The following is a 115343-nucleotide window of genomic DNA, read 5'->3' on the forward strand; positions in this document are numbered from 1 at the left end:
TCGAAATCATGAGCTGTGCTGAATGCGCGTCGCGCAGATGGCGTCCGAGGCTGAAGGGCGTGCCGTTCTTGTAGCCCATGATGCCGCAGATCAGCATGGCATGGTTGACGATCTCCAGGATCGTCTCGGATGAGGCGATCTTGACGTTGTTCATCGCCACGGCAAAGCCCATCGAGGATAGCCTGTCATGATCGGCCTTGGCATCTTCATAAGCCTTCAGGCCGGCAACCACATTGGATTTCACCATCTGCAGCAGGTTCGAAACCTCGGCGAGGCGCAGCGCACCCGGCGGCTGGGTATCGGGTGCCTTGCGGGCGGCGGCGCGCACAAAAGCCTGGGCACGCGCCACTGCGTCGACCGCAATGCCGTACCAGACGCCGCTCCAGAGCAGATGCGAAGAGGCGAGCATGGATTGCGCCGCGATCTCCGCGAAAGGCTTCGGCAGGATCTGACGTGCCGGCGCTTCGCCTTTGAAGAGAAAACCGTCGGAGCAGGTGCCACGCATGCCGAGCGTGTTCCAGGCATGCGTCTTCTCAAGCGCATACTGGTCCTTGAGGAAGGCCGTCAGCACCTGATCGGAGGAAGCCGCCTGCGGGTGGGCCCGCGAGGTGATGAGAATGGCGTCGGCATGCGAACCGTAGGAAATGACGGTCGCATCCTTTTCGAGGCGGCAGATATCGCCGTCGACCTCGACCGCGCAAATGCTGTTGCGCAGGTTTCCGCCGATGCCGCCCTCGGTGGTGGCCGAAGCGATCAGCAGCTGGTCGGCGGCAATGCGGCGCATGAAATCGCAATGCCATTCGCTGTCGGCGCCGTGTTCGACGAGGCTCGACAGCTTGATATGGTGCATGGCAAAGACCATGGCGCTGGCCGCGCAGGCCTGGCCGAGCATCGAGCACAATTCGGCAATCTCGGTGATCGAGGCGGATTCGCCGCCGAGCGAGCGCGGCACCTGGATGCCGAGCAGCCTTTCGGCCTTCATCGCATCCACGGCTTCCCGGGGAAAGCGGCCCTCGGCATCGACGACATCGGCGTGTTTGGCCGCCACTTCCGCAACGCGGGCGACCCTTGCGACAAGACCGTCCTCTATGATCTTGACGGGGAAGTTCATCAGGCGACCTTCCGGCTGTCCTGGATGATATCGACCGTCTTGGCGATAGCCGAGATGCTCGCGAAGGATTTGCGGTTCAGGAGATTGTCCGGGAATTCGATATCGAACGCCTCTTCGATGCCCAGCATCAGCTGCACCGAGGCAAAGGACGTCAGACCCGCGGCATAAAGATCGGCGTCGTCGGCGACCTGATCGATTGCGACAGGAAGCTTGCCGAATTTGGCTACGAGGTCGCGGATTGTCTTATTCATCCCATCACTCCAAGATTCTCATGATCCCGAACCGGCGTTCATCGCCTTGTCATGAGCGTTCTTTTAGTGCGGAAAACAGAACATTCCGCTAATTTGTTGGGTTAAAGATGATTGTTCCTCATAGTTAGGATTTTAGCGATCCTTCTGCAAAAAATGGAAATTAACTTTATATATCAATTCTTTAACGCATATTTTCCGTCGGCACTCGACACGACTTCCAACGTCACGAGTACAGAAATGACACGGGATAACGCGCTTTGCCTCAATTGGCGGGCGGATAGCAGTGCTCGTCGCCGCGATAATCCGAGACGGAATAACATCCCTCACCCCTCGCCTGAACGGTGCTGGCGCTGACGACGGCCTTGCCGTAACCACCGGGGATATCGAGGATGTAGGTCGGCTGGCAGAGGCCGGAAATCCGCCCGCGCAGCGCGGCGACGATCCTCTGCCCCTCCTCGATCGTCAGCCTGAAATGGCCGGTACCGGGCGCCAGATCGGGATGATGGAGGTAATAGGGTTTGACGCGGATTTCGACGAAAGCCTTCATCAGTTCCGCAAGCACGTCGGGATCGTCGTTGATGCCCTTCAGCAGCACCGACTGGCTGACCATGGCGATGCCGGCATCGACGAGACGGGCGCAGGCCGCCCGCGCTTCGCTCGTCAGTTCGCTGACATGGTTGGCGTGCAGCGCGATATAAACCGTCTTGCCGCTCGCCTTCAGCGCCGCGATCAGCGCCGCGTCGATCTTCCCGGGATCGACGACGGGAACACGGGTGTGGAACCGCACGATCTTCACATGCGCGATGTCCCTGAGTGCTTCCATGATCTCGCGCAGCCGGCGCGGCGAAAGCACCAGCGGATCGCCACCGGTGAGGATGACCTCCCAGATTTCCTGATGGCTGCCGATATAGTCGAAGGCGGCCTGCATCGCCGCCGCATCGAGTGTGCCCAGTCCCTGCGGCCCGACCATTTCGCGGCGGAAACAGAAGCGGCAATAGACCGGGCAGATATGCACGGCCTTGAGCAGCACGCGGTCGGGATAACGGTGCACGATGCCTTCGACCGGGCTGTGGGCATGATCGCCGATCGGATCGGCGCGCTCTTCAGGCGCGACCGTGAGTTCGGCGGCATCGGGCACGAATTGCCGTGCGATCGGATCGTCGGGATCGGCTCGATCGATCAGCCTGGTGACCGTAGGCGTCAACGCGATCGCGTAACGCGCGGCAACCGCCTCGAGCGCCGCGCGGTCGGCCGGCGCGGCAAGCCCCGCCTTGACGAGATCGTCGACGCTATTGATCGGTTTGACGGCATTCATCGTCCGTACTCCGCAACCGGCGCCCACAGCACCTGGTCGATGCGCGATGCGCCCGTCGCCAGCATCACCAGCCGGTCGAAGCCGAGCGCAATGCCGCTCGCCTCAGGCATCAGCGACAGTGCAGCGAGGAAATCCTCGTCAAGCGGATAGGTCTCGCCGTAGACCCGCGCCTTCTCGGCCATCTCGATCTCGAAGCGCCGGCGCTGTTCGGCGGCGTTGGTGAGCTCGCCGAAGCCGTTGGCAAGCTCGACGCCGCAGGCATAGAGCTCGAAACGCTCGGCAACCCGGGGATCGCGTGCCGAAGGACGCGCAAGGGCCGCCTCCGAAACCGGATATTCGTCGAGGATGGTGATGCGGCCGAAGCCGAGATGCGGCTCGATCCTTTCCACCAGCACCCGGCTGAACAGATCGGCCCAGCCGTCGTCATCGGCAACCCGCATGCCAACGCGCCTGAGTTCGGCCGCCAGATGCTCGCGATCGGTGGAACCGTCGGCGGCGACCGAAGCCAGAAGATCAATGCCGGCATGCTGATCGAAGGCTTCGGCAACGCTGATCCGCTCCGGCCCGGCGAAAGGATCGCTTTCAGCGCCGCGATAGGCGAGCACCGGCGTCTTCACCGTTTCGGCCGCCAGCGCCAGAATGCGCACGCAATCCATCATCAGGCTCTTATAGCTTTCGCCGGCCCGATACCATTCGAGCATGGTGAATTCGGGATGATGCAGCGGCCCCCGCTCGCGATTGCGATAGACATGGGCGAAACACGAGATACGTTCCTCGCCGGCCGCAAGCAGCTTCTTGCAGGCGAATTCCGGCGAGGTATGCAGGTAGAACGGCGCCGTCTGCCCGTCCGTCGTCAGCGCTTCGGTGGCAAAGGCATGCAGATGCGCCTCATTGCCGGGGGAGACCTGCAGCGCCGCCGTGTCGACCTCGATGAAATCCTCGCGCGCGAAAAACCCGCGCAATGCGGCCTGGATCGCATTGCGCCCAACCAGGAACGGGCGCCGATCGGCATGCACGGATGGGGTCCACCAGGGGGACGCTTTGGCCGAAAAGTTCATTCCAAGCTTTCTTCGCCGGAGAAGCCGGTATGGGGGTGGCTATTTCCCGGATTTTAGGTTAGTTGCGCCCCCAAAGAAAAACATTTGCGTCTTCGGGACGTCTCGACAGTCATCTACGACGCCGAAAGCCGAGTTACAAGGAAGTCTTATGGTCAAGGTCATCGCCTCTTCGGTCCGCAAGGGCAACGTTCTCGATGTCGACGGCAAGCTCTACGTCGTTCTCACCGCCCAGAACTTTCATCCGGGCAAGGGCACGCCGGTCACCCAGGTCGACATGCGCCGCATCGTCGACGGCGTGAAGGTTTCCGAGCGCTGGCGCACCACCGAACAGGTCGAGCGCGCCTTCGTCGAAGACGTCAACTTCCAGTATCTCTATGAAGACGGCGAAGGCTTCCACTTCATGAACCCGGCCAATTACGACCAGGTGGTCGTCAGCCAGGAAACCATGGGCGACCAGAAGGCCTACCTCCAGGAAGGCATGACCTGCATCCTGTCGATCCATGAAGGCATTCCGCTGGCGCTCGAACTGCCGCGCCACGTCACGCTCGAGATCGTCGAGACCGAACCGGTCGTCAAGGGCCAGACGGCTTCCTCTTCCTACAAGCCGGCCATGCTCTCCAACGGCATCCGCACCTCGGTGCCGCCGCATATCGACGCCGGCACCCGCGTCGTCATCGCGACCGAAGACAATTCCTACGTCGAACGCGCCAAGGATTGATCCCTGGTTTTTATCGATTCAAGAGGCCGGCTCAGGCCGGCCTCTCAAAACTGTCGCTTAGTCCGGATTTCTTACGACAGTTTGCCTGCCCCAATTCCATGATCCGAAGTCAGATAACCTTGCGGACTTCGCTTTCGAAGCTCATGACGTGAGCCATCGCGATCTTTTCAGCCTCATCTCCATCGCCTTTGCATACCGCCTCAAGCATGAGCACCTGATCATGCAAGACGTCCTCTAGACGCGGCACCAAGGTCGGAAACCGTTTCATCGCGACGTACAGAATTCTCAGCGACAGATTGTGGTAGTGATCCAGCGTAGCGGACAGGAAAGGGTTTTTCGCCACCCTGTAAATGAAGCGGTGAACCCGGCGATCTAGGGCAAGGATATCCTCCAGCGCCATCGGACCGGTCGTTTGCTTGAGCTCATCGATCAGCTGCCGCGCTTCCTGCCGCTCGAACTCGCGCAGCCTTTCCGCAGCCAGTCGGGTTGCCCAGGATTCGATCCGTGCCCGTGCCTCGTAGACCGCGGTAAGGTCATTGATATCGATCTTGCTGACGAATGTGCCGCGCCGCGCGCTGACGACAACGAAACCATCATACTGCAGACGCTGAAGCGCCTCCCGGACCGGCGTGCGCCCGACGTCCATGCGTTTCATAAGCTCGGCTTCCCGCAAAAGCGTGCCCGGAGGAAGCAATGTCGTAATGATATCGTCGCGCAGCCGAATGTATGTCCGCTCCGCCAGCGTTGACTCCACCGCTTCGTAATCCACTTCGAACATATTCAGCGCGTTCCTCTCTCTGTCCATTTCCGCATAGCGAAACGCAATTCCGCCTAGAAAAAAGGCGGTTAACGAATCCGCTTGACTTCATATCATGTCTGCATATTTTCAATATATCAGCAATATATAACCACAAAGAGGGGTTCAAATGAAACATGCTGAATTGACGAAAAAAGCGCAGGCGAATGGGATGCTTGCCTTGGCGATCCTGAGTTTGGGGTTGTTAGCGACGGCCGTGCCGTCCGCGGCCAATGCCGACGATCTGGAGCTGATGAAGCCGGGCACGCTCGTCGTTACGGTCCAGCCTTACATGCCCTATACGGCGGTCAAGGATGGAAAACTCGTCGGCCTCGACAGCGATATCCTGACGGCCGTCGCCGACAAGCTCGGCCTCAAGATGGAAATCAACGTCACCGACTTTCCAGGCATGCTGGCTTCCGTCCAGACGCAGCGGGCTGATATAACCATTGGCGGAATTGCATGGTCCGATGCGCGCCAGAAGGTCGGCCTGTTCACGGACCCGCCATATTATTCGCCGCCGGCCATGGCCGTAAGCGGCACGACGAGCTTTCCGGATGTCGCGAGCCTGGAAGGCAAGAATCTCGGCACTGTGACGGGCTATGTCTGGGCGAAATCGATCGCACAGGTCCCTAACGCCTCACCCCATACCTTCCCGAGCGCCGAGGGTGTGTTCCAGGATATTTCTTCCGGGCGTCTGGACGTCGGCTTTCTCGATCCGCTGCTGATCACCTATCAACAACAGCAGCGCCCCGACATGAAGGTCCGCATCGAATATCTGAAGCCGCCGACAGACGAACAGGTGGCCACGCACCCCGACTACAAGTATTTTCAGGCCTACATGACCGGATTCTACCTTCCCAAGCAGTCGCCAAAGCTGGCCAAGGCTGTGTCCGATCAGATCGACGCCATGTACAAGGACGGATCCCTTGCGGCTTTGATCACGAAATGGGGCGGTGATCCCAAGCAGTTCCTGGTTCCATCGCCCGAAATGGCGGCACAGCGGCGCGGCGTTGATCGTCCGGCCGACTGGAACCCGCCCTCCGTCGAGAAGTGAGATCGAAGCATGACGGCGTTGTCATCCTTCACCGATATTTTCCAGGTTCCCTGGAATGACTACGTCGGAAACATTGCCGCGGGTCTGCTCAGGACCCTCGGCTACACCGTGGCGAGCTTCATCGGCGCGACGATCCTTGGTCTTGCCCTGGCGCTGATGAGGCTCAACCGGCTGCGACTGGTCCGCGTCCCTGCAGCCTTCTATACCGAGCTCTTTAAAAATGTACCGCTTCTGGCGATCATTTTCCTCACCTACTTCGGCCTGCCTTCCGTAGGCGTCAGGCTGGAGGTTTTCGAGGCCGGAGCGTTGAGCTTGGTGCTCTTCTACGCCGCTTACCTGTCCGAGATCTTTCGGGCAGCCATCGCCGGCGTACACCAAGGCCAGCAGGAGGCGTCTCAAGCTCTCGGGCTGGGGCGCGGCAAGACGTTCAGCCATGTCGTCCTGCCGCAGGCGGTTCGGCTGGCGCTTCCCGGCACGAACACGATGTTCGTCGACCTGATCAAATCGACCTCGCTGCTGGTGACGATCTCCGCTGCCGAACTGATGACGCAGGCACAGTTGATCGCCTCGGAAACATTCCGGGCGCTTGAAGTGTATCTCGTAATCTCCGCGGTGTATTTCGCTATCTGTTACCCGGTGTCGCAATGTCTGCTTCTTCTGGAGCGCAAGATCCAAGCCGGCGTGCCATTGTCGCTCGCCAGAAGGCGCCGGCTGAAATTAGCCAGGACCTATCTCGCCGAAGGGAGAGTCTGAGCCATGACGACCACCCCTGTCAAAACTGCCTTCGTGGCAAACCAGCCGGTCGGCCGTCCGGCCGTCAAAATCAGCGGGTTGCGCAAGTCTTTCGATGGGCGCCTGGTGCTCGACCGCGTCGATCTCGAGGTTCCCGCCGGCAAAATCATAAGTATCATTGGCCAGAGCGGTGGAGGAAAGACCACCCTCATGCGCTGTGTCAATCTGCTTGAACGTCCCGATGAGGGAACGATCACTGTCGGCGATGAGACGATCTTCGCCAACGGCCAAGTGACCTGCCGCAACCTCGCAAAGCTTCGGCAGCGTGTCGGCATGGTGTTTCAGCGTTTCAATCTGTTCCCGCATCTGACGGCTGTCGAGAATGTCGTTCTCGCTCAGATGCACGCAGCCGGGATCGGCGAGAGAGAAGCCGTGGAACGGGCCGTGAAACTTCTGACGAGAGTAGGCCTTGCCAAACGAGCGATGGCTTATCCGGAACAGATGTCGGGCGGCGAGCAGCAGCGTGTGGCGATCGCACGCGCTTTGGCGCTGGAACCAACGGTGTTGCTGTTCGACGAGCCGACGTCGGCGCTCGATCCTGAATCGACCGGCGAAGTTCTCCGTGTCATGCGGGAGCTCGCCGCCGATGGCATGACGATGATCCTGGTCACCCATGAGCTGCCCTTTGCGAAGGAAGTGTCGGACTGGGTCGTGTTCATCGACGGCGGTCTTATCATCGAGCAGGGAACCGCCGCAGATGTGCTTGACCGCCCAACGGAAGCACGCACGGCTGCTTATGTCGCGCGTTACGCTTCCCCAGGTTAGCTCTTGGTCTGATCAGGCATCCAAGCCTCGTTTCTCTAACGATAAATCCACATCTGATGAACAAGCTAACAACAGATATCGCCGTCATCGGCGGCGGCGTGATCGGCGTGGCAACCGCTCTGCGGCTGCGTGCCGACGGCCGCGATATCGTCCTAATCGAACCCAACAAACCCGGTTCGGGCGCATCTTACGGCAATGCCGGAACGATCGCCGATTATGCAATCATTCCCGTCGGCACGCCTGCTGTTCTGAAGAACCTGGCCTCGCTGCTGCTCAATGCCGACAGCCCGCTATCCATCCGCAAGGCGGCATTGCCCACGCTGTTTCCGTGGCTGATGCGTTTTGCCTACGAATCCCTCCCGCACAGATACAGAGACAATACGAGCCGCATCGCCGACCTTCTGTCCGACGCGTCATCGGAATGGCTCGAACTTGCAGCGGAAATCGGTGCGTCCGATCTTTTGAGCGCGAAAGGATGCCTCTACCTCTACCAGACGCCCGAGGCCTTCAAGGCAGCCGCTTCGGATGTCGAACTTCGCCGAAACTACGGGATCGCGCAGCAGCTTCTCACCCCCGACGAGGTGCACAGCCTGGAGCCTCGGCTGCCGCGGGTCCATGGCGGAGGGCTTTTCTTTCCGAAGGCGATAAACTTCACCGATCCCGGCCAGGTCATGAGCGTGATGGAGACCGCCGCCAGACAGGCGGGCGTCGAGTTCGTTCGAGACTCGGTGACGACTATTTCGCGTGAGCGCAATGGCGTGAGGATGACGGCTTCAGCCCACAGCATTGATGCCCGAGCGGCTGTCATCGCTGCCGGCGCCCATTCCCGAGCCCTGGCTCAGCAGCTCGGAGAACGGATCCCCCTGGATACGGAGCGGGGTTATCATCTCGAGTTCGATATGGAGACGCTGCCGGTGGAACGACCGGTATGCCCGACGCATCATGGATTTTACTTTTGCCCGATGCGCGGCCGCTTGCGCGTGGCGGGCACCGTGGAACTCGGAGGCATCACCGCCCCTTCGAACCCGAGACGCCTCGAAGTGCTGTTGGCAAACGCCCGCAAGGTTTTCCCGACGCTTGGCGAACCAAGCCGAAGCTGGATGGGCCTGCGCCCTTCCATGCCCGACTCCGTCCCCGTCATCCGGCCTTCAAGAGGAGGAAAAGATGTCGTTTTCGCTTTTGGACACGGGCATATCGGTTTGACGCTGGCACCGCGGACGGCGCGCATGGTCAGCTCCATTCTTGCCGCTTGATCGCGTCACGAACCGTGCCTGCGACAGCCGCAGGCTCTTTTATCCGCGATGATCAGAGATGCGGATTGCGCGGCCGGTATTTCTTAACGAGCTTCTGGTTGATCTCGGCCGCCCCTGGCATGTTGGCGCTGAGATAGACAGGCGCATCGCCCGATTTGGAAAGCGCCGAGGCGACTTCGGCAAAAATCGCATTGATGACCGTCACCCCGATCGCCGTCGAAACCGGCCCGACCCGAAGCCCCGTACCCTCGAGATCGATAACGGCGTCACCCGGCGGCAATCCGTTGTCGAGCACGACATCGGCCACCTCGGCGAGCCGCCGGCGGCCATTGGCGATCGCTGAGGAATAGGCGATCGAGGTGATGGCGATCACCTTTGCGCCGATCTCATGCGCATAGTCGGCGGCTTCGATCGGCGCGGCGTTCACGCCCGAATTGGAGGCGATGATGATGACGTCGCCCGGCTGCATGCCGTAACGCTCCAGCATTGGCCGCACCAGGCCCTGGGTACGCTCATAGACCGAACTGATGACCGCGCCCTCATGCAGCATGGCGGAGCCGACGAGCACCGGCACGGTGAAGGCGAGCCCGCCGGCGCGATAGTGCACCTCTTCCGCCAGCATGTGCGAATGGCCGGTGCCGAACACATAGACGCGCTTGTCGCCGCGGGCAGCAGCGAGGATGACATCGGCTGCCTCAGCCATTGGCCCGGCAAGCGCCTGCTTCAGCGTCTCCAGCCGGCCGATCAGATTGGCGAAGTAGGCATCCGTGATAGCAGTCATCCCACGTCTCCTTGATGTCAGGCCGCTTCGCCGCTGAGCCAGGTGGCGGAGACGGCAAGGGTATCAGTCAGATGCACGAGATCGGCACGCGCCCCCGGCGAGAGATGGCCGCGGTCGGCGAACCTGAGGAAGCGGGCGGGATAAAGCGTCGCCATGCGCAAGGCCTCGGCGAGCGTCAGATCGAGATAGGTGACGCCGTAGCGGATCGTCGAGATCATATCGACGTCGGAACCCGCCAGCGTCCCGTCGGATAGTACCAGCTTCGAGCAGAAGCCGCCCCTTTCGCGCCGAACGGTGCGCCCGTTCAGCGTGAACGAATCTTTCTCGGAGCCGACGAGCGACATGGCATCGGTGACGAAGAACAGCTTGCCTTCGCCGCGCTTGGCCCGCAGCGCCGTGCGCAGGGCTTTCGGATCGACGTGATGACCGTCGGCAATGATGCCGCACCAGACCGAGGGATGATCGATCGCCGCACCGACGAGGCCCGGCGCGCGGTGCCCCATCTGGCTCATGGCGTTGAAGAGATGCGTGACACCAGACGCCCCGGCATCGAAACGTTCCTCCGCCGCCTCGCTCGAACAATCAGAATGGCCGATGCTGACCGTGACGCCGGCTTCCGCCAGTTCGCGCACCTGGGCGACCGTCACCTGTTCGGCGGCAATGGTGACGAGCAGCGTGCCGATCGCCTCGCGCGCCCGGATGAAGGTCTTGACGTCACGATCCTCGACCGGCCGCATCAGTTCGGCCAGATGCGCGCCCTTGCGGGCAGGCGCCAGATGCGGGCCTTCGAGATGCAGGCCGGCGACGCCGCGATCCCCTTTCACCGCCGCCTTCGCCGCCTCGATGGCGGCAGCGGAGGCTTCCGATGTATCGGTAATCAGCGTCGGCAGCAGCGACGTCGTGCCATAGGGCCGATGGCCGCCGGCGATCATTTCCATCGACGCAACGGAAGGCTCGTCATTCAACATCCGCCCGCCGCCGCCATTGACCTGCGCATCGATGAAACCGGCCGACAGCACCCCGCCTTCAAGCGTCACCGTCTCGCCATCCGGCAGGCCGTTCCTCGCAACGATCGCTTCGACCCGGCCGTCGGCAAGGATGAGTGCTTTCTCATCATGGAAACGCTCGCCGTCGAAGATGCGGGCGCCGACGAAGATCTTGCGGGCCATCAGACCGTCTCCGTCACCTTGAGCAGGTTCGCCGGCCGATCGGGGTCGAAGCCCTTGCGGCGCGTCACCGATTCGATCAGCCGGTAATAGACAAGCAGCGAGACCAGCGGATCGACCAAACCATTGCCCGTCGTCGGCACGCGCAGATTGATGCCCGAGAGCGGCTGCGCCGAGAAGCCGACGGTGGTGGCGCCGAGCTTCTGCAGACGCTCCAGCGCCTGGCTATTATTGGCGAAGGCCGCGTCGTCGGGCGCAAAAGCGACAATCGGAAAGCCCGGCTGCACCAGACGCATCGGGCCGTGCATCAGTTCCGCCAGCGAAAAGGCCTCGGCATGCAGGCCGGAGGTTTCCTTGGCCTTCAGCGCCGCTTCCAGCGCAATCGCGAAGGCCGGGCCGCGGCCGGCCGTATAGAGCGACGTCGCATGGAAGAGAACGTCCTCGGCCGCCCCGGTGTCGATCCCGGCGGTTGCCGAAAGCGCCGCCGGCAGTTTTTCCAGCGCGGCCTGCAGGCCGGACGCGCCGCCGATCGCGGCCGTCACGCCGGCGAGGGCAGCGACCGAGGCAATGAAGGATTTTGTCGCCGCGACGCTCTTTTCCGCGCCGGCATTGAGACCGAGGACGATGTCCGCCTGTTTGGCCAGCGGACTGTCGGTGACGTTGACGACGGCGATCGTCGTCGCTCCGCCCTTCTTCGCTGCCTCCTGCAGCGCGACGATATCGGGACTCGCGCCCGACTGCGAAACGGTGAAATGGACGCCGCCCTTCAGATGAAGCGCCGCACCGTAGACCGACGCGATCGACGGGCCGACCGAAGCGACCGGAACGCCGCAGGTGATCTCGAAGAGATATTTGAAGAAGGTGGCGGCGTGATCGGAGGAACCACGCGCCGCCGTCGTCACCACGCTCGGGCGGGCAGACGAAAAAAGCCGGGCGACCTCGGCAAAGACCGGCTTTTCCTTTTCGAGAAGCGTGGCCACCACCTCCGATGACTGGCCGGCTTCCTGCAGCATCAGCGACTGGTTCTCACTCATAGGTCATCTCCAATTCTCAATTCGGCAACGAAATCATAGGCATCGCCGCGATAATGCGAGCGGGTATATTCGACGACGCGCTGGTCTTCCAGGCGCGAGACGCGTTCGATCAGCAGCGCCGGCGCGCCTGTTTTGACGTTCAGGATCGCCGCCGAAGACGGATCGAGCGTGACCGCGGTCAGCCGCTGCAGCGCGCGCACCGGCCTGTGGCCGCTGGCCGTCAGCGCATCATAGAGCGATCCTTCGCCGCCGGCGTCATCGCCCAGGAACTTGATCGGCACCACGGCGCGTTCGATTGCCAACGGCAGGCCGTCCGCAAGGCGCAAACGATCGAGCCGCAGCACCGGCTCGTCGCCGCCGAGACCGAGCAGGAAAGATTCCTCCGGTGAAGGCGTATTGACGGCCCGCGACAGGATCCGTGCAGCCGGCAGGCGCCCGCGCGAGCGCATGTCGGCGGAGAAGGAGGAAAGCCGCCAGAGCGACTGCTCCATGCGCTCCACCCTGCTCGATACGAAAGTACCGCTTCCATGGCGCGATTCCAGTGCACCCGACGCCATCAGATCGCGATAGGCGGTGCGCACGGTGACGCGACCGAGCTTCAGGGCCTCGGCAAGGTCGCGTTCTCCCGGCAGCGCCGTGCCGGGCTTCAGCAGGCCCTCTTGAATGAGCCCGGTCAGCGCCTGCGCCAGCCGCTTGTAGAGCGGGCCGGTCAACGCCTCGTCACGCAGGCCGCGGCTGCTCAGCTCCGCTATCAGACTGGTTCTATCCATCGGAATACAATAGAACCTATCTAGAACCAATCGGCAAGGCAGAATCGCACGCCGGCAAGAAAAACCTCCCCGAGGATCGGAGAGGTTGATAGCGATCTAAGGTGACGGGCGTGCGTCTGAAAAGAAGTTCAGCTCTTGGTGAAGATATAGTCCGTCTCCTGGCGCAGCACTTCGCCGGGGCGCAGCACCGCATTCGGGAAACCTTCGTGATTGATGGCATCCGGCCAGACCTGCGACTCCAGGCAGAAGCCGGCGAACGGGCCATATTTGCGTCCGCCGAGGCCGGGTACTGCGGTATTGAGCTTGAAGCCGGCATAGAACTGCACGCCCGGCTCGGTGCTGCGCACCTCCAGCGACACACCGGAATACAGGCTGCGGGCGAGCGCGACGCTGCGCTTGGCGGTGCGCTCGGGCGACAGGCAGAAATTATGGTCGTACAAAGCCTGTTCGCTGCCGACGAAACGCTTCATCGGCGCCATCTCGCGGAAATCGAACTCCGTGCCGGCGACGGAACGGATTTCGCCGGTCGGCACCTGCCTCTCGTCGGTCGGCAGATAATGGTCGGCCGCGATCATGATGTCGTGGCCCAGCGCATCATCGCGGCCGTCGAGATTGAAATAGGCGTGCTGGCAGACATTGGCGAGCGTCGGCTGGTCGCTGGTCGATTCGTAGGTAATCGACAATTCGCCATTGCCGTGCACCCGGAACGTTGCCTGAATGGTGCAATTGCCGGGATAACCGGCGCGGCCGTCGGGATCGACGATCTTCATCACCAGCCGGTCGACGTCATGCTCGACGATCGTCCAGTTGCGTTTAGCAATATTGTCGCTGCCGCCATGCAGATGCGTGACGCCGTTTTCGTTCGGCTCGAGCTGATAATCCTTGCCGTCGAGCGTGAATTTGCCGCCGCCGACACGGTTGGCGCAGCGGCCGGGTGTCGCGCCGAAATAGGCCGAATAGAGGGGGTAGCTGTCGAAATCCTCAAAGCCAAGCTGCAGCGGCGCCTCATGTCCCTCAAGGCGCAGATCCTGGATGACCGCACCCCAGGTGATGATCTTGGCCGTCAGCCCACCGCCCTTGATGACGACGCGATAGACGGTCTCACCTTCCTTCGTCTGCCCGAAAACTTCCCGCTCCAACTTATCCGACATGATCGACCGTCCGTTCTTTGCGCATCTGATTGGAGACGCGCGACGCTATAGGGTTCAGGACCGGAACCTGCCCGCATTTGCTCCAAACCGCAACCGGTCGGAGCAGAAAGAACGCGGGCTCAGAGATCCGTGCCGATCTCCTCCACGTCAAAGGGCGTCGTCTGGTAGATTTCGTTGATCCAGTTGCCGAACAGAAGATGCGCATGGCTGCGCCAGCGGTTCTGCGGCGCAAGCGCCGGATCGTTATGCGGGAAGTAGTTGTGCGGCATCTTGATCGGCACGCCGGCATCGACGTCCCGGAAATACTCATCGGAAAGGGAAGTGGAGTCATATTCCACATGATTGAACATGTAGAGCCGCCGACCCCGCTTCTCGTGCACCAGGCAGACGCCCATCTCGTTTGATTCCATCAGGATCTCCAGGCTTTCCGACTTCTCGATATCGGCGCGGCGCACCTCGGTCCAGCGCGATACCGGCACCTCGAAATTATCCGAAAAGCCGTTTAGATAGATGGAGGAAGGCTTCAGGTTCCGGTGGCGGTAGATGCCGAAGGCCTTTTCTTTCAGCTCGTATTTCGGAACGCCGTGGAAATGATAGATCGCCGCCATCGCGCCCCAGCAGACGTTCATGGTCGAATGGACGTTCGTTTCCGTCCAGTCGAGAATCTGCTGCATCTCCGCCCAATAGGTGACGTCCTCGTAGGGCAGGAGCTCGATCGGCGCCCCGGTGATGATGAAGCCGTCGAACTTGCGGTGCTGCACCTCCTCCCAGGTCTGGTAGAAGGAAAGCAGGTGATCTTCGGAGGTGTTCTTCGCCTTGTGGCCACCGATGCGGATCAGCGACAGCTCGACCTGCAGCGGCGAGGCGCCGACGAGACGGGCCATCTGCAATTCGGTCTTGATCTTGTTCGGCATGAGATTGAGCAGTCCGATCTGCAGCGGTCTGATATCCTGCCGGATCGCCAACGTCTCGGTCATCACCCGCACGCCCTCTTGAACGAGGGTTTCGAAGGCGGGCAGCGTATCGGGGATCTTGATGGGCATTGCGGTCACTCGATCAAAAACAAAAAAACCGGCGGCGACAAAAAATCGCTACCGGTCCGCACGCGGCCCTTTAGCGACTTTTTTAACGTGGCTGCAAGCCGGCCGGCCAAATCACCACGGAGCCCTTTAATTAGCCCCAGTCAGATCGCGAATCAATGGCGAATGCATGCGGGTGCGATCCAGGCAAGCATCATCACAGTTTAATGACTGATAGAATCTGTTGATAGACCGGTAACGCCACCATGTTAATAATGGGGTATGGGCGATTTGGAAAAGCGTAATGGCAGATAAAATCGAGGGGAGGCCAGGAATCCGGAGGCAGGATAGGGTAGGGTATGATCTCAGCCTGACATATCGCCTCGGGGTGATGTTCTCAGCGTTCTGGAATTCGCAAGTGCGTGGCAAGGTGCTGTTTCTGGCGACCGTGCTGATCCTTGTTATCCTGGCGACGTCCTATGGCCAGGTTATCCTCAATGAGTGGAATGCGCCCTTCTACGATTCGCTGGAGCGCCGCGACCTCGGCGAATTCTTCCACCAGCTCGAAATCTTTGCGATGATCGCCGGTTCGCTGCTGCTGCTCAATGTGCTGCAGGCCTGGCTGAACCAGATGACCGCGCTCTATATGCGCGAGGGCCTGTCGCGCGACCTTGTCGACCAGTGGCTGAAGCGCAAGCGGGCGCTGCGGCTTGCCTCCAGCGGCCTGATCGGCGTCAATCCGGACCAGCGCCTGCACGAGGATTCCCGCAATCTCGCCGAAAGCACGACCGGGCTGGTTCTCGGCCTGCTGCAGTCGACCATCCTTCTGGTGAGCTTTATCGGCGTGCTCTGGGAGCTTTCGAGCGGCTTCATCTTCCGCATCAGCGGCCACAGCTTCTCCATTCCCGGTTACATGGTCTGGGCGGCGATCTTCTATGCCGCGTCCGCCTCGGTGCTGAGTCAGGTCGTCGGCCGCAAGCTGGTCAAGCTCAATGCCGACCGTTTCTCGAAAGAGGCCGAGCTTCGCTTCACGCTGATGCATGCCAACGAAAACATGCCGGCAATCACCGTTGCCCGCGGCGAGGAGAATGAGCGCCGGCGGATCAACACCGACATCAGCTCGGTGCTGCGGGTCGTCAAACGGCTTGCCATGGCCAATACCAACCTCACCTGGGTTTCGGCCGGCTACGGCTGGCTGGTGATCGTCATCCCGATCATCGTCGCCGCACCCGCCTATTTCTCCGGCGGCCTCACCCTCGGCCAGCTGATGATGTCGGTCGGCGCCTTCAACCAGGTCAATACGGCGCTGCGCTGGTACGTCGCCAATTTCGGCCCGATCGCCGAATGGCGTGCCACGCTGATGCGCGTCACCGATTTCCGCCAGGCGCTGCTCGACATGGACGAGGACTACGACCTGAAGGGCAGCATCGCCTATGAAAACACCGCGCCCGACACACTGACGCTGAAGGATGTCGTGATCAATGCCAAGATCGGCGAAGAGATCGACGAATGCGGCGGCTTCCGCCTGCGCGAAACCGATGTGGTGATCAAGGCCGGCGAAAAAATCATGATCAACGGCGATCACAGCGTCAACCGCAAGCTGCTGTTCCAGGCGATGGCCGGCCTCTGGCCGTGCGGCAGCGGCACGATGGGCCTACCGCCGATCGACGACATGCTGTTCGTCCCGCAGGTTGCCTATGTTCCCGGCGGCACCCTGCGCGAGGCGCTGGCCTTCCCCGAAAGCCCTGATACTTACGAAAAAGCCGCCATCGAGACGGCCCTCGACAAGGCCGGCCTGCATTCACTGATCGCACGCCTCGATACCCGCGCCCGCTGGGACAAGCTGCTCGACAGCGACGAACAGAAGGCGATCGGCTTCGCCCGCCTGCTTCTGGTGCGCCCGCGCTGGATCGTCTTCGACGAAGTGCTGGAAGGCATGGAGCCGGAATGGCAGGAAACCATGGCCAAGCTGCTGACCTCCATGCCCGGAACCGGCATGATCTATATCGGCCGCTCCGAGGCCTATCTCGAGGCGCTGCAGCCGCGCGTCCTGCATCTGCAGGCGCTGCCGTCAAAATCCGAGGAACAACCGGCCGTCGTCCAAACCGGCGCCAGCGCCAGTGTCGGCGCTGCTGCCGTACCCGCGCCGGCGCTCTAAGCCTAGGTCACATCGGCGGCGTGATGCCGTTGAGACCGACTGCCACTTGGCTCGCCGAGATGCTGCCGTCTGCCGCCTTTTCCCCCGTGACGATGACGCCGGCTCCGGCCTTCAGATCGTCCTTGGTCGCGGGCGCCAAAGTCACGATCGGCGTGCCGTCGGCGATTGTGATGGTCTTTTCCTTGCCCTGATAGGTCAGCGTGATCGTGTGGCCGTCAACGGATTTAACGGCATTGCTGACGGTCGCATTGGTCATCTGGCTGTTCGGCTGCGCATCCCAGGGACGGTTGCCCTCGCCGGTCCCCTTCATCGACGCCGGGAAGATCAGCACCTCGATCGCGCCATCCGGACCGGTGCCTTTCGGCAGCGAGGCGACCCCGACGAAATCACCGGGCTTGATATCCTCGACCGAGGCTTTTTTGATGCCGCCGACTTTCCAGCCGGCTTTCAGGGTGATCGTCGCATCGCTGCCTTCGCGGGTCTTGACGACAAGTTGATCGCCGCTCAGGCTTTCGATGGCACCGCGAACACGAATGCGGTTGCTATCCTGCGCCTCTGCGGCCTGCGATAAGCCAAGCGCAACAAGGCCGCCGGCGGCAACTGCGGTGAGAATTCTGGAATGAGGCTTGCGAGACATCTGACTTTTCCTTGTCACCCTTGCGATCGGCAATATCCCCGGCTGCTGGCACCCTATGCCGCGCAGCGATACACTGGCCAATCAAGGAAAGGTGAGCCGACAAGTTCGGGAAGCTTCAGCCTTCCAGCTCTTCCCGCAACATTTCGAGTTCCAGCCACTCCTCTTCCATCTTCGTGAGGCTGGCGCGCAGCTTCTCCATCTCGCTCGCAAGCCGATTGAAGGCAGCGGCATCGCGCGTGAAAAGATTGGGATCGGCCATCACCTGTTCGCGCTTGGCGATCTCGGCTTCGGCTTTCGCCATTTCCTTCGGCAAATTGTCCAACGCGAATTTCTGCTTGAAGGAGAGCTTGCTCTTGCCGCTTCCCGCGGAGGGCGCCGCCTCCTGCGTTTTCGGTTTCTCAGCCGCCTTCTCGGCCCGCTTGCGCTCCTCGAGCGCGCCCTTGCGCTGCGCCAGCATGTCCGAGTAGCCGCCGGCATATTCGATCCAGCGTCCGTCCGGTGCATCCGGCACGGCGGGTGCGATCGTCGAGGTGACGGTGCGGTCGAGGAAATCGCGGTCGTGGCTGACGAGAATGACGGTGCCGGGAAAACCGGCGACGATTTCCTGCAGGAGGTCGAGCGTCTCGATATCGAGATCGTTTGTGGGTTCGTCGAGGATCAGCAGGTTCGCCGGGCGCGACAGGATGCGTGCCAGCATCAGCCGGGCGCGCTCGCCGCCGGAAAGGCTTTTGATCGGCGTGCGTGCCTGTTCCGGCTGGAACAGGAACTCCTTCATATAGCCGGTGACATGACGCTGCTCGCCGTTGACGAGCAGGTTTTCGCCGCGCCCGTCCGTCAGATAGTGGGCGAGCGTATCCTCGGGATCGAGATCCTCGCGTTTCTGGTCGAGGGTGGCAATCTCCAGATTGGTGCCGAGCTTTATCGTGCCGCTGTCGGGCGAAAGCTGCCCGGTCAGCATCTTCAGCAACGTCGTCTTCCCCGCACCGTTCGGCCCGACCAGACCGATGCAATCGCCGCGATGCACGCGGATCGAAAACGGCGTCACGATCGGCCGCTCACCGAAACTCTTGGTGATCTTCTCGGCCTCGATCACCAGCTTGCCGGATTCCTGCGCGTCCGAAGCCGTCGCCTGCACCGTGCCCTGCGGCCCCTTATGGCCGCGATATTGCGAGCGCATCGTCTGCAGCTCACCAAGGCGGCGCATGTTACGCTTGCGCCGCGCCGTCACACCGTAACGCAGCCAGTGCTCCTCGCGCTCGATCGCCTTGCCGAGCTTGTGCTGTTCCAGTTCCTCGGCCTCCAGCACCTGGTCGCGCCAGGCCTCGAAATGCGCAAAACCTCTGTCGAGCCGGCGCGAGGTGCCGCGGTCGAGCCAGACGGTTGCCGTCGAGACCTTTTCGAGGAAGCGCCTGTCGTGCGAAATCAGCACCAGGGCGCTGCGCGTCTTCTGCAGCTCGCCTTCCAGCCATTCGATGGTGGGCAGGTCGAGATGGTTGGTCGGCTCGTCGAGCAGCAGGATGTCCGGCTCCGGCGCCAGCACGCGGGCAAGGGCGGCGCGGCGCGATTCACCGCCGGAAAGATTTTGGGGATCCTCCTCGCCGGTCAGCCCGAGATGCGACAGTAGATAGGTGACGCGATAGGGGTCGTCGCCCGGGCCGAGCCCCGCCTCGGCATAGGCCTGGACGGTGTTGAAGCCGGCAAAATCCGGCGCCTGTTCGAGATAACGCACCGTCGAGGACGGATGGCGGAAGACCTCGCCGGACTGCGCCTCGACCAGCCCGGCGGCGATCTTCAAGAGCGTCGATTTTCCCGAGCCGTTGCGCCCGACGAGACAGATCTTGTCACCGGGTTCGATCTGCAGGCTGGCGCCCGCCAAAAGCGGTGCGCCGCCGAAGCTCAGAAAAATATCGTCGAGTTTCAGAATGGGGGGGGCCAAAAATCAGACTCCGGAAAGATCATAGGGCCTGGCGAGCACGATCGCCCGGCCGCTTTTGAGCGAAAAGCGAACCTTGCCTTCCGCGACATTGGAAATGGTGCGCGACGCGCCGAACGGCAGATGGAAATCCGCCAGCGGATAACGCGCATTCTCGATGGAAAGCCCGGTCAGCTCACTGAACCCGAGCACCGAAAACAGGCTGTCCTTGGGAAGATCCAGTTCGATCGTCCCGGCAAGCAGCGGCACGGCCTCTTCCTTGCCCGAACTCAGCCGCACGTCGAAGCCTTCTTCCGCCAGACTGACGGCCGAGAGCAGATGCTGAAGCGCGTGATCGGAGCGTTCGCCGCCGAGCGCGCCGGCCAGGATCAGCCGCCGCGCACCCCGCGCGATCGCTTCCGACACGGCGATTTCGCCGTCCGTCGCCGCCTTTGCTGTCGGATAGGGCTGTTTCGGCACATCGGGAAATGCACCCTCGAGATCATCAGGCGTCGAATCGAAATCGCCGACCCAGAGTTCCGGCACGACACCGAGTGCTGCCGCATGCCGCATGCCGCCATCGGCCGCGATGAAACGGCTGCCGCCGATGGCATGGCGCAGGCGCCCCGTCAGGCTGAGTTCGCCGCCGAGCAGAATGGTGAAGGTGGATTGGCTCATGGGCATTGCCCTTAGCGCAAACGGGGGGTCTAGGGGAAGGGCCGGCGAACGATGACCTCAGCCCGGCGTATCCTTATCGCGCGACAGGAAGACCGCCTCGTAACCGCCGATGAAACGCTCGAACAGCGCAGCGAAGCGGTCGATATCGTCCTCCGGCCAGTCGGAGACGATCTCGGAGATGATCGCAAGTTTCTGCGCGACAATCTCGGCAAGCAGACCCTGGCCGACCTCGGTCATAACGACGACAATCCGCCGCGCATCGGCCTGCGAAGCCTCGCGGCGCAGGACATTGCGCCCCACCATGTCGGCCACCACCCGGCTTGCCCGTGACGGATCGATGCGCAGCATCTCGGCGATCATGCCGACCGTGACCTCGCCGGCGGGCTGCGCCCGGCGGACGGCATCGAGCACATCGAGATGCGAAAGCTCGAGACCCGGTGCGGCACTCTGGATCGCCAGCCGGCCGATCAATCGTCGCCCGGTCATCAACCGCATGCGGCCCATGCTCCGGCCGATGCGGGGCACGCTGTCTTCATCCGGCTCCGCCGGCTGCACGGGAATGGTCTTGGTCAGCACGTCGCTCATCACGCAACCATAACAGAGCCGTTTCGAAATTTGAATATGCCGATGTCATGAATGTGTCATTGACAGATATATGCTGTTAGCACATAAAAGAGCGGCAAACCCGGAATGATGCTCCCATGGACATGCAACTCGCGCCTGCGCCGCTCGTGACGGATCCTCGTCGCCGGCTTATCCTCTTCCTCTTTCTGATGACGGCCATGTTCATGGCGACGCTGGACAATCAGATCGTTTCCACGGCGCTACCGACGATCGTCGGCGAATTCGGCCATCTCGAGCGCTTCGGCTGGATCGGCTCGGCCTATCTCCTGTCGCTGAGCGCTGTGATGCCGCTCTATGGCAAGCTCGGCGATCTATTCGGCCGCAAATATGTGATGATGACGGCGATCATGATCTTCACCGTCGGCTCGGCGGTCTGCGGCCTCGCGGTCTCGATGAACACGCTGATCGCCGCCCGCCTCCTGCAGGGTCTTGGCGGCGGCGGCATCATGGTGTCGATCTTCGCCGTCAACGCCGATCTGTTCGAGCCGCGCGAGCGGGCGCGCTACCAGAGCTATTCCAGCCTGGTGTTGATGGCATCAGGTGCCATCGGCCCGGTGCTCGGCGGCACGATGAGCGATCTTTTCGGCTGGCGCTCGATCTTCCTCGTCAACGTGCCGATCGGCTTCATCGTGCTCACCGGCCTCGCCTTCATGCTGCCCTATCGCAAGCCGCATCGCCGCCCCAGAATCGATTATGCCGGTGCGCTCCTGCTCGCGCTGACGACGACCAGTATCGTGCTTGCCACCGACAGCAGCGAATTGTTCGGCGCGCTGATTTCGCCGCAGAGTATCGGCATCGTCGCCTTCGGCGTCGTCTGCGCCGTCACCTGGGTATTTGTCGAGCGCCGAGCGCCGGAGCCGATCGTTCCTCTGGAGCTCTTTCGCAATTCCACCTTCAGCCTGCTGCTGGTGATGTCGATCATGGGCGGCGCCATTGCCATCGGCATGGTCAACTATCTCGCTCTCTTCCTGCAGACCACCACCGGCCTTTCGCCTTCCGCCGCCGGCCTTCTCTTCATCCTTCTCACGGGCGGCCTCGTCTGCGGGTCGCTTTCCGCTGGCCGCATCATCTCGAAGACGGGCCGTTACAAACCCTTCGCCATTGCGAGCCTGACATGCAGCGCCATCGCCTTCGCACTGATGTCGCAGATCCATGCGGGAACGCCGATCGCTTTCATCGGGGCGATCATGATGCTGCATGGCATCGGCATCGGTCTTGCCCAGCAGGTTCCCGTCATCGGCGTCCAGAACGCAGCACCCGCCCGCGACGTCGGCGCCGCCACCGGCTCGGTGACGCTGTCGCGCATGGGAGGCGCATCGATCGCCATATCAATCTACGGTGCCATCATCGCTTCTGAGCTCGGCAAGGTCGGCGTCTCCATTCCCGGTGTCGCCGATATCGAGCAGTTGACGCCGAAGATGATGGCTTCGCTTCCCGAAGCAAGCCGCCGGGCCGTCGCTGATATCTACGCCGCCGCCTTTTCGCCGCTGTTCATGACCGCCTGCGTCATTGCGCTGATCGGCCTTGCGGCCGCCATCATGCTGAAGCCGGTGCAACTGCCCCGCGCCGGCGAGGCGAAGCTGCCGCAGGCGACGGTGGCGGGAGCCGCGGAATAGTCGGATCGTACACGCGGAACACTCATCGTAAGGCGTTGCGACCGCGTTACAACAATCAATGGTTGCAATTTTCTCGCACAGCAGTCGCTGTCCGGCCGGTTCGTTCAATCGGCCCGTTCTTTTTCTGCGCCGCCAACGAATCTCCGTGTCGTGACAGAACTTTCGCCATAATTTCATCCGAGCGAAGGGAGGTCTCGCTGCCCGAGGCTTGCCAAAATGCAACGGCGCCACATTTAAACAGAGTTTCGCTATGCAACCGATGCGGAAATCAGCTACAGCAAAGACTTGTATCGGCCGATTGTGCAGCGCGAGATCAGGGGTGCGCACCTGTTGAATCCCCCTTGCCACGGCCGGTCCGAACCTGCGGTAAACCGGCAAAATAGCGACATGATGCGGAGAAACAGACTGGATAGCTTGACGACGTGGAAATCGCCCGCGCTTTCCAGTGATGCCATCTCCACGCCGCGGCGCTTCGCGCGCCGCCTGATGCTGCTGTCGGCCGTCGCCATGGCGCTGAATGGCTGCCAGACGCTGATCGAACAATCCTACCAGCCGAGCGTGTCGCCGTCTTCCAATCCGCAGATCGTCGACGAGGTGCAGAAAAACGACCCGCGCGCGGCGATGGGTGCCCGGGAGCATCCGCGCATCGTGGCAAGCTACGGCGGCGAATACAAGGACGCCAAGACCGAGCGCCTCGTCGCCCGCATCGCCGGCGCGCTGACGGCGGTGTCGGAAAATCCGAGCCAGTCCTACCGAATCACCATCCTGAATTCGCCTGCCATCAACGCCTTCGCGCTGCCGGGCGGTTATCTCTATGTCACTCGCGGCCTGCTGGCGCTCGCCAACGACGCCTCCGAGGTCGCAGCCGTGCTGTCGCACGAGATGGGCCATGTGACGGCCAATCACGGCATAGAACGGCAGAAGCGCGAAGAGGCCGAGGTTATCGCCAGCCGCGTCGTCGCCGAGGTGCTTTCCAGCGATATCGCCGGCAAGCAGGCGCTGGCCCGCGGCAAGCTGCGGCTCGCCGCCTTCTCCCGCCAGCAGGAACTGCAGGCCGACGTCATCGGCGTGCGCATGCTTGGCGAAGCCGGCTACGATCCGTATGCCGCCGCCCGTTTCCTCGATTCCATGGCGGCTTACAGCCGTTTCATGTCCGTCGATCCCGAAGCCGACCAGAGCCTCGACTTCCTGTCGAGCCACCCGAATTCGGCGCAGCGCATCGAACTTGCCCGCACCCATGCCCGCGCCTTCGGCCAGGAAGGTTCGGTCGGCGACAAGGGCCGCGATTATTATCTCGACGGCATAGACGGCCTGCTCTACGGCGACAGCCCGGAAGAAGGCTATGTGCGCGGTCAGACCTTCCTGCACGGCGGTCTCGGCATCCGCTTCGACGTGCCGCCGGATTTCCATATCGATAACAAGGTCGAAGCGGTAATGGCGACCGGCCCGAACGACATCGCCGTCCGCTTCGACGGCGTCGCCGACAATCAGAACCAGAGCCTTACCAACTATATTTCCAGCGGCTGGGTGACGGGTCTCGACCCGTCGACCATTCAGCCGATCACCATCAACGGCATGGAAGCCGCCACAGCGCGCGCCAGCGCCGACCGCTGGGATTTCGACGTCACCGTGATCCGCAACAATTCGCAGATCTTCCGTTTCCTGACCGCCGTACCGAAAGGCAGCGACGCGCTCGAGCCGACGGCCGAAGTCCTGCGCGCCAGTTTCCGGCGCATGACGCCGGCCGAAGCTGCCTCGCTGAAGCCTTTGCGCATCCGCGTCGTCACCGTCCGGCCGGGTGAAAATATCTCGACGCTCGCCGCCCGCATGATGGGCACCGACCGCAAGCTCGATCTCTTCAAACTCATCAACGCCCTGCCGACGGGTGCAGCCGTTTCACCTGGCGATCGCGTCAAAATCATCGCCGAATAAAAAAAGCCCGGCTCGCGCCGGGCAGTCTGTGCTGCTGGAGGGGAATGCTGGCGAATATGGTCAGGCGTAGGCCGCCATATGCGGATCGGCGCTGACGAGCGCGCTGCGGAGCTTCTCCATCGCCCGGCTTTCGATCTGCCGCACACGTTCCTTGGAAATGCCGAGATCGGCTCCGAGCTCTTCGAGCGTGGCGCCGTCTTCCGCCAGACGCCGGGCGCTGATGATCTTCATCTCGCGTTCGTTGAGATGTTTCAGCGCCGAGGCGAGCCAGATGCGGCGGCGCTCGCCGTCGATCATGTTGGAGACTTGCTCGTCCGGCAGCGGATCGTCGCTGACGAGGAAGTCCATCTTCTCCGCACTCTCGGCATCGCCGGAGACCGAAGGCGCCTGCAGCGAGGCATCGTTGCCGGAAAGCCTGGCATCCATGGTCTGTACATCGGCGAGGCTGACGCCGAGCGCCGCGGCGATTTCCTGGTGAATGGATTGCAGCGTCAGTTGCGTGTCGCCCTTGGCGAGCTTGGCGCGCAGACGGCGCAGATTGAAGAAGAGCGCCTTCTGCGCCGAGCTCGTGCCGCCGCGGACGATCGACCAGTTGCGCAGGATGTAATCCTGGATCGAAGCCCTGATCCACCAGCTGGCATAGGTGGAAAAGCGCACATCGCGGTCCGGCTCGAAGCGGGCGGCGGCCTCCAGCAGGCCGACATATCCCTCCTGCACGAGGTCGCTCATCGGCAGGCCGAAATTGCGGAACTTGCCGGCCATGGAGATGACGAGGCGCATATGCGCCATGGCGATCTGGTTGCGCGCGCCGCGGTCGTCGTGATCCTTCCAGCGGATGGCGAGATCGTGTTCTTCCTGGCGGGCGAGATACGGGGCGGCCATCGCGATTTTGATCATGCGCCGATCTGCAGACATGTTCTTCATTTCGATCTCCTGAAACAGGCCTCTCGCCCTAAATGAACAATAAAACTCACATGCCGGAACATCGCTGTCCGGATTGAAAGGGTTCCGAATGCATGAAAGGCCCCGCCCCTGGACTTTTCAGGAGGAGGCCCTATTTTTCATCATGTGCCGAAAAGACGGCTGGGCTGGACCTGTTTCTTCACCTTGCCGGATAGGCAATCTTGAAAAGGCATGATCCGCTCCTCATCGAACATTGACGGAATAGCAGTTCGCCCGGCGAGCCCATTACCCGGCGAGCAGTCCGCAATTACGTGTGTTAACGCGGCAGTCGGGAAAAAGTTCCAATAAAAAACCCGGCGCAAAGGCCGGGTTTTTTCGATGGGAAAAACAGGGTTGCCTTAAAGCAATTCCAGGAAAAGTGCGAAGCGGTTTTCCCAGGCAAAGCGCGAAGCGCTTTTGCCGGGAATTGCGTAAACAAAAGGATAGAGCGGTCCTACCCTTTCGTTTAAAGCTGAACCGCTCTACGCGGCTTCGTCCTGCGAATCGTCTTCTTCGATCGCCTTGCCGCGCTTCGGACCCTTGTTGAGATTGGTCTCGACGAGGCGGACGGCTTCGGTTTCCGACATCTTGTTGACGGCGGCGATTTCGCGCGCCATGCGGTCGAGTGCAGCTTCATAAAGCTGGCGCTCGGAATAGGACTGCTCGGGCTGGTTTTCGGCACGATAGAGATCGCGCACGACTTCAGCGATGGAAATCAGGTCGCCGGAATTGATCTTGGCATCATATTCCTGGGCGCGACGGGACCACATGGTGCGCTTGACGCGCGCCTTGCCCTGCACGACCTTCAGTGCACGCTCGACGAAATCCGTTTCCGAAAGCTTGCGCATACCGATGCTCATCGCCTTCGCGACCGGAACCTTCAGCCGCATCTTGTCCTTTTCGAAATCGATAACGAAAAGTTCGAGCTTCATGCCGGCAACTTCTTGCTCTTCGATAGCGGTGATGGTACCGACGCCGTGAGCGGGGTAGACGATCGATTCACCGGTCTTGAAGCCATGGCGTGCTGTGGAAGGCTTTTTCTGCTGAGTCGTCATTCTATTCAAAAACTCCCTGTTACGCTTCCGGCGGCGGCCGGAGCCGGGTCAGTCAGGCCCGGGTGAGACGGTAGTATCCGTCGGGTGACTTCACTCTGATCCCATCGGGCAAAAGCAAAGGACTTCTCGCGCACGATCTTGGGACCCGGCGCTCAAAGCGTTGATATGTCACGGAAACCGCGTGCGGATTTGTTTTGCTTTCGTGATGGTTTTGGGCATGCGTCATGCCACAAATGGAACAGTAGCCGAAAGCTATCATAAAAATATGAGGAAATCAATAATTTGCTTCGCTTGAGTCATGCGGGCAACACATGCCACCCATATGCCTCACGCAGCTTTTAAACCGTTTCGCCCTGCGGCCGCCCGAATTCGGCGACCGTCCGTGGCCGCCGACTCAATCGCCGGAACCGGGCTTTTCGGAGAAATATTTCTCGAACTTTCCGGTCTCGCCGTCCATTTCCTTGGCCTCGGGCAATGGGTCCTTCTTGACCGTGATGTTCGGCCAGATGGTAGCATATTCGGTATTGATCTTCAGCCATTTGTCGAGGCCCGGCTCGGTATCCGGCTTGATCGCCTCGGCGGGACATTCCGGCTCGCAGACGCCGCAATCGATGCATTCGTCAGGATGGATGACGAGAAAATTCTCACCCTCATAGAAGCAGTCGACAGGGCAGACTTCCACGCAATCGGTGTATTTGCACTTGATGCAATTGTCGGTCACGACATAGGTCATGAAGAACTCCAGGATTTCCATGCGGATGGGGCCGGGCAACCTGGAACGTCGCGCCTATCCCCGTGCCGGAGGAAAAGCGTGGGCAGGCTTGGGCGGCAAGCACGCTTCCGGCAGGTTGTCAGTGACGTATCGGCTTTGGCGCCGGATTTCAAGGATAAACGATCTGCAAAAGCCGCCCGTAAAGACAGAGTTTTCTAATCCTCGTCCGACATCAGCCTGTCGATTGCGCGCCGTTCCTTTTTAGTCGGACGGCCGGTGCCGCTCGCCCGGATCGCCTGCTCATAGGGCGTGAGACGTTTTGTCTCATCAGGCGGCGGCGACAGGTCCTCATAGAGCAGGCGGGCCTCCTCGTAGGGTCCCCGCCGCTCGCCGGCAAAACGCACGACCAGAACGACATCGCGCCGCTCCAGCGTCAGCTCGATACGGTCGCCCGGCTTGACCATCTGGCTCGGATGATTGCAGCGCTCGCCGTTGATGCGCACATGGCCCGACTGGACATGGCTCTGCGCCAACGAGCGCGACTTCAGCATGCGCGCGAAGAACAGCCATTTGTCGATGCGCTGGCGCGAACCGCTTGTCGGCTGTGTCTCCCCGTTCATGATTACTTCTTCATCTGCTCCTTGAGAGCTGCGAGCTTGGCGAAAGGTGAATCCGGATCGATCGGCTTTTCCTTGCGCGGCGGCTTGGCCTCGAAGCGCAGCGGCTGCGAAGCGCCGCGGTTGTTGTTGCGGTCGTTACGATCGTTGCGGTCACCGCGATCCTTGCGATCGCCGCGGTCCTGCCGGTCGCCGCGCGGCTGATCGCCCCGTGGCTGGTTGTTGCGCTCGCCTCTGGCCTGCTGCGGCCGGCCGCCGTCGCGATTACCGCCGTCCTTGCCGCGATTGTGACGATTATTGTCGCGGCCTTCGCCGCCGCGATTGCCCTCGCCGCCTTCACCGCCGCCAGACCGGCGATTGCGGTCACCGCGTTCCTGGTTCTGTCCGCGCTGCTCGCCCTGGCCGCCACGGCGTTCGCCATGCCCGCCGCGCGCCTGACGCTGATTGTCGTTGCGGCCGCCGAGACGCCACAGAAGAACCGGCTTCGGTTCCGCGGGCTCGCCGGCTTCGCCGGAAGCAGTGACGGCTTCGCCAGACGCCAACACCGTTTCCTCGGAAGCGGATGCAGCCTCCACGGGGGCTTCCACAGCGTCCGTCACAGCCGTGTCGACGACATCGGAAGCCGCCTCGGTCATGGCTGGCTCGCCAGCGGTCTCTTCGGTCGCCCCGTCGGCGTCGTCGTGATCGGCCTTTTCGGCTGTCTCGTCCGCAGGCGTTTCGGTGGCCGCAGCCGGCGTCGAAACCGCATCCTGCGTCGCAAGATGGGCCGATGCCTCTTCCGCCTTCACGGCATCGGCGCGATAGCCGAGACCCTTGAGGATTTCTTCCATGTCCTCGAGCGTCGCACCGAGGATCGACAGCATCGCCGTCGTCGTCGTGAAGCGGCGGCCGTCATAGGCGCCCTCCGGACGGTTGCTCTGACCGGGCTTCCACTGCAGCAGCGGACGGATGATATCGGCGAGCCGTTCGAGAATGTCGATGCGCACCGCACGCTTGCCGAGGAACCGGAAGCCGGCGAGCTTGTAGAACATCCGCTCATAGCTCGGATCGGTGACGACCGAGGTACGGCCGGCAGCCAGTACGGGAATGAGATCGCCGTAACCCGGCTTGTCCAGACCGTCGTTCTTCAGCGCCCAGAGCAGCGTGATGAGCTCGGCCGGCGCCGGCTTCAGCAGTGCCGGAACGAAAATATGGTAGGCGCCGAAACGCACGCCGTAGCGGCGCATCGAGGCTCGGGCCTCCTGGTCGAGCGACTTCACTTCTTCGGTGACGTCGCGGCGGAACAGCACGCCGAGATTCTCGACGAGCTGGAAGGCCAGCCCCTTGGCCAGACCCTGCAGATCTTCGGCGCGCGACAGATCGTCGAGCGGCTTCAGCACCGTGCTGATATGATGATTGACGAAACGCTCGATCCGGGCGGCGACATGATCGCGGGCATTGCCCGTCAACTGCTCGTCGGCGAGCAGAATCACGCGCGGACGCATGATGTGATCGCTGCCCGAAAGCCGCGCCACCGGGTCGCCGATCCAACGGATCAACCCGTCGGCGCCGATCGCCAGGTCGCTGTTGCCGGCGGCATGAATTCGCGCCGCACGGGCCTCGAATTCCAGCGCGAGCGCTTTCTGCGACGCAGCCTGAACCGCCTTGGCATCCGGTCCGTCCGTTCCCGCCACCGGCGTGAAACGGAATCCGCTCAATTGCCCTACATGATGTCCTTCAACGAAGACATCGCCATTCACACTGATTTCAGCTTCCAGCATCGCATTCTCTCTCAGGCGCTTCATGAGCACAGATGTCCTGCGATCAACAAAGCGTTTCGTCAACCTTTCATGTAACGCGTCGGACAATCGATCTTCGATTTCCCGCGTCTTTTCCTGCCAGTGTGTCGGATCGGCAAGCCAACCAGGCCGATTCGAAACATAGGTCCAGGTCCTTATCTGCGCGATTCGCGCCGAAAGCGTGTCAATTTCCCCATCTGTCCGATCGGAGCGATGAACCTGCTCCGCGAGAAACTGCTCGTTCACCGTGCCATAGCGGACGAGATCGGAAAAGAGGGTGGAGATAAGATCGGCATGTTGTGCCGGGGTGATACGCCGATAGTCGGGAAGCGCGCAAGCCTCCCAGAGTTTTTCGACGCGAGCAGGCCGGTCGGCGAGATCAACGACCTCGGGATAACGCGAAAGCTGTTCCAGCGCCTGCTGGTCGACCGCAGGCAGCGCTCGCGTCAGCCCCGGCACGCGCGGTCCCGCTTCGAGGCTGGCGCGCAGCGCCTGGATCGAGGAGAAGTCCATCTCGGTCGTGCGCCACTGCAAAACCTTGACGTTGTCGAATTCGTGCCCTTCGATGCGCTGCACCAGCTCCTCGTCGAAGGGCGAGACCTGCCCGGTGACGCCGAATGTACCGTCGCGCACGTGCCGTCCGGCGCGTCCGGCGATCTGGCCGAGTTCGCCCGGATTGAGATTGCGGAATTGGTAGCCGTCGAATTTCCGGTCCTGGGCGAAGGCGACGTGATCGACATCGAGGTTGAGGCCCATGCCGATCGCATCGGTCGCCACCAGATATTCGACGTCGCCGGCCTGGTAGAGTGCGACCTGCGCATTGCGGGTGCGCGGGCTGAGCGCACCGAGCACGACCGCAGCACCGCCGCGCTGCCGGCGGATGAGCTCGGCGATGGCATAGACCTCGTCGGCCGAGAAAGCGACGATCGCCGAGCGCTGCGGTAGCCGGGTGATCTTCTTCTGCCCGGCATAAAAAAGATGCGAAAGCCGCGGCCGCTCGACGATCGTGATGCCGGGCAGGAGCTGCTGCAGGATCGGCTGCATCGTCGCAGCACCCAGCAGCAGCGTTTCCTCGCGGCCGCGAAGATGCAGGATGCGATCGGTGAAGATGTGGCCGCGCTCGAGATCGCCGGCGAGTTGCACCTCGTCGATCGCGACGAAGGCGGCCTTGGTCTCGCGCGGCATCGCCTCGACGGTGCAGACCGAAAAACGTGCATTGGGCGGCGAAATCTTTTCCTCACCGGTGACCAGCGCCACATTCTGCACGCCGACCTTCTCCACCACCCGCGTATAGACCTCGCGCGCCAGCAGCCTGAGCGGCAGGCCGATCACGCCGGTCCCATGCGCGACCATGCGCTCGATGGCATAATGGGTCTTGCCGGTATTGGTCGGCCCGAGCACCGCGGTCACACCGCGTCCACTCAGAATCATCGGCTGCGAAGTCAGGTTCATCGGTCCATGCAAATGAGGCGGGCGCCCCCGGAAAATCTCGGCTTCTCGATGGAAGCCAGAGAACACATGGACAGCTGCCGCCGCAAACGCAAGGACAGATTTCAAAATGCTGCTGAGATTACGACCTTTGCGAGTCTTGCGGAACGTCCGAATATGCGATTCGGAACAGCCTGAGAACGAATCAGCGACGAATCGCTGACTCCCGGCGATTCAGCTTTTGTTCACGGCTAAGTATTGATTTTGAATCACTTTTTCCCACTAAATGCTGAATCATGAGACTCTCTCCCGTTCTCAATATTCGTCGCGTGACTGCGATTTCCGCCGGGTCTTGAACAGGCGAAAATCCGTCCGGAAATTAACCTCTCGACCAAAGGCGGAACGAATCGGAGACGAATCGCTGACTCCCCTGCTTTCACTTTTTGTTCCCGCCCACATCTGGTGGTGTCATCGATTCCGGACGCTAGATGCGGATCGGCGGCAGGTCCTTTCGCCCGGCCTCCTCGCAGCGGCGTTAATCTTTCGGAAGCCGGATTCAGGCGGCGTTAGGCCAAAGGCGGCGAGATTATAGTGCTGATCAAATACGGAACGAATCGCTGACGAATCGGAGACATCCCGACTTTCCCTCTTTGTTCACCGCAACATGTTGTATTTAAACACCTTTTTAACCATAGAGGCAATTTTCGGAGATCACCGAAATTAAACCGTGAATCGAACCTCGTCACATTTCAGCCATGTAACCGGGAACAAAAATCGCCAATGCGTGTTTCCAATCCATCCAAATTGCGGATGAAATGAAGGAAAAACACCATGCTTGGCACCATACTACTTGTTATCCTCATTCTGCTCTTGATCGGAGCCTTGCCGAATTGGGGTTATAGCCGTGGCTGGGGCTATGGACCTTCCGGCGGTTTGGGGCTAGTTCTCGTGATTATCATCATCCTTGTACTAATGGGCCGCATCTAAAGGCCAACTAACCTGGGGAGTTACGACATGATGAAGAAGATTGTTCTTATTGGTGCGCTCGTCGGCGCCCTGGCGTCCTGCACGGCGACCGAGCAAGGTACCGCGATCGGCGCCGGCACTGGCGCTATCATCGGCGGCGCCGTCACCAACAGCTGGGGTGGTGCCGCAGTCGGCGCCGTTGCCGGCGGCCTGACCGGCGCTCTCATCGGCCAGTCGGTCGAACGCCGCGGCTATTGCATCTATCGCGACCGCTACGGCCGCCGCTACGAGGCTCGCTGCCGCTACTGACCGGCGAAAGCATATCGGACTCCCAACGGGCGCTTCTGCGCCCGTTTTTCTTTGCCATCCGCAGCGGTCAACGAACCGTTGACACTGGGTCGCGAAAGTCAAACCTACCGACGCCCCTCAGCCAGACGCATATTTCCTTCGTGAGCACAGGCACCATCGCCCGACGCAGTGAAGGAATATTTTCATGGATCAGATTGTCCTCAGTTCCGCCGTCGCCGTTCTCGTCGCCGCGGCGTTCCTGACAACCGCGATCTCGGCTCTTCTCAGCAGAGATCGCTCGCGGCAGCCAATGCCGGTCAAGATTCAGGTTCGGCGAGACCGGAACACCGGCAAGCGCTTCTGACTCCCAAAGGGGTCACGATCGCTCAAAGCACCATACGAGCAGCCTTCGTACTGCCTCAAAAAGCAAAGGCGCCTCCTGCAACACGCCTTTGCTTAGAGAGCGACAAGCGTCCGTTCTGTCTTAAACGAAGAACTGTCCGCCATTGGCCGTCAGCGTCGAACCGGTGATGAAGCCGGCATCGTCGGAGGCGAGGAAGGTGACGCAGCGCGCGATTTCCTCAGGCTCGCCGAGGCGGCCGACGGGGATCTGCGGAATGATACGTTCGTTCAGCACCTTCTCCGGCACGGCCAGCACCATCTCCGTTCCGATATAACCGGGGCAGATGGCGTTGACGGTGATATTTTTCGCCGCCCCTTCCTGGGCCAGCGCCTTGGTGAAGCCGAGATCGCCGGCCTTGGCGGCCGAATAATTCGCCTGGCCCATCTGGCCCTTCTGGCCGTTGATCGACGAAATATTGACGATGCGGCCGAAGCTGCGGTCGCGCATGCCGGTCCAGACCTGATGCGTCATGTTGAACAGGCCGGTGAGGTTGGTATTGATCACCTCGTGCCACTGCTGCGGCGTCATCTTGTGGAACATTGCGTCACGGGTGATGCCGGCATTGTTGACGAGGATTTCGACCGGACCGATCTCGCTTTCGATCCTGGCGATCCCTTCGCCGCAGGCAGCGTAATCCGAAACATCCCATTTGAACACCGGAACGCCCGTGGCGTCGTGGAAGGCCTTGGCCTTCTCGTCATTGCCGGCATAGTTGGCGGCAACCCTGTATCCGGCATTTTTCAGCGCGACGGAAATCGCCGCGCCGATGCCGCGTGTACCACCAGTGACCAGAGCCACTCTGCCCATGTTCCACTCCCCTTCCTTGTTTTTCGCCCGCCTCGTGGCGGGCTTTTCAATCAATGACGGATCGTATGCCGTTTAAAGCGCCTCAAAGCACATGGCCACACCCATGCCGCCGCCGATGCAAAGCGTGGCGAGGCCCTTTTTGGCACCGCGGCGTTTCATTTCGAACAGCAGCGTGTTGAGAACGCGCGCACCGGAGGCGCCGATCGGATGGCCGATCGCAATCGCCCCGCCATTGACGTTGACGATCGACGGATCCCAGCCGAGATCCTTGGTGACGGCGCAGGCCTGCGCCGCAAAGGCTTCGTTGGCTTCGACGAGATCGAGATCGCCGACCGTCCAGCCGGCCTTCTCCAGCGCCTTGCGCGACGCCGGGATCGGGCCGGTGCCCATGATCGAAGGATCGACGCCGGCCGTTGCCCAGGAAACGATGCGGGCGAGCGGCTGAATACCGCGCCTGACAGCTTCGGCTTCGCTCATCAGCACGGCTGCGGCCGCACCGTCGTTGAGGCCGGAGGCATTGGCGGCCGTGACCGTGCCCTCCTTGTCGAAGGCCGGGCGCAGCTTGCCCATTGCTTCCAGCGTGGCGCCGTGACGGATATATTCGTCTGCGTCGACGGTCACGTCGCCCTTCCGCGTCTGGATGAGGTAGGGGATGATCTCGTCGGCAAAACGGCCGGCCTTCTGCGCGGCTTCAGCCTTGTTCTGCGAAGCGACGGCGAACTGATCCTGATCATCGCGCGAAAGCTGCCACTGGCGCGCGATATTCTCGGCGGTGACGCCCATGTGATAACCATGGAAGGCGTCGGTCAGGCCGTCCTTGATCATCGTGTCGACCATCTTCATGTCGCCCATCTTCGTGCCGCTGCGTAAGTGCGCGGCATGCGGTGCCATCGACATGGATTCCTGGCCGCCGGCAACGATGATCTTGGCATCGCCGGTGGCGATCTGCTGCATGCCGAGTGCGACGGCGCGCAAGCCGGAGCCGCAGAGCTGGTTGACGCCCCAGGCCGTCGCCTCCTTCGGAATGCCGGCCTTGATCGCCGCCTGGCGGGCCGGGTTCTGGCCCTCGCCGGCGGCAAGCACCTGGCCGAGGATCACCTCGTCCACTTCGCCGGCATCGACGCCGGCGCGCGCGAGCGCACCCTTGATGACGGCCGCGCCGAGTTCATGCGCGGGAACGGTCCCGAAGGCGCCGTTGAACGAGCCGACGGCTGTTCGGCCTGCACTGGCGATGACGACGGATGAATTGCTCATGGGGACGCTCCTCCTCGTTTTTCGTCTCACTTACATAAGTGGAAACTGGCAAAGCTTGCAGCACAAGTCAAACGCGAAGACCGGCTGCCGTCATTTTTCGGCGGCCGGCGCCAAAGCCGATTCATCTGCTCTGTGAAAGGTTTGCCGCATCGCACAAAGAGATTGTCACCGGCCTTCTTTTGCGTCTACAGTCTGAAGTGGAGGAATATCCATAATTCAGACGGGGGTCCAGGAGACTGATATGGCGAAGCATGAGGGTCAGATAGTCATCAAGAAATACGCCAATCGCCGGCTATACAATACGGGTACCAGCACCTATGTCACGCTGGAGGACCTGGCGGAGATGGTGAAGAAGGGCGAAGATTTTATCGTCCAGGATGCAAAAAGCGGAGATGATATCACCCATTCGGTGCTGACCCAGATCATCTTCGAACAGGAATCGAAGACCGGCAACACCCTGCTTCCGATCTCCTTCCTGCGCCAGCTCATCACCTATTACGGCGATCAGATGCAGATGGTCGTGCCGAGCTTTCTCGAACATTCGATGCGCGCCTTCACCGAACAGCAGTCCCAGATGCGCGAGCAGGTGAACCGCGCCTTCGGCGAGACACCGCTCGGCAAGAACCTGCAACTGCCGATGCAGATGGTCGAAGACCAGGTTCGCCGCAACACCGAGCTGTTCCAGCAGGCGATGCAGATGTTCTCGCCCTTCATGACGCCGCCCGCCAAGGAAAGCCGCAAGGCCGAGGCCAAGGATATCGACGAGCTGAAGGAACAGCTGCGCGCGCTTCAGAACAAGCTCGACAACCTATAAGCCGATCGAAACATCCCGCCCGGCGCTCCGGATCGAGACGGCAAAACCGCCGATCACATCGATCAGAGCGATCGTCATCAAAATGAAGAACACCTGCGTCGCGGCATCCTGGACGAGCAGAAACTCGACCAGGAAGACGATGAAGACCAGCATCGACAAGATATGGTTCATCAGGTTGCCGGAACCGGGCCTGGTCGCCTTGAGGATTTCGAAGAACAGCACGACAAGGGCGACGACGATTAGGAGATCGCCGAGCGCCATGCTCCAGATCGCGCCCGAGAGCATCGACAGCACGATCACGTCATGATGCAGCGCGGCAATGCCGCCATCCCCCAGCAGGCCGACCACGGCCAGATTGTAAAGAATAAACGGGATAATCATCAACGGCATGGCGGCTATCATCGGCAGATCTCCTGGCAGGATGGGAATACTGCCGTAAACCGCTGTCCCACTTCAAGCCATTGCAAATATTATATCTGCCGACGGAGCGATATCGCGCAAACCGTTCCGATATTGCCGCGAAGGCGAAATACGAAAAGGCCGGCGTGATGCCGGCCTTTTGAAACTTTCGATCGGACGAGCCGGATCGGAAAATTATGCGCTTTCCTTCGGCGTCAGAACCTGACGGCCGCGATACATGCCGGTCTTCAGGTCGATATGATGCGGGCGACGCAGTTCGCCGGAGTTCTTGTCTTCGACATAGGTCGGAGCCTTCAGTGCGTCTGCCGAACGGCGCATACCGCGCTTGGACGGGCTTGTTTTTCTCTTCGGTACAGCCATTTCTCTTACTCCACTTGCGGGCAAAACATTCCCACGGCCAGACTGGCGGCCGAAACGGACATGTCGCGATTTCGGAAATTTTGCGCGCTTATACATGCAAGGGGCGGCCTTGACCAGTCCCCATCCATATTTTTTGCGGAAGCGCTGATTCCCGGTTCAGACTTCGTCTTCCGCCACGATCCAACGTTCGGCGCGAGCCGCCTCTTCCCATTTCCGCCAGGCCGCATGCGCCTTCATGGTCTTCATATAGGCGAGCGTATCGTCCCGGCTGACGAGGTCATAAATGTCGAACCGGTTGACGACGGGCGCAAACATCGCATCCGCACCGGTGAATGCGCCAAAGAGAAACGGCCCGCCGGATTGCTGCAGCAGGCCTCGCCAGATCGCCTCGATGCGGTTGACATCGGCATCGACACCATTCGGCAAGACGATCCTGGCCTTCGGCCGGCGGATATTCATCGGGCAGGCGGCGCGCAGCGCCCGGAACCCCGAGAGCATTTCCATCGACACGGAACGGGCGATCGCCCGCGCGGCACGATCGCCCGGCAAAAGCCCGGCATCGGGATAGAGTTCGGCGGCATATTCGATGATTGCCAGCGATTCCCAGATCTTCAATGCGCCGTGCTGCAGGACCGGCACGTTGCCGCTGGGCGAAATGGCCTTGATGTCGGGATTGCCGGCGGGATAGTCGAAGGGGATCAGGACCTCCTCGAAATCGATGCCGGCGCCCGTTAGCGCCATCCAGGGCCGGAACGACCAGGAGGAATAGTTCTTGTTGGCAATGTAGAGCGTCGGTCTGTCCATGGGCTTCTCCCGTTCAGGCGTCGAAATCGAAGATCAGCAACTCGTGGAAATGGTTCATGTCCTCGAACACGCAGAAAGCCGGCGGCGTCAATTCGAAAACGGGCGCCTTGCGGCGGATATCCTCGGCCACGTCGGTAAGCATCGCCTGCCAGCGCGGCAAGGCTTCGTCCTCCAGCCGTTCGATCGGATAGGCGAAGGTCATGTGAAACTTGTAGCCCTCGTGGTTCGGCTGGCGATAGCCGAGAAGATCGGCAAAGGCATTGCGCCAGGCGCGCATGATCCTGCGGTCTTTTTCCGTCACTCCGTCGACGAGCAGACCCGATGGGCGAGCTTCGACGACGGCAACAGCGAAGGGATCGGCCACCCGGAAACCTTCGAGCCGCGCCGCCATCAGCGCGGTCATGTCGTCGATCGGCGTCTCGAGCGGGAGATCGCCGGGCCAGGCGTTCTTCCGGCGGCGGGTCTCGATGATGCCTTCGAAAAGCGTCATGTGCAGGCTCGAGATCGGCGTGAACAGGAATTGCTGCGCCTCCGGCATCGCCAGATATGTCTCGCGCGCCTCGATCAGCACCGCCTGGGTTTGCGAGTCTTTTTCGACATGGCAGACGATGGTGTTGCCGGCCTCCGGCAGGAAACCGCCGATCTTGCGGTAGCGGCTGCCGAGATGGGCCGGCGGGTTCGGATTGTGTGTCTTCGAATAAACAAGAAGCTCGGGAGAAAACGTCGCGACGGTCATGGGCAACTCAGGGGTTCTGATGGGACTGCATCAGCCCATATGGCAGAACCAAGAATGTCAGATGACGCTCACCACCTCCAATAACAAGTTCTGATCTCAGTCATAGATGCACTTGATGTAGTCGCCTGAGCCCTGCGCCCGCCGCTCGATCACACCCGCAAGCCGGCGAAGGCCGCGTCCGGGCTTGCCGGCATTGCGATCGATCGGGTTCGGCAGCGAAACGGCGAGCAGCGATGCCTGGCGCCGCGTCAGCTTCGAGGCCGGCACCTTGAAATGATGCTGGGCCGCCGCCTCGATGCCATAGATGCCGGGACCCCATTCGGCGATGTTGAGATAGATTTCCATCAGCCGCCGTTTCGACAGGACGAAATCCGTGGAGACGGCCAGTGGAAGCTCCATCGCCTTGCGCACGAAGGAACGGCTGTTCCAGAGAAACAGGTTCTTGGCCGTCTGCATCGGGATGGTGCTGCCGCCGCGCGTCGCCTGGCCTTTCAGCGTATCCTCGACCAGCATGCGCATCTCGGCCCAGTCGACGCCGCCGTGGAAGCAATATTGCCCATCCTCGGACATCATCACCGATTGCACCAGAACCGGGGCAATCTCATCAAGCGACACCCATCGGCGGTCATAACCGCGCAACAGCACGAGATCGCGCAGCATCAGCGTCGAGACCGGGTGAATGAAGGGCAGAAGGTAGAAGAAGATCAGCGCATAGGGAAGGATCAGCAGGGCCAGCACCGCGAGGGCAATGCGTTTCAACACACGCCGGTCTCCGAACCATCGCCGCTCGGCCGGCGCGTCGACGCTGTCCTCTATCTCTGGCGCTATATCCAATGTCCCCAGCCCGATTTCGCTCCTATCGTTCTCATAACCCCTGTGCGTCGCTTATGCCAGAGCACAGCGGAAATCTTGCCTCCGCCATCGACAATTCCGTTGCAAGCGGCTGCGCGCTCGTGTCAAACAGCGCCCATGGACGCGAACCGGGACACTTTCGAGACGAGGCTGAAGCACAACGCCCACGAAATTGAGGCGCTGCTCGACATATTGCTGTCACCACCTACCCTTTCCGATGAAATCACCAGACCCGAGACCCTGCGCAGCGCCATGCACTATGCCGTGCTGAACGGCGGCAAGCGGCTGCGCCCGTTCCTGGTCGTCGAAAGTGCGGCCCTTCTCGGCGGCGACGCCGAGGCGGCCCTTCGGGTCGGCGCAGCGCTGGAATGCGTCCACTGCTATTCGCTCGTGCATGACGATCTGCCGGCCATGGACGATGATGATCTGCGCCGCGGCAAACCGACGGTCCACATCAAGTTCGACGAAGCCACCGCGATCCTCGCGGGCGACAGCCTGCTGACCTACGCCTTCGACATCATCGCCGCGCCGGAAACGGCCCTTCCCGATACGAGCAAGGCAGCGCTGGTGCTGGCTCTCGCCCGCGCTGCCGGTCTCGGCGGCATGGCCGGCGGCCAGGCGCTCGATCTTGCGGCGGAAAGGCAGGCCCCCGACGAGGCCGGCATCATCCGTCTGCAGGCGATGAAAACCGGTGCGCTGATCCGCTTTGCCTGCGAGGCCGGCGCCATCATCTCGGCAGGTTCGCCGGACGATCGCCAGCGCCTGCGCGCCTTCGGCGAGAAGATCGGTCTTGCCTTCCAGCTCGCCGACGACATCCTCGACCTGACGTCGGACACCGCCACCATGGGCAAGGCGACCGGTAAGGATGCAGCCCGCGGCAAGGGAACGCTTGTTGCCCTGCACGGCATGGAATGGGCCGAGACCGAGCTCCGCCGGCATGTCCGCGACGCCGAGGCGCTGCTTGCTCCCTACGGCGCCCGCGCCTCGATCCTCACCGCCGCAGCGCATTTCATCGCCGACCGGAAGAGCTGAACGGCAGTCAGGCTGCCAAGATCGCCTTGAGAGCGGAAACGAGACGGGCACATTCCTCGTCCGTGCCGATGCTGATGCGCAGGAAATCCGAAATACGCGGCTTGGCGAAATGCCGGACGAGAACACCACGCTCCCGCAGGGCCGCCTGCAGCGCAGCACCGGACCGGTTGTCATGCCGCGCGAAAACGAAATTCGCCTGAGATGGCAGCACCTGGAAAGCCAGCGCTTCGAGTTCCCGAACGAGATCGTCCCGGCTGGCGATAAGCTTGCTCCGGCAGGTCTCGAACCACGCCTCGTCCTTGATCGCCGCTGTCGCGGCGACCTGCGCCAGGCGATCGAGCGGATAGGAATTGAAGCTGTCCTTGACGCGCTCCAGCGCCTCGATCAGCGCCCGCTGCCCCAGCGCAAAACCGACGCGCAGGCCCGCAAAGGAGCGGGATTTCGACAGGGTCTGAATGACCAGCAGATTGGGATATTGGGAAATGAGCGGGATGGCGCTTTCACCGCCGAAATCGACATAGGCTTCGTCGATCACCACCACCGCATCCGGATGGGTGGCGACAAGCGCCTCGATGTCGGCAAGCGGCAAGCCGATGCCGGTCGGCGCATTCGGATTGGGAATGATGATCGCGCCGCACGGCCTGTCGTAATCCGCCAGCCGGATCTGGAACCTGTCATCGACAGGCACTTCGATCGCTTCGATATCGTATAGCAGGCTATAAGTCGGATAGAAGCTGTAGCTCACGTCGGGATAGAGAAGCGGCAGCTCGTGTTTCAACAGCGCCTGAAACGCATGGGCGAGGACCTCGTCGGAACCATTGCCGACGAAGACCTCGTCCGCGGTCAGACCGTGACGGGCAGCGATCGTCTCGCGCAATTCCGTAGCGGCCGGGTCGGGATAGAGCCGCAGACGATCGTCCGCCGCCTGCGCGATCGCCTCGAGCGCCTTTGGAGACGGCCCATAGGGATTCTCGTTGGTGTTGAGCTTGACCAGGCCGGGGATACGGGGCTGCTCCCCCGCGACATAAGGCCGAAGCTTGCTGACGATATCAGACCAGTATCGGCTCATGCGAATTTCCAGGCTTTCATTCCGCCGCCGTCCGCTGGCCGAAGCGCTTCTCGATATAGTCGACGACGAGTGCCTCGAAATCGGCGGCGATATTGGGGCCGCGCAGCGTCAGCGCCTTCTTGCCGTCGATAAAGACGGGGGCGGCCGGCGTCTCGCCGGTGCCCGGCAGCGAAATGCCGATATCGGCATGTTTGCTTTCCCCCGGCCCGTTGACGATGCAGCCCATGACGGCGACGTTCAGCGCCTCGACGCCCGGATATTTCTCGCGCCAGATCGGCATGTTCTTGCGGATGTCGTTCTGAATGTTTTGAGCCAGTTCCTGGAAGACCGTCGACGTCGTGCGCCCACAGCCGGGACAGGCGGCAACGACGGGTATGAACTGGCGGAAGCCCATGACCTGCAGGATTTCCTGCGCCACCTGGACTTCGCGCGTGCGGTCGCCGTTCGGCTCGGGCGTCAGCGACACGCGGATCGTATCGCCGATGCCTTGCTGCAGCACGAAGCCCATTGCCGCCGACGAGGCGACGATGCCCTTGGTGCCCATGCCGGCCTCGGTCAGGCCAAGATGCAAAGCATGATTGGAGCGTTCGGCGAGCATCGAATTGACGGCGATCAGGTCCTGGACCTGGCTGACCTTGGCCGACAGGATGATGCGGTTGCGCGGCAGGCCGATCTCTTCGGCAAGCGCTGCCGAAAGCAGCGCCGACTGCACGATCGCCTCGCGCGTCACCTGCCGGGCCGAAAGCGGTGAGCCGGCCGCGGCATTCTGGTCCATCAGCGCCGTCAGCAGATCCTGGTCGAGCGATCCCCAGTTGACGCCGATTCGCACCGGCTTGTCATAGCGGATCGCCATCTCGATGATTTCGGCGAACTGCTTGTCCTTCTTGTCCTTGAAGCCGACATTGCCGGGGTTGATGCGGTATTTCGCCAGCGCCGCGGCACAATCGGGATGATCGGCAAGCAGCTTGTGGCCGATATAATGGAAGTCGCCGATCAGCGGCACGTCCATGCCGAGCCGCAGCAGCCGCTCGCGGATCTTCGGCACGGCGGCGGCACTCTCGTCGCGGTCGACGGTGATGCGCACCAGCTCCGAACCCTCGCGGTGGAGGGCCGCGACCTGGGCGACGGTCGAATCGATATCGGCCGTATCGGTGTTCGTCATGGACTGCACGACGACCGGCGCCCCGCCGCCGACGATGACGCCGCCGACATCGACGGCAATGGAAGCGCGGCGCGGTTTCGGATCAAAATCGGCGGCTGAGGACATGAAGCGCTTTTTCACCCCTAGAAACAGTGCCTTTCAGGTGGATCATGACCGCTTTCTTGTCAACCGCCCCCGATATCACTTTTGTTGGGAAGCGGCTCAGTGACCGCCCCCGGAAACCCCATCGGCATAATGGGCGAGCTTGGAGAACGCCAGGACGACCAGCAGCAGCACCGGCAGCGCCATGAACACCACGGCAAAACCGATATGCTCGGCGACGAAGCCGATCAACGACGGCGCAACCAGCATGCCGGAATACCCCATGGTCGTGACCACGGAGATGCCGATGCCGGGCTTGAGGCCGGGAATGTTGCCCGCCGCCGAGAAGGCGATCGGCACCATGTTGGAAATGCCGATACCGCAAAAGGCAAAACCCAGAATGGCAAGCTCGGCATTGGGCGCCAGGCCCGCAAGCAGCATGCCGACAATGGCAAACAGCGTGCAGATCCGCAGCGTCTTGACGCCGCCGAGACGATCGCGCACCAGGTCGCCGGCAAAGCGCATGATCGCCATGGTCGCCGAAAAGGCTGCGAAACCAAGACCGGAGAGCGCCACGGAGGCGTCCATTTCCTGGCGCAGATAGAGCGCGCCCCAGTCCAGGACGGCACCTTCCGGCACCATGGAGAACAAGGCCATCAATCCGAGCAGCCACGGCAGCGGCACCATCGGCAGCTTGGTCTTTTCCTTCTTGGTATCGGGATGCGGCGGATCCGCAAGGATCATCGGCCAGGCAACGGCGAGGAAGATCGCCGCCAGCACCGTCGCCAGCTGCGCATGGCCGAGAATGCCGAGCTTGGCAATCACGATGCCGCCGAGGCCGGAGCCGATCAGCCCGCCAAGGCTCCAGAAAGCGTGGCACGACGACATGATGGCGCGGCGCATGGATTTCTCGACCGACACCGCATTGGCATTCATCGCCACATCCATCGCGCCGATGAAGCCGCCGAACAGGAACAGCGAAATGGCCCCGGTGATCACATTCGGCGCGAGCGTCAATGCCATGAGCAGCGGCAGCACGCCGACCACCGTCGCCCGAACGACGACACGCGAGCCATGTCTGGCGATCTGCGCGCCAGCGATCGGCATCATGACCAGCGAGCCGAGGCCGAAAACCAGGATCATCAGCCCGAGTTCGAATTTGGTGAGGCCTAGACGCTCGGCAAAATCCGGGATCTTCGGCGCCCAGCAGCCGACGACGAAGCCGTTCATGAGAAAGAGCAGGGAAACCGCCGCCCTGCTTCTGGTGATGAAGCCGCTCCGGGCTCCCCGTGGCGCACTCACGTGACTGTCCATTTTCGGTCTTTCCTCATTGCCGGGCTTGGGAGCGCCCGTTTTTCTTAACTCTGTAACGGCGGCTCAGTTCGTTTTCTCGGCGATGACGGTCCTGCATCCGCGTTCGCGGTAACCCGCAAGAACGGCCGGATCGGCATCGTGCTCGACGACCAGGCATTCGCAATGCGCAACCGGCAGGACACTGTGCGGCGCAGCCGTGCCGAATTTCTCCGAGGTGACCGCCGCCAGCACTTTTCTGCTTCTCGATGCGGCAAACCGCTTGAACTCGGCATCCTCGAAGCCGAACGCGGTGATGCCGGCTTCGAGATCGACGCCGCAGGCGCCGAGAATGCAGAGATCGGGCGAAATCTGCTCCATGTCGCGGAGCGCCTTGGCGCCGAGCGCCCCACCCGTCTGCCGGTCCACCATGCCGCCGATCAGGATGACGTTGACGGCAGGCTTGTCGATCAGTGCGGCGGCGATCGCCGGCGCATTGGTCGCGGCCGTCAGCTCGAGTTCGGCCGGCAAGGCATTGGCGATCGCCAGATTGGTGCTGCCGGCATCGAAGAATACACACGCACCGGCAGCGATCTGCGTTGCCGCGGCGCGCGCTAAGGCCTGTTTCCGATCGGCGGCAAAACCGATGCGCTGCGTCAGGCTTCCATGCGCCGGCGAAACCGGCAAAGCGCCGCCATAGACCCGCTCGCAGAGCCCTGCCGCAGCCATCTCACGCAGGTCGCGCCGCACCGTATCCTCGGAGACGCCGAATTCCAGCGCAAGCTCCGCCGCCAGCACACGGCCATTCAGCCGCAGCCTCTCGGAAATTACCCCCTGGCGCTCTCGCAACAAAAAATCCTGCATGTTTCTACCGGATCAACATCTGAAATAAGATAAACGTGCATAAACGCTGATGACCGTGCAGGCAACATGCACGGTCACACGTTTTCTGACGTTATGAAACAAAGCTCCACCACCAGAGCGAAATATCGTCTATTGACCGACCCGAGGGCCGGGATTACCGATCTCATATTCTCGATTCCCGCCGGCAGCTCCGCCATCTGGTGCATTCCCGTGAAAAACTCCGTCAGCCTGGGCATTCTGCTCACGAGCCTCGCCTATATGGCGTTCACCTTCCATGACGCGATCATCAAGATCCTGACCTCAACCATCCCGGTCTGGCAGATCCTGTTTTTCCGCAGCCTCACCATCCTCGTCGGTTGTCTCGCCTATGGCCGCGGCAAGCTCGTCCATCAAACGATGACCTCGCCGATCATCAAGCCGATGATCCTCCGCAGCATGCTTCTTCTCTCTGCCTGGCTTTCCTATTATTCCGCTGCAAGCCGCCTGCAGCTGGCCGAAGTGACGACGCTTTATTACGCCGCACCTGTCGTCGGCACCCTGCTTGCATGGCTCATCCTGAAGGAGGAGGTCACGCCGGCGCGCTGGCTTGCCGTCGGCGTCGGTTTCGTCGGCGTGCTCATTGCCTGCAACCCGATCGGCCTCACCATCTCCTGGCCGGTCTATCTGGCGCTGCAGGCCGCCGTTCTCTGGGCCGCCGCCATGGTATTGCTGCGCAAGACCTCGTTGCACGAAAAGACCACCGTCCAGCTTACCGTCTCCAATGTCTTTTTCCTTGTTATGACAGGCATTGCCGTCCTCTATACGTGGCGGACGCCTGACATGACGCAGCTGGCGCTTCTCGTCGCCACCGGCGTCGTCGCCGGCTTAGCGCAGGTCTCGCTTTTCGAAGGCATGCGCCGGGCGCCTGTCTCCGTGCTTGCGCCCTTCGAATATACCTCTCTCGTCTGGGCCTTTCTGCTCGGCTACCTGATCTGGGCCGACCTCCCCACGCAGAATGTCATTGCCGGCGCATGCATGATCCTCGGGGCCGGATTGATCATCATTGTCAGCGAGAGGCTGCGCCGCCGCGCCGCGGTTTGATGCTTATTTTCCAAGGCATTCCCGGTTCAACCGGCCGCTTGAGAAAAATATTTGCAGTTGCTGCTTTTATTCGCAGTTTTTTACGCTTCCGGCGCCCTAGTTTTCTGCGAACTATCCCTCATCCGATCACAACCTCCCAAGGATGGATACAACAATGAACTGGCTGAGAACCGTCGCCGCCGCTGCCCTCATTCAGGCTGCGGCCCTCCTGCCCGCCCATGCCGGCGAAAACCTCGCCGCCATCAAATCGGCCGGCGTCTTCAAGATCGGCACCGAAGGCACCTATGCGCCCTTCACCTATCATGACGAAAGCGGCAAGCTCGTCGGCTTCGATGTCGAGATCGGTGAAGCCATCGCCGCCAAACTCGGCGTCAAGGCCGAATTCGTCGAAGGCAAGTGGGACGGCCTGATCGCCGGCCTCGACGCCAAGCGCTACGACACCGTCATCAACCAGGTCGGCATCACCGAAGCCCGCAAGCAGAAATACGATTTCTCCGAGCCCTATATCGCTTCCAAGGCCGTGCTGATCGCCCGCGACGGCGACGACAGCATCAAGTCCTTCGCCGACCTGAAGGGCAAGAAATCAGCCCAGTCGCTGACCAGCAACTTCGGCAAGCTCGCCACCGAAGCCGGTGCCGAACTCGTCGGTACCGACGGTTTCGACCAGTCGATCCAGCTGGTGCTGACCAAGCGTGCCGATGCCACGATCAACGACAGCCTCTCCTTCCTCGACTTCAAGAAGCACAAGCCGGACGCGCCGGTGAAGATCGTCGCCGAGCAGGAAAATGCCGATTATTCCGGCGTCATCATCCGCAAGAACGAGCCGGAGCTTCTCGCCGAAATCAACAAGGCGCTCGCCGACATCAAGGCCGACGGCACCTACAAGAAGATCGCCGACAAGTATTTCGGCCAGGACGTCTCGAAGTAAGCGTCGTTCAGGAAAAAGTCCCCTCCCCAGCCCCTCGCCACAAGGGGGAGGGGCTTTGGCGGCGCCCCGCCTCATTTCAAATACCTCATTTTAAATAAGCGTCTCGGCTTGCAGCACGGTCGCTATTTCATGCGGGGCGAGAGCCAGATTAAGTCCTTCCCCCTTGTGGCGAGGGGTTGGGGAGGGGTATTCCGAGGTGGTATCACTATCCAACCGATGAGAGGGAACTCCCTTGGCGCACTGGCTCCAACTAATGGCGGAATCGCTTCCCTCGCTTCTCTGGGCGGGGCTGATCTTCACCATCCCCCTCACCCTGCTGTCCTTCGCCTTCGGCCTGATCCTCGGCCTGATCACTGCGATCGCTCGCCTTTTCGGCCCCGCGCCTGTTGCAGCCGTCGCCCGCTTCTATGTCTGGGTGATCCGCGGCACGCCGCTGCTCGTCCAGCTCTTCGTGATCTTCTACGGCCTGCCGAGCATCGGCATCCTGCTCGATGCCTTTCCCGCCGCCCTCATCGGCTTCACGCTGAATATCGGCGCCTACAGTTCCGAAATCATCCGTGCCGTCATCTCTTCGGTGCCGAAGGGCCAGTGGGAGGCGGCCTATTCGATCGGCATGAGCTGGCGCCAGGCGATGAGCCGCACCATCCTGCCGCAGGCCGCTCGCGTCGCCGTGCCGCCGCTGTCGAACACCTTCATTTCGCTGATCAAGGATACCTCGCTTGCGGCCGCCATCACCGTGCCGGAGCTCTTCCAGGCAGCGCAGCGCATCGTCGCCACGACCTATGAGCCGCTGATCCTTTATATCGAGGCGGCGCTGCTCTATCTCGTGCTCAGCTCCGTCCTCTCGCAGTTGCAGGTGCGTCTGGAGCGCCGCTTCGCGCGTTACGGCGGCATGCTGGAGGCCAATGCATGATCGAGCTTTCCAACATCGAAAAGCGCTTCGGCGACGCGGTCATCCTCAAGGATATCAGCATCCGCATTCCCGAAGGCAGCGTAACCGCGCTGGTCGGGCCGTCCGGCGGCGGCAAGAGCACGCTGCTGCGCTGCATCAACCTGCTCGAAATCCCGACATCAGGTTCCATCCGCCTCGGGGAGGAAAGGCTGAGCTTTGCGCCGGGCAAACGAACGAGCTGGCAGGCAATCCAGAAGATCCGCCGCCAGACCGGCATGGTCTTCCAGAACTTCCAGCTTTTCCCGCATCAGACCGCGATCGAAAATGTCATGGAGGGCCTGGTGACGGTCTTAAGGTGGCCGAAGGAAAAGGCCCGCGAACGCGCCATGGAGCTGCTGACCAAGGTCGGCATGACCCATAAGGCCGATGCCTGGCCGTCGACGCTCTCCGGCGGCCAGCAGCAGCGTGTGGCGATTGCCCGGGCGCTGGCGCCGTCGCCGCGCGTGCTTCTCTGCGACGAGCCGACCTCGGCGCTCGATCCGGAGCTTTCGGCCGAGGTGGTCGACGTGCTCGGCCGTCTCGCCAGCGAAGGCACGACGATGGTGATGGCGACCCACGATCTCAGGCTGGCCTCGAAGATCGCCAATGACGTCGTCTTCCTGGAAGCCGGAAGCGTGGTGGAAACGGGCAGCGCCAGGGCGATCTTCACCGCGCCGGAGCGCGAACGCACCAAGCGCTTCATTTCGACGATCAACGCCGCCCATACCTACGATATCTGAACTGTCTCACGTGAATCATGATTCACGTGAGACGCTTTGTGGCTAAACGACCTGCCTCAGGCCGAGGTGACGACGGAGCGCGCTGCCTTCAGCGCATTGCCCCACCAGGTGATCTGGTCGAGCAGGTTCTTGGCAGCCTCGTTGAGATGCGCGTAATCGCCAAGGCTCTTGCCTTCCTTGAGAACGGCAAGATATTCGCTGAAGGCGATGTGGACGCCGGTCTTGACGGAAGCGGCACCCATTTCCACGAAGATCAGACGAAGCTGCTCGACCGCACGTGCGCCGCCGACACCGCCATAACCGACGAAACCCACCGGCTTCTGGATGAATTCGCCGAGATCGATCGCGTTCTTCAAAACCGCCGTCGGCGCATGGTTGTATTCGGCAACGGTGAATATGAAACCGTCGAATTCGCGCAGCTTCTTCTTCCAGCGCTCGGCGGATTCGCTTTCCGCCGTCGTGGCGCGCTCTTCGCCGAAGAAATGCATGGGATAGTCGAGAAGATCGAGAATCTCGACGTCGAGATCGGCGCGCTGGCCGACCAGTTCGGCAATCCACTTGGCCGGATGTTCGGCGAAACGGCCAATACGCGTGCTGCCGACAATGACGGCAATCTTCAGCTTGCTCATGGAGATGATGTCCTGATTGGTCTTGGGGGCGGATGGTAGGAGCGCAACTCTATGAGAAAACCTCCTCGCCGGGCAAGACGAGGAGGTCGTTAACGCTTCGAAAAATCAACTTTTGGGCGACCTGATCAGACACAATCGGGTGATTGGCCACAGGTCGTTGGGCAGCAGAACGAAGCCTCCCGGCAACAATCGGCCGCCTACCGCTCAACCGCCATAGACGACGAGCAGGTCCTTGGCGTCGATCTGATCGCCGGCGCGCACCAGCACCTCGGAAATCGTGCCGTCCTTTTCCGCATGCAGCGCCGTTTCCATCTTCATCGCTTCGATGGAAACGAGCACGTCGCCGGCACTGACGGCCTGGCCGGGCGAGACGAAGACACGGCTGATAACACCCGGCATCGGCGCGCCGACATGGACGGCATTGCCGGGTTCGGCTTTGCGGCGAACCGCAGCCCCCGTCGCCCCATGGGCACGGTCCGGCACCTTGATGCGGCGCGGCTGGCCATTGAGCTCGAAGAAGATCGTCACCATGCCCTGGCTGTCGGTGGCGCTCATCGCCTGGTTGACGATGACGAGCGTCTTGCCGCGTTCGATATCGGCAAACAGCTCCTCGCCATCGGCAAGCCCATAGAAATAGGCGGGCGTCGGCAGCACCGAGACCGGGCCGTAAGTATCGGAGGCCAGTGCGAAGTCGGTGAAGACCTTCGGATACATCAGATAGGAGGCGAATTCGAAGTCGCTGACCTCGCGCTCCAGCTTGGTCTCGATCACCTTGCGCTCGGCATCGAGATCGGCCTCCTTCAGCAGCGAGCCGGGACGCACCGTATAGGGCTTGTCGCCCTTCAGCGCCTTCTTCTGCAGCGCTTCCGGCCATCCCGACGGCGGCTGGCCGAGATCGCCCTTCAGCATCGACACCACCGATTCCGGGAAGGAGACTTCGCGCTCGGGGCTGACGACATCGGCAACCGTCAGATCCTGGGAGACCATCATCAGCGCCATGTCGCCGACCACCTTGGAAGACGGCGTCACCTTGACGATATCGCCGAACATCTGGTTGGCGTCGGCATAGGCCTGGGCCACCCGATGCCACTTGCTTTCCAGACCGAGCGAACGGGCCTGCTCCTTGAGGTTGGTGAACTGGCCGCCCGGCATTTCGTGCAGATAGACTTCCGATGCCGGACCCTTGAGGTCGCTTTCGAAGGCAGCATACTGGTTGCGCACCGCTTCCCAGTAGAAGGAGATGCGGCGGATCCATTCCGGATCGAGGCCGGGATCGCGCTCCGAGCCGGAGAGCGCCTCGACGATCGAGCCGAGACAGGGCTGCGACGTATTGCCGGAGAGCGCATCCATCGCCGCATCGACGGCATCGACGCCGGCCTCAACGGCGGCGAGCACGGTCGCCGCCGCAATGCCCGACGTGTCATGGGTGTGGAAATGGATCGGCAGGCCGGTCGCCTCGCGCAGCGCCTTGAACAGCACCTTCGCTGCCGCCGGCTTCAGCAAGCCCGCCATGTCTTTCAGCGCGATGATATGCGCGCCGGCCTTTTCGAGCTCGACCGCAAGGTCGGTATAATATTTGAGGTCGTATTTCGGGCGGGCCGAATTGAGGATATCGCCGGTATAGCAGATCGCCGCCTCGCAGAGCTTGTTCTCCTCGGCAATGGCATCCATCGACACCCGCATGTTCTCGACCCAGTTCAGGCAGTCGAAGACGCGGAACAGATCGATGCCGCCCTTGGCCGCCTGGCGGACGAAATATTTGACGACATTGTCGGGATAGTTGGTGTAGCCGACGCCATTGGCGCCGCGCAGCAGCATCTGCAGCAGAAGGTTCGGCGCGCCCTCGCGGATCAGCGCCAGACGCTCCCAAGGATCTTCCGTCAGGAAGCGCATGGAGACGTCGAAGGTGGCGCCGCCCCAGCATTCGAGCGACAAGAGGTTCGGCAGCGCATGTGCATAGGTGCCGGCGATGCGGGCGATGTCATAGGTGCGCATGCGGGTGGCGAGCAGCGACTGGTGACCGTCGCGCATCGTCGTGTCGGTCAGCAGCACGCGCTTCTCGTTGCGCATCCATTCGCCGAATTTCTTCGGGCCGAGCGTGTCGAGCAACTGCTTCGTGCCGTCCTTGACGCCATTGCCGTTGCTGTAGGGCACCACCGGCTGGGCGGCATTCTCCAGCGGCCTCGGCCGGTCCTTGGCCTCCGGATGGCCGTTGACCGTGACGTCGGCGAGATAGGTGAGCAGCTTCGTCGCGCGGTCCTGGCGCTTGACCTGCTGGAAGAGCTCCGGCGTCGTATCGATGAAGCGGGTGGTGTAGCTGTTGTCGCGGAACTTCGGATGACCGATGATCGCTTCGAGGAAGGTCAGGTTGGTGGCGACGCCGCGGATACGGAATTCGCGCAGCGCCCGGTCCATGCGGGAGATCGCCTCGGACGGGTTCGGCGCCCAGGCCGTCACCTTGACGAGCAGCGGATCGTAATAGCGGGTGATGATGGCGCCGGAATAGGAGGTGCCGCCGTCGAGACGGATGCCGAAGCCGGAGGCCGAGCGATAGGCGGTGATGCGGCCGTAATCCGGAATGAAGTTATGTTCCGGATCTTCCGTGGTGATGCGGCACTGCAGCGCATGGCCGTTGAGACGGATGTCGGCCTGAGCGGGAACGCCGGATTCCGGCGTGCCGATCGCATAGCCATCGAGGATATGGATCTGCGCCTTGACGATGTCGATGCCGGTGACGACTTCGGTCACGGTGTGCTCGACCTGGATGCGCGGGTTGACCTCGATGAAGTAGAATTTGCCGGTATCGGCATCCATCAGATATTCGACGGTGCCGGCGCCGATATAATTGGTCGCCGCCGCGATCTTCAGCGAATAGGCGGCGAGTTCCTGGCGCTGCGCTTCCGAGAGGTAAGGTGCGGGTGCGCGCTCGACAACCTTCTGGTTGCGGCGCTGGATCGAGCAGTCGCGTTCGAAGAGATGCACGACATTGCCGTGGGTGTCGCCGAGGATCTGGCTTTCGACGTGGCGGGCGCGCTCGACGAGCTTTTCCAGATAGACCTCGTCCTTGCCGAAGGCGGCCATCGCCTCGCGCTTGGCCTCGGTTACCTCACGGGCAAGGTCCTTCGGGTCGCGGATCGCGCGCATGCCGCGCCCGCCGCCGCCCCAGGAGGCCTTCAGCATGACGGGATAACCGATGTCTTCGGCCATCTTCGCAACCACAGCCATATCGTCCGGCAGCGGCTCGGTTGCCGGCACCACCGGCACACCGACCGAGATCGCCAGGTTGCGCGCCGCAACCTTGTTACCGAGCTGGCGCATCGTATCGCCCTTCGGGCCGATGAAGATGATGCCGGCCTTGTTGCAGGCATCGACGAATTCAGGGCTTTCCGACAGCAGGCCGTAGCCCGGGTGGATCGCATCGGCGCCCGAAAGCTTGGCGACGCGGATCACCTCGTCGATCGACAGATAGCTTTCGATCGGCCCGAGATCACGCGCCAGATGCGGGCCGCGGCCGACCTGATAGCTCTCGTCCGCCTTGAAGCGGTGCAGCGCCAGCTTGTCCTCTTCCGCCCAGATCGCCACCGTTTTTATTCCAAGCTCGTTGGCCGCGCGGAACACGCGAATGGCAATTTCGGAGCGATTGGCAACGAGTATCTTGGAAATGGGCAAAACGGTCTCCTCAGACGTTCAGACGCGGGCATGCTGCACCCGCGAAGGAAATTCTTAACTTCTTGTCACAGGAAGTTCAATTTCTCTTGCGACTGCGAAATGCAATTTCTCGCCATTCCGGATGAGAATAATGCCAGCCCGGATCGGATTAGATCTGAATCCCTGTTTGAATCACGGAAGTAGCATGAGAACCGGTTATAGTTTCACGATCGCGCTCTATCGTATCAGGCCGTGACGGAAGGCAAGCGCCACCGCCTGCTGCCGGTTTTTCGCCTTCAGCTTGTTCTGCAAGCCGTTCATATACCAATCGACAGTATGGTTTGAGATCTTCAGCATCTTGCTGATTTCGATCGAGGTCATGCCTTCGGCGAGGTAATGCAGGATTTCCATTTCACGTCGCGTCAGCGGCGTTTCGGCCGGCAGCACGGTTTCCAGCGCCTGCGCCTCGCCTTTCAATTCAAGCAATCGCCAGAAGGACTTGCGTGCCACCGCCTCGAAGAGGGCGATCTCCATCGGCGACAGCTCGACAGGCTTGCCGGCGAGACTGAGGCTGCCGAGAATGCCATTCCGCCCGTGGATCGGAAAGATATAACCGTCTTCCAGCCCGTGACCGAAAGCATCGACCATCATCTGCTCCATACGGCGCTGCTGGCCATCCTTGCGGAAGGCTGCCAGGCTTTCCCGCCAACCGAAAGGCCGCTGCGCATGGGCGAGATAGCGTACCATCGGATCGATCAGGACATATTTTTTCGCGGTATAGATTTGCGGCCATTGTTCCGGCCAGCGGCCGGCAAGTGCGGCGGCCCAGGGTTCCGGATTCTTCTGAGCCGGATTCTGCGGCAAATGGCGCAGCAGGCCGTAATATTCGAAGCCGGAATCGTGGATGACATGCTCCAGTTCGGTCACGACAGCCTGAGGATTTGACGATTCTCCCAGAATTATAAGCAATTGAATTAACGAATTAATATTCACAAAGTGCCCCTTGTCCGGACTGGTGCCCGCATCGAGGCCGTCGGCGGCTTTCAAATGGGTCGCGAAACGGTCTTCTTCAAAAAATGCAGTCTCTAATTTAATGCTGCGCTAAACATTTATTAAAATGCAAGCGCAAATTGTCGCGGGGTATAGCCGAGCAGCAACTTGAACGCCAGGATTATCTCGCCGCATCCTGGGATAGCACGATCGGGTTAAGGGGCGCGGGGATTGAAGCCTGAATAGGCCGTTAATCGCCGGTTCAGGTAGCCTTTTGTAGCATCGCATCATCCCGTTTTCGCAGATGCACAAGAGGTTCGACGTGACGCTATTCAAGGTCTATGCAAGAGCTCTGCGCTATCTTGGCGCCTACAAGCTGCGCGTATCCCTGGTCGTGGTCGCAAACATCGTTCTGGCGACGATTACCATTGCGGAGCCGATCCTGTTCGGTCGCATTATCGATGCGATTTCCGGCAAGGGTGAGGTCAAGCCTATCCTGTTCATGTGGGCGACTTTCGCCGTTTTCAATACGATTGCTTTCGTTCTGGTCGCCCGCGAGGCCGACAGGCTGGCCCATGGCCGGCGGGCAACGCTGCTGACGGAAGCCTTTGGCCGCATCATTTCCATGCCGCTCGGCTGGCACCATCAGCGCGGCACGTCCAACGCGCTGCATACATTGCTGCGCGCCTGCGAAACGCTGTTCGGCCTCTGGCTGGAATTCATGCGCAACCACCTGTCGACGGTCATCGCGCTCGCGCTTCTGATTCCGACCGCAATGTCGATGGATTTGCGCCTTTCCGCCGTGCTGATGGTACTCGCCATCGCCTATTGGCTGATCGGCCGCGTCGTCATGAGCCGCACCAAAGACGGCCAGGCTTCGGTCGAGAACCACTACCATACCGTCTTCTCGCATGTCAGCGACTCGATCAGCAACGTTTCGGTGCTGCACAGCTACAACCGCATCGAAGCTGAAACCAAGGCTCTGAAATCCTTCGCCGACCGTCTGCTCGAAGCCCAGTATCCGGTGCTCGACTGGTGGGCGATCGCCAGCGCGCTGAACCGCATGGCTTCGACCATTGCAATGATGGTGGTTCTGATCATCGGCACCATGCTCGTCCAGGCCGGCCAGCTGCGCGTCGGCGACGTCATCGCCTTCATCGGCTTCGCCAACCTGCTGATCGGCCGCCTCGACCTCATGCGCCAGTTCGCCACGCAGATTTTCGAGGCCCGCTCCAAGCTCGAGGAATTCTATGCGCTCGAAGACTCGGTGCGTGACCGCGAAGAGCCGGCCGGCAACGGCGAGATCAAGGACGTCAAGGGTGCGATCGAGTTTCGCGACGTCTCCTTCGGCTTCGGCAACTCCTCGCAGGGCCTGCACAATGTCTCTTTCTCGGTGAAGGCAGGCCAGACGGTCGCGATCGTCGGCCCGACCGGTGCCGGCAAGACGACGCTCGTCAACCTGCTGCAGCGCGTCTATGATCCGCAGGACGGCAAGATCCTCGTCGACGGCACCGATATCACCAAGGTGACCCGCAAGTCGCTGCGCCGCCACATCGCCACCGTCTTCCAGGATGCGGGCCTGCTGAACCGCTCGATCAGCGACAACATCCGCCTCGGCCGCGAAGGGGCCAGCGAAGAGGAAATGCGCCGTGCGGCCGAAGCCGCCGCCGCCGCCGACTTCATCGAGACCCGTGAGGATCGCTACGATACCCATGTCGGCGAACGCGGCAACAAGCTCTCCGGCGGCGAGCGCCAGCGCATCGCCATCGCCCGCGCCATCCTCAAGGATGCACCGATCCTGGTGCTCGACGAGGCAACCTCGGCGCTCGACGTCGAGACCGAGGCCCGCGTCAAGGCGGCGATCGACAACCTGCGCCAGAACCGCACCACCTTCATCATCGCCCACCGCCTGTCGACGGTCCGCGAAGCCGACATGGTGCTCTTCCTGGATGACGGCCGCGTGGTCGAACAGGGCAGCTTCGACGAGCTCAGCCACAGCAACGGCCGCTTCGCCGCCCTGCTGCGCGCCAGCGGCATCCTGACGGACGAAGAAGTCCGCAGGGCCCACACCACCGAAGCCGCCTGATCGGTTCGGATTTCCAGACAAAGGCCGGAAGGGTAACTCCTTCCGGCCTTTTTGTTTGCCTGAAACAGCGTTGCACCGTGCGAGCTCTCCTCTGCCCTGCCGGGCTCAGGGTCGAGCCACGGGTCTCGACCCGTCCTTCGGACCCCCACAGGTGGGGAGATCACAAGTGGCTTGCCCTTCGTGCCCATCTGCCGTTTCGCCGTACTGGACGCTCATTGTTTGGGGAAGCCAGTGCGCCCAGCCGATCTCCCTCCTTGTGGGGGAGATGCCCGGCTGGACACAGGGCAGAGGGGGGTATCCCACCCCGTAACATCTCCGGCCTAACCTTAACCTAGACAGATTGATCACCCCACCGATCTTCCCTATCCTCCCCTTGCCACTGTACATCGGGAAGAAACCCATGAAGGTCCTGCGCATCGTCGCCAATATCCAGGCACCTGATATCGCTCCGGCCAAACGCTTCTATCGGGATATCCTCGGTCTCGACGTCATCATGGACCACGGCTGGATCGCGACCTTCGGCGCCGCAACGGATATGACCGTTCAACTCAGCATCGCCAGCGAAGGCGGTTCCGGAACACCGGTGCCTGACCTCTCGATCGAGGTGGACGACCTCGATACCGCTTTCCAGGCGATGTCGGCCTCAGGATTCCCGATCGAGTACGGCCCGACCGACGAGCCCTGGGGCGTCAGGCGCTTTTACGTGCGCGACCCCTTCGGCAAGCTGGTGAATATCCTCGTCCATAAAAATTGAGCCGGCGGCCCTTCGGCCACCGGCTCCTTCATCTTCGATGATCCCGAACCCTATTTCCGATCGTTGCGGCGATAGGTATTTGCCGTTCCGATGCGGACGGGAACCGGGACGGTGGCGGGCTTCGTGACCAATTTCGTCTTGACCTTGCCCTGCTGGCGCTTGCGCTCGAGATAATAGGCATAGGCGAATTGCGTTGCGACGCCTGCGATCACGAAGAGCGGACCGACCAGCGGATCCTTGTTGGTGATGTAGAGCACCACCTGCCCGATCATGGCGAGGATTGTGCCGGCAACGAAGATGTTCAGCGAATGGCGGCCGAGGATGGTCAGCGGATGATGCGCGGGGCGGCGCAGAATGCGCGAGAATAGCGGAATGCTGATGACGAGATAGGTCAGCGCCAGCACATGCAGCAGCCGCGGCAACGACAGGAAGGTCTTGTCGAAACCGGTGATAACAGGCGGCAGGCCGAGTGCGGCCAGCGAGTTGCCGAAGACCCAGAGATGGCCGGTCACCCAGATGAAAGACAGCGCGACATAAGCGGCCGCGGCCGCAAGCAGCAGCGGATGCCGCGGGATCGTGCCGCCGCGTTTGATATGCAGCATCGAAACGATGCCGATCGTAAACAGGAACTGCCAGGACAGCGGATTGAGGAACCAGTAGCTTTCGATCAGCATGTTGTGCGGCGCCACCTGGTAGATGCCGGCCAGCAGCCAGACCGTGCCGGAAACGCCGAGTGCCAGCAAGGGACTGCGCGCATTCAAGAGCAGGATGATCGGCACCATCAGCATCAACGCGCCGTACATTGGCAGGATATTGTTGTAGCCGATCTGGTGGCCGAGCAGCAGCAGCGCCGGAATGCCTTCCTTCAGGTTCATCAGCACTGCCAGGATGTTGATCTCAACAAGCAAACCCGGCCGGTGAAACAGCCACGCGCCCGAGATGAACAGCGCCAGCGTCATGAAGGTGGTAATCATGTGAGCGAGATAGAGCGTGAAGGCGCGCTTGACCGCCTTGATCGCCATCTTGAGCCGGTTGCCCGGCCGGAACCCGGAACCATAGGCAAGGCCGACGGCGATGCCCGAGATCAGCACGAAGGCCTCGGCTGCATCGGAGAAACCGAAATTCTTCGTCGTCACATATTCGAAAATCTGTCCGGGAACATGATTGATGAAAATCATGATCAGCGCCACGCCGCGCAAGACGTCGAGCCTCGTATCACGCATTGGTGCAGCTGCGGATAGGGAACTGCGCCCAGCGACGATGGCTTCGGTCGGCGTGCTTGCCATGGGTCTCTCCTTATTTATCCGATTTGCAAACGCGACGGCGGCCAAAAGGGTTCCCTTTTGGCCGCCGCGAATCGCCGTGTTTTTCAGCGTGGAGAACGCTGTTATCCGAGCGGATATCCCTCTTCGGGATCGGTGACTTCGCAACCATTGATAGACAGAGTGTAGCCGCTATCGTTGGACGCTTTTGAGACCGAAATGCGGTATTTGCCGCCGCCCTGCTCCACCTCTGCCGCAAATCCGTCCCATTCCGAAGGGAGCGACGGCCTGACATAGAGCCGGCCGCCCTTCAGGCGGATGCCGAGGATGCCCTCGACGGCGGCGCGGTAGAGCCAGCCGGCAGAGCCGGTATACCAAGTCCAGCCGCCGCGGGACGCATAGGGCTCATGGCCGTAGACGTCGGCTGCCACGACATAGGGTTCGACGCGGTATTGCTCCGCCGAAGCCTTGTCGAGCGCATGGGTGATCGGGTTGAGGATCTGGAAGCAGCGGAAGGCATCGTCGCCCCGCTTCAGCTCCGCCAGCGCCATCACCACCCAGGTCGAGGCATGGGTATATTGCCCGCCGTTTTCGCGCACGCCCGGCGGATAGGCCTTGATATAGCCGGGATCCCGGGCGGAGTTGACGAAAGGCGGCGTGAACAGCCGGATGATGCGGGCATCCTCGTCGACCAGCTGGTCGAGCACGGCCTGCATCGCCGTGACGGCGCGGGCCGGATCGCCCTCGCCCGACAGCACGCTCCAGGACTGCGCAATCGAATCGATCCGGCATTCGGGGCTTTCCCGCGAGCCGAGCAGCGCGCCGTCGTCGAAGGTGCCGCGGCGATAATAGCCGCCATCCCAGGCCGCAGTTTCGAGCGCCTTCTTCAGCTCGGCAAGATGCGCCGACCAGCGCTCCGCCCGGACCGTGTCGCCACGCTCTTCGGCATAGGGAATGAAGGAGCGCAAGGCACCCGCCAGGAACCAGCCGAGCCAGACGCTGGTGCCGCGCCCGCCGATGCCGACGCGGTTCATGCCGTCGTTCCAGTCGCCGCCGAGGAACAGCGGCAGGCCGTTTGTCCCCTTGCGGGCGATGGCGAGATCGAGCGCCAGCGCCGCATGCTCGTAGACGCTTGCCTTGTCCTCGGAAATTTCCGGCTTGTAGAAGGAATCGTGCTGGCCTTCGAGCAGTGCCGGCCCTTCCAGGAAGGCGATCTGCTCGTCGAGCACGCTCTTGTCGCCGGTGACGCTGCAATAATGATGGATTGCGTAACTCAGCCAGACGACGTCGTCCGAGATCAGCGTGCGCACGCCCGCACCCGTTCCCGGCAACCACCAATGCTGCACGTCGCCTTCGCGGAATTGCCGCGAAGCGGCATTCAGGATCTGCCGGCGGGCCAGCGACGGTTCGTGCAGCACGAAGGCCAGCGTATCCTGCAGCTGATCGCGGAAGCCGAAGGCACCGCTTGCCTGATAGAAGGCGGTGCGGGCCATGATGCGGCAGCCGAGGCTCTGATAGGGCAGCCAGGTGTTGACGAGATTGTTCATTCCACGATCCGGCGTGGAGATCTGTACTCGGCCGGTGAAATCCCGCCAGAAGGCGCGGTTCGCCTCGACGGCATCGTCGAACGAAGCCTTGCGGATATCGGCGATCACACCACGCGCCTCTTCCTCCGTCGGCGTATCGCCGAGGAAGAAGGTGAAGTCGCGTTCCTCACCGGCGCCAAGCTCGATATCGATCGCGAGCGCCGCCGCCGGATCGCCGTCGAGATCGGTGGTGCCGGAAAGCGAGGCCGCAGAGGTGACGGCCTGCGGCGCCCGGATCGTTCCTGCCTTGCCGACGAATTCGCGCCGGCTTGCCGAATAGCTCGAAAGTGTCTCGCTCGCCGCGAAGAAGGCGGTGCGGTTGGAAAAATCGATGCTGTAGGGATTGGTGGCAAACAGCGCCCCCGTCTCCTGGTCATATCTAGACAGGATGAAGGGCGCCGTGCGTCCCGCATTGCTGCCGAGGATCCATTCGACATAACCATAGAGACGCAGCTTGCGGCTGGCCGAACCGGTGTTGCGCAGACGCAGGCGCTGCAGTTTCACCGGCTTTTCGCGGTCGACCGTCTGCGTCAGCTCCAGCGCGATATCGTTTTGAACGCTGGAGAAAACCGAATAACCAAGCCCGTGGCGGGCTTCGAAACGGATGTCCGGCCGGCGGGAAAGCGCTGCGAACGGCGTCATGACGGCACCGCTGTCGAGATCGGTGAGATAGAACGCCTCACCGGAACGGTTGATCACCGCATCGTTCGACCAGGAAGTCAGCTGATAGTCGCGCGAATTGGCGCTCCAGGTGAAGCCGGAGCCCTCGGCCGACACGTGGAAGCCGAACCTGTCATTGGAGATGACATTGATCCAGGGCTGCGGCGTCGCGTGACCGCCGGGCAGGCGAACGACATATTCGCGTCCGTCGCGGGCAAAGCCGCCGATACCGTTCCAGAAGTCGAGATCGCCTTCTTCCTCGATGAGGACGGCGGGTACGACGGGCGGCGGCACCGGCGCGACACGCTTGACCGGGACCTTGTTGCGCTCGGCCCGCTCCATCTCCTGCAGTTCCTCCTTGGAGGGAGCAAACAGTGCCACAGCGCGGTTGATCTGGTCGACCACCTTGCCGTTCTTCGTATGCAGCGTGACGCGAGAAGCCGCGATCAGCGCGTGATAGGTGCTCTCCTCCATCAGGTCCTTGCGAACCGCAAAGATATGCTGGCGCAACCCGTCGGCCTGGCCCATGCGGCGCACGTTTTCGCACATGGCGTCGAGCGCATGCTGCATGTCCTGCGCATAGGATGAGGCGCGTTCGTTCATGATGACGAGATCGGCGGTGACGCCGCGCGAGCGCAGATATTCCTGCGCCAGCAGCGCCTCACGGGCGATTTCGAGATCCATGTCGTCGTTGATGCGCAGCGTGAAGATCGGGAAGTCGCCGGAGATCGCCAGCGGCCAAAGCGCCGATTGCGACTGCAGGCCGGCCTCGACGGTCGCCTCGTCCTTGCGCAGCTGCATGTCGGGATAGACGAGGTAGCGTCCGAGGTGCTGGAAGGCCGCCGCCTGCTGCGAGGTGACCCCGACATGACGCATCTGCACCTGCGTACGCGTCCAGGCCTGGACCAGCTCGTGGTTGAAGGCGTCGGGATGACGATAGCGATTGACCGCCTTGTCGACCTCGTCGCGGCTCGGCGCTGCGATCGTCCAGAAGATCACGCTGACTTTCTTGCCGGCCGGTACGCGGACGGTGCGGCGCAGCGACATCACGGGATCGAGCATGAAGCCGTCGCTGCCGGAAAGTGTGGCGCCCGGATCGAAGGCCGCCGCCTCGGCAAGGCTGCGGCCGCGGCCGATGAACTTGCGCCGGTCGGTCTCGAATTCGGTATGACGCGTGTCGCCGGCATTGTCGACGATCAGATGGGCGATGCTGATGTTCGGCTCGTTCGGATCGCGCTTGTTGCGTTCGGCGCGGATGACGTCGCCGCGCTTGCCGATCTCGGTCTTGACGAACATCCGGGCGAATGCCGGATGCGCATTGTCGGTATCGTCGGAGGTGATCACCGGCTCGAGATAGGAGGTGACCTCGATGAAACGGTCTTCCCCACCCATGTTGAGCAGCGTGACGCGGCGGGCCTCGGCATCATGCTCGGTGGCGATGATGCACTCCACTTCGCTGGTGAGGTCGCCGACCGTCTTGGTGAACTGCGCCTTCTCGTCGGCGAATTCGACCTTGATCTTTTCGCCCTCGACCCCCTTCGGCTCCGCTGTCGTCGACCACCATTCGCCGGTGGCGGTATCACGCAGGAAGATGAAGTTGCCCCAGCGGTCTTCGGTCGGATCGGCTTTCCAGCGGGAAACGGAAAGGCCGTTCCAGCGGGAATAACCGGCGCCTGTCGCCGTCAGCATCAGCGAATAATGTCCGTTCGACAGGAATACGAGTTCGCGGTCACGCGAAGCCGGATCGCTGATCTTCCTGATCTCCGGCCGCAGGAGATCGTCCTGGATGCTGGCCGGCGTGTCGGATTCATGCTTGCCGCTCATGACCGGAATGTCGCGCGGCGCCTTTTCCTGCAACAGCAGCTCGGCCGCCTCGATGACGGGATCGGAGTGGAAGAGTTCGCGCAGATGGCCGTTGAAGGCGACGTTGGCGACGGCTGCGATCGACATGCCGTGATGGTGGGCATAATAATTGTAGACCACGGCGCATTTCTTGCCTTCCGGCACGCGCGTCGGCGTGAAGTCGACGGCATCGTGGAAGCCGAACTTGCCGAGCGCACCGACCTTGCGCAGTCTCTGCAGATTTTCGAGCGCGCCCGGCGGGTCGTACTGGCTGGCGAGCAGCGATGCATAGGGCGCGATGACGGCATTGTGGCCGAGGCCGCGCTTCAGGCCGAGCGTCGGCACGCCGAAATTCGTGTACTGATAGTTGAGATTATGGTCGCGGGCATTGAAGGCCGCTTCCGAAATGCCCCACGGAATACCGAGCTTGCGGGCGTAATTCATCTGCTCGACCACGACCAGATTGTTCGTCTGGTTGAGAATACCCCCGCCGCGCTCCTGCATAACGAGCGGCGGCATTAGATATTCGAACATCGAGCCGGACCAGGAGACCAGCGCGCCGCGTGACCCCACCGGCACGACCTGGCGGCCGAGACGGTACCAATGTTCCGTCGGCAGATCGCCCTTGGCGATGCCGAAGAGGCTGGTCAGGCGGCATTCCGAGGCGAGAAGGTCGTAGCAGGCCTGGTCGAGTTCACCGCTTTCGACCCGGTAGCCGATCGACAGCAGGCGCCGTTCCGGCCGGAACAGGAAGCCGAAATCCATCGAGAAGGCAAGATCGCGGGCCTTGTCGCGCAGCGCGATCAGGCGCGGCCGCAGCGCATCGACCTTGGAAAGGTCGAAGGTGCTGTCGGATATATGCGCCTCGCAGACCTTCACCAGGGATGCCGCCCATTGGGTGACCTCTTCGCTCTGCTTCGACTTGACCTCATGGTCGAGATTGGCAGCGAGCTTCTCGATGTCGCGGGCGAGAACGGCGAGATTGATGATGCGGATCGAGGCGAATTCATGCTCGCGCTTGACGGCGGCAAGCGCGTTCTGGAAGCCGACGATGCGTTCCTCCAGGCGCCGGCGCAGCGGGCGCACGGTCTTGCGGTCGTCGGGCAGATCCGCCAGCACTTCGCCGAGAATGCCGGCCGTGTCGCCAACGCCGTCGAGATTGCCCTGCATATGAGCGGACGGCGCCTCGGCCCAGTTGCGGCAGGCCGATGAAATGGCGATCAGATGGCCGGCGAGATTGCCGCTGTCGACGGCCGAGACATAACGCGGTCCGAGCGTCTGCAGCGTGTCGGTGTGATACCAGTTGAACAGATGGCCGCGGAATTTCTCCATTCTGTCGATCGTCGCGATCGTCTGCTCCAGCCGCTCGAGCGTCTCCTCGAAGGAGAACCAGCCGAATTGCCGGCCAGAAACGACGGAGAGCAGATAGACGCCGATATTGGTCGGCGACGTCCGCGCCGCGACGATCACATGCGGCGTTTCCTGGATATTATCAGGCGGCAGGTAATTCTGCTCGGCGGTGGTGAAGGTCTCGAAATAACGCCAGGTGCGCCGGGCGATCTTGCGCAGTTCGCTCGATACCGAATCGGCGACCTCGAGCCGGTCCTCGGTCTCTGCCGACTGGCTGACATACCAGGCGACGACAGGCGAGAGGATCCACAACAGCGCGAAAGGAATGCCGACGACGAAGGCGCTGCCGCCGGGCAGGGCGGCAAAACCAAGCGCCAGCAGCGCCAGCACCGGTGCATGCCACATCTGCTTGTAATAGGAGATCAGCGTGCCCTGGCCGCCGGCCTGAACGCTGGCGGCGGTCCGCCACTGCAGCATCAGCTTGCGGCTGACGAACAGGCGATAGAGCGAACGGCCGATCGCATCGGCCATCATGGCGGCCGAATCGGCGATGAAGACGATCCGCAATGCGACCTGCGCATTGGCGGCGGTGATATCGGACCAGACCGTATAGAGATGGGCGCGGGCGATGATATCGCTGGTGCGCGGAATGATGCCGTTGATCAGCGACAGCGTCGGCGCGACGAACAGGCAGAAAATCAGCAGGATCTGCCAGATGAGCGCGCCGAGCGGACCCATGAAATACCAGCCGAGGACGGAGGCGAAGAACCAGGCGATCGGCGTCAGCGAGCGGCGCAGATTGTCGAACATCTTCCAGCGGCCAAGGGCCGTGACGCCGTATTTCGGATTGAACATATAGGGCAGCAGCTGCCAGTCGCCGCGCGCCCAGCGATGCTGTCGCGAGGTCTCGACTTCGTAGCGGATCGGGAAATCCTCGACCAGCTCGAGATCGGTGACGAGCGCGCAGCGCGCCATCGAACCTTCGAGAAGATCGTGGCTGAGCACGGAATTCTCGTCGATCCGGCCCTTCAGCGACGCTTCGAAGGCATCGACATGATAGAGGCCCTTGCCGGTGAAGGTGCCTTCGCCGGCGAGGTCCTGATAGACGTCGGAAACGGTGAAGACGTAAGGGTCGAGGCCGCGGTTGATCGAAAAGACGCGCTGAAAGACCGAGGCGTCCTTGCCTGTTGTCAGCGACGGGGTGACGCGCGGCTGCAGCACGCCATAGCCGCTTTCGACGCGGCCGGTTTTCGGATTGATGACCGGACGATTGATCGGATGATAGAGCTTGCCGACGAGCTTGGTGACGGCGTCGCGCATCAGGCGCGTATCGGCATCGAGCGTCATGACATATTGCACATTGGCCGGCACGGCATTGGCGCCCGGCAGATAGGTCGTGTCGCGGTCGCCGCGCAACAGCATGTTCAGCTCGTGCAGCTTGCCGCGCTTGCGCTCCCAGCCCATCCACACGCCTTCGGCGGGATTGTAGAGGCGGCGGCGATGCAGCAGATAGAAACGCGTCTTGCCGTCATAGGCATAGCGGGCGGAAAGATTGGCAATCTCGCGTCTGGCATAATCGAGCACTTCGAGATCGGCGGGCGTTTCCTCGCTGTCGCTGTCCGGCCAATCGCTGAGCAGCGCGAAATAGAGTTCGCCGCGCGGATTGGCGAGATAGTGAACCTCGAGATTGCGCACGTGGTCGTCGACGCTGTCGCGGTTCGAAATCAGGCAGGGCACGACGAGCAGCGTACGCGCATCCTCCGGAATGCCTTCCTTGAACTCGTATCCGACGAGGCGTGCCGGCGTCACGAAGAACGACAGCACGGTATTGAAGAGACCGGTGGCGCCCTCCGATGCCGGCAGTGAGAACATGATCAGCAGCAGGGCGATTTCGATCGGCCCCATGCCGGCATTGGCCATGAACCGGCCGACGATCGCCATGGCGATGATCGTCAGCAGCATGACGGGCACGGCAATTGCCAGCCAGTTGAACTGACGCACCGCGCGCACGAAATGCTGGATGAACGTCGGGCGATAATTCGCCCGCGCCTCGAGCTTCGGCCGCTGCGCGCCGGACAGGAAACCGCCGACATTCGGTTCATGCGGCTGCGGCTCGTCGGAGGCCTTGGCGGCATCCGTCATGTCGAGCGCCAGCTGGGCGATTTCCATTTCCGTCAGCGGCGAGCGTTTGGCCAGCTTTTCGATCTGCTTGCGATATTTGTTGCGCGAGCCGGAATCGAGGATGCCGTAGTCCGAATGCTCCCAGAGCAGCTTGTCGACATGGCTGACCTGCTCGACCCAGACCGACCATTCGGCATCGTCGATCTCGCGAAGGCTGCGGATGATGTTGCCCATCGTCACGTTGCCGGAAGAAAGGCGGCTGTGTTCTGCCGTCGTTGCCTCTTCGGTGTTGCGGCCGAGTTCTTCCAGCCGCTCGTCGAGCCAGGTGATCGCCAGACTCGATGTCTGCGAGCCGTCGCGCAGGCGATAGAGGAACTGCGTCGAGAAGGTATTGTCCTCGGCAAGCGGCTCCAGCGTTTTCAGATAGCTGGCCGCCCCGGCCGGATCGGTCAGGCGCACCAGTTCGTCGGCCGCCTCGTTGGCGCGGCGGCGCATGCGGCGGCTGGCTTCGACGCGGCTGGAAATGCGACGAAGATTTTCGACGAGCACATAGCGCACAAGCGACGGCAGCGCCCAGAGTTCGCCGATCCTCAGCGTCTCGCTGGCCTGGAAACCGTCGACCAGCGCCGTCAGGCTTTCCTGCGAGATCGTGCTGTGGGTATGGGCGACGTAGAGCCAGGCAAGCACCAGGGTGCGCGGCACCTCGACGCCGCCGACGACCATGGTCGGCAATTCGCGATAGAAGCGGCGGGGGAAGTCGCGCCGCACCTCCTGGATCGCCTCTTCGACGATATAATGATTGTCCAGCAGCCATTCCGCCGCCGGCGTAATCGTCTCGCCGGCTTCGACGTCGGTCGCCGTGGTCCGGTAGACGCGCAGGATTTCCTTCTCGTTTTCCTTGTGGCGCGCGAAGAAGTCGAAGGGGGCGAAAGCCGGCAGCTTGTCGACGCCGCCGCGGGCGACCGCATCGCCCATCGCCTTGATGTCCTCGATGGCAAGATAGGTCGAGCGGATCGAATCGTTGTGATCGATCTGCTTCGTCTCGGGTTCGCGCGGGAGGCTCGGAGAAAGATTAGAAATAGACATGGGTTCGGTTCTGGATCCAAACAAAGTTATGGCTGTTTTGCTCAGCCTTTTGCACTGCTTATCATGACTGCGACATGAACGGAGCCCGATTCTTCGAAGATCGATGAAGCCGGGATAAATGACGCTTCGGCAAGTGATGCGAACGGGCTAAGCCCCCGCCCAGGGCACAGTTCGACGGGTGATCGAGACCATCGCTACCCTCTCTGCGAAAGCCGTGTCGAAAATTGGACACCATCGGGATAATTCAAGTCAAGAGGCATGCGCCGCTGGTTCTCGCCATCCGGGAGCCGAACGGCACGATAGAATTGCCGCAATCAGAGACGCCCGGCGAAAGGATGCATTTGCGCCGGCAGAATTGCGCGATGCCGTCTATGATGAGGAGACAGATGGCCAAGAGGAAATGGACGATGAATCGGCTCGGTCCCGGTTCTGACGGGATGCGCCTTGAGCGGCGGCTGGCACCGAAACAAGATCTGAGCACGACGCATGATGAACGTTCGATGCGAAGCACGCCAGATGCGTGAAACAGATATAGAAGAAAATGATGGCGGCGATCGGAATGCCGATCACCTGTAATAAGCGGAATCCACTTCAGCGCCGGTTTACCCGACGACGCCGCAAACCATCGCCACGACGAACAGGAATGCCGCCGTGAAGATCGCTCCATGGAGCACCGTCTGAAGCCGGTGACGTGTGGTGAGCGGCTTCTTTGCTACGGAACCATACTGGTTCACGTGAGTATGCGAAATACCCAGATCTGCCATATGTCGCCTCCGTTGTTTTTCATGCGGCCGGTTGTGCGGCTCGCGTTTCTTTTCTTATATTCTCTATCAGGTAGGTAGAGATAAAATTCCGTCCAGAGCGAACGGAAGAGAAAATTCAACCAGCCCTTTCGTAGCGCGCCTTTTTAGCAGCCCGCCCTTTTAGCAGAGTGTGCGCCATGCCCAGATCCACGAACGCTCGACGGCGTCCTCGCTCTGGGGGGCGTTGGCGGGGACCTCGATCAGCCGACGGTCCTTCTCCGCGGGAATGGACGTTGAAATCTGTTTCTTATGATCGGCTTTGACCGGAGGATCGAGGTAGCCCATGGTCATCCCACCGAGAAAGAACATGCTTCAACCTCCATCGATCACGAAAGCTAACAAACGTTAACAGGATCATGACAGAACGGAGGCAGCTGTCAATAGTCTAGTTGAATGGTCGTCTTTTAGCAAAACATTATCCTTAACGCCGCCACCGGCCTTTTCTTTTCAAAGGTTTGAAAAGACTGCCTTTCACGCTTTGACGAAACCCTTGCTCGCGATCATCAAATTTCGCGTGTAGTCCTCATGTACGGCGCCGCTTGCCAGGTCTTGCGAGCTCAATCGCTCGACGACGGCGCCGCTGCGCATGACGGCGAGCCTTTCACACATATGGGTGATGACGCCGAGATCATGGCTCACCATCACGAAGGTGAGCTTGCGGTCACGCCGGATCTGCTCGAGCAGGTTCAACACCTCGGCTTGCACCGAGGCATCGAGCGCCGATGTCGGCTCGTCGAGCAGCAGGATCGACGGTTCGACGATCAGCGCCCGGGCGATCGCCACGCGCTGCCGCTGGCCGCCCGAAAGCTGATGCGGGTAGCGGAAACGAAAACCATTGCCGAGGCCGACCTCGTCGAGCGCCCGGGCGATGCGCCTCTCACCGTCGGCGATGCCGTGGATGGCAAGCGGTTCGAGCAGCAGCCGGTCGATCGTCTGGCGCGGATGCAGTGAACCATAAGGGTCCTGAAAGACCATTTGCACCCGCCGATAGAAGGTTTTGCTGCGTTTCGATCCCTTCAGCGCTTCGCCATCGATGGAGATTGCGCCGCCGCTGATCGGCGCAAGCCCGGCAACCGCCCGCAGCAGGGTCGACTTGCCCGAGCCGGATTCGCCGACGAGACCGAAGGAATCACCGCCCTGGACGGTGATGCTGACGTCCTTCAGCGCATGGAATTCATCATAGACGACGCTGAGATCGTCGATCTCGAGAGCTGCGCTCATGCCGCCCACTCCGGCCTGCGGTCGAGCACCGGCAGCGGGTGGCGGCTGGCGCCGATCTCGGGCATGCAGTTCAGCAGCCCCTGTGTATAGGGATGCTGTGCCTGTTTCAGATCGGCGGCCGCCAGCTCCTCGACGATCTTTCCGGCATACATGACGATGACGCGGTCGCAGAAGGACGACACCAGCCGCAGATCGTGCGAGACGAAGATCAGCCCCATGCCGCGCTCCGACACCAGCCTGTCCATGATCCTCAGCACGTCGAGCTGCACCGTCACATCGAGCGCCGAGGTCGGCTCGTCGGCGATCAGCAGTTCGGGCCCGGCGATCAGCATCATGGCGATCATCGCGCGCTGACCCATGCCGCCCGAGACCTCATGCGGATGTAGATCGAAGACGCGCTGGGGATCGCGGATCTGCACGGCTTCCAGCATGGCGAGCGCGCGTTCGCGCGCCTCCGCCTTGCCGACCTTCTCATGGGTGCGCAGCGTTTCGCAGATCTGCCGGCCGATCGTCATCACCGGATCGAGCGAATATTTCGGATCCTGCAGGATCATGGCGATACGCTTGCCGCGCAGCCTGCGCCTTTCACTTGCGGAGGCCTTGAGGAGGTCGATGCCGCTGAAATCGAGCCTGTCGGCCGTGACGATGCCGTGTTTCGGCGTCAGTCCCATGATCGCCCGGCCGGTCTGCGACTTGCCGGAACCGGATTCGCCGACGATGCCGAGCCTTTCCTTGCCGAGCGTGAAGGAGACGCCGCGCACCGCCTCGATCACGCCGGTGCGGGTGGGGAAGCTGACTTTGAGTTTCTCGACCGTCAGAAGTGTCGTCATTGGCCGCTCTCCTTCGGATCGAGCGCATCGCGCAGGCCGTCGCCGAGCAGATTGAAGCCGAGGCTGACGATGAGGATGGCAATGCCGGGCATCGCCGCCACCCACCATTGGTCGAGGATGAAACGCCGGCCCGAGGCGATCATCGCGCCCCATTCCGGCAGCGGCGGCTGCGCCCCGAGGCCGAGAAAGCCGAGACCGGCCGCCGTCAGGATGATGCCGGCCATATCGAGCGTCACCCGCACGATCAGCGAGGAAATGCAAAGCGGCATGACATGGCGCACGATAATGCGGATCGGCGAGGCGCCCATCAGCTTCACCGCCGAGATATAGTCGGACCGCCGCACCGTCAGCGTCTCGGCGCGCGCGATGCGGGCATAGGGCGGCCAGGAGGTGATGGCGATGGCGATGATCGCGTTCTGAATACCCGGACCAAGCGCGGCGACGAAGGCGAGCGCCAAAACCAGCTTCGGAAAGGCGAGGAAAATATCGGTGATGCGCATCAGCGTCGCATCCACCCAGCCGCCGGCATAACCGGAGACCGTGCCGACGATCAGCCCGATCGGCGCCGAGATGACGGCGACGAGCACGACGACGAACAGCGTCAATCGCGATCCGTAGATCAGCCGCGAATAGATATCGCGGCCCTGGTCGTCGGTGCCGAGCAGGAAGCCGCTCGTTCCCGGCGGCAGCAGCCGGGCATTGCGGAGATCGCCGACGACCGGATTGTGGGTGGCGAGGAGATCGGCGAAAGCGGCGATGAAAAGCAGCGCCACGATGATCGCCAGGCCGACGACGGCGAGCCTGTTGGCGGTGAACTGCCGCCAGGTGACGTAAGCGCGGCCGAGACGGGCCTGCAGGCGCGATTGCGGCCGGTCGGACAGCAGCCATTCACGGCGGCTCATCGCGGGAGATGGGCTGACAGGGGCCGTCATCGGTTGCGCGTCCTCGGGTCGAGCGTCCGGTAGAGAAGATCGGACAGAAGGTTGATGCCGATAAAGACCGTGCCGATGACGATCGTGCCGCCGAGCACGGCGTTCATATCGGCATTCTGCAGCGAATTGGTGATGTAGAGCCCGATGCCCGGCCAGGAAAAGACGGTCTCGGTCAGCACCGATCCTTCGAGCAGGCCGGCATAGGAAAGCGCGATGACGGTGACGAGCGGCACGGCGGCATTGCGCAGCGCATGGCCCCAAATCACCCGCGTTTCCGAAAGTCCCTTGGCGCGCGCGGCAACGATATATTCCTGCGAAAGCTCGTTCAGCATGAAGCTGCGGGTCATCCGGCTGATATAGGCGAGCGAGAAATAGCCGAGCAGGGATGCCGGCAGGATGATGTGGCGGAAGACGTCGTAGAAGACGTCCCATTGCCCCTGCCAGGCGCTGTCGAGCAGATAGAAGCCTGTTATCGGCGTGAACGTATATTCGAAAACGATATCGATGCGGCCGGGAAAGGCGACCCAGCGCAACTGCGCATAGAAGATGACGAGCGAGATCAGCGCCAGCCAGAAGATCGGCACCGAATAACCGATCAGGCCGATGACTCGCACCAGCTGGTCGGCGAAGCTGCCGCGCCGCACCGCCGCAAGCACGCCGAGCGGCACGCCGACGAAAGCGCCGATCAGCGTCCCGAGCGTTGCGAGCTCGACCGTCGCCGGAAATGCCCGGCGAATGTCGACCATGACAGGGTTGGTCGTCAGCACCGAATTGCCGAAATCGCCGGACAGCACGCCTTTGATATAGAGGAAGAACTGCTGATAGAGCGGCAGGTTGAAGCCCATCTCCTGACGCACGCGCTCGACGACATGGGTGGGCGCGCGGTCGCCGAGGATGGCGAGCACGGGATCGATCGGCACGACGCGGCCGATGAAGAAGGTGACGGCCAGCAGGCCGAAATAGGTGGTGACGGCGGCAAACAGGAACCGGCCTGCCGCCTTTGCGAAGGGACCGGCCCGGCCCTTTCGGGGCCGTGCCTCCCGCGTTATTCCCGAGGTGCTCAAGCGATCAATCCTGCCGGATTATTCCTTGGCGATCGGGCCGACGAAGTTGGTGTCGAAGCTCGGACCCAGCTTGAAGTCCTTCACGTTCTTGCGGTAGCCGGCCACCTCGGTCTGCTGGAAGATGAAGACGAAGGGGCTGTTTGCCAGATATTTCTTCTGGATGTCCTGATAAATGGCCGCGCGCTTGCCGGCGTCGCGTTCCAGAAGTGCGGCCTTGGCGAGCTTGTCGAGCTCCGGCGCTTCCCAGGTGTTGCGCCATGCGAGCGTCTTCACCGTGCCGGCATCGGAATTGTCGGGATTGCCGGTGAAGGTATCGGCATTGGAATTCGGGTCGAAATAATCAGACCCCCACTGGCCGATATACATGTCGTGGGTGCGGGCGCGGTATTTGGTCAGCGTCTGCTTGCCGTCGCCCGGAATGATTTCCATCTTCACGCCGGCCTGCGCCAGCGTCTGCTGCATCGATTCGGCGATACCGGTCACCGGCTGCGTGTTGCGCACATCCATGGTGATCGAGAAACCATCGGGCACGCCGGCCTTGGCGAGCAATTCCTTGGCCTTGGCGACGTCGAGCTTGTAGGGGTTCTCGTCGAGCGCGCCGAGTTGGCCCTTCGGCAGGAAGGTCTGATGAATTTCGCCGATCCCCTTGATCAGGGTCGCGCCGATCGCATCGTAGTCGACCAGATATTTGAAGGCTTCCTGGACCTCGGGCTTTTTCAGGTTCTCGTTCTTGTTGTTCAGGCTGACATAATAGATCGTGCCCTTCGGCGCGCTTGTCGTCGCCAGATCGGCATTCTTCGAAACCGCGTCGATATCGCCCGGCTCGAGGTTGCGGGCGATATCGATGTCGCCGGCTTCGAGCGCCAGCCGCTGCGCCGAGCTTTCCTTCATGTAGCGATAGATGACGCGGTTGAGCTTCGCCTTGTCGCCGTAATAATTGTCGTTGCGCTCCAGCACGACGACTTCGTTGGCGCGCCATTCGCGCAGCTTGAACGCACCGGAACCGGCATAGCCGGTCTTCAGCCATTCATTGCCGAAATCATTGTCGTATTTGTGCTCGGCATCCGGCGTCACCGCCTTCACATGCTCCAGCACCAGCTTCTTGTCGACGACCGACGCGACCGTTGCCGTCAGGCAGTTCAGCACAAAGCTCGGCGCATAGGCCTTGTCGACCGTGAAGACGAAGGTATTGGCATCGGCCGCCTTGGCCTTTTCGGCAATATTGTCGCCAGTCAGGCCGAACTGGGTGAGGATGAAGGCCGGGCTCTTGTCGAGCTTGACGGCGCGCTCGAACGACCAGGAGACGTCTTCGGCGGTAACGGGATTGCCGGAAGCGAATTTCAGGCCGGGCTTCAGCTTGAACGTATAGGTGAGGCCATCATCGGAAACGCTCCAGCTCTCGGCCAGATCGCCCTTCACCTTGGAGGTATCGTCCATGTCGAGACGGACGAGCAGGCTGTAGCTGTTGCTGGTGATTTCGGCGGTCGACAGCTCGAAAGCCTCGCCCGGATCCATCGTGATGATATCGTCGATGGCAAAGCCTTCGACCAGCGTGTCCTTGGGCGTTTCGGCAAAAGCCGAGGGTGCGGCCATCATCAGGAGGGAAAGAGCGGCTCCTGCCGAAAGCAGGCGGAAATTGCGGCTGAGCTTGGTGATCATCATGGTCTGTTCCCCTGTTCTTGATTGATTACGAAGCGTTTTGTCGGTCATCTCACATTAAACTATTGTCCGTTCCGAGCGCGTCCAGAGGCGCACGGCGCTTTAGGCGTGGTCCTCCCGCCAGGCTTGTGCCAGAATACGAAGCCAATTTTCACGGGCAAGTTTCGTGAGATCGGCCTCACCATATCCAACCTCCCGGAGAGCGGCAATCAGCCTCTGATTGCCGGCAGCATCGCCGATTTCTTCCGGAATGGTTGCGCCGTCGAAGTCCGATCCGAGGCCGACGCAATCGATGCCGATGCGGTTCACCAGATAGTCGATGTGGCGGATCATATCGGCAAGCGGCGTGTCGCTGTCCGAGCGCCCGTCGGGACGCAGCATGGCGGTGGCATAGTTGATGCCGACGAGGCCGCGGCTTTCGCGGATCGCATCGAGCTGCCTGTCCGTCAGATTGCGCGCCACCGGCGTCAGTGCGTGGGCGTTGGAATGGCTGGCGACCAGCGGCTGGTCCGTCGTTTTCGCCACGTCCCAGAAACCTTTCTCGGTGATATGGGCAAGGTCGATCAGGATGCCGAGGCGATTGCATTCCCTGACCAGCGCAAAGCCGGCATCGGTCAGGCCGGGGGCAGTGTCCGGCGGCATCGGGAAGGCGAAGGGCACGCCGTAACCGAAGACATTGTGCCGGCTCCAGACCGGCCCGAGCGAGCGCAGCCCCGCCGCATAGAACACTTCGAGCGCCGAAAGATCGGCGCCGATCGCCTCGCAGCCTTCCATATGCATGACGGCGGCAAAAATACCCTCGGCCATGGCGCCGCGGATATCCTTCACCGTCCGGCAGAGTCGCCAGGCGCCGGCCTGGTCGAGCCGCAGCGCGATCGCCGCCATTTCGGTGGCGATGGCAAGAGACGGCAGCGGATCGAGAGGGGCCGCCATCGGCGTGATATAACGACCCTCGGCATCCGGATCGGCGAAAACGAGATCGCCCGAGGGAATGTAGATGGCGCAGAGGCCGCCCGACAGGCCGCCCTCTCTGGCGCGACGGGCATCGATATGGCCGACCGTCGTACCGTCCGCGAATTCCGCGATGGGATCGCTGCCGTCTTTTGCATGTGTCCAAAGTCGAAGGAGAACGTCGTTGTGACCGTCAAATACGAATTGCATCTGTCTTCCTGGGCTGCCCTACTGCACAATTCCTTAAATCGGAATCGATTTAAGAATAAAATTAGCAGCATTCAAAGTGCCGCAGCGTCCTTTGCACGTCTTTCGGACGCACGGCGCTGCAGAGGGCGAATGAACCGGCAGAATAGGAAAGCTGACGAAATTCGCCACCTCTTTTTTTAGAAATCCGTCATCGACGTCAAAATGGAACGGGGGCCGAAGCCCCCGCAAAAATCATCGATCGCATTGCCGGATCAGTGCTTGCGGCGCTTCTTCTGTCGGTAGACGTCGATGACGACAGCCGCGACGATGATGAAGCCCTTGACGATCTCCTGGTAGTAGGCGTCGATCCTGAGGAAGGTGAAGCCCGATGTCATGACGCCGAGGATGATGGTGCCGATGACCGTGCCGGTGATGCGCCCGACGCCGCCGGTGAGCGAGGTGCCGCCGATGACGGTCGCGGCGATCGCGTCGAGTTCATAGCCGACACCCATGCTTGCCTGCGCGGTTTCGGCGCGTGCCGCCGTGACGATGCCGGCGAGACCGGCAAGCAATCCAGCAATCACATAGACCTTGACGAGATGCGCCTCGATGTTGATGCCGGAAACGCGCGCCGCCTGCGGATTGGCGCCGATGGCATAGGTGAACTTGCCGTAACGGGTATAGCGCAGCGCAATATGAAAGATCAGCGCGACGACCAGGAAGACGACAACGGGCCAAGCCTTGGTTCCGATGAAGTGGAACTGCTCGGTGATCCCGGAAACCGGCTGGCCCTTGGTATACCACTTGGCCACGCCTCTGGCCGATACGAACATGCCAAGCGTTGCGATGAACGGCGGGATCTTGGTGTAGGCAATGAGCGCGCCGTTCGCCAGGCCCGCCGCCGCCCCGATCAACAGGCCGATCATGATCGGCACGAGAGCCGGCAGGTCGGTCAGCGAGGGAAAGACGGCCCGTCCCCAGGTCGACGACTGGGCAAAGCTTGTCGCGATCATCGCCGTCATGCCGACGACGGAGCCTGAGGAAAGATCGATGCCGCCCGTTATGATGACCTGCGTGACGCCGACGGCGATGATGCCGATGACGGAGACCTGCAGGATCATGATCGTCAGGCGCTGCGAATTCAGAAGAAAGCTCTGGCCGATGAACATCCAGCCGAGCGCCTCATAAATGAGCGCGATGCCGACAAGCACGAGGAAGATGCTGAGTTCGGGCGGCATACGCCGCCGCCTTTGCCGGGTCGCGAGCGGAGCCGCGCCCTCTGCTGCCTTGGTAGTCATGTCAAACCTCCCTTGGACGATCGCAGACCGCGCATCACTGCGCAGCCAGCTCCATCACCTTGATCTGCGTTGCTTCATCGCGATTGAGGAAACCGGTCACGCGTCCCTCATGCATGACCATGATGCGGTCGCTCATCCCGAGGACCTCGGGCATTTCGGACGAGATCATGATGACGGCCACGCCGTTTCGCGCCATCTCCGTCACCAGCCGGTGGATTTCCGCCTTGGCGCCGACATCGATGCCGCGCGTCGGCTCGTCGAGGATCAGGATCCGCGGATTGGTGAGCAGCCAGCGCCCGATCAGCACTTTCTGCTGATTGCCGCCCGACAGATTTTCGACCCGCTCGTAAAGATTGGGCGTTTTCACCCGCAGCTTTTTTGCCATGTCTTCACAGGTCGCCTCGATCGCGCCCTGCTGCACGAAACCGCCCTTGACATATCTGTCCTGCAGAACGGCGATCTGCATGTTTTCGAGAATATCGAGGATCAGCAGACAGCCGGTATCCTTGCGGTCCTCGGTCAGGAACGCCATCTGGTGGCGGATTGCCTCGGTCGGCGAAGAAATCGTCACCGGTTTGCCGTAGAGCTCGATCGATCCAGAGCTGGCCGGCGTCACGCCGAACAGCGTTTCGGCAACATTCGATCGCCCGGAACCGACAAGGCCGGCCACGCCGAGGATCTCGCCCGCCCTGACCTCGAAGGAGACGTCCCTGAAGACGCCGTTGAGGCAAAGATCCTTGACGGAGAGCATGACCTCGCCGATCGGCACTTCTTCTTTCGGAAACATCTGGGTGATTTCGCGCCCGACCATCATGCGGATGATGTCGTCGCGGGTGACGTCGGTCGAAGCATGCGTGCCGATATATCGGCCGTCGCGGAAGACGGAGAACTCGTCGGCGATCTCGAAAAGCTCGTTCATCTTGTGGGTGATGTAGACGATGCCGATGCCCTGAGCCCTGAGGTCGCGAATGATGCGGAAGAGATGCTCGACCTCGCGCTCCGTCAGCGCCGAGGTCGGCTCGTCCATGATCAGTACGTCGGAATTATAGGAAACCGCCTTGGCGATCTCGACCATCTGCCGGTTGGCGACCGACAGGTGTCGGACCTCGATATCGGGATCGATGTCGATATTGAGCCGGGTAAACAGTTCTTCGGTCATGCGGTGCATGACGCCGTGATCGACGAAGCCGAGGCGGTTCTTCGGTTCGCGGCGGATCCAGATATTTTCCGCGACCGTCATGAACGGCATCAGGTTCAGCTCCTGATGGATCATGGCAATGCCGTTCTCCAGCGCGTCGAGCGGAGATTTCAGCCGGATCTCGACGCCTTTCAGGCGGATATCGCCCTTGTCGGGTATGTAAATGCCGGCAAGGATCTTCATCAATGTCGACTTGCCGGCGCCGTTTTCGCCCATCAGCGCATGCACGGAGGCGCGCTTCAGCCGGAACTGCACGTCGTCGAGGGCGACGACACCGGGAAATTCCTTGCGAACGCCCTCGGCGCTCAGCAGATATTCCGCATTCGGAACTGCGCCGCTCGCACGCACGGCGGCCATGGTTGTCGGGCTGACGGCCATATCATCTCCTCCAAATACGGACAGGCGGAAGGATGCGGGCAGAGCCCGCATCCTGTTGGCACGCGTCTCAGTTCTTGGTGACGAAGTCCTTGACGTTGGCAGGCGTGACGAGCTGGAAGGGAATATAGACCTTCTTCTCGATCTTTTCGCCCTTGGCGAGCTTGAGCGCAGCGTCGAGCGAGCCCTTGCCCTGGCCGGCAGCGTCCTGGAAGACGGTGACGTCGAGATCGCCGGCCTGCATGGCGGCAAGCGCGTCCTGCGTGGCGTCGACGCCGCCGACGACGACCTTGGTCATGTCCTTGCCGGCTGCCTTCAGCGCCTGGATGGCGCCGATCGCCATTTCGTCGTTGTTGGAGATCACCGCGTCGAATTCGATGCCGCTGGAGAGCCAGTTGGTCATCAGGTCGGCGCCCTGGGTGCGATCCCAGTTGGCCGTCTGCTCTTCGACGATCTCCAGGCCCTTGCACTCATCGGTCTTGACGACGTCATGGACGTCCTGGGTGCGCATGCGCGCAGCCTGGTTGGAAAGCTCGCCCATGATGACGACGGCCTTGCCCTTGCCGCCGAGAATGCGGCAGATTTCCTTGGTTTCCAGCGTGCCGGATTCCTGCTCGTTGGAGGCGACGAAGGCCTGCTTGTCCGGCAGCGTGTCGACATTGACCGGCTGGCGGTTGACGTAAACCAGCGGAATGCCGGCATCGGCGGCAAGCTTGGACATTGCCGTCGTCGCGTCGGTATCGACGGGGTTGACGATGATCGCATCGACCTTGGAGGCGATGAAATTCTGGATCTGGCTCTGCTGCTTGGAAACGTCGTTCTGCGCGTCTTCGACCTGCAGTGTCACGCCGGAAAGCGTCTTGGCATAATCGGTCATACCGTTGCGCAGAACGGTCAAGAAGTTGTCGTCGAATTTCGCCATCGAAACGCCGACGGTTTCTGCGTGCGCGGCCGTCGACATGACGAGCGCCATCGCAGTGCCCAGGATAAACTTTTTCATTTTCACTTCCTCCACAAAGCGGTGCCCGGCTGCACCCTCCTCACGCCGGAGCCCCAGGCATTTGCCCTGAAGCCGTAATTCCCTCGCGCCGCCTCTCCCGCGGCGCCTCCGCAAAACGGAACAAACAAACCGTAAAATTTGCTCTTCGGAATATTCATTCCATTTTCTGGGAACGGCGTCAAGCCTCTTTAGCGGCGACGAGATCAGGATAACGGCGCAATGCTACGGACTTGACGATCGGCGCCCGCATTGCCGCTGTTGTGAAAGGCGAATGCCGCATCCATCTATGGGAGTGTCGAGGGCAGAGCCGCGGCTGCAGGCGCCTTCGATCTTACGACGCGGCCGGTCATTTAATGATTTTGGAGACAGGACAAATGTCCATTTCGATCTATCGCCTCACCGTTCCGATGTTCCAGCGCGGCCTCGCCAGCCTGAAAACCTACCTCGACAAGGCCGAGGCCTATGCGAAGGAAAAGAATTTCGATCCCGCAATATTGGTCGCAGCGCGCCTTGCGCCCGACATGCTGCCGCTCTCCGGCCAGTATCAGCGCGCCAGCGACAGCGCCAAATTCACGCTCGCCCGCCTGACCGCCACCGACGCCCCGAAATTCGAGGACGATGAGAAGACCTTCGACGAGCTGCGCGAGCGCCTGGCAAAGACCGAAGCCTACCTCGCCACCTTCACGGCCGAAGCGCTGGAAGGCGTGGAAAGCCGTGAGATCACCCTGCCGGGCAAGAGCGGCATCGTGCTCCCCGGTGCCGACTATGTCACCACCTTCGCCCTGCCGAACTTTTATTTCCACGTCACCACCGCCCACGCCATCCTGCGCAACCAGGGTGCGCCGATCGGCAAGCGCGATTATCTCGGCTGAGACGATTCTCAGGGCCGGCGCTTGACCGGCCCTTTTTCCGTCAGTTCGGTATAGGCAAGCGTCTGGTCGAGATGCCGCGCCCTCAGCGACAGCAGCTTCTCGGCATATTCGAGCCGGATCGCCGCATAGGCGGGATCGGCCGCGATATTGTCGAGCTCCATCGGATCGTCGCGGAGATTAAAGAGCAGCGGCGGCAGCGCCGTAAAATGCACATATTTGAACCGCGCGTCGCGGATCACCGCGAGATTGCATTCGTTCGATCTCAGCCCGAAATGCCGCTCCGCCTCGCCGCCGGCGATGTCGCGAAAATCGAATTCCCAGAATGCTGCGTCCCGCCAGCCCTCGTCGCGCCTGCCCTCGACGAACGGCATCAGCGATCGGCCGTCGAGCCCGTTCTCCGCCTCGATGCCGAGCCTTTCGCACAGGGTCGGAAAAATATCCGCAGCGCTGGTGAAACCGTCGACCTGGCCACCGGACGCCCCGCTTGAAGGATCGCGAATGACAAGCGGAATATGATAACTGCCGTCGAAGAAGCCGCCTTTGCCGAGCGTCCAGTGATCGCCCGCCATCTCGGCGTGGTCCGACGTGAAGACGATCAGCGTATCGTCCCAGGCTCGCGCATCCTTGAGCGCCTGCCAGATCCGGCCGAGCTGCGCATCGACCTCCGATATCATGCCGTAATAGATCGCCCTGATCGCGGCGAAATCCTCACCGTTCCAATCGCTGAGCGGCCCCGTTGCGCCGTGGATGAAGCTGCCCTTCTCGGTGCGCGGCATGGCATAGCCGAGATAGGGATGACTGTCCTCTTCGGCGGCGCGGTTTGATGCCCGCGCAAAAGTCGGCCCCTCGCCCGGCTTGACCATCCGGTTGAACGGCTCCGGCACGCAGAATGGCGGATGCGGACGCAGAAAGGAGACATGCGCAAACCACGGCCTATCCTGTTCGCCCAGCCAGCGGATGAACTCGCCGGCCAGGAACGCCGTCTGAGTCTCGTCGCTGGAATAGGCCGGCGCCGCATCGGAAATATCTCCCGGCTTCGCGCCGACGGGAATATGGATGTCGCGGCTGACCGCATCCGCGTGACCGCGTGACCTGAGCCAGGAGAGCCATTGCCTTTCATGTTCCGGCAGAAGCTGGCGTGATGTAAAGCCCGGCAATAGGCCCTCATAGGTCGTCAGATGCGGATCGCCCGCATCCAGAGCGCGCGGATCGGGCGCTGTGTCGGTGTAGCCGAACAGCGTCGGGTCGTATCCCGCCCGCCGGGCGGCGAGCGCCAGATTGTCGAAGCGGGCGTCGAGCGGCGAACCGTTGCGGCAGACGCGATGGTTCATCTGATAGAGGCCGGTATAGAGTGTCGCCCGCGCCGGCGAGCAGGGTGCGGCCCCGGCATAATGCCGCCGGAAGAGCGTGCCCTCCCGCGCCAGCGCATCCACATTGGGCGTCTTCACGCAAGCATGGCCGATGGCCGACAGGCAATCGCCGCGCCATTGATCCGCGGTGATCAGCAGAATATTCGGCCGACGCGCCCTCTTGGTGCTGGTTGGCTCAGTGCTGGTTGGATTTTGCATGCCAGTTCCAGGCGGAACGGATGATCTCGGACAGATCATACTGCGGCACCCAGCCGAGCACGTCGCGCGCCTTGTCGTTATTGGCGACCAGCGTATGCGAATCGCCTTCGCGACGGCCGATATATTCGACCGGGAAAGGCAGGTTCGACACGTCTTCGATCGCGCCGAGCAACTCCTTCACCGTCGTGCCGGTGCCGGTGCCGAGGTTGAGCGCGACGGATTGGCCGCCCTTCAACAGGTATTCGACGGCGCGCACATGCGCATCGGCAAGATCGAGCACATGAATATAATCACGTACGCAGGTGCCGTCGCGCGTTTCGTAATCGCTGCCGAACACCTTGAAGCCCTGGCGCCGGCCGAGCGCCGCGTCGATCGCCAGCGGTATCGCATGCGTCTCCGGCTGGTGCCATTCGCCGATCCGGCCTTCGAAATCGGCGCCGGCCGCATTGAAATAACGCAGCACCACCGAGCGCAGGCTCCGGTACTGGTCGTAATCGGCAAGCGCCTGTTCGACGATATATTTCGTCCGCCCGTAGGGATTGATCGGCACCTGCCGGTGCGTCTCGTCGAGCGGCACGCTCTGCGGCAGGCCGTAGGTGGCGCAGGTGGAAGAGAAAACGAAGGCGTTGATACCGGCCGCCTGCGCCGCCGAAAGCAGCGTCAAAGTGCCGATGACATTGTTCTCATAAAAGGAAACCGGATCCTTGACCGATTCGCCGACCTCGATCAGCGCCGCGAAATGCAGGATCGCCGCCGGCTTATGCTTGGCGAGCACCTCGTCCAGCCGGGCGCGATCGCGAATATCGCCTTCCTCGGCCGGGCCCCATTTGACGAATTCGCGATGACCGTTCGAAAAATTATCGAAGACGACAGGCTTGTAGCCCTTGTTCGCCAGGTCGAGACACGTATGCGAGCCGATATAGCCGGCGCCGCCGACCACAAGAACCGTTTCACCTGCCATGCACCACCCTTATTATTAGCGAGAGATAAAAGAAACCTAGACGAGATACACGTCAATAAAAAGAAGGAATTGCGATAGAGCAATTCCAGGAAAAGTGCGAAGCGGTTTTCCCAGGCAAAGCGCGAAGCGGTTTTGCCGGGAATTGCGTTAAAACAAAAGCTAGAGCGGTTCTGCGCTTCCATGAAAAGCTGAACCGCTCTAGCATTACAGTTGCATCTTTGATTTGAGATGCGCTTGCCTTGCTGCGGCTTGGTGTGCCCGTCGCCAAAGCGACCATGCGATGACGGCTGAAGGTTCAATTCGCCGTCGTGCAAGGTGGGTTGCGATCCGGCGGATTTCCTGGATCGACCAGCGGATCAATTGCTGATGCCGGGTCCCAAGCGTTGCCTCGTTTTTGGGGGTGGCATAGTGTTGGCGCGATGACGAATGACCGCCATCATGGCGAATGCGAGCATGACCAGCGAGACATGGCGATGCCAGCCGTGCCAGGAGCGGGTCTCATTGTGGTCAAGGCCGAGCTCGTTCTTGGCGGTTTCGAAGCTGTCTTCGATGGCCCAGCGGTGGCCCTCCACGGTCACCAGCTTTTCCATGGATGTGCCAACCGGACACCATGTGGAGAAGAAAGCGAGATCGCCATCGGCGATCTTGCGGCGGATCAGCAGCCCCCGTGTCCAGATGCCGGGGAATGCCGCGTCGAAATCATCGGCATCGAGGTCGGCCAATTCGAGATAGACCCAATCATGCAGTCGCGCGCCCTTGGTCCCATCGCCTGCCGACAGGCGTCGCCAGGCATCGTCAGGCAAGGCTTCGGCGATGTCCTTCGCTGTCCCGGCAACGGCCAGCGGTTTGTCCCATGAGCGAAAGAGATGATTGGCGTTCACGCCCAGCACATAGCCCTTGGCGGCTCGTTTGAGCGCCATTTCGATGTCGCCCACGCCATAGACACTGTCGGCAGCCACCCAGGTAAATGGCACATCCGAAGCGATCGCCCGCTCGATCATCGTCAGCGCCAGTGCCGGCTTGGTAGCAAAGCTGACCGTGTCCGGCACATGGGCCCTGGCCATACGGTTCCGGTCCTCCGTCCAGACCTTCGGCAGATAGAGTGCCCGATCGATGAAGGCATGACCATGGCGGGAGACATACGATGCGAATACGCCGATCTGGCAATTGGTGATCTTGCCCGCCGAACCTGTATATTGCCGGCCAACACCACAGGATGCCTTACCCTGCTTGAGAAAACCGGTCTCATCGATCACCAGCACCGCGTCAGCATCGGCCAATGTCTCAAGCGCATAGTCGCGCACGATATCGCGCAAGGCATCCGCGTCCCAATGACCGCGCCCCAGAATAGCCTGTTGCCGCCATGGGCCGGGATCGCCGGCCGCCTCCGCGCGCATCCAACCCGTCTTGCGCCGCTCTTCTCCCAGCAAACCGTCCAGAAATTGGCTCGCTGAATTCGCTACCCGCTCCTGCGTGAACAGTGGTCGCATTCGCGCTTTCACATCACGCAACGAAGACGCCCAAAGCTCCAGCGTCGTCTCTATCGATACACCTGTCATCCATGACCTCCGAATCATGGAGGCCTATAGATTCAGGCAATGCATAAAAATGCAACTGTAATGCTAGGCGTGAACGGACAATACGTCAAATGCCGAACCGCCCCCCGCCCATGCGATTGTGCCGGATCAGCGATCGGTGAATTATTCGCGTGATTTGCATAACAGCCCGTTTTAAGGGGCTTTACCATCATATGATGCAACGGCCTGCAGCCACCAGCCAGGGAGCGCGCGAATGAGGAAGGCATTGGTCGTTTGGGGCGGCTGGCAAGGCCATGAGCCGGAGCAATGCGCCGAGATCGTCGCCGATCTCCTGCGCGAGGATGGTTTTGTGGTCGAGGTCACCGGCGATCTCGGCATATTCGCATCTCCGGCGCTTGCCAAAACCGACCTACTGGTGCCTGTTATAACAGGCGAAACGCTCGAAAAACCCCATGCCAGCGCCTTGGTCGAAGCGGTGCGCGGCGGGCTGGGGCTTGCCGGCCATCACGGCGCGCTCGCCACCTCCTTCAAGGAAAGCGCGCCGTTCCGCTATGTCTCCGGCGTCACCTGGGTCGCGCATCCCGGCAACATCATCGACTTCCGCGTCGCCGTTACCCGCCAGGACGATCCGGTGATGGAGGGCATTCCCGATTTCGACTACCGTTCGGAGCAATATTACCTGCACTATGATCCGACCGTCGAAATCCTGGCGACCACCACCTTCACCGGCGGCTACGATCCGGCGGCCCGCAACGTCGTGATGCCGGTCGTCTTCAAGCGCCATTTCGGCGCCGGCCGCATCTTCTATTCCGCCCTCGGCCATGTCGCGGCCGAATTCGACCATCCCTATATGCCCCTCATCCTGCGGCGCGGCCTGAGCTGGGCCGCCCGCCAGCCGTGATGAAAGGGCAAACGCTTTCGGTGTTTATCGTGGCCGGCTTCATCGAAGTAGCAGACCGCCTGCCGGCAAGGCCGATCATGCGTGCGGAATGCCTCTGAATCTTCGACGTCTCGGCAATGTGGCTAACGCGCCGCTTTCAGCTGCAGGTCGGCGGCGGCGGCGGGAGCCGGCTCGTCATAGACCCGCATCAGCCGCCCGGCTGCCTTCAGCTTCTCGATGAGGTCGTTTCCATCGGGCGAGGCCTTGGTCAATTCCAGCTGCTCGAATTCCCTCAGTGCCTGCGCCCAATGGCTTTCCCCGCGCCCATCCGGCCTGCCTTCAAATTCCCACAGTGAATAAGCGCGCTGGCTGACCCAGGCGTCTTTATTGTGACTCATGACAAACCCCAGCCGAAAAATTTGAAAGCAAATATCGATAGCAAGAAGGTGCCAAAACCGGCTTTAGGAGTCGTTACGAGGCAGCGTTATTTTTTAGCTAACGGCGATGATTCGGCGAGACTAAACGCCGATAAAGTCATACGAATCGGCAGCATGATTGCACCCGGCATTATCCCGGCATCCCCTCGCCCGGCACCTTGGACTGATGTGAAGGCTGAGATACTGTCGGCCTGAAACGATAGCGATGGTCCATGGCAGCAAAGACAACTCTCAACGCGAAAAACCTGGAAACCCTTGGGGCGCAGCGTCTCGCCGAACTGCTGATCGAAATCAGCACCGGCAGCGCCGCCCACAAACGACGGCTTCGCATGGAACTCGCCGGCAATCACGGCAGTGCGGAAGTCGCTCGTGAGGTGCGCAAGCGCCTCACCAGCATCGCGCGAGCCCGCAGCTTCATCGAATGGCATAAGGTGAAGACCGTTAACGCCGACCTCGAAACGCAGCGATCGACGATCGTCACGGTCGTCGCCGCCGACGATCCGAAGGAGGCGTTCGATCTCATCTGGCAATTCCTTGCCGTCGCCCACACGATATTCGAGCGATCCAACAGCGGCGACAGCGTGTTCATCGAGACGTTCCACCGGGCATGCGCCGATGCCGGCGTCATCGCCAGCGCCGCGTCTATCGGTACCGATGTTCTTGCCGACAGGGTCTTTGATGCGCTGCAGGATAACGACCATGGCCAATACGATCCGCTGATCGCCGAAATGGTTCCGGCGCTGGGCAAGGACGGCCTGGAACGCTTGAAGAGCCTCCTGGTGAAATGGTCGAACGAAGCGGAGGAGAAGCCCGCCGACGCCGACCGGGAGGTTTTCGGCTGGGGCGGCAACGGGCCGATCTACAGGGACGAAATCGACGCCAACCATCGACAAATGACGGCGCGCATCGCTCTGCAGGAAATTGCCGATGCCCAGAATGATGTCGATGCCTTCATCGCCCAACAGCCGGAACAGACGTTAAGGGCGCCGACGATCGCAGCCGACATCGCCGACCGTTTGCTCTTGGCTGGACGCGCTGGGGAAGCCTTGGAGATTTTGGACGCCGCCGATCACCGGGGTCGGTTCGAACTGCCTTATGAATGGGAGCGCGCCCGCGTCGAAGCGCTCGATGCCCTGGGGCGGGGGGAGGAAGCGCGAGCCTATCAATGGCAATGCTTCGAGCAGTCGCTGAATGGCGAGCACCTTCACGCGCTCCTGCGAAAGCTCCCCGACTTTGACGATATCGAGGCCGAAGAGAAAGCATTCGCCTTCGTCCATGGTTTTCCGGATGTTCACTCGGCCCTTGCCTTTTTCCTCACCTGGCCCGCACTGGCCGAGGCGGCGAAACTTATCTCCAGGCGCCAGGCCGAACTGGACGGCAACCTGTACGAACTGATGACGCCGGCCGCCGAGATATTGCAGGAGAAACACCCGCTCGCGGCAACCATACTGCTGCGGGCGATGATCGGCTATGCCCTCGATTACGGCCGATCCAGCCGTTACAGGCACGCCGCGCGCCATCTGGCGGAATGCGCGTCGCTGGCGCCGCATATCGACGATTTCGGCAATGCCCGGCCTCACGACGCCTATCTTGTCGAGCTGAAGCGTAAACACGGAAACAAGCATGGCTTCTGGAGCCTGATGCGTTAAGCCGGATACGAGACCGCGCCGAACTTGACGGCTGATCTTCCGGCAGCTTGAGGAACGCCGCCGTATGACCGCGCTGAGGCAGGAAATCGCCCATGCGTATTTGGAGAAGAACCGGGATGCTCGCACCGATCTTCGGGCATATGATGCCCTATCGGCGGAATTTTCCAGGCACGCGCGCGTCTGGGCGTCGCATTATCGAATAACGCAGGGCGTTCAAAATTGACAAACTTTGCCAAATTGTGTCGCACTACAAAATAAGGAGGCCAATATGGCGACGATGAATGTATCCCTGCCCGACCCGATGAAAGACTGGGTTGAGGCGCAAACCAAAACGGGCCGCTATGCCAACGCGAGCGATTATGTCCGCGACCTGATCCGCATGGATCAGGAGCGAAAAGATAAGATCGCCGCCATGCAGCGATTTGTCGATGAGGGGCTGAAGAGCGGCGTCGGCACGCGCTCGAAGGGCGAGCTTTTTGAGGCAGCGCGGGCACGCGTTGAAGCTTCCCGCGGCAACTGACGGTTTCACCTCACAGAAGAAGCCGAAGAAGACATGATCGGCATTGCCGAGGCGGGAATCCGGCTGTTCGGGCCGGCGCAAGCGCGGATTGGGTTTATCTCGAATTGGCCGACCTCGATGCCGATAATTTCGATGCGGCATTCCCCGGGATCTGGATGCTGATCCGCCGCAAGCTCGCCGACGTCGCCGCACCGGGACGGTGGGGATTCGCACTTGATTCGGCGGTTCCCGAGGCAACCACAGGAGCGTCAAGCACAGCGACGCCAACGGCGGGAGGCGGGAACGACTGTCTCCGGCGAAGCATTCCAAATCGTTGACACCTTAGAATGGGCGTCGTAGCCATGCTTTTGATAGAAACCGCGAGCCGCGGGTGTGGTACACATGACCGCAACGCGTCCTAGAAAAACGCTTAAGTTTCAAATGCTTGTGATTTATGGCGGAGAGGGTGGGATTTGAACCCACGATACCCTTGCAGGTATGCCGCATTTCGAGTGCGGTGCATTCGACCACTCTGCCACCTCTCCGCGGTCTGGTCGGCGCTTGTTCGGCGCGGGCGTTCTCATAACAAAGCTCGATCGGGGTTGCGTTAGAACAGAGAACGGCACGCCATTTGTGCCCTCAATGTGGCGCGAAGTAAGCGCTTATCCAGTCAACGCACTCTGTGCTTTCCTGATGCCACTGAGGAAGGACGAAAATACATCACCAGTTAGCCATTCGTCTTTCGAGGACGATAGACGGGTGAACCGCTTGAATTGTGAATGGAGCTCGGCGATCAGCTCTGCATCTTCTTTGCTAATCTTGTTTGTTCTGCGCCCGTGGGAGAGGCGCCATGCCATTGACCCGACCTGTCGACGATCGAAATATTCCGGATTACCTAGGCGGTCTCTCAGTGTCTCAACGAGAATGTCCCATTCATCTTTCAGTGTATCCATCATCTCATCAGGAGATGGTTCTACGTCGCTGGTTCCAATTTCGGTTTCTTGATCAGGTAATACGCCGTCAACAACTCTGTTTATTTCTTCCTGAACCTCGACAATCTTGGATTTATCCATTTCGTCGAGCGCTTCACGGACCTCTGTAAGCTGATCCGATATCCGCTTGGAAAGACGGTCAATTCGTTCCTCCAAACCCCGATACTCTTCAGAGAAACGGGTGGTGATCTCTTGAGCTTTCGCCACTAAGGTATCGGTGTCTGAACGAAGTGTAGCGGCGGTTTCCTTTAGCTCTGGGATGGCTCGTGTAAAATCACTGATTGAACGTCCAAGTCGATCTGTAAATGCCAAAAGAACCCCACCAGGGCCCAAAACAACGATCCCGACTATAGCCACGATCGGCCACGCGGCAACATCAAGAAATTTAATTACGACATCCATGAAAAGCCTCAGAACAATCTTTTGGTGATCAACCGAAGCGAGATTTGCAAAATAAAAACGCAATTTCTACTAACGCCGAGCATTTACCACAGCGATTTTTTTAACTTTCAGATAACGGACTGAACGACCCTCAGGATTCGATAGTGCCAAATCCTACTAACCACCCTCATACGCTCGCCTGAAGAGCGGCTGTGCCTTCTCGAAATCAGCCATCGAATGCAGCGAAATCTCTAGATCGCCTGTTCCCTGGTGGCCGATTCTTCTGACATCGCGTGAAAAGCTCTCTTCAAGCTGTATGTCGGAGGGGTCTAGCCGCAGAAAGGCCAGGATGCTCCGCGCCTGAGGGAAAATCTGCAAGCTGGTAAAGTTCTTGATCCGCTTGAAGGCGGTATATTGCTTCAGTTCCTTCACCTGCACATCGTCGCCGAGGCCGATGAGGAACTGCTGCACGGCGTCGTAGAGATCACGCAGTTCCGTGGAGGCCTGCGACAGGCGGTAGGCCTGCCGGTTCGTGTAGTAGGGGTCGGTTTCTTCGCCTAGCGTCTCCTCCACGACGACACCGGGACTGGTTGGCATTGCCCTTTGCCCCTGCCGCGATGCCATCACGCTGGTGGTCTTCGGCGCATGCACCAGTTCCAACATCAAAAGATCCTCGCCAAACCGGCGGTAGCGAATGAGCTCGATGTTGCGGGCGATCTGTTTGACGGCGTGTTCGTCGTAACGGGTGAAGTCACCGGCGATACATAACAGCCGCGGTGCCGACCAGTCGACGGCCTTCGCCGCATCAGGTCCCAGCTTTTCCATCACCAGCCATTGGAATTCCTTGCGGTGGTCCATCAGCCAGTCGAGATAGAACAGGCCCTGGTTGATGACGTTCTCGTTGACCGCGCGCTTGTATTCGATGATGACCGGCGAATTGTCCTCATCCAGACCGAGTGTGTCGATACGTCCGCCGTGCACGGGGCCGGTCGAGTGCTCGGTGGCAATGAAACGGATGCCGAGCAGCACCTCGAGATTGGCTTCGAACAGGTTTTGCAGCGACTTCTCAACCTGGGCGGCTGCTCCGGCGAGTTCTGTCACCCGGGCGCCGTTGAAATGAAACAGCTTAATGTCGCTCAAACTTGACTCCGAGTAAGCTCATAAATTGCAGAGTAAGTTCTATTCGCCTGTGCGGCGTTGTCCAGATAAATTGCCAGTGCGTGCTGATCTGTTAGGATCGACCGCAAATCATGATTGCATAACGTGACGACTCTGACCTTGTCGCAACTGGAGAACCATCTCTGGGGGCAGCGGATATCCTGCGAGGATCGATCGATTCTGGGGACCACAAACACTACCGTGTCGACGATCTCTGACCGGACACCGCGAGTTATTGTGCACTGCGGTGTCGTCATGCGATCAACGAGAAAACTATGACTCGATATCGGCCAGCTTTTTTATGTCTTTCAGCGTAGAGGTCCCATATTTTCTCGCCAAAGCGAAGACAAACGATGGTTCAACGTCCTCGGCAAAGGCCAAAAGGCCAGCAAGGTTCGCTTGCTCTGCTGAACTCAATTTGCCGAGAAGCCAATGATGAACTGCGGAACGCATATTTCGTTTACGCTGGTGCCCCAGTGATACCGACCCATCGTTAGCTAATATTAGACCGGTGACCATCCGTTTATACTTTCTGGTAGCCAGCACGGTTTTGTCTTCATTTAGCTGAAGCTTCGGGTTCTTTATTTTGTGGATGGCTTGTCGAAGAACTTTCTCGACGCCGTTCAAATACCCTGTTCTAGGCGCCGAGAAGGTCAAATCGTCGGCGTAGCGTGTATATTTGGCTTTTTGGCTTTCAGCATAACTCTGCATATATTCATCAAATTCAAACATCAGAATATTCGAAAGCATGGGAGATGAAGGAGCTCCGATTGCAAGCCTCAATACAGGAGAATATCTACTGCTTTTTCTGAAAAGAATCCTTGAACTCAGCTTTACATCTTCTTGATGATCAAAAATACTATGTTTCTCACAGTATTTTTCCCAATCTACGGCTTGTATGTTTGGAAAGAAATCTTTGAAGTCGAATTTCAGGATAGGACCATCGCCCGCATGGTAGGCGGCGTTGTTCCGAATCGAAATACCTGGCCTATAGGCCATCGCAGCACTATGGATTGCCAGCCCCGATAAAATCCGTTGCACCATTGCGCGTTGCAGCACCTTGAGCTCGCGAGCCGGCTGGGAAATCTCGCGCTTTCCTCCTCGACGTTTGTCGATTTCATAGGTTTTGTAACGATTCGGGGCTGTCGCAATAATGGTTCGAAGGTCGATCTCGCTTAGGCCCGTATCTTCCGACAGCATTCTCAGAAGCTCGCTCATTCATCAGCCCCGTAAAACTCGGTGATTACGCTATACCGGAGAGGTTGATGTGCCTTCCAATGTTCACGGATCGCCATCCTCCGGCGCCCTTTGTTTGCCACGGCACGCACGGTTTTCGTAACGATCGACACCGAATCTGGAAGAGGTCGCGCAACGTAAAAGTCATCTGAGCCTTTTCGCTTCTTCACAACCCAGTTTGCTGCCTCGGCGCAGAGCAGATAACCCTTTAACTTTAGCGAAGGGACATAGACATCCAGCTTCAGCAAGAGCTCGTCAATCTCGTCGATTGTCAGGGCACCATACTCTTGGACCATTCCCACTATCAATTTAATGATATGGCCAGGGCGAGTTGAGCTGAACGTCGTCGGATTTCGAATAGTTGCCAGCCTTGAGGCCAGCGGGCTTTGAAGCTGGTCCCTCAAAACATCGATTCGGATCCCCGCAGCTGAGCCGGCGACACCAATATCCCTGTCATCAATTACAAAGACGGACGACTGACCGTGTTTTCTCTCGAGATATCGTAGCGGTCCCAGCCTCACGAACGAGGATGCGCCTTCTCCGCTCCAATGTTTGTCCCGAACAATGACCAGCATGCGAGATGCAATTTCCTCAATAACAGAAAATGCACCCAGCTCGGCCAAACTCCCCTCGCTTTCACAAAACAAAAGAATTATTTCTGAAATCTCAGCAAGGTCAGTCTCGAACTCAAGGATATCTTCATAAGCATCGGAAAAAAATCCAAGCCTAGTGATGTCCTCTGCCTGAATTAATACTTTCCCATTCAACGCTGGATTGTTGAGTATCTTTAAGAAAGCATCCCTCATGGAAAGAGGGATTGCCTGCGACAGATCAGAATATTTTCCGCCACATAAGAATACCACTGCGGAAGGAGCTTGAACGTGGATTTTGTCCGCATCCAGCTCCTCCGCAAATGGCAACATATGCTTACCTTTAAAGCCCTAGAAGGTAGTGAATGGCTATCGAGCGGAGCGTCCCGAAGGGCGATTGGCAATCGCTACCTTCTAGGGCACCAAATCTCGACAATATAATGAGGTCCGGACGAATCGCCAGACCAGCGCACGAAGCGCTTATGCACGTAAGCGTTGCGCACAATATTGCCAAAAAGTCGATTGTCAACGGCGTGATGATGCAGCTGTGGATAAGCCGGAAGCGGATCGAAGTTCACTTCATGCGCTCGAATGTGCCGAGGCTGTGGCTCGCCGCAGTTGACACAAACCATCTAACGTAGGAGATCCGCCTAAAGCGTGACAATCCAGCTCAAAACTGGCGGAGAGGGTGGGATTTGAACCCACGATACCCTTGCAGGTATGCCGCATTTCGAGTGCGGTGCATTCGACCACTCTGCCACCTCTCCGCGGTCAGGTCGGCGCTTGTTCGGCGCGGGCGTTCTCATAACGAGCATATGACGGGTTGGCAAGCCGAAAAGTCGAAGCATTCCATCCTTTTGCCTTGACAGTTTTTTGTCGCTCGCGTATCCCGGCTGCGCAATAGGTTTGGAGAAATCCGTGCCTTGTTTGTCCTGTGCTTGCGCAGGGCGCTTCACCGGCAGGAAGAGTTCGAGGTTTCCCTCTGAAATCCCTGCTTAACTTCGACTGATAAAAAGACGGCCACCTTGCCCAAGCGGCGAGGAGAGCTGGAACGAACATGAAAGGATAAAAAATGTTCGCAGTCATCAAGACCGGCGGTAAACAGTACCGTGTGGCAGCCAACGACGTGCTGACCATCGAAAAGCTGGAAGCCACCGCTGGCGATTCCATTGAATTCACCGAAGTGCTCGTGATCGGCGAAGGCGCCGACGCTGCGATCGGTGCGCCCTTCGTTACCGGCGCCTCTGTCAAGGCAGAAGTCGTCGAACAGAACCGCGGCAAGAAGGTCATCGCCTTCAAGAAGCGCCGCCGTCAGAATTCGAAGCGTTCGCGCGGCCATCGTCAGCATCACACGGTCGTCCGTATCACGGACATCGTGGCTGCCAAGTAAGATCAACGGGTTTCAGGTTTAAAGGAGAACTCCAATGGCACACAAAAAAGCTGGCGGTTCCTCGCGCAACGGTCGCGATTCCGAATCCAAGCGCCTTGGCGTGAAGAAGTTCGGCGGCGAAGCCGTCATCGCAGGCAACATCCTCGTGCGTCAGCGCGGGACGCAGTGGCATCCGGGTTCCAACGTCGGCCTCGGCAAGGATCACACGATTTTTGCACTTACCGCCGGCAATGTGAACTACCGAACGAAGGCCAACGGTCGCGTCTACGTGTCTGTCATGCCGAAAGCGGAAGCAGCGGAATAAGCCGGTAGCGCTCTAAAACAGCCGGCGTCTCATCGACCCGGCTGGCCGTACCAGGTTCAGTCCAGAAAACAGGGGAGATGGGGCGCCATCTCCCCTTTTTCTTTGTCCAAACAGGAGGACTGAACATGCAAGGCGAATTGTTGAGGGCAGACCAATCACGGTCTCCCCGGGAAGACCAGCGGTCTCCCATGGAACGGCTGAGGCCGGAACGGTTAAGGACCGATTGCCCTGTCTTGTTATCGGAAAGGCTCGTCATGCGCGCGCCCCACGAAGAAGACATCGACGCCCTTGCCCATCTCGCCAACAACGCCAAAGTCGCCACCATGGTATCGCGTATGCCGCATCCCTATACCGCCGATGATGCCGCCGACTTTGTCTGGCGTACGCGAAATGGCGAGATTGGCAAATGCGTCTATGCGATCACCAAGGCCGAAAACGGCGCCTTTATCGGCTGCTGCGGTGTCGAGCCGCATGCCGACGGCAGGACCGTCGAAATCGGTTACTGGCTGGGCGAACCCTATTGGAACAAGGGTTATACGACCGAGGCCTGCCATGCCCTGGTCGATATGGTGTTCAGAACCCGCGAAAACGTCGATCAGATCGACGCCCGCTGCCGGGTGATGAACGTCGCCTCGCGCCGCGTCATCCAGAAGTGCGGCTTCCAGTTCCAGGGATCGGGGCTCGCCGCCTCGCTGGCGCTCGGCAGCAACGTGCCGGTGGAATGGTACCGGCTCGACCGCAAGACCTGGATATCGCTCAGAAGCTGGGGGAACATCGCATGAGCACATCAGCGCTGCAAAGGCCTGAGACCAGGCCGATGATGCCGGGCCCCGCGCCTGTCATCTCGACGGCCCGGCTGACGCTTCGCCCTCACCGGCTGAGCGATGCGCCTGATATCGCGGAATCGCTCTCCGATTTCGCGGTCACGCGCATGCTGTCCCGCGTGCCGGCGCCGTTCGACCGGCAGGATGCGCTGGACTGGCTGATGCCGGTGACCTCGGGCACCCTGCCCGACTGGCCGCTGGCTATAACAGGCAAGGACGATGTCCATATCGGCAACGTCTCGATCGAGCTGCGCCACGGCCGCTGGCACCTCGGCTACTGGCTGAACCGCTACTACTGGCGGCGCGGCTATATGAGCGAGGCGGTGGCGGCGATCATCGAGCGCTTCTCGCGCCGCATGCCGGAGACGCCTGTTCATTCCGGCGTCTTCGCCGACAACCCGGCGTCGCTGCGGCTGCAGGAGAAGCTCGGTTTCCGCATGGTGGGTTGCGGCGAAATCTATTGTTTCGCCCGCAATACCATGGTGTCGCACATCGAAACCGTGCTGCAGCCGGGCATGCTGCAGCCGCGGAAGGTGGCCTAACAGAGCATGATGCCGAAAAGTGTACGCGGTTTTCGGACGTCATCATGCTCTCATCCGAGACTGGAACAGGAGGCGCCGCCGGCTCGGCGGCGTCTCCGTCAATCGCCGATCTCGACCCACACGGGGAAATGATCGGAGCCTTCCGATCGCGTGTCGATCCGGGCGGATTTCAACCGGCTGACGAGGCCGCAACTGACAAAGCAATAGTCGAGATGCATGCGTTTGCCGTGATCTTCGGGATCCATCCAGCTATAGCTCTCCGGCCGATAGGCCTGAAGCGCCGCAAAGGCGTCGACCGGCGTGCCGATCCGGGCGATACGGCCGTAATAGCCGCCGCCAGCGCCGGCAAGCGCGCAATATTCCGGCGATTCCGGCTCCATGTTGAAATCGCCCATGATGATATAATCCTCCGGCAGCGGCGGCTCCGGCAGATCGAATTCGCCACCGCCCGTCAGCGACCCGCCCTCCTGGACGAAGGCATTGATATGGGCGTTCAGGAACTGCAGCTGGCGGATGCGCTCGTCGGCCGAGACGTGGTCGAGATGGACGCAATAGAGGCGGATCGCGCCGCCGGGCACTGCAATCACCGCCTCGGTGGCGCCGCGCTGCAGGTTGATCTTGCCGATCGTCCGGCTGCGCGGCAGAAGCAGCGTCCGCGTCGAGACGACGGGCCAGCGCGACAGCACCATATTGCCGAACTGAAAGCGGGTGCCCGGCGGCGGCTGCGGCCTGCCGTCAGCTGCCTCGACATGCATATCGCAGGCCGGCCCATACACCCAGAAATAGTCGGGAAAGAAGGCCGCAACATCGGCCGCCATGTCGGCAAAACCGTTGCGCGAGAAACCGCGGGTCACCTCCTGCAGCGCGATGACATCGGCGCCTTCGAGGCTGCGGGCGATGCGCGCCAGGTCATATCTGCCATCAAGACCGAAGCCGTACTGTATGTTATAGCTCGCGAAATTCACGATAATCTTTGACCTCCGTCGGAACCGCCTATATCGAATGGGCCAAGACGGGCCGTCCAACTGCCACCGGATACTGGAAGTAAAATGAAATTTCTCGACGAAGCAAAGGTCTATATCAAGTCCGGAGACGGCGGCGGCGGCAGCGTGTCCTTTCGGCGCGAGAAATTCATCGAGTTCGGCGGACCCGATGGCGGGGACGGCGGACGCGGCGGCGATGTCTGGGTCGAGACCGTCAACGGCCTCAACACGCTGATCGATTTCCGCTACCAGCAGCATTTCAAGGCGACGATCGGCACCCACGGCATGGGCCGAAACCGCACCGGCGCCAATGGCAGCGACGTGACGCTCAAGGTCCCTGTCGGCACCCAGATTTTCGAGGAAGACCGGGAAACGCTGATCTGCGATCTCACCGTCGAGGGCCAGCGTTACTGCCTCGCCCATGGCGGCAATGGCGGCTTCGGCAACGCCCATTTCAAGACCTCGACCAATCAGGCGCCGGATTGGGCCAATCCCGGCCTGCCCGGCGAGGAAAAAACCCTCTGGCTGCGGCTGAAGCTGATTGCCGATGCCGGCCTTGTCGGCCTGCCCAATGCCGGCAAGTCGACCTTCCTTGCGTCGGTCACCCGTGCCCGGCCGAAGATCGCCAATTACCCCTTCACCACGCTGCATCCCAATCTCGGCGTCGCCACCATCGACGAGCGGGAATTCATCCTCGCCGACATTCCGGGCCTGATCGAAGGCGCCCATGAGGGGGTCGGCATCGGTGACCGTTTCCTCGGCCATGTCGAGCGCACCCGGGTGCTGCTGCACCTCGTCTCCGCCCAGGAGGAAAAGGTCGGCAAAGCCTATAAGACGGTGAAACACGAGCTCGAAGCCTATGGCAACGACCTGACCGACAAGCCGGAGATCGTGGCGCTGTCGCAGATCGACGTGCTCGACGAGGCCGAACTGAAGAAGAAGAGCAAGGAATTGGCCAAAGCCTGCGGCAAGACACCGTTCCTGATTTCGGCCGTCACCGGCAAGGGCATGACCGAAGTCCTGCGCGCGCTGCGCGACGTTATCGTCGAGGAAAATGCCGAGGAAAAACCGGCCAAGGTGCCGAAGCTCAGGCATCGCGACATGGTCGTCACCGATGAGGACGAGGCCGATGACCAGCCGTAAGCCGCTTGGCCGCTACCGCCGCGTCGTCATCAAGATCGGCTCGGCGCTGCTGGTCGACCGCAAGGCCGGGCTGAAAAAGGCCTGGCTCGACGCCATGTGCGCCGATATTGCCGGCCTGAAGGCCAAAGGCATCGACGTGCTCGTCGTTTCCTCCGGCGCCATCGCGCTCGGCCGCTCGGTGCTCGATCTGCCCTCCGGCGCGCTGAAGCTGGAAGAAAGCCAGGCGGCGGCGGCCGTCGGCCAGATCGCCCTGGCGCGCGCCTGGTCGGAAAGCCTGTCGAAGGACGAGATCGTCGCCGGCCAGATCCTGCTGACGCTCGGCGATACCGAGGAGCGCCGCCGTTATCTCAATGCCCGCGCCACCATCAATCAGCTTTTGAAGATCGGCGCCGTGCCGATCATCAACGAGAACGACACGGTCGCCACCAGCGAAATCCGCTATGGCGACAACGACCGGCTGGCCGCCCGCGTCGCGACGATGACCGGCGCCGACCTGCTGATCCTTCTCTCCGATATCGACGGCCTCTATACCGCCCCGCCGCATCTCGACCCGAACGCCGCCTTCCTGGAGACGATTTCGGCCATCACCCCGGAGATCGAGGCGATGGCCGGGGGAGCGGCTTCCGAGCTTTCGCGCGGCGGCATGCGCACCAAGATCGATGCCGGCAAGATCGCCACGACATCGGGCTGCGCCATGATCATCGCCTCCGGCAAGACCGACAGCCCGCTGTCGGCGATCGAAAACGGTGCCCGTTCCTCCTGGTTCGCCCCTTCGGGAACGCCCGTCACGGCTCGCAAGACCTGGATTGCCGGGCAGCTGCAGCCGGCCGGCGAACTGCATGTCGATGACGGCGCCGTCACCGCTCTCGGCGCCGGCAAGAGCCTGCTTCCGGCCGGCGTGCGCAATGTTTCCGGCCTCTTCAGCCGCGGCGATACGGTGGCGATCATCGGCCCTGAAGGTCGCGAGATCGCCCGCGGCCTCGTCAGCTACGACGCCGACGACGCCCGCCGGATTGCCGGCCGCAAGTCGGCCGAGATCGAAGCCATCCTCGGTTATGCCGGGCGCGCCGCCATGGTCCATCGCGACGACATGGTGATGACCGCGCCGATCGGTTCGAAATCGGAAAGGCAGAAGAAGGACGCGAGCTATGCTTGATACCGTTGCGCCAGGCCCTGACATCGACGTGCTGATGAACGACATCGGCCGCAAGGCGAGGGCTGCCGCACGACCGCTGAGCTTTGCGTCGACCGAGGCGAAGAACAGTGCGCTGAATGCGATGGCCGATGCAATCCTGGCGAACAAGGCCGAGATTCTTGCCGAAAACGCCAAGGACCTGAAGGACATCGAAGGCACCGAGATGCTCGCCTCCTTCGTCGACCGGCTGACGCTGAACGACAAGCGTATCGCCGAAATCGCCGAGGGAATCCGCGCCATCGCCGCCCTGGCCGATCCGGTCGGCGAAGTCATTGCCGCCTGGGACCGGCCGAACGGCCTGAAGATCGAGCGCGTCCGCACGCCGCTCGGCGTCATCGGCGTCATCTTCGAAAGCCGGCCGAACGTCACGGCCGATGCCGGCGCTCTCTGCCTCAAGGCCGGCAATGCCGTCATTCTGCGCTGCGGTTCGGATTCGCGCCGTTCATCGCAGGCTATCCATGCCTGCCTGGTCGAGGGCCTGAAAGCGGCCGGGCTTCCAGAGCATGCGATCCAGCTCGTCCCGGTCACCGACCGTGCCGCCGTCGGCGCCATGCTGCGCGGCCTCGACGGCGCGATCGACGTCATCGTGCCGCGCGGCGGCAAGAGCCTGGTCGCCCGGGTGCAGAGTGAGGCCCGCGTGCCGGTTTTTGCCCATCTCGAGGGCCTGTGCCACATCTATGTCGATGCTTCTGCCGATATCGAGATGGCGAAGAAGATCGTCGTCAACGCCAAGATGCGCCGCACCGGCATCTGCGGCGCGGCCGAAACCCTGCTGGTCGATGGCGCCGCGATCGGCACGCATCTGACGCCGCTGCTCGAGGTCTTGACCGAGGCCGGCTGCGAGGTCCGCGCGTCGCCGACGGTGCTGAAGGTCGCCCCCGGCATGAAGCCGGCGACCGAGGAGGACTGGTCGACCGAATATCTCGACGCGATCATTTCCGTGACCGTCGTCGACGGCATATCGGGCGCGATCGCCCATATCCAGACCTATTCCTCGAACCACACCGAGGCCGTCATCGCCGAGGACCCCGAGGTCGTCGCGCGGTTCTTCACCGAGGTCGATTCGGCGATCCTGCTGCACAATGCCTCGACGCAATTTGCCGATGGCGGCGAGTTCGGCATGGGCGCGGAGATCGGCATTGCCACCGGCAAGATGCACGCCCGCGGCCCCGTCGGCGTCGAACAGCTGACCTCCTTCAAATATCGGGTGCACGGCGCCGGACAGACGCGGCCCTGACGTGACGCCCAAGTCTGACGTCGCGACCGGGCCTGATGGGGCGATCGAGCCCGATGTGCCGATCGAAAATGTGGATCGGCACTATCTCCGCATGCCGCACAGCGAACGCGGTATGGTCGTCGGTTTGTTCGGCGGTTCGTTCAATCCGCCGCATCAGGGCCACGCGCTCGTCGCCGAGATCGCCCTCAAGCGGCTCGGTCTCGACCAGCTCTGGTGGATGGTCACCCCCGGCAACCCGCTGAAGAGCCGCAATCAGCTGGCCCCGCTTGCCGAGCGCATTGCCGAAAGCGAGCGCATTGCCGCCGATCCCCGCATCAAGGTGACCGCCTTCGAACAAGCGCTCGGCGTCAGCTACACCGCCAACACGCTTGCCCGCGTCAAGGCCCGCAATCCGCATGTGCATTTCATCTGGATCATGGGCGCCGACAGCCTGCAGACCTTTCACAAATGGCAGAAATGGCAGGAGATCGCCCGTACCTTCCCGATCGCGGTGATCGACCGGCCGGGCGCGACGCTCTCCTATCTCTCCTCGAAGATGACGAGGACCTTCGATTTCGCCCGCGTCGACGAGGATGACGCCCGGGTTCTCTGGAAGAAACCGGCGCCGGCCTGGACCTTCATCCACGGACCGCGCTCCGGCCTGAGCTCGACGGCAATCCGCAACGGCGCGTCGCACGACCGGGCCGAATAAATTCAAGGACGTTGAAAACGAGAAAGCCCGACGGGGGAGGATCCGTCGGGCTTATAAACTCGATCGACAACTGGGAGGAGGAGTGTTGTCGACCCTATCGAACGGCTATGGGAGGAGGAGAAAGCCGTTTCGATAAGTATGTTTTATCAGATTCCGCACGAAGGTGAAGACTGATTGTTGCATTGCAGCAATGCGCCGATTGCAAGCCTGGCCGGAAATATCGCGTCGGAAGTGGCGTTTTTATCAGCAGATAATCATCGCGAATGGCGTCGGCGCCGGGAGCCTTGCGCTTTGCAGAGTGCCCGCCGGATATTTTTGCCCAAGAGATCCCGTTTCACATCCAAGCCATGCGCATCGACAATGCGGCGCAGTGCTCCTTGCGGTTATATTTTCCTGGATACATCCCCTAGCCAAACCGCATCACCCGTTATATTCGTCGCAATATTTCGAACTCTGGGGAAGTCAATCATGCAGAACCGCCGCCAATGGATCAAACTGGCAACCGCCGCGATATCGGCCCTGTGGCTTGGCGCAGCAGCGCTTCCGGCGCCGGCCGCTGCGGCCGAAAAGCTCACCGTCTTTGCGGCGGCGAGCCTCAAGGACGCGCTCGACGCCGCCAATGCCGCCTGGGCTGGGGAAAGCGGCAAGGAAGCCGTCGCCTCCTATGCGGCGAGCGGAGCGCTGGCCAAGCAGATCGAAAACGCGGCCCCCGCCGATATCTTCATCTCGGCCGACCGCGACTGGATGGACTACGTCGCCAAGAAGAACCTGATCAAGGCCGATAGCCGTTCGGACCTGCTTGGCAACCGGATCGTGCTCGTTGCCGAAAAGGACAAGGCCAAGCCCGTCGAGATCAAGCAGGATTTCGATCTCGCAGGGCTTTTGGGTGACGGCAAGCTTGCCATGGGTGAACCGAAATCGGTTCCGGCCGGAAAATACGGCATGGCCGCGCTGGAAAAACTCGGCGTCTGGAAATCGGTGGAAACCAAGGTCGCCGGCGCCGAAAGTGTGCGCGCTGCCCTCGCTCTCGTCTCCCGCGGCGAAGCGCCTTATGGCATCGTCTACCAGACGGATGCCGCCGCCGATAAGGGTGTCGCCGTCGTCGGCACCTTCCCGGCCGATTCCCATCCGCCGATCATCTATCCGATCGCCATCCTGGCTTCGAGCAAGAACCCGGAAGCAGCAGCCTATCTCGACTTCCTGAAATCCGACAAGGCCGCCGCCTTCTTCACGGCGCAGGGTTTCACGATTCTGAAATAGTCGGCCGATTAGTGTTTTGTCAGGCTCCAGCTTGCACCCAAGCATCTGCATCGATCGAATAAGCAGCGGATGTCAGGCACAAGGTTATGGCTGCCTGTACGTGCCGATGGCTGCCCCTCACCCTAACCCTCTCCCCGTAAACGGGGCGAGGGGACGTGCCATGCGAGAGGTTGACGAGGGACGGAGAGGTCACGGCATGGTCCCTTCGCCCCGTTTACGGGGAGAAGGTGCCGGCAGGCGGATGAGGGGCAGGCATCGGATTTTCCAGGGAGACCGCATTTGAACATTTTCGGCCTGAGCAACGAGGAATGGACGGCGATCCTGCTCAGCCTGCGCGTCTCGATCGTCGCCATGCTGGCGAGCCTGCCCTTCGGCATTCTCGTTGCCCTGCTGCTCGCCCGCGGCCGCTTCTGGGGCAAGTCGGTATTGAACGGCATCGTTCATCTGCCGCTGATCCTGCCTCCCGTCGTCACCGGTTTCCTTCTCCTTATCCTGTTCGGCCGCCGCGGTCCGATCGGCAGCCTGCTCGACCAGTATCTCGGCATCGTCCTTTCCTTCCGCTGGACGGGTGCGGCGCTCGCCTGCGCCGTCATGGCCTTTCCGCTGATGGTGCGCAGCATCCGCCTGTCGATCGAGGCGGTCGACCGCAAGCTGGAGGAGGCGGCCGGAACGCTCGGCGCCGGTCCCGCCTGGGTCTTTTTGACGATCACCCTGCCGCTGATCTTGCCCGGCATCATTACCGGCATGATCCTTTCCTTCGCCAAGGCGATGGGGGAATTCGGCGCGACGATCACCTTCGTCTCCAATATCCCCGGCGAAACCCAGACGCTGTCGGCGGCGATCTATACCTTCACCCAGGTGCCGGGCGGCGATGCCGGCGCGCTGCGCCTGACGCTCGTCGCCATCATCATATCCATGGCAGCCCTGCTCGCCTCCGAATGCCTCGCCCGTCTCGCCGGCCAAAGGATCGATCCGGAATGACGCTGATCGTCGAAGCCAAACAGCGGCTCGGCGCCTTTTCGCTCGACGCCGCCTTCACCTCCGAGCGTGGCGTCACCGCGCTGTTCGGCCGCTCCGGCTCCGGCAAGACCTCGCTGATCCGCATCATTGCCGGCCTTGCCCGCCCGGATGAGGGTCGCGTCGTGCTTGACGGCGAGGCCTTGACCGAAACCGCAGCCGGCACCTTCGTCCCGAAACATCGCCGCCGCTTCGGTTATGTCTTCCAGGAGGCCCGGCTTTTCCCGCATTTCAGCGTTCGCGCCAATCTCTCCTATGGCCGCTGGTTCGCGGCGAGAGCGGCACGCGGTGAAAGCTTCGATCGCATCGTCGATCTGCTCGGCATCGAGCCGCTGCTGGAGCGCAGCCCCGCCAAACTGTCCGGCGGCGAAAAACAGCGCGTCGCCATCGGCCGCGCCCTGCTCTCCGCCCCCCGCCTGCTGTTGATGGACGAGCCGCTCGCCGCCCTCGACGAGGCCCGCAAGGCCGAGATCCTGCCTTATCTCGAGCGATTGCGCGACGAGACCGACATTCCGATCGTCTATGTCAGCCATTCGATCGCCGAGGTGGCGCGGCTCGCAAACCAGGTGGTCGTCCTCAGCGACGGCAAGGTGGAAGCGACAGGCCCGGCCGTCGACATATTGAGCCGCCCCTCTGCGGCATCAGACCGGAAAGAGGCGGGCGCGCTGCTGGAAGGCGCAGTCGAAAGCTTCGATGCGCGTCATCGCCTGTCGACCGTCACACTGAAATCCTCTCGTCTGCATATTCCGAGCGCGACACTGGCGCCGGGCAGACTGGTGCGTATCCGCATTCCGTCGCGCGACGTCATGCTGGCGACGACAAGGCCCGAGGGGTTGAGCGCGCTGAACATTCTCGAAGGCAGGATCGAAGCGATATCGTCGGATGAGGACGGAACGGTCGAAATCCGGATCGATTGCGGCGGCGATGCCATTCTTGCGCGCATCACCGCGCTCTCCTGCGAGCGCCTCGATCTTCGGCCCGGCAAGACCGTCTTCGCCGTCATCAAGACGGTTGCCCTGGAGGCCTGACCAGCGCGTCCTCTACAGGCTGCGTTTGGCTTCGAGCCAGGCGAGATCCTCGGCGAGGCTTTCGCGCATCGTCCTTTCCATCCGGCGGAAACGCTCGAGCAACTCCTCGCCGAACGGCGTCAGCGCAGCGCCGCCACCCTTCTGACCGCCGCGCTGCGGCTCCACCACCTGTTCCGAGAACATCCGGTTCATCTCGCTGACCAGCAGCCATGCCCGCCGATAGGACATGTCCATCGCCCGCCCCGCCGCCGAGATCGATCCGGTCGCGCGGATATGTTCCAAGAGTTCCATCTTGCCATGGCCGAGCCGATCTTCGTCCGGGAAGCTGATTCGCAGGACGGGCACGAGGGATTTTGCGGCTGAGTCGGTCATTGAATCCGGAGATCGTGGAATTTGCCGCACTTTACGCTGCGGCACGGAAACTGTACACCGCCGCGACAAGCAGCCCGAGTGGCAATATTCTTCAAATCGGACGTCGGATCGGATTTTCAGCCGCTCTGTATCTTAGCACGTCTTGAAACATTAATGGTTTGATGCCTATCTTAACCATGATCCGGTCTCGATCGGATCTCGTGTTGTGCATGGTTTGTCATTCCAGGAAAGGGAAAAAACTGACAACAGTACACGCCAAGGGAAGAACGCTCGCCGTTATCCCGAAGAGTGCGGAACGTGGCGCCGATGCCGCTGCCCGCGCCCTAGAAACCGTCCTCGCCAGCCTCGAGGACTCCAAAGCTGAAGATATCGTCACCATCGACATTGCCGGAAAATCGGCGCTGGGAGACTACATGATCGTCGTCTCCGGCCGCTCGAACAGGCATGTCATGGCGATCTCGGATCATCTGCTCACCGACCTCAAGGATGACGGCCTCGGCACGGCCCGCGTCGAAGGCCAGGAAGGCGGCGATTGGGTCCTGATCGACACCGGTGACATCATCGTGCACGTGTTCCGTCCCGAAATCCGCGAGTTCTACAACATCGAAAAGATGTGGGCGGCTCCGGATATGGACGAAGAAACACGGCACTGACAGGCGGCCGGCATTTGTCCGGCGCCTGAAATGTGGCATTGGCTGGCCGGACAAGTTTAAAAGCCGGCCGGTGGCGCCTTATGCGCCCGATGTGCCGCATCAGCGGGGAGCGGAAGAATGCGAGTTGGTCTTTTTGCGGTGGGACGGCTGAAGTCCGGCCCCGAAAAGGATCTTGCGGCCCGCTATTTCGACCGTTTCGCCAAGGCCGGCCCTGCCGTCGGCCTTGAATTTACCCGTATCGCCGAAGTTGCCGAAAGCCGTGCCTCCAATGCGGAAACCCGCAAGCGCGAGGAAGCGGCGCTGCTGTTGAAATCGCTTGCCGATGGCAGCATCCTCATTCTCCTCGACGAACGCGGCAAGGCGCTCGACAGCGAAGCCTTCGCAAACCTGCTCGGCTCCTATCGCGACCAGGGCAAACGCGAGCTGACCATCGCCATCGGCGGCGCCGACGGCCTCGATCCGTCCCTCTACGACCGGGCCGACGCGACGCTGTGCCTGGGCAAGATGACCTGGCCGCACCAGATCGTCCGCACGCTGATCGCCGAACAGCTTTATCGCGCCGTCACCATCCTGTCCGGCCACCCCTATCACCGCGTCTGATGCGTCGCATTGTCACGCAGCCGTGTTGAGCCGCCGGTTCATTCTGCTTCGAACTTTCTGGCAAAGCATGCCAAATCAGCTTAGGCTCCGCGCGATTTGAGAAAGTGCCCGAACACGCATGACGACAACAGCAACCAGGCGACACCGCATGATCCTGCCGGCGATCGCCGCCGGTGTCGGTGTGGCGGTGATTGCCGTGTCGGCAAATCCCTTCACCGTTCGGGCGCAGGATGCCGCACCTGAGGCGGCGCAATCCGTACCACCACAGCCGCCAGCCGCGCCGGCGCCTCCCGATCCGGCCGCCGAACTGGCCGCCAAACGCGACCAGACCCGCGCCGAACTCGAAACCCTGTCGAAAACCATCAGCCTCTCCACCGACAAGGTCAGCGCGCTTCAGCAGAGCATCGCCGATCTGGACAAGAGCACGCAAAGCATCCGCCAGGCGCTGATCGAGTCGGCGGCCCGCCGCAAGACGCTCGACAGGCAGATCCTCGAAAGCGAAAAGAAGCTTGCCGATCTCGGCGTCAAGCAGGATGGCATCCGCCGCTCGCTGCACGAGCGCCGCGGCCTTCTGGCCGAGGTGCTGGCAGCCCTCCAGCGCATGGGCCGCAACCCGCCGCCGGCTTTGCTGGTCACCCCCGACGACGCGCTCGCTTCGGTGCGCAGCGCCATTCTGCTCGGCGCCGTCGTGCCCGGCATCCGCAAGGAGACCGACAAGCTTGCCGCCGACCTGGCAAACCTCGCCGCATTGCAGACCGCAAGCGCTGCCGAGAAGGCCGGCCTGACGGCAACAATGACCAATAGTATCGAGGAAGAGCGGCGCATGGATCTGCTGCTTGCCGAAAACGACAAGCTCAGCCGCAGCAATGCCGCCGAACTCGCGGTCGAGAAAAAGCGCTCCGAGGAACTGGCCGGCAAGGCGACCAGCCTTGAGGGCCTTGTCGCCTCGATGGAATCCGAGATCGCTTCGGTGCGCGATGCCGCCGCCGCCGCCCGCCAGGCGGAGGAAAACCGCAAGCTGATGACGGACGAGCAGCGCGCCCAGGCCAAGGCCCTGGCCGACAGCGGCGTGCCCGATAAAAACCGCATTGCCCCCGCATATCCCTTCGGAGAATTGAAGGCGAAATTGGAGGTGCCCGTTGCGGGCGATATCCTGCGCCAGTTCGGCGATGCCGACGGCACCGGGCACGAAGCCATGGGCATGACGGTCGCCACCAATCCGGAAACGGTGGTGACGGCGCCTGCCGATGGCCTGGTGGTTTTCGCCGGCGCTTTCCGCAGTTACGGCCAGATGATCATCCTCGACACCGGCGATGGGTACCACCTGGTGCTCTCGGGAATGGAGACGATCAATACCCGCCAGGGAAAATTCGTTTTCTCCGGCGAGCCGCTCGCCGTGATGGGCGCAAAAAGAGTGGCAAGCGCAACTGCATTGGCGCTGGAAACGGACCGGCCAACGCTTTACATTGAATTTCGAAAAGACGGTAAACCGGTCGATTCCCGACCATGGTGGACCGCCAAAGACACTGGAAAGGCACGCAATGATTCGTAGGGCTTCTCTTGTTCTGGTCGGCGCATTGATGGGTGCGACCGCCATGAGCGTCATTTATTCGGCCGGTGTGCCGGCAGAAGCGGCCGGATCCTCGACCTATAAGGAGCTTTCGGTTTTCGGCGACGTCTTCGAGCGCGTGCGTGCGCAATACGTGACGCCGCCGGCCGAAGACAAGCTGATCGAAAACGCCATCAACGGCATGCTGTCCTCGCTCGATCCGCATTCGAGCTACATGAATGCGAAGGACGCCGAGGACATGCGCACCCAGACCAAGGGTGAGTTCGGCGGTCTCGGCATCGAAGTCACGATGGAAGACGAACTCGTCAAGGTCATCACCCCGATCGACGATACGCCCGCCGCCAAGGCCGGCGTTCTCGCCGGCGACTATATTTCCGAGATCGACGGCCAGTCGGTGCGCGGCCTGAAGCTGGAAGACGCCGTCGAGAAGATGCGCGGCGCCGTCAACACGCCGATCAAGCTGACGCTGATCCGCAAGGGCGCCGACAAGCCGATCGAGCTGACGATCGTCCGTGACGTCGTCGCCGTTCAGGCCGTCAAGTCGCGTGTCGAGGACGATGTCGGTTATCTCCGCATCATCTCCTTCACCGAGAAGACCTATCCCGACATGGAAAAGGCGATCAAGAAGATCAAGGACACCGTTCCGGCCGACAAGCTGAAGGGTTATGTCCTTGACCTGCGCCTCAATCCGGGCGGTCTGCTCGACCAGGCGATCAACGTTTCCGATGCGCTGCTGGAGCGCGGCGAAGTGGTTTCGACCCGCGGCCGTAATCCCGATGAAACCCGCCGCTTCAATGCCGGCCCGGGCGACCTGACGGATGGCAAGCCGGTGATCGTCCTGATCAACGGCGGTTCGGCTTCCGCATCGGAAATCGTCGCCGGCGCTCTTCAGGATCTGCGCCGCGCCACCGTTCTCGGCACCCGCTCCTTCGGCAAGGGTTCCGTCCAGACGATCATCCCGCTCGGCGAAAACGGCGCACTGCGCCTGACCACGGCGCTCTACTACACGCCGTCCGGCCGCTCGATCCAGGGCACCGGCATCACCCCCGACATCAAGGTCGAGGAGCCGCTGCCGCAGGAACTGCAGGGCAAGATGGTGACCGAGGGCGAATCCAGCCTGCGCGGCCATATCAAGGGCCAGAGCGAGACTGACGAAGGTTCGGGCTCCGTCGCCTATGTGCCGCCGGACCCGAAGGACGACGTTCAGCTGAACTACGCACTCGATCTGCTGCGCGGCAAGAAGACCGATCCGGCCTTTCCGCCGAACCCGGATAAGGCCGTCGTCGCCAAGTAATTCATCCCCTCAAGGCCGGGCATGTCGCCCGGCCTTGACCCTTTCTGCTGTTTCCCGGTTTTGGAGCGGGCGAAAAATTGGGAACGGACCTGCATGCGCCTTTGGGCCGCAACCGCAAAGCCGGCAATCGGCGCCCGGGTGTTCTGCGCCTCGGCCGCATCGCCGCCAGTCTTTGTCTTTTCGCGATAGGCGGCTTTTCGCTCTATACGGCGTTTCGCGGCGATGGGCTGGAACGCAGCAAACCGCCGGCGGCGGAACAAGCCGCAACACCAGCCAATCCAACTCAGCCGCCGACGACAGCTGCCGACCAGGCAGCCGACGGCATGCCCCGCGCCGAACCGCGCTCGGGCGCCAATGTCGAGCAGATGGTCACCGGCGACGGCTCGGTCGTCACCAAATACAGTCCCCGCCCGCGCGATGGCAGCGGACCGGTGCTGGTCGACGCCATGCAGATCGGCCAGGATCCGCGCATGGCGGCGCAGCCGAATGAAGCGCTGCTCGAAGAAACCCCTTTCGGCAGGCTACCGATCGTCGGCCCCGATGGCCGCCGCCCGATGGATCAATATGCCCGCCCCTCGTCCGGCGCGCGCGGCGTGCGGATCGCCATCGTCGTCAGCGGCCTCGGGCTCAGCCAGACCGGAACACAGCGCGCCATCGCGGAATTGCCCGAAGAAATCACCTTCGCCTTTGCCGCCAGCGGCAACAGCCTGCAGCGCTGGATGCAGGAGGCCCGCCGCGGCGGCCACGAGATTCTGTTGCAGGTGCCGCTCGAGCCATTTGATTACCCGGCGAATGATCCCGGCCCGGAAACGCTGCTGACGACGAAATCGCCCGCCCGCAATATCGAGAACCTGCACAAGGCAATGGGCGAGATCACCAATTATACCGGCGTCATGAATTATCTCGGCGGCCGTTTCCTCTCGGACTCCAACGCCATGGAGCCTGTCATGCGCGATATCGGCAAGCGCGGCCTGCTGTTTCTCGACGACGGCACGTCGGCGCAGTCGAAGACGGCTGATGTCGCCAAGGGAACCGAGCTGCCCTATGCTTTCGCCGACCTGCAGCTCGACGGCCAGCTCGATATCAACGCCGTCCTGAAAAAGCTCGACGAACTCGAGCGTATCGCCCGCAAGAACGGCCAGGCGATCGGCGTCGCCTCGGCTTTCGATGAAAGTGTCGATGCCATCGCCAAGTGGAGCGAGGAGGCAGCGATGCGCGGCATCGAGATCGTCGGCGTCGCCGCCCTTTCCAACGACCCGCGGAACCCTTGAGAGCAATCCCGGAAAGGATTGCTGAACGGAGAAGACGATGAGCCAGGCGACCGTAAAAGCCGAGGATCTGCCCTACCGCCCCTGCGTCGGCGTGATGATCCTGAACCGCGATGGCCTCGTCTGGGCCGGTCGGCGCATTCCTGACGGCAATTCGGAATATGACGGCTCGCCGCAGCTCTGGCAGATGCCGCAGGGAGGCATCGACAAGGGCGAGGATCCGCTGGATGCCGCCTACCGCGAACTCTACGAGGAGACCGGCATCAAGACGGTGACCCTGCTGGCCGAAGCCAGGGACTGGATCAACTATGATCTGCCGCCGGCTCTGCTCGGCATCGGGCTGAAGGGAAAATTCCGCGGCCAGACGCAGCGCTGGTTCGCCTTCCGCTTCGAGGGCAGCGACGGCGAGATCGCCATCAATCCGCCGCCCGGCGGCCATGAGCCGGAATTCGATGCCTGGGAATGGAAGCCGATGCGGGAACTGCCGGGGCTGATCGTCCCCTTCAAGCGCGCCGTCTACGACCAGGTCGTGGCCGAATTCGAGCATCTGGCGGCACTGCAATCGGAAGACTGATCGATCCGGGATGACCGGACCCGGTTCGCGCCTGATAAGATCAGCTGCGCAATGCCGGCCGCCGGGGCGGCCGGTTTCTCATTCGAAGGATTATTCGGCTTCGTCGGCGGAATCGGCGTTGAGCTGGCCGTATTTGCTCTCGCCGATTTTCCCAAGCAGCTCGAGCTGCGTTTCGAGGAAGTCGATATGGCCTTCCTCATCCATCAGCAGCTCTTCGAAGAGCTTCATGGAAACGTAATCGCCGGCTTCGTAACAGATATCGCGCGACTTCTTGTAGGCGGCGCGGGCGTCGTATTCGCCGGCAAGATCGGCTTCCAGCACTTCCTTGACGTTCTGGCCGATGCGCAGAGGCGCAAGGGTCTGCAGATTGGGATGGCCTTCAAGGAAAATGATGCGTGCAACAAGCCGGTCGGCATGGTGCATCTCTTCGATCGATTCGGCGCGCTCCTTCTTGGCGAGCTTGGTGTAGCCCCAGTCCTCAAGAAGCCGATAATGAACCCAATATTGATTGACCGCCCCGAGCTCGAGGAACAACGCCTCGTTAAGCCGCTCGATGACCTTTTTGTCGCCTTTCAATGTCCGCTCTCCTGTTTTCCTCATGGAATTGTTTCAAGCGGGACATGAAATCAAATATTTCAGTCTCCGTCGAGTGGCGACGGGCATGATATTCCTCGGTCGTCTGGATGATGATGTCGACGACGTTGGGGAAACAACCGCAGCAGCGGCCGCGTTTTTCCATGGCGTGGTAGACCTTCGCCGGCACGATAAGCTGCCAACAGTCTTCATCGAGAAGGTTGGTGATAACCTCCCGGATTTCCTTGTCGGTTATATAATTGCAGCTGCAGACAAGCACGTCTTCATTCCAAACATGACACTGACTATCGTGTTTTCTGCTAAAGAAGATGGTGGCTGTCAAGAAAAAATTCGAGCCCCGGATCATGGAACGCGGTGTCCGGATGCGAGCCCGATGCATGTCGTCCGAGATTATCCAATGGTTCCAGGGTGATGACGCCATGAGGCAGGTGAAGCCATGCCGCATGATCCCGATCAGTGCGATGCGGTTTAATGAAAATTGCGCCCGCGCGGCATCACTTCGGCGGTTTCCGCCGCGCCCGTACGGCCTGCGGCAGCCATCCGTTTTTCCAGCTCCGCCCTCTCCTGCGCATTCGCAAGCTTTTTCTGCCGTTGATCGCCACCCGGCCTCAGCACCTCGTCCGCCCGCTCGCAGACCCCGAAACGCCGGGCCTCGCGCTGCAGGATCCCGAGCGCCGGCGTCATGTCCTCGATATGTTCGACGACAGTATGGATCACCCCGCTCTGGCTTTGCAGCCGGCCGCGGATTTTCACCAGCCGGGCGCCCATCACAACCGAGCGGTATGTGTCGAATATCTTGTTCCAGACGATCGCATTGGCAACGCCGGTCTCGTCCTCCAGCGTCATGAAGATCACACCCTTGGCCGAGCCCGGCCGCTGGCGCACCAGTACGAGGCCGGCAATCGTCACCCTCTTTCCGTTCGCGACCTTCAACAGATCGACATTGCGGGTGATGCCCATCCTTTGCAGCTCCTCCCGCAGGAATGAGACGGGATGCGCCTTCAGTGACAGCGAGAGATAACGATAGTCCTCGATGACCTGCTCTCCCGGCAGCATTTCCGGCAGCTTGGTTGCAGGTTCGGCCTGGAGATCGACGTGACGGGCCTGCTCGAAAAGCGGCAGCTCCTCGGCCGCGCTCTTCACATCCAGCGCCCGCACCGCCCAGAGCGCATCGCGTCGTGACAATCCAAGGGATTGGAACGCATCCGCATCCGCCAGTCGCTCGATGACGGATTTCTGCAGACCGGACCGCAGCCAGAGATCCCGAACGGAACCGTAGCCTTTGCCCCGATTTTTGACGAGCAGCTCCATCTCTTTGTCCGAGACACCCTTGATCTGGCGAAAGCCGAGCCGCACCGCATGCCGGGCCTTGATAATCCCGCGCATCTCACGGTGGCGGAAATCGACGGCATTCGGATCGAAATCCGCCGCTTCCAGACCGCAATCCCAGTCGGATTCGTTGATGTCGACCGGCAGGATCTTGACCCCGTGTTCGCGTGCATCCCGCACCAGCTGCGCCGGCGCATAAAACCCCATCGGCTGGGAATTCAGCATCGCCGCGCAGAAGACGTCGGGATAATAGGCCTTGAGCCATGAGGAGGCATAGACGAGCAGCGCAAAGGAGGCGGCATGGCTTTCCGGGAAGCCATATTCGCCGAAGCCTTTGATCTGGTTGAAACACTGCCGCGCGAATTCCTCGGCATAACCCTTCGAGGCCATTCCCTCGATGAACCGCTTCTCGAAATTGCCGATCGTACCGGTTCTCTTGAATGTCGCCATCGCTCTGCGAAGCTTGTCGGCTTCCGCCGGTTTGAAGCCTGCGGCTGTGATGGCGATCTGCATCGCCTGTTCCTGGAACAGCGGCACGCCGAGGGTTCTTTCCAGAACCGCTTCCAGCTCCTTGCTCGGATATTCGATCGGAATGTTCCTCGCCCGCTGCTCCCGGCGCTTCAGATAGGGATGCACCATATCGCCCTGGATCGGCCCCGGCCGGACGATCGCCACCTCGATGACGAGGTCGTAGAACACCGTCGGCTTGAGACGCGGCAGCATGCTCATCTGCGCCCGGCTCTCGATCTGGAAGACGCCGAGCGTATCGGCCCGGCCCATCATCGCGTAAACCGGTTTGCCTTCGTCGCCATGCTCCCTGTTGCCGAGGTCTGCGAGCGTCTTCTTCACCTCGTAATGCAGTTCAAGCAGCGAAAAGGCCTTCCGCAGGCAGGTCAGCATGCCGAGCGCCAGCACATCCACCTTGAGGATCTTGACGTTGTCGAGATCGTCCTTGTCCCATTCGATCATGTAGCGATCCGGCATTGCCGTCTTCATGATCGGCACCACCTCGTCGAGCCGGTCCCGCGTGATGACGAAGCCGCCGACATGCTGGGTGAGGTGGCGGGGGAAGCCGAGAAGCTCGGAGGCATATTTCAGCACATTGCGTGTCACCGGATCCTTGATGTCGAGGCCCGCCGCCTTGGCATCCCGTTCCGAGAGATTGTCCTCCGACCAGCCCCAGACGAGGCTGCTGATCGCCGACTGGACGTCCTCCGACAGCCCGAAGGCCTTGGCGACCTCACGGCCGGCCGACCGGGTCCGGTAGGTGGTCACACCCGCCGTCAGCCCGGCATGTTCCCTTGTGTAGGTTTTATAGATGAACTGGATGACCTCTTCACGCCGGTCATGTTCGAAATCGACATCAATGTCAGGCGGTTCGTCGCGATCCATCGAAATGAAGCGGTCGAAGAGCAGCGTGCTCTTTTGCGGATCGACTTCGGTGATTTCGAGGCAATAGCAGATAACCGAATTGGCTGCCGATCCGCGCCCCTGGCACAGAACCTTGAGCTCATAACGGGCGTGCCGGATGATCCTGTGAACCGTCAGGAAGTAGGAGGCATACTTCTTCTCGCCGATGAGTTTCAGCTCATAATCGATCTGCTCTGCCACCTTGGCCGGGATACCCTCGGGATAGCGCTTTGCGGCTCCGGTTCTCGTCAGCCTTTCCAAGGTCTGCTGCGGCGTTTCGCCGGGATCGTTTTCAGGCGGATAATTATGCTCCAGCTCCGTCAGCGAAAAGCTCAGCTTGCCGAAGAAAGCCCGGGCATTTTCGATCGCAGCCGGATAGTCCCGGAAGATCCGGGCCATTTCACGTGGACCCTTGAGATAGCGTTCGGCATTCGGCGCCAGCAGGAATCCGGCTTGCGCTATCTCCACATGCTCCCGGATCGCGATCACGACATCCGAAAGCGGCCGGCGTTCAGGATGATGGTAAAGCGGCTGGTTGGTCGCAATCAGCGGCAGGCGATTTCGTGCCGCAAGCATGGCAAGCACCGCAAAGACCTGCCTGTCGCGGCCGTCATAGGCTGGCGCCAGCGCCATATAAAAAGCCTTGCCGAACCGTCTGCGAAACCGCTCCAGATAAGCCTCCAGTGCCGACTGCCCTGCCTGGCTTTCGACAAGAGTGCGATCGGGAACGAGGGCAAGCATCATCTCGTCGCCCCATTCCAGGAAGTCCGCTTCCGTCAGAATGCAGTTTCCCTTGACCGCTTCCTCTTTCAGATTGCCGGCGCTGAGGAGGCGGCAAAGATTTGCCCAGCCCCGCCGGTTGCGGGGGTAGGCGAGGATATCGGGCGTATCATCGGAAAAAACCAGCCGGGCGCCCGGCTGAATCCGGATGGGATCGACGATCGCTTCCTTTTTCCCCTCCCTCTCCGCCTGAGCCATGATTGCATCTCTGTTCCTGTATCTCTCCTCGAGCTGCAGCGCATGCGCATGCGCCCTGACCACGCCGGCAACCGAATTCCGGTCCGCAATGCCGAGACCGCCGAGCCTGAGATGAGCGGCCTGCACAACCATCTCTTCCGGGCTGGAAGCGCCTTCGAGAAACGAAAAATTCGTTCTCACGCCGATCTCGAAGAATGCGGCTTCGCTCTTCATGCAAAGACCCCGTGCATGAACCAGCGAGGGTCGAAGTCCCCGCCGTAAAAACCGCGACGATAGATCCAGAAGCGATGCCCGGTCTCGTCCTCGATGCGGAAATAGTCCCGCGCCTCGGCGTCATCCCCATCGATCCACCATTCCATGGCAATCCGTTCCGGGCCTTCGCTTCTTGCCACCTGATGCTGCATGCGCCGCCAGCGGAAAACCTGCGGCGGACCATCGGGCACCTCGGCAAGCATGATCTCGACCGGCTCCGGCGTTGCAAAGAGCCGCAGCGGGCGCTCTTGGCGGAAAGGCAGTCGGATATCCCCAGTCGCCTTCCGCCCGGGAGGACACTCCATCACAGGCACCGTGATGACGGCGCGTTCCGGCACATGGCTCTCGCGGAGCTGGAAGCTTTGCAGGCAATCGGCACCCAGCCGGGCCGAGACCCGATCGACGAAGGCAGAAAGCGAAATCTCCCCCTGACGGTCGCCCTCGAAATCAGCCTGCGCTTCGTTGAAGGGATCGTGCCGCAACACATTCAGCCGCAGGATTTCGAAACCATAGCCGGCATCGAGATCGTCATAGACCGTCTGCAATCGCTCGGAAAAAAGCCCGGCGATGAATTTTGGTTCGCGAAGCGGCTGCGAAGCGCCGACGCAGATCCGAAAGACCCTGCCGTCGACGCGAAACAGCACCAGTTCGAACATTCGCCCGCCGGCGCCGCGCGCCTCCAGCGACGGCTGCAGCGACAGGGCGATCTGCCTTGTGACGGCAAGGATCTGTTCTTCCGTCCCGATCGGCTCGATCAGGCGGCTTTCGGCCGAGAGACTGGCAACCGGGCGCCGGGGCGAGACCGGCTCCTCTTCACGTCCCAGCGCCTGGTCGAGACGCAGAAGCAGCCCCGGGCCGAACCGGCGGGTCAGTGGCGCTCGCGGCGCGCCGATGACGTCGCCGACATATTTCAAACCGAGCTTCTTCAGCGCATCGACGGTTTGTCCTTGCAGCCGCAAGGCTGCAACCGGCAGGGGCATCAGCACATGCTCCGTCTCCTCGTCCTCGATCACGCCGCCTTGCCCGAAGCGCGACACGGCCCAGGAAAGGCCTGGCGACGATGAGATCGCCCCGCGCGCATCGAAGCCCATATGGAAAAGCCGTGACAGCACATCCTTGAGAAGCGCCTTTTCACCGCCGAAGAGATGGGCGCAACCGCTAATGTCGAGAAACAGACCGTCCTTACCGTCGAACGCCACCAGCGGCGTATAACGGTCGCACCAGTCGGCAATTGCCTCCAGCAGCCGGCGGTCCGCGGTCGGATCCTCTTCCGCCACCTCGAGCGCCGGGTACATCGCACGCGCTTCGGCAACGCCCTGCTCCTTCTTCAGCCCCAGCCCCTCGGCCAGCTCGTCCAGGGCCGTCAGTCGCATGGCATTGTTGAGCTTGCCGGAACAGACGATCGGCGGGGTCTCAGGACGCCCTTTCGAACGCCAGGAGAGCCCCCATCGCCGGCGGGCGATGCGGTCCGTTGGCAGATGCGGGAAGCTGAGCGCCAGGATGCGCTGACTGTTCGCCTGGAGGACGAACGAGGTTTGGTTCTGCGACCGGGAGAAATTGGCGTTCATGGGGGTTCCACTCCAGAAGAAAGGAGAGCGGGGCCGGATTGCGGCTCTTCTCCAGCGTCAGACGGAAAATCGGATTGCCGATGCTGCCGGAAAGCTTCGATCCATCCGGCAGCGGCCGCAGACCGGATGGAGCCGGTTCGACATGCAGGCGGAAAGCCGCACTGCTTGCCTCCTCCGCCCCGGCCTGGCGGACAAGAAAGAGCGGACGGCGGGCAGCATGCGCCCGAAGACTGAGCCTGCGGCTTTCGGTCAGGCCGAAATGGGCGGGATTGCCGCGCACTTCGAAGATGACGGCCGAGAAAGCAGCGCTTTCGACCGCCGCCTCCGCCAGCCAGAGCGCCTCGTCCAGCTTGCGTGGCGTCGCATGGAGAAACCGCTCCGGGCTCAGTCCGAAATCCCGAAACCCGGGAACATAAGGACGACCTGCCTCCAGCGTGCCGATCGCATCGCCAATCCAGAGCAACGGCAGAAACCTGCCGGCATCCGCTTCCTGTTTCTGCAGCCGCGCGGCGACGGCCATCGCCAGCCCGCTTGCCGCCCCTGCGTCACGAGACAGAGCGGAGCGGAATTCGGTGATCGCATCGAGCGGCAACCCGCCTTCCAGCGCCTCGTCAAGACCTTCCACCCCAAACATCAGCGGCGGCAGAATGGGTCTCTGCGGCGTCTTGCCACCTTCCGCCAGGGCTTCCCGCTCTGCTGCCGCAAGCGCCGGCGCGGGCTTTCCCTCCAGTCTGGCGATGGTTTCGCGGAGCGCAAAAAGCCGCTCGCGCGCCAGGGCGTGCTGCGCCATGGCGTTCTCCAATCCGTATTGTTCCTGTTATGTTCTTATAGATTCCAGAGAGCTAATGAAGAGTCAACGGCCATTTTTTATGAATTTATTCCTGCCTTTGATTCCGCACTCGAAAATCGGCGATAAAGGTTCTATATGGGCCCGCAAAGGAAGGAATATTCATGGCCCGCATAGA

103 protein-coding genes, 2 tRNA genes and 1 riboswitch (2 of these 106 cut by a window edge) are annotated in these 115343 nt (G+C 61.3%); of the genes, 41 read left to right on the forward strand and 64 right to left on the reverse strand.

Annotated elements, in window-relative coordinates; genetic code table 11:
* The 4 genes from CO666_RS01415 to epmA form a co-directional block, all read right to left on the reverse strand.
* On the reverse strand, positions 1-1111 hold the 5' portion of the coding sequence (locus CO666_RS01415) for an acyl-CoA dehydrogenase family protein (RefSeq protein ID WP_097610376.1). 71 nt of this gene lie to the left of the window's left edge; 1111 of the gene's 1182 nt are visible here — the first part of the coding sequence; its start codon is at positions 1109-1111; its stop codon lies beyond the left edge, outside the window.
* Positions 1111-1362 (reverse strand): acyl carrier protein, encoded by a 252-nt coding sequence (locus CO666_RS01420; RefSeq protein WP_003567517.1) that lies wholly within the window; start codon positions 1360-1362, stop codon positions 1111-1113. The genes CO666_RS01415 and CO666_RS01420 overlap by 1 nt, the downstream gene beginning before the upstream one ends.
* 262 nt (positions 1363-1624) lie before the next feature.
* A complete protein-coding gene (locus tag CO666_RS01425) occupies positions 1625-2677 on the reverse strand; it encodes a lysine-2,3-aminomutase-like protein (protein ID WP_097610377.1) in 1053 nt (350 codons plus the stop codon).
* A complete protein-coding gene (epmA, locus tag CO666_RS01430) occupies positions 2674-3735 on the reverse strand; it encodes an EF-P lysine aminoacylase EpmA (protein WP_097610378.1) in 1062 nt (353 codons plus the stop codon). The genes CO666_RS01425 and epmA overlap by 4 nt, the downstream gene beginning before the upstream one ends.
* 148 nt (positions 3736-3883) lie before the next feature.
* Here epmA and efp point away from each other — a divergent pair, with 148 nt between their 5' ends.
* Entirely contained in the window at positions 3884-4453 is a 570-nt protein-coding gene (gene efp, locus CO666_RS01435) for an elongation factor P (RefSeq protein ID WP_008528334.1), read from the forward strand.
* Between the two features lie 109 nt (positions 4454-4562).
* Here the strand turns inward: efp and CO666_RS01440 are convergent, their stop codons facing one another.
* On the reverse strand, positions 4563-5231 hold the full coding sequence (locus tag CO666_RS01440) for a GntR family transcriptional regulator (RefSeq protein ID WP_245436726.1): 669 nt from the start codon (positions 5229-5231) through the stop codon (positions 4563-4565).
* Positions 5232-5379: 148 nt separating this feature from the next.
* Here CO666_RS01440 and CO666_RS01445 point away from each other — a divergent pair, with 148 nt between their 5' ends.
* Genes CO666_RS01445 through CO666_RS01460 form a run of 4 tightly spaced genes read left to right on the forward strand, consistent with a single transcriptional unit; the run spans position 5380 to position 9116 of the window.
* The gene (locus CO666_RS01445) at positions 5380-6306 is read left to right on the forward strand and encodes a substrate-binding periplasmic protein (protein ID WP_097610379.1); all 927 of its coding nucleotides are present in this window, start codon (positions 5380-5382) and stop codon (positions 6304-6306) included.
* A gap of 9 nt (positions 6307-6315) precedes the next feature.
* On the forward strand, positions 6316-7059 hold the full coding sequence (locus CO666_RS01450) for an amino acid ABC transporter permease (RefSeq protein WP_097610380.1): 744 nt from the start codon (positions 6316-6318) through the stop codon (positions 7057-7059).
* 3 nt (positions 7060-7062) lie between these two features.
* Positions 7063-7863: an amino acid ABC transporter ATP-binding protein gene (locus CO666_RS01455; protein ID WP_097610381.1), complete on the forward strand. Its 801-nt coding sequence runs from the start codon at positions 7063-7065 to the stop codon at positions 7861-7863.
* Positions 7864-7919: 56 nt separating this feature from the next.
* Positions 7920-9116 (forward strand): NAD(P)/FAD-dependent oxidoreductase, encoded by a 1197-nt coding sequence (locus CO666_RS01460; protein ID WP_097610382.1) that lies wholly within the window; start codon positions 7920-7922, stop codon positions 9114-9116.
* Positions 9117-9168: 52 nt separating this feature from the next.
* On the opposite strand, the gene CO666_RS01465 is transcribed toward CO666_RS01460, so the two are convergent.
* The 6 genes from CO666_RS01465 to metA all read right to left on the reverse strand — a co-directional run bounded on the left by CO666_RS01465 (position 9169) and on the right by metA (position 15061).
* Positions 9169-9897, reverse strand: a complete 729-nt coding sequence (locus tag CO666_RS01465; protein WP_097610383.1) for an SIS domain-containing protein — start codon at positions 9895-9897, stop codon at positions 9169-9171.
* A gap of 17 nt (positions 9898-9914) precedes the next feature.
* On the reverse strand, positions 9915-11066 hold the full coding sequence (gene nagA / locus CO666_RS01470; protein ID WP_097610384.1) for an N-acetylglucosamine-6-phosphate deacetylase: 1152 nt from the start codon (positions 11064-11066) through the stop codon (positions 9915-9917).
* Positions 11066-12097, reverse strand: coding sequence for an SIS domain-containing protein (locus CO666_RS01475; protein WP_097610385.1), 1032 nt, complete (start codon positions 12095-12097; stop codon positions 11066-11068). Before CO666_RS01475 ends, nagA begins: the two co-directional genes overlap by 1 nt.
* Positions 12094-12867, reverse strand: coding sequence for a GntR family transcriptional regulator (locus CO666_RS01480; RefSeq protein ID WP_097610386.1), 774 nt, complete (start codon positions 12865-12867; stop codon positions 12094-12096). The genes CO666_RS01475 and CO666_RS01480 overlap by 4 nt, the downstream gene beginning before the upstream one ends.
* Positions 12868-12995: 128 nt before the next feature.
* Positions 12996-14018 (reverse strand): aldose epimerase family protein, encoded by a 1023-nt coding sequence (locus CO666_RS01485; RefSeq protein WP_097610387.1) that lies wholly within the window; start codon positions 14016-14018, stop codon positions 12996-12998.
* Positions 14019-14137: 119 nt separating this feature from the next.
* Positions 14138-15061, reverse strand: coding sequence for a homoserine O-acetyltransferase MetA (gene metA, locus CO666_RS01490; protein ID WP_097610388.1), 924 nt, complete (start codon positions 15059-15061; stop codon positions 14138-14140).
* A gap of 50 nt (positions 15062-15111) precedes the next feature.
* A riboswitch (SAM riboswitch) is annotated at positions 15112-15189 on the reverse strand.
* Between the two features lie 152 nt (positions 15190-15341).
* Between metA and CO666_RS01495 the strand changes: the two genes are divergently transcribed.
* Positions 15342-17195, forward strand: a complete 1854-nt coding sequence (locus CO666_RS01495) for an ABC transporter ATP-binding protein/permease (RefSeq protein ID WP_097610389.1) — start codon at positions 15342-15344, stop codon at positions 17193-17195.
* Between the two features lie 7 nt (positions 17196-17202).
* On the opposite strand, the gene CO666_RS01500 is transcribed toward CO666_RS01495, so the two are convergent.
* The 4 genes from CO666_RS01500 to CO666_RS01515 form a co-directional block, all read right to left on the reverse strand.
* The gene (locus tag CO666_RS01500; RefSeq protein ID WP_097610390.1) at positions 17203-17832 is read right to left on the reverse strand and encodes a hypothetical protein; all 630 of its coding nucleotides are present in this window, start codon (positions 17830-17832) and stop codon (positions 17203-17205) included.
* 115 nt (positions 17833-17947) lie between these two features.
* Positions 17948-19768: an ABC-F family ATP-binding cassette domain-containing protein gene (locus tag CO666_RS01505; RefSeq protein ID WP_097610391.1), complete on the reverse strand. Its 1821-nt coding sequence runs from the start codon at positions 19766-19768 to the stop codon at positions 17948-17950.
* Between the two features lie 3 nt (positions 19769-19771).
* Positions 19772-20428, reverse strand: a complete 657-nt coding sequence (locus CO666_RS01510; RefSeq protein WP_179869595.1) for a thiamine diphosphokinase — start codon at positions 20426-20428, stop codon at positions 19772-19774.
* Positions 20429-20479: 51 nt separating this feature from the next.
* The gene (locus CO666_RS01515) at positions 20480-21007 is read right to left on the reverse strand and encodes a MarR family winged helix-turn-helix transcriptional regulator (protein ID WP_097610393.1); all 528 of its coding nucleotides are present in this window, start codon (positions 21005-21007) and stop codon (positions 20480-20482) included.
* Positions 21008-21123: 116 nt separating this feature from the next.
* Here CO666_RS01515 and CO666_RS01520 point away from each other — a divergent pair, with 116 nt between their 5' ends.
* Positions 21124-22662 carry an MDR family MFS transporter gene (locus CO666_RS01520; RefSeq protein ID WP_097610394.1) on the forward strand — a complete coding sequence of 513 codons (1539 nt, stop codon included), beginning with the start codon at positions 21124-21126 and terminating at the stop codon, positions 22660-22662.
* Between the two features lie 387 nt (positions 22663-23049).
* Entirely contained in the window at positions 23050-24594 is a 1545-nt protein-coding gene (locus CO666_RS01525; RefSeq protein ID WP_097610395.1) for a M48 family metalloprotease, read from the forward strand.
* A 60-nt stretch (positions 24595-24654) separates the two neighbouring features.
* Here CO666_RS01525 and CO666_RS01530 read toward each other — a convergent pair whose 3' ends face one another.
* The 5 genes from CO666_RS01530 to CO666_RS01550 all read right to left on the reverse strand — a co-directional run bounded on the left by CO666_RS01530 (position 24655) and on the right by CO666_RS01550 (position 31150).
* Complete coding sequence (locus CO666_RS01530) at positions 24655-25518, reverse strand: RNA polymerase factor sigma-32 (protein ID WP_085738715.1); 864 nt, start codon at positions 25516-25518, stop codon at positions 24655-24657.
* A 500-nt stretch (positions 25519-26018) separates the two neighbouring features.
* Positions 26019-26591, reverse strand: coding sequence for a CarD family transcriptional regulator (locus tag CO666_RS01535; RefSeq protein WP_003543775.1), 573 nt, complete (start codon positions 26589-26591; stop codon positions 26019-26021).
* 394 nt (positions 26592-26985) lie between these two features.
* On the reverse strand, positions 26986-27324 hold the full coding sequence (fdxA, locus tag CO666_RS01540) for a ferredoxin FdxA (protein WP_003567552.1): 339 nt from the start codon (positions 27322-27324) through the stop codon (positions 26986-26988).
* 194 nt (positions 27325-27518) lie between these two features.
* Positions 27519-27923 (reverse strand): RNA-binding S4 domain-containing protein, encoded by a 405-nt coding sequence (locus tag CO666_RS01545; protein ID WP_097610396.1) that lies wholly within the window; start codon positions 27921-27923, stop codon positions 27519-27521.
* Positions 27924-27925: 2 nt separating this feature from the next.
* Complete coding sequence (locus tag CO666_RS01550; RefSeq protein WP_097610397.1) at positions 27926-31150, reverse strand: helicase-related protein; 3225 nt, start codon at positions 31148-31150, stop codon at positions 27926-27928.
* Positions 31151-31957: 807 nt separating this feature from the next.
* Here CO666_RS01550 and CO666_RS01555 point away from each other — a divergent pair.
* From CO666_RS01555 to CO666_RS33990, 3 genes are all read left to right on the forward strand, one after another.
* Positions 31958-32113: a DUF3309 family protein gene (locus tag CO666_RS01555; protein ID WP_003543790.1), complete on the forward strand. Its 156-nt coding sequence runs from the start codon at positions 31958-31960 to the stop codon at positions 32111-32113.
* 27 nt (positions 32114-32140) lie between these two features.
* A complete protein-coding gene (locus CO666_RS01560) occupies positions 32141-32401 on the forward strand; it encodes a YMGG-like glycine zipper-containing protein (protein WP_004674249.1) in 261 nt (86 codons plus the stop codon).
* A gap of 184 nt (positions 32402-32585) precedes the next feature.
* On the forward strand, positions 32586-32744 hold the full coding sequence (locus CO666_RS33990) for a hypothetical protein (protein ID WP_179869596.1): 159 nt from the start codon (positions 32586-32588) through the stop codon (positions 32742-32744).
* Positions 32745-32864: 120 nt separating this feature from the next.
* Here CO666_RS33990 and phbB read toward each other — a convergent pair whose 3' ends face one another.
* Together phbB and CO666_RS01570 are read right to left on the reverse strand one after the other, a co-directional pair.
* On the reverse strand, positions 32865-33590 hold the full coding sequence (gene phbB, locus CO666_RS01565; protein WP_010067794.1) for a beta-ketoacyl-ACP reductase: 726 nt from the start codon (positions 33588-33590) through the stop codon (positions 32865-32867).
* Positions 33591-33662: 72 nt separating this feature from the next.
* On the reverse strand, positions 33663-34844 hold the full coding sequence (locus CO666_RS01570; protein WP_097610398.1) for an acetyl-CoA C-acetyltransferase: 1182 nt from the start codon (positions 34842-34844) through the stop codon (positions 33663-33665).
* 241 nt (positions 34845-35085) lie between these two features.
* Between CO666_RS01570 and phaR the strand changes: the two genes are divergently transcribed.
* A complete protein-coding gene (gene phaR / locus CO666_RS01575) occupies positions 35086-35658 on the forward strand; it encodes a polyhydroxyalkanoate synthesis repressor PhaR (RefSeq protein ID WP_085738719.1) in 573 nt (190 codons plus the stop codon).
* On the opposite strand, the gene CO666_RS01580 is transcribed toward phaR, so the two are convergent.
* The 5 genes from CO666_RS01580 to mtgA all read right to left on the reverse strand — a co-directional run bounded on the left by CO666_RS01580 (position 35653) and on the right by mtgA (position 38812).
* Positions 35653-36060: a hypothetical protein gene (locus CO666_RS01580; protein WP_097610399.1), complete on the reverse strand. Its 408-nt coding sequence runs from the start codon at positions 36058-36060 to the stop codon at positions 35653-35655. The genes phaR and CO666_RS01580 overlap by 6 nt on opposite strands.
* 192 nt (positions 36061-36252) lie before the next feature.
* Positions 36253-36438 (reverse strand): 50S ribosomal protein L32, encoded by a 186-nt coding sequence (gene rpmF, locus CO666_RS01585; protein ID WP_003543812.1) that lies wholly within the window; start codon positions 36436-36438, stop codon positions 36253-36255.
* 156 nt (positions 36439-36594) lie between these two features.
* Positions 36595-37242 (reverse strand): glutathione S-transferase family protein, encoded by a 648-nt coding sequence (locus tag CO666_RS01590; RefSeq protein ID WP_097610400.1) that lies wholly within the window; start codon positions 37240-37242, stop codon positions 36595-36597.
* Between the two features lie 13 nt (positions 37243-37255).
* Positions 37256-37978: a DUF1868 domain-containing protein gene (locus tag CO666_RS01595; protein ID WP_097610401.1), complete on the reverse strand. Its 723-nt coding sequence runs from the start codon at positions 37976-37978 to the stop codon at positions 37256-37258.
* 96 nt (positions 37979-38074) lie between these two features.
* Positions 38075-38812, reverse strand: coding sequence for a monofunctional biosynthetic peptidoglycan transglycosylase (gene mtgA, locus CO666_RS01600; protein WP_097610402.1), 738 nt, complete (start codon positions 38810-38812; stop codon positions 38075-38077).
* A gap of 135 nt (positions 38813-38947) precedes the next feature.
* Here mtgA and CO666_RS01605 point away from each other — a divergent pair, with 135 nt between their 5' ends.
* Positions 38948-39862, forward strand: coding sequence for a polyprenyl synthetase family protein (locus tag CO666_RS01605; RefSeq protein ID WP_097610403.1), 915 nt, complete (start codon positions 38948-38950; stop codon positions 39860-39862).
* Between the two features lie 7 nt (positions 39863-39869).
* Here the strand turns inward: CO666_RS01605 and hisC are convergent, their stop codons facing one another.
* The 4 genes from hisC to CO666_RS01625 all read right to left on the reverse strand — a co-directional run bounded on the left by hisC (position 39870) and on the right by CO666_RS01625 (position 44328).
* Positions 39870-40931 carry a histidinol-phosphate transaminase gene (gene hisC / locus CO666_RS01610; RefSeq protein ID WP_097610404.1) on the reverse strand — a complete coding sequence of 354 codons (1062 nt, stop codon included), beginning with the start codon at positions 40929-40931 and terminating at the stop codon, positions 39870-39872.
* A 16-nt stretch (positions 40932-40947) separates the two neighbouring features.
* Positions 40948-42198, reverse strand: coding sequence for a flavodoxin-dependent (E)-4-hydroxy-3-methylbut-2-enyl-diphosphate synthase (gene ispG, locus CO666_RS01615; RefSeq protein WP_097610405.1), 1251 nt, complete (start codon positions 42196-42198; stop codon positions 40948-40950).
* Between the two features lie 96 nt (positions 42199-42294).
* Positions 42295-43488: an MFS transporter gene (locus CO666_RS01620; protein WP_097610406.1), complete on the reverse strand. Its 1194-nt coding sequence runs from the start codon at positions 43486-43488 to the stop codon at positions 42295-42297.
* Between the two features lie 63 nt (positions 43489-43551).
* On the reverse strand, positions 43552-44328 hold the full coding sequence (locus tag CO666_RS01625; protein WP_097610407.1) for a DeoR/GlpR family DNA-binding transcription regulator: 777 nt from the start codon (positions 44326-44328) through the stop codon (positions 43552-43554).
* Between the two features lie 210 nt (positions 44329-44538).
* Here CO666_RS01625 and CO666_RS01630 point away from each other — a divergent pair, with 210 nt between their 5' ends.
* From CO666_RS01630 to CO666_RS01645, 4 genes are all read left to right on the forward strand, one after another.
* The gene (locus tag CO666_RS01630; RefSeq protein WP_097610563.1) at positions 44539-45408 is read left to right on the forward strand and encodes a DMT family transporter; all 870 of its coding nucleotides are present in this window, start codon (positions 44539-44541) and stop codon (positions 45406-45408) included.
* A 154-nt stretch (positions 45409-45562) separates the two neighbouring features.
* The gene (locus CO666_RS01635; RefSeq protein ID WP_097610408.1) at positions 45563-46336 is read left to right on the forward strand and encodes an amino acid ABC transporter substrate-binding protein; all 774 of its coding nucleotides are present in this window, start codon (positions 45563-45565) and stop codon (positions 46334-46336) included.
* 232 nt (positions 46337-46568) lie between these two features.
* Positions 46569-47249, forward strand: coding sequence for an amino acid ABC transporter permease (locus CO666_RS01640; RefSeq protein ID WP_097610409.1), 681 nt, complete (start codon positions 46569-46571; stop codon positions 47247-47249).
* Positions 47246-48007, forward strand: coding sequence for an amino acid ABC transporter ATP-binding protein (locus CO666_RS01645; RefSeq protein WP_097610410.1), 762 nt, complete (start codon positions 47246-47248; stop codon positions 48005-48007). Before CO666_RS01640 ends, CO666_RS01645 begins: the two co-directional genes overlap by 4 nt.
* A 56-nt stretch (positions 48008-48063) precedes the next feature.
* Here the strand turns inward: CO666_RS01645 and CO666_RS01650 are convergent, their stop codons facing one another.
* From CO666_RS01650 to CO666_RS01660, 3 genes are all read right to left on the reverse strand, one after another.
* Positions 48064-48636 carry an NADPH-dependent FMN reductase gene (locus tag CO666_RS01650; RefSeq protein ID WP_097610411.1) on the reverse strand — a complete coding sequence of 191 codons (573 nt, stop codon included), beginning with the start codon at positions 48634-48636 and terminating at the stop codon, positions 48064-48066.
* 204 nt (positions 48637-48840) lie between these two features.
* Complete coding sequence (gene pyc, locus CO666_RS01655; protein ID WP_097610412.1) at positions 48841-52305, reverse strand: pyruvate carboxylase; 3465 nt, start codon at positions 52303-52305, stop codon at positions 48841-48843.
* A gap of 216 nt (positions 52306-52521) precedes the next feature.
* Complete coding sequence (locus CO666_RS01660) at positions 52522-53277, reverse strand: LuxR family transcriptional regulator (protein ID WP_097610564.1); 756 nt, start codon at positions 53275-53277, stop codon at positions 52522-52524.
* Positions 53278-53596: 319 nt separating this feature from the next.
* Here CO666_RS01660 and CO666_RS01665 point away from each other — a divergent pair, with 319 nt between their 5' ends.
* On the forward strand, positions 53597-55360 hold the full coding sequence (locus CO666_RS01665) for a glucan ABC transporter ATP-binding protein/ permease (RefSeq protein ID WP_097610565.1): 1764 nt from the start codon (positions 53597-53599) through the stop codon (positions 55358-55360).
* A gap of 400 nt (positions 55361-55760) precedes the next feature.
* Positions 55761-56114, forward strand: a complete 354-nt coding sequence (locus CO666_RS01670) for a VOC family protein (RefSeq protein ID WP_097610413.1) — start codon at positions 55761-55763, stop codon at positions 56112-56114.
* Between the two features lie 50 nt (positions 56115-56164).
* Here CO666_RS01670 and CO666_RS01675 read toward each other — a convergent pair whose 3' ends face one another.
* From CO666_RS01675 to CO666_RS01735, 13 genes are all read right to left on the reverse strand, one after another.
* Positions 56165-57400 (reverse strand): OpgC family protein, encoded by a 1236-nt coding sequence (locus CO666_RS01675; protein WP_097610414.1) that lies wholly within the window; start codon positions 57398-57400, stop codon positions 56165-56167.
* A 101-nt stretch (positions 57401-57501) separates the two neighbouring features.
* Positions 57502-66021 carry a glycoside hydrolase family 94 protein gene (locus tag CO666_RS01680; protein WP_097610415.1) on the reverse strand — a complete coding sequence of 2840 codons (8520 nt, stop codon included), beginning with the start codon at positions 66019-66021 and terminating at the stop codon, positions 57502-57504.
* A gap of 602 nt (positions 66022-66623) precedes the next feature.
* Positions 66624-66785: a hypothetical protein gene (locus tag CO666_RS33995; RefSeq protein WP_179869597.1), complete on the reverse strand. Its 162-nt coding sequence runs from the start codon at positions 66783-66785 to the stop codon at positions 66624-66626.
* Between the two features lie 159 nt (positions 66786-66944).
* Positions 66945-67133, reverse strand: a complete 189-nt coding sequence (locus CO666_RS01690; protein WP_097610417.1) for a hypothetical protein — start codon at positions 67131-67133, stop codon at positions 66945-66947.
* A gap of 162 nt (positions 67134-67295) precedes the next feature.
* Complete coding sequence (locus tag CO666_RS01695) at positions 67296-68045, reverse strand: ABC transporter ATP-binding protein (RefSeq protein ID WP_097610566.1); 750 nt, start codon at positions 68043-68045, stop codon at positions 67296-67298.
* Positions 68042-68875 (reverse strand): ABC transporter ATP-binding protein, encoded by an 834-nt coding sequence (locus CO666_RS01700; RefSeq protein ID WP_097610418.1) that lies wholly within the window; start codon positions 68873-68875, stop codon positions 68042-68044. Before CO666_RS01700 ends, CO666_RS01695 begins: the two co-directional genes overlap by 4 nt.
* Complete coding sequence (locus CO666_RS01705; RefSeq protein ID WP_097610419.1) at positions 68872-69807, reverse strand: ABC transporter permease; 936 nt, start codon at positions 69805-69807, stop codon at positions 68872-68874. The genes CO666_RS01700 and CO666_RS01705 overlap by 4 nt, the downstream gene beginning before the upstream one ends.
* Positions 69804-70871, reverse strand: coding sequence for an ABC transporter permease (locus tag CO666_RS01710; RefSeq protein ID WP_097610420.1), 1068 nt, complete (start codon positions 70869-70871; stop codon positions 69804-69806). The genes CO666_RS01705 and CO666_RS01710 overlap by 4 nt, the downstream gene beginning before the upstream one ends.
* Before the next feature lie 18 nt (positions 70872-70889).
* Entirely contained in the window at positions 70890-72533 is a 1644-nt protein-coding gene (locus CO666_RS01715; protein WP_097610421.1) for an ABC transporter substrate-binding protein, read from the reverse strand.
* Positions 72534-72632: 99 nt separating this feature from the next.
* The gene (locus CO666_RS01720; protein WP_097610422.1) at positions 72633-73691 is read right to left on the reverse strand and encodes a dipeptidase; all 1059 of its coding nucleotides are present in this window, start codon (positions 73689-73691) and stop codon (positions 72633-72635) included.
* 251 nt (positions 73692-73942) lie between these two features.
* Positions 73943-74968, reverse strand: coding sequence for an ABC transporter permease (locus tag CO666_RS01725; protein WP_097610423.1), 1026 nt, complete (start codon positions 74966-74968; stop codon positions 73943-73945).
* Between the two features lie 34 nt (positions 74969-75002).
* Positions 75003-76544: a sugar ABC transporter ATP-binding protein gene (locus CO666_RS01730; RefSeq protein WP_097610424.1), complete on the reverse strand. Its 1542-nt coding sequence runs from the start codon at positions 76542-76544 to the stop codon at positions 75003-75005.
* Positions 76545-76611: 67 nt separating this feature from the next.
* Positions 76612-77541, reverse strand: coding sequence for a sugar ABC transporter substrate-binding protein (locus tag CO666_RS01735; RefSeq protein WP_097610425.1), 930 nt, complete (start codon positions 77539-77541; stop codon positions 76612-76614).
* Positions 77542-77915: 374 nt separating this feature from the next.
* Between CO666_RS01735 and CO666_RS01740 the strand changes: the two genes are divergently transcribed.
* Positions 77916-78413 (forward strand): DUF1993 domain-containing protein, encoded by a 498-nt coding sequence (locus CO666_RS01740; RefSeq protein ID WP_097610426.1) that lies wholly within the window; start codon positions 77916-77918, stop codon positions 78411-78413.
* Positions 78414-78421: 8 nt separating this feature from the next.
* Here CO666_RS01740 and CO666_RS01745 read toward each other — a convergent pair whose 3' ends face one another.
* From CO666_RS01745 to CO666_RS01755, 3 genes are all read right to left on the reverse strand, one after another.
* Entirely contained in the window at positions 78422-79981 is a 1560-nt protein-coding gene (locus CO666_RS01745; RefSeq protein WP_097610427.1) for an alkaline phosphatase family protein, read from the reverse strand.
* Positions 79959-80942, reverse strand: a complete 984-nt coding sequence (gene galE, locus CO666_RS01750; RefSeq protein ID WP_097610428.1) for a UDP-glucose 4-epimerase GalE — start codon at positions 80940-80942, stop codon at positions 79959-79961. Before galE ends, CO666_RS01745 begins: the two co-directional genes overlap by 23 nt.
* Positions 80943-81298: 356 nt before the next feature.
* On the reverse strand, positions 81299-82519 hold the full coding sequence (locus CO666_RS01755) for an IS701 family transposase (RefSeq protein ID WP_097610429.1): 1221 nt from the start codon (positions 82517-82519) through the stop codon (positions 81299-81301).
* A 214-nt stretch (positions 82520-82733) separates the two neighbouring features.
* Here CO666_RS01755 and CO666_RS01760 point away from each other — a divergent pair, with 214 nt between their 5' ends.
* Positions 82734-83381: a ThuA domain-containing protein gene (locus CO666_RS01760; protein WP_097610430.1), complete on the forward strand. Its 648-nt coding sequence runs from the start codon at positions 82734-82736 to the stop codon at positions 83379-83381.
* 122 nt (positions 83382-83503) lie between these two features.
* Here the strand turns inward: CO666_RS01760 and CO666_RS01765 are convergent, their stop codons facing one another.
* The gene (locus tag CO666_RS01765; RefSeq protein WP_097610431.1) at positions 83504-83758 is read right to left on the reverse strand and encodes a DUF2934 domain-containing protein; all 255 of its coding nucleotides are present in this window, start codon (positions 83756-83758) and stop codon (positions 83504-83506) included.
* 251 nt (positions 83759-84009) lie between these two features.
* On the opposite strand from CO666_RS01765, the gene CO666_RS01770 reads away from it, so the two are divergent.
* Together CO666_RS01770 and CO666_RS01775 are read left to right on the forward strand one after the other, a co-directional pair.
* Positions 84010-85446: a DUF6880 family protein gene (locus CO666_RS01770; protein ID WP_097610432.1), complete on the forward strand. Its 1437-nt coding sequence runs from the start codon at positions 84010-84012 to the stop codon at positions 85444-85446.
* Positions 85447-85714: 268 nt separating this feature from the next.
* On the forward strand, positions 85715-85966 hold the full coding sequence (locus CO666_RS01775; protein WP_097610433.1) for a type II toxin-antitoxin system ParD family antitoxin: 252 nt from the start codon (positions 85715-85717) through the stop codon (positions 85964-85966).
* 434 nt (positions 85967-86400) lie between these two features.
* Here the strand turns inward: CO666_RS01775 and CO666_RS01780 are convergent.
* The 6 genes from CO666_RS01780 to CO666_RS01805 form a co-directional block, all read right to left on the reverse strand.
* Positions 86401-86490: transfer RNA gene (locus tag CO666_RS01780), tRNA-Ser, on the reverse strand.
* Positions 86491-86607: 117 nt separating this feature from the next.
* Positions 86608-87339: a coiled-coil domain-containing protein gene (locus CO666_RS01785; protein WP_097610434.1), complete on the reverse strand. Its 732-nt coding sequence runs from the start codon at positions 87337-87339 to the stop codon at positions 86608-86610.
* A 156-nt stretch (positions 87340-87495) separates the two neighbouring features.
* Positions 87496-88458, reverse strand: a complete 963-nt coding sequence (locus CO666_RS01790) for a DUF5655 domain-containing protein (RefSeq protein ID WP_097610435.1) — start codon at positions 88456-88458, stop codon at positions 87496-87498.
* A gap of 291 nt (positions 88459-88749) precedes the next feature.
* The gene (locus tag CO666_RS01795; RefSeq protein ID WP_097610436.1) at positions 88750-89694 is read right to left on the reverse strand and encodes a retron St85 family RNA-directed DNA polymerase; all 945 of its coding nucleotides are present in this window, start codon (positions 89692-89694) and stop codon (positions 88750-88752) included.
* On the reverse strand, positions 89691-90635 hold the full coding sequence (locus CO666_RS01800) for a retron St85 family effector protein (protein WP_143540218.1): 945 nt from the start codon (positions 90633-90635) through the stop codon (positions 89691-89693). The genes CO666_RS01795 and CO666_RS01800 overlap by 4 nt, the downstream gene beginning before the upstream one ends.
* Positions 90636-90979: 344 nt before the next feature.
* A tRNA-Ser gene (locus CO666_RS01805) sits at positions 90980-91069 on the reverse strand.
* Between the two features lie 305 nt (positions 91070-91374).
* Between CO666_RS01805 and rplU the strand changes: the two genes are divergently transcribed.
* The 4 genes from rplU to CO666_RS01825 all read left to right on the forward strand — a co-directional run bounded on the left by rplU (position 91375) and on the right by CO666_RS01825 (position 93362).
* Positions 91375-91692 carry a 50S ribosomal protein L21 gene (rplU, locus tag CO666_RS01810; protein ID WP_003543907.1) on the forward strand — a complete coding sequence of 106 codons (318 nt, stop codon included), beginning with the start codon at positions 91375-91377 and terminating at the stop codon, positions 91690-91692.
* A gap of 34 nt (positions 91693-91726) precedes the next feature.
* Entirely contained in the window at positions 91727-91996 is a 270-nt protein-coding gene (gene rpmA, locus CO666_RS01815; RefSeq protein ID WP_003567620.1) for a 50S ribosomal protein L27, read from the forward strand.
* Positions 91997-92121: 125 nt separating this feature from the next.
* On the forward strand, positions 92122-92778 hold the full coding sequence (locus CO666_RS01820; protein WP_085738750.1) for a GNAT family N-acetyltransferase: 657 nt from the start codon (positions 92122-92124) through the stop codon (positions 92776-92778).
* Positions 92775-93362: a GNAT family N-acetyltransferase gene (locus tag CO666_RS01825; protein ID WP_097610438.1), complete on the forward strand. Its 588-nt coding sequence runs from the start codon at positions 92775-92777 to the stop codon at positions 93360-93362. Before CO666_RS01820 ends, CO666_RS01825 begins: the two co-directional genes overlap by 4 nt.
* Before the next feature lie 98 nt (positions 93363-93460).
* Here the strand turns inward: CO666_RS01825 and CO666_RS01830 are convergent, their stop codons facing one another.
* Entirely contained in the window at positions 93461-94327 is an 867-nt protein-coding gene (locus CO666_RS01830; protein ID WP_097610439.1) for an endonuclease/exonuclease/phosphatase family protein, read from the reverse strand.
* An 84-nt stretch (positions 94328-94411) separates the two neighbouring features.
* On the opposite strand from CO666_RS01830, the gene obgE reads away from it, so the two are divergent.
* The 7 genes from obgE (at position 94412) to modC (ending at position 101916) form a co-directional block, all read left to right on the forward strand.
* A complete protein-coding gene (gene obgE / locus CO666_RS01835) occupies positions 94412-95488 on the forward strand; it encodes a GTPase ObgE (RefSeq protein ID WP_097610440.1) in 1077 nt (358 codons plus the stop codon).
* Positions 95475-96644: a glutamate 5-kinase gene (gene proB / locus CO666_RS01840; RefSeq protein ID WP_097610441.1), complete on the forward strand. Its 1170-nt coding sequence runs from the start codon at positions 95475-95477 to the stop codon at positions 96642-96644. The genes obgE and proB overlap by 14 nt, the downstream gene beginning before the upstream one ends.
* Positions 96637-97920: a glutamate-5-semialdehyde dehydrogenase gene (locus CO666_RS01845; protein ID WP_097610442.1), complete on the forward strand. Its 1284-nt coding sequence runs from the start codon at positions 96637-96639 to the stop codon at positions 97918-97920. Before proB ends, CO666_RS01845 begins: the two co-directional genes overlap by 8 nt.
* A 91-nt stretch (positions 97921-98011) precedes the next feature.
* Positions 98012-98611: a nicotinate-nucleotide adenylyltransferase gene (locus CO666_RS01850; RefSeq protein WP_245436730.1), complete on the forward strand. Its 600-nt coding sequence runs from the start codon at positions 98012-98014 to the stop codon at positions 98609-98611.
* 468 nt (positions 98612-99079) lie between these two features.
* Positions 99080-99871: a molybdate ABC transporter substrate-binding protein gene (gene modA, locus CO666_RS01855; protein ID WP_097610443.1), complete on the forward strand. Its 792-nt coding sequence runs from the start codon at positions 99080-99082 to the stop codon at positions 99869-99871.
* 279 nt (positions 99872-100150) lie between these two features.
* Positions 100151-100852, forward strand: coding sequence for a molybdate ABC transporter permease subunit (gene modB / locus CO666_RS01860; protein ID WP_097610444.1), 702 nt, complete (start codon positions 100151-100153; stop codon positions 100850-100852).
* Positions 100849-101916: a molybdenum ABC transporter ATP-binding protein gene (gene modC, locus CO666_RS01865; protein ID WP_097610445.1), complete on the forward strand. Its 1068-nt coding sequence runs from the start codon at positions 100849-100851 to the stop codon at positions 101914-101916. Before modB ends, modC begins: the two co-directional genes overlap by 4 nt.
* A gap of 12 nt (positions 101917-101928) precedes the next feature.
* On the opposite strand, the gene CO666_RS01870 is transcribed toward modC, so the two are convergent.
* Positions 101929-102288: a winged helix-turn-helix domain-containing protein gene (locus CO666_RS01870; RefSeq protein ID WP_097610446.1), complete on the reverse strand. Its 360-nt coding sequence runs from the start codon at positions 102286-102288 to the stop codon at positions 101929-101931.
* Positions 102289-102497: 209 nt separating this feature from the next.
* Between CO666_RS01870 and rsfS the strand changes: the two genes are divergently transcribed.
* From rsfS to CO666_RS01900, 6 genes are all read left to right on the forward strand, one after another.
* On the forward strand, positions 102498-102941 hold the full coding sequence (gene rsfS, locus CO666_RS01875; protein ID WP_097610447.1) for a ribosome silencing factor: 444 nt from the start codon (positions 102498-102500) through the stop codon (positions 102939-102941).
* 117 nt (positions 102942-103058) lie between these two features.
* Positions 103059-103541 carry a 23S rRNA (pseudouridine(1915)-N(3))-methyltransferase RlmH gene (gene rlmH / locus CO666_RS01880; protein ID WP_097610448.1) on the forward strand — a complete coding sequence of 161 codons (483 nt, stop codon included), beginning with the start codon at positions 103059-103061 and terminating at the stop codon, positions 103539-103541.
* A gap of 148 nt (positions 103542-103689) precedes the next feature.
* Positions 103690-105093: a murein hydrolase activator EnvC family protein gene (locus CO666_RS01885; RefSeq protein ID WP_097610449.1), complete on the forward strand. Its 1404-nt coding sequence runs from the start codon at positions 103690-103692 to the stop codon at positions 105091-105093.
* Positions 105083-106405 carry a S41 family peptidase gene (locus tag CO666_RS01890; protein WP_097610450.1) on the forward strand — a complete coding sequence of 441 codons (1323 nt, stop codon included), beginning with the start codon at positions 105083-105085 and terminating at the stop codon, positions 106403-106405. Before CO666_RS01885 ends, CO666_RS01890 begins: the two co-directional genes overlap by 11 nt.
* A 77-nt stretch (positions 106406-106482) precedes the next feature.
* Positions 106483-107676 carry a divergent polysaccharide deacetylase family protein gene (locus tag CO666_RS01895; protein WP_097610451.1) on the forward strand — a complete coding sequence of 398 codons (1194 nt, stop codon included), beginning with the start codon at positions 106483-106485 and terminating at the stop codon, positions 107674-107676.
* Positions 107677-107713: 37 nt separating this feature from the next.
* Positions 107714-108247: an RNA pyrophosphohydrolase gene (locus CO666_RS01900; RefSeq protein WP_097610452.1), complete on the forward strand. Its 534-nt coding sequence runs from the start codon at positions 107714-107716 to the stop codon at positions 108245-108247.
* A 90-nt stretch (positions 108248-108337) separates the two neighbouring features.
* Here CO666_RS01900 and bfr read toward each other — a convergent pair whose 3' ends face one another.
* From bfr to CO666_RS34435, 5 genes are all read right to left on the reverse strand, one after another.
* The gene (gene bfr / locus CO666_RS01905) at positions 108338-108823 is read right to left on the reverse strand and encodes a bacterioferritin (RefSeq protein ID WP_085738762.1); all 486 of its coding nucleotides are present in this window, start codon (positions 108821-108823) and stop codon (positions 108338-108340) included.
* Positions 108789-109187, reverse strand: coding sequence for a (2Fe-2S)-binding protein (locus CO666_RS34430; protein WP_097610568.1), 399 nt, complete (start codon positions 109185-109187; stop codon positions 108789-108791). Before CO666_RS34430 ends, bfr begins: the two co-directional genes overlap by 35 nt.
* A gap of 122 nt (positions 109188-109309) precedes the next feature.
* A complete protein-coding gene (locus tag CO666_RS01915) occupies positions 109310-112771 on the reverse strand; it encodes an error-prone DNA polymerase (RefSeq protein ID WP_097610453.1) in 3462 nt (1153 codons plus the stop codon).
* Positions 112768-114312: a Y-family DNA polymerase gene (locus tag CO666_RS01920; protein WP_280951767.1), complete on the reverse strand. Its 1545-nt coding sequence runs from the start codon at positions 114310-114312 to the stop codon at positions 112768-112770. The genes CO666_RS01915 and CO666_RS01920 overlap by 4 nt, the downstream gene beginning before the upstream one ends.
* Complete coding sequence (locus tag CO666_RS34435) at positions 114224-115168, reverse strand: ImuA family protein (RefSeq protein ID WP_245436727.1); 945 nt, start codon at positions 115166-115168, stop codon at positions 114224-114226. Before CO666_RS34435 ends, CO666_RS01920 begins: the two co-directional genes overlap by 89 nt.
* Before the next feature lie 161 nt (positions 115169-115329).
* Here CO666_RS34435 and CO666_RS01925 point away from each other — a divergent pair, with 161 nt between their 5' ends.
* Positions 115330-115343, forward strand: the beginning of a protein-coding gene (locus tag CO666_RS01925) for a metallopeptidase family protein (RefSeq protein WP_008528622.1). It continues 424 nt past the right edge of the window; only the first 14 of its 438 coding nucleotides appear in the window; the start codon lies at positions 115330-115332; its stop codon lies off the right edge, out of view.

This window comes from Rhizobium chutanense (genome assembly GCF_002531935.1).
Classification (GTDB): Bacteria; Pseudomonadota; Alphaproteobacteria; order Rhizobiales; family Rhizobiaceae; genus Rhizobium; species Rhizobium chutanense.

Coding starts and splice junctions, on each gene's coding strand:
- CO666_RS01420 (WP_003567517.1), bottom strand. CDS start 1,362: ATGAATAAGACAATCCGCGACCTCGTAGCCAAATTCGGCAAGCTTCCT.
- CO666_RS01425 (WP_097610377.1), bottom strand. CDS start 2,677: ATGAATGCCGTCAAACCGATCAATAGCGTCGACGATCTCGTCAAGGCG.
- epmA (WP_097610378.1), bottom strand. CDS start 3,735: ATGAACTTTTCGGCCAAAGCGTCCCCCTGGTGGACCCCATCCGTGCAT.
- efp (WP_008528334.1), top strand. CDS start 3,884: ATGGTCAAGGTCATCGCCTCTTCGGTCCGCAAGGGCAACGTTCTCGAT.
- CO666_RS01440 (WP_245436726.1), bottom strand. CDS start 5,231: ATGTTCGAAGTGGATTACGAAGCGGTGGAGTCAACGCTGGCGGAGCGG.
- CO666_RS01445 (WP_097610379.1), top strand. CDS start 5,380: ATGAAACATGCTGAATTGACGAAAAAAGCGCAGGCGAATGGGATGCTT.
- CO666_RS01450 (WP_097610380.1), top strand. CDS start 6,316: ATGACGGCGTTGTCATCCTTCACCGATATTTTCCAGGTTCCCTGGAAT.
- CO666_RS01455 (WP_097610381.1), top strand. CDS start 7,063: ATGACGACCACCCCTGTCAAAACTGCCTTCGTGGCAAACCAGCCGGTC.
- CO666_RS01460 (WP_097610382.1), top strand. CDS start 7,920: ATGAACAAGCTAACAACAGATATCGCCGTCATCGGCGGCGGCGTGATC.
- CO666_RS01465 (WP_097610383.1), bottom strand. CDS start 9,897: ATGACTGCTATCACGGATGCCTACTTCGCCAATCTGATCGGCCGGCTG.
- nagA (WP_097610384.1), bottom strand. CDS start 11,066: ATGGCCCGCAAGATCTTCGTCGGCGCCCGCATCTTCGACGGCGAGCGT.
- CO666_RS01475 (WP_097610385.1), bottom strand. CDS start 12,097: ATGAGTGAGAACCAGTCGCTGATGCTGCAGGAAGCCGGCCAGTCATCG.
- CO666_RS01480 (WP_097610386.1), bottom strand. CDS start 12,867: ATGGATAGAACCAGTCTGATAGCGGAGCTGAGCAGCCGCGGCCTGCGT.
- CO666_RS01485 (WP_097610387.1), bottom strand. CDS start 14,018: ATGTCGGATAAGTTGGAGCGGGAAGTTTTCGGGCAGACGAAGGAAGGT.
- metA (WP_097610388.1), bottom strand. CDS start 15,061: ATGCCCATCAAGATCCCCGATACGCTGCCCGCCTTCGAAACCCTCGTT.
- CO666_RS01495 (WP_097610389.1), top strand. CDS start 15,342: ATGGCAGATAAAATCGAGGGGAGGCCAGGAATCCGGAGGCAGGATAGG.
- CO666_RS01500 (WP_097610390.1), bottom strand. CDS start 17,832: ATGTCTCGCAAGCCTCATTCCAGAATTCTCACCGCAGTTGCCGCCGGC.
- CO666_RS01510 (WP_179869595.1), bottom strand. CDS start 20,428: ATGCCCATGAGCCAATCCACCTTCACCATTCTGCTCGGCGGCGAACTC.
- CO666_RS01515 (WP_097610393.1), bottom strand. CDS start 21,007: ATGAGCGACGTGCTGACCAAGACCATTCCCGTGCAGCCGGCGGAGCCG.
- CO666_RS01520 (WP_097610394.1), top strand. CDS start 21,124: ATGGACATGCAACTCGCGCCTGCGCCGCTCGTGACGGATCCTCGTCGC.
- CO666_RS01525 (WP_097610395.1), top strand. CDS start 23,050: ATGATGCGGAGAAACAGACTGGATAGCTTGACGACGTGGAAATCGCCC.
- CO666_RS01530 (WP_085738715.1), bottom strand. CDS start 25,518: ATGAAGAACATGTCTGCAGATCGGCGCATGATCAAAATCGCGATGGCC.
- CO666_RS01535 (WP_003543775.1), bottom strand. CDS start 26,591: ATGACGACTCAGCAGAAAAAGCCTTCCACAGCACGCCATGGCTTCAAG.
- fdxA (WP_003567552.1), bottom strand. CDS start 27,324: ATGACCTATGTCGTGACCGACAATTGCATCAAGTGCAAATACACCGAT.
- CO666_RS01545 (WP_097610396.1), bottom strand. CDS start 27,923: ATGAACGGGGAGACACAGCCGACAAGCGGTTCGCGCCAGCGCATCGAC.
- CO666_RS01550 (WP_097610397.1), bottom strand. CDS start 31,150: ATGAACCTGACTTCGCAGCCGATGATTCTGAGTGGACGCGGTGTGACC.
- CO666_RS01555 (WP_003543790.1), top strand. CDS start 31,958: ATGCTTGGCACCATACTACTTGTTATCCTCATTCTGCTCTTGATCGGA.
- CO666_RS01560 (WP_004674249.1), top strand. CDS start 32,141: ATGATGAAGAAGATTGTTCTTATTGGTGCGCTCGTCGGCGCCCTGGCG.
- CO666_RS33990 (WP_179869596.1), top strand. CDS start 32,586: ATGGATCAGATTGTCCTCAGTTCCGCCGTCGCCGTTCTCGTCGCCGCG.
- phbB (WP_010067794.1), bottom strand. CDS start 33,590: ATGGGCAGAGTGGCTCTGGTCACTGGTGGTACACGCGGCATCGGCGCG.
- CO666_RS01570 (WP_097610398.1), bottom strand. CDS start 34,844: ATGAGCAATTCATCCGTCGTCATCGCCAGTGCAGGCCGAACAGCCGTC.
- phaR (WP_085738719.1), top strand. CDS start 35,086: ATGGCGAAGCATGAGGGTCAGATAGTCATCAAGAAATACGCCAATCGC.
- CO666_RS01580 (WP_097610399.1), bottom strand. CDS start 36,060: ATGATAGCCGCCATGCCGTTGATGATTATCCCGTTTATTCTTTACAAT.
- rpmF (WP_003543812.1), bottom strand. CDS start 36,438: ATGGCTGTACCGAAGAGAAAAACAAGCCCGTCCAAGCGCGGTATGCGC.
- CO666_RS01590 (WP_097610400.1), bottom strand. CDS start 37,242: ATGGACAGACCGACGCTCTACATTGCCAACAAGAACTATTCCTCCTGG.
- CO666_RS01595 (WP_097610401.1), bottom strand. CDS start 37,978: ATGACCGTCGCGACGTTTTCTCCCGAGCTTCTTGTTTATTCGAAGACA.
- CO666_RS01605 (WP_097610403.1), top strand. CDS start 38,948: ATGGACGCGAACCGGGACACTTTCGAGACGAGGCTGAAGCACAACGCC.
- hisC (WP_097610404.1), bottom strand. CDS start 40,931: ATGAGCCGATACTGGTCTGATATCGTCAGCAAGCTTCGGCCTTATGTC.
- ispG (WP_097610405.1), bottom strand. CDS start 42,198: ATGTCCTCAGCCGCCGATTTTGATCCGAAACCGCGCCGCGCTTCCATT.
- CO666_RS01620 (WP_097610406.1), bottom strand. CDS start 43,488: ATGGACAGTCACGTGAGTGCGCCACGGGGAGCCCGGAGCGGCTTCATC.
- CO666_RS01625 (WP_097610407.1), bottom strand. CDS start 44,328: ATGCAGGATTTTTTGTTGCGAGAGCGCCAGGGGGTAATTTCCGAGAGG.
- CO666_RS01635 (WP_097610408.1), top strand. CDS start 45,563: ATGAACTGGCTGAGAACCGTCGCCGCCGCTGCCCTCATTCAGGCTGCG.
- CO666_RS01645 (WP_097610410.1), top strand. CDS start 47,246: ATGATCGAGCTTTCCAACATCGAAAAGCGCTTCGGCGACGCGGTCATC.
- CO666_RS01650 (WP_097610411.1), bottom strand. CDS start 48,636: ATGAGCAAGCTGAAGATTGCCGTCATTGTCGGCAGCACGCGTATTGGC.
- CO666_RS01670 (WP_097610413.1), top strand. CDS start 55,761: ATGAAGGTCCTGCGCATCGTCGCCAATATCCAGGCACCTGATATCGCT.
- CO666_RS01675 (WP_097610414.1), bottom strand. CDS start 57,400: ATGGCAAGCACGCCGACCGAAGCCATCGTCGCTGGGCGCAGTTCCCTA.
- CO666_RS01680 (WP_097610415.1), bottom strand. CDS start 66,021: ATGTCTATTTCTAATCTTTCTCCGAGCCTCCCGCGCGAACCCGAGACG.
- CO666_RS33995 (WP_179869597.1), bottom strand. CDS start 66,785: ATGGCAGATCTGGGTATTTCGCATACTCACGTGAACCAGTATGGTTCC.
- CO666_RS01690 (WP_097610417.1), bottom strand. CDS start 67,133: ATGTTCTTTCTCGGTGGGATGACCATGGGCTACCTCGATCCTCCGGTC.
- CO666_RS01695 (WP_097610566.1), bottom strand. CDS start 68,045: ATGAGCGCAGCTCTCGAGATCGACGATCTCAGCGTCGTCTATGATGAA.
- CO666_RS01700 (WP_097610418.1), bottom strand. CDS start 68,875: ATGACGACACTTCTGACGGTCGAGAAACTCAAAGTCAGCTTCCCCACC.
- CO666_RS01705 (WP_097610419.1), bottom strand. CDS start 69,807: ATGACGGCCCCTGTCAGCCCATCTCCCGCGATGAGCCGCCGTGAATGG.
- CO666_RS01715 (WP_097610421.1), bottom strand. CDS start 72,533: ATGATGATCACCAAGCTCAGCCGCAATTTCCGCCTGCTTTCGGCAGGA.
- CO666_RS01720 (WP_097610422.1), bottom strand. CDS start 73,691: ATGCAATTCGTATTTGACGGTCACAACGACGTTCTCCTTCGACTTTGG.
- CO666_RS01725 (WP_097610423.1), bottom strand. CDS start 74,968: ATGACTACCAAGGCAGCAGAGGGCGCGGCTCCGCTCGCGACCCGGCAA.
- CO666_RS01730 (WP_097610424.1), bottom strand. CDS start 76,544: ATGGCCGTCAGCCCGACAACCATGGCCGCCGTGCGTGCGAGCGGCGCA.
- CO666_RS01735 (WP_097610425.1), bottom strand. CDS start 77,541: ATGAAAAAGTTTATCCTGGGCACTGCGATGGCGCTCGTCATGTCGACG.
- CO666_RS01740 (WP_097610426.1), top strand. CDS start 77,916: ATGTCCATTTCGATCTATCGCCTCACCGTTCCGATGTTCCAGCGCGGC.
- CO666_RS01745 (WP_097610427.1), bottom strand. CDS start 79,981: ATGCAAAATCCAACCAGCACTGAGCCAACCAGCACCAAGAGGGCGCGT.
- galE (WP_097610428.1), bottom strand. CDS start 80,942: ATGGCAGGTGAAACGGTTCTTGTGGTCGGCGGCGCCGGCTATATCGGC.
- CO666_RS01755 (WP_097610429.1), bottom strand. CDS start 82,519: ATGATTCGGAGGTCATGGATGACAGGTGTATCGATAGAGACGACGCTG.
- CO666_RS01760 (WP_097610430.1), top strand. CDS start 82,734: ATGAGGAAGGCATTGGTCGTTTGGGGCGGCTGGCAAGGCCATGAGCCG.
- CO666_RS01765 (WP_097610431.1), bottom strand. CDS start 83,758: ATGAGTCACAATAAAGACGCCTGGGTCAGCCAGCGCGCTTATTCACTG.
- CO666_RS01770 (WP_097610432.1), top strand. CDS start 84,010: ATGGCAGCAAAGACAACTCTCAACGCGAAAAACCTGGAAACCCTTGGG.
- CO666_RS01775 (WP_097610433.1), top strand. CDS start 85,715: ATGGCGACGATGAATGTATCCCTGCCCGACCCGATGAAAGACTGGGTT.
- CO666_RS01785 (WP_097610434.1), bottom strand. CDS start 87,339: ATGGATGTCGTAATTAAATTTCTTGATGTTGCCGCGTGGCCGATCGTG.
- CO666_RS01795 (WP_097610436.1), bottom strand. CDS start 89,694: ATGAGCGAGCTTCTGAGAATGCTGTCGGAAGATACGGGCCTAAGCGAG.
- CO666_RS01800 (WP_143540218.1), bottom strand. CDS start 90,635: ATGTTGCCATTTGCGGAGGAGCTGGATGCGGACAAAATCCACGTTCAA.
- rplU (WP_003543907.1), top strand. CDS start 91,375: ATGTTCGCAGTCATCAAGACCGGCGGTAAACAGTACCGTGTGGCAGCC.
- rpmA (WP_003567620.1), top strand. CDS start 91,727: ATGGCACACAAAAAAGCTGGCGGTTCCTCGCGCAACGGTCGCGATTCC.
- CO666_RS01820 (WP_085738750.1), top strand. CDS start 92,122: ATGCAAGGCGAATTGTTGAGGGCAGACCAATCACGGTCTCCCCGGGAA.
- CO666_RS01825 (WP_097610438.1), top strand. CDS start 92,775: ATGAGCACATCAGCGCTGCAAAGGCCTGAGACCAGGCCGATGATGCCG.
- obgE (WP_097610440.1), top strand. CDS start 94,412: ATGAAATTTCTCGACGAAGCAAAGGTCTATATCAAGTCCGGAGACGGC.
- proB (WP_097610441.1), top strand. CDS start 95,475: ATGACCAGCCGTAAGCCGCTTGGCCGCTACCGCCGCGTCGTCATCAAG.
- CO666_RS01845 (WP_097610442.1), top strand. CDS start 96,637: ATGCTTGATACCGTTGCGCCAGGCCCTGACATCGACGTGCTGATGAAC.
- CO666_RS01850 (WP_245436730.1), top strand. CDS start 98,012: ATGCCGCACAGCGAACGCGGTATGGTCGTCGGTTTGTTCGGCGGTTCG.
- modA (WP_097610443.1), top strand. CDS start 99,080: ATGCAGAACCGCCGCCAATGGATCAAACTGGCAACCGCCGCGATATCG.
- modC (WP_097610445.1), top strand. CDS start 100,849: ATGACGCTGATCGTCGAAGCCAAACAGCGGCTCGGCGCCTTTTCGCTC.
- CO666_RS01870 (WP_097610446.1), bottom strand. CDS start 102,288: ATGACCGACTCAGCCGCAAAATCCCTCGTGCCCGTCCTGCGAATCAGC.
- rsfS (WP_097610447.1), top strand. CDS start 102,498: ATGGTTTGTCATTCCAGGAAAGGGAAAAAACTGACAACAGTACACGCC.
- rlmH (WP_097610448.1), top strand. CDS start 103,059: ATGCGAGTTGGTCTTTTTGCGGTGGGACGGCTGAAGTCCGGCCCCGAA.
- CO666_RS01885 (WP_097610449.1), top strand. CDS start 103,690: ATGATCCTGCCGGCGATCGCCGCCGGTGTCGGTGTGGCGGTGATTGCC.
- CO666_RS01890 (WP_097610450.1), top strand. CDS start 105,083: ATGATTCGTAGGGCTTCTCTTGTTCTGGTCGGCGCATTGATGGGTGCG.
- CO666_RS01900 (WP_097610452.1), top strand. CDS start 107,714: ATGAGCCAGGCGACCGTAAAAGCCGAGGATCTGCCCTACCGCCCCTGC.
- CO666_RS34430 (WP_097610568.1), bottom strand. CDS start 109,187: ATGATCCGGGGCTCGAATTTTTTCTTGACAGCCACCATCTTCTTTAGC.
- CO666_RS01915 (WP_097610453.1), bottom strand. CDS start 112,771: ATGAAGAGCGAAGCCGCATTCTTCGAGATCGGCGTGAGAACGAATTTT.
- CO666_RS34435 (WP_245436727.1), bottom strand. CDS start 115,168: ATGGCGCAGCACGCCCTGGCGCGCGAGCGGCTTTTTGCGCTCCGCGAA.